Source organism: Kitasatospora cinereorecta (genome assembly GCF_024172095.1).
GTDB classification, from domain to species: Bacteria; Actinomycetota; Actinomycetes; order Streptomycetales; family Streptomycetaceae; genus Kitasatospora; species Kitasatospora cinereorecta.
Genome location: NZ_JAMZDX010000003.1, coordinates 1 through 113,040 on the forward strand (window position 1 = coordinate 1; position 113,040 = coordinate 113,040).

A 113,040-nucleotide genomic window follows, 5' to 3' on the forward strand; every position below is an offset into this window, starting at 1 on the left:
ACAACCTCGACCACCTCGGCCCCGGCACCCGCAACGAGCCGGAGTGGCGGATCCCCGACCGCCGGGCCGCCTACCTGACCCGCGCGGTCGCCGCCCGGATCGGCCTGTGGGGCAACCACGCCTACGAGGCGGTGTACGCGACCACCTACGACGACGCCGAGGGCAGGACGCTCACCGGCGCCCACCGGTACACCCTGCGCTTCGACGCCCCGCCGCCGGTGGACGCCTTCTGGTCGGTCACCATGTACGACGTCCCGGACTACCACCTGGTGGCCAATCCGGCCGACCGGTACTCGATCGGCGACCGCACCCCCGGGCTGGTGTACGGCCCCGACGGCTCGCTCACCCTGGTGCTCCAGCACGAGCGGCCGGCCGACCCCGTCGAGGCGGCCAACTGGCTGCCCACCCCCGCGGGCGAGTTCCGGCCGATGATCCGGCTCTACCAGCCGCAGCCCGCGGTGCTCGACGGGACGTACCGGCTGCCCCCGATCCAGCCGCGCTGATCCTCGGTCGGCGACTCCCCACTGCCGCGCCCGCCCGCGCGGCTGTAACAGTCCGCGTCCCCCATCGCGTCACATGGGTGACAACACGCGGAGCAAGGGGGAGCACGGTGAAGACGGCTGGAGAGGCGGCCCTGAGCAGGGACGCGGAGTACCTGGAGTTCGCGGCCAACCGGACCGGCCACCTGTTCCGCTCCGCCTGCCTGCTCACCGGCGGCGACACCCACTTGGCCGAGGACCTCGTCCAGGAGACCCTCGGCCGGATGTACGCCGTGTGGCGCCGCAGCGGACGGTTCTTCGGCAGCCGCCGGATCGACAACCCGGCCGGATACGCCCAGGGCGTGCTGTACCGCGCCTTCATCACCCAGCGCCGACGCCGCAGCGCGAGCGAACGGCCCACCGGCGAACTGCCCGACCGCCCCGGCCCGGAGGCGGACAGCACCCTGCGCCTCACCCTGCTCCAGGCGCTCGCCCGACTCTCCCCGCGGGACCGCGCGGTGCTGGTGCTCCGCTACTGGGAGGACGTCAGCGTGGAGGAGACCGCCGGGATCCTGCGGTGCAGCTCCGGCGCCGTCCGCACCCAGACCTCCCGCGCGCTCGCCCGGCTGCGCGCCCTGCTCGGCGACGAACTGGCCGACCTCGTCGACCGCTGACATCCGCTCCGAGCAGTTCACCCCAGAGCTTCACGTCAGACCTTCACCCCACACTTCGCCCGAGACTGCAGAGACGGTGATCACGCATGCCTGCACAGACCGGACCCGGCTTCGAGGAGGAACTCGTCCAGGTCTTCCGCGAGACCGGCGAGGCCTTCCACCCGGACCACGAACGGCTGGCCCTGGGCGGAGCCGTCCGCGGCCGCCGCCTGCGCCGCCGCCGACTGGCCGGTACCACCGGCGCGGCCCTCGCCTGCACCCTCGTCCTGACCGGCGGCCTTGTCGTCCTCGACCGGTCCCAGAGCGGTTCCGGCCGGACGGTCGGCCCCGCCGCGAGCGGTCCGGCGGCCCGGGAGGACCGCGACCTGGTGACCCTGCTCGCCGAGCGGCTGCCCGCCGGGACGGTCGTGCGCCGCTCGGAGGGCACCTCGTACGGTCCCGGCAGTGTGCCGGTCGCGTACCAGCGCGCCGAGCTCAGCATCGACGACGGGCACGGCGCCGGTCAGGTCCAACTGACCGTCAGCCGCAGGAGTGGCGGCGGGTCCGATCCGGGCAAGATCCGCTGCCCGCAGTCCGACTCGCCGAAGGAGATCTGCACGAGCGTCACCCGGCCCGACGGTTCGATCCTGGTCAGCGCCGAGATCGCCCCGCCCGACAACGACCCGCTCCGCAGCCGCACGGTCAGCCTGCTCACCCCCGACGGCCTGGTGGTGGTGCTCGACGCCGCCAACTTTGCCGACTCCCAGAAGCAGGACATCACCCGTCCCGAGCCGGTGCTCACCCTCGACCAGTTGCAGGCCCTGGCCCTCGACCCGATCTGGCACGAGGTGCCGACCTCGGCGACGCAGGACGGTGTGACACCGTCCCCGGGCTTCGGATCGACGCCGATGGACCAGCTGCTGCCCTCCAGGCTGACCCGGCAATCGGGCGGTGGAACGGCCGCCGACCGGACCGCCACCCTGACCGACGGCACCGCCACCGTGGTGGTCGCGGTTCAGCTGCAGCGGGCCGACGACGAGGTCCGGAAGCACTTCGCCGCCGCGCCCACGCTCCCGGACGGGACCCGGATGCTGACCGTGGAGGCCCGGGCGGTGCCCGGATCCCAGGGCGCCACCGAGACGGTGGTGGACCTGCTGCGGCCGGACGGACGGCGGGTTCGGGCGGCGGCCACCAACCCGGCGGGCGCGGACTCCGCGACGGCCGGGCGGGAGCCGCTGCTGACGGTCGACCAGCTGACCTCGCTGGCCGCCGGACTGATCAAGTAGGGCTGCTGCCGGGAGCCGGCGCGGGGACGGGAGTCCCTGCGCCGACTCCCGGCAGCGGTTGTCAGGACGGCTGTCCGGCGGGCTGCGGTGCGGGGGCGTTGCCCGCGGCGGGGCCCGAACCGGTGCCGGACGCGGGTGGCGACGAATGCGCGGGTGCCGGCGTGGACGTCGGGGTGGACGTCGGCGTGTGCGTCGGGGTGGGTGTCGGGGTCGGACTCGGAGTGGACGGCGGCGGAGTAGGTGGCGGTGCAGGAGTCGACGGGTCGGTGGTCGGCGAGGACGGGCCCGGCGCGGGGTCGCTCGGCGATCCGGTGCCGCCGCGGTGGACCGGGCCGCCCTCCAGGGTGACCACCGCCTCCGACGGCGGCAGGGCGATCCGGGCCGTCCAGTGACCCTCGGGGGCACGGGCCTCGTCGACCGTCACGGTGACGGTGAGCCGCTGGCCGGGCGCGAGGGTGCCCGAGTCGCGGCTGAGCCGCAGCCAGTCGACGTCCGGAACGGCGTGCCAGGCGATCGCCGTGCCGCCGGTGTTGGTCAGCGTGATCACCGTGCGGTTGCCGTACTCGCCCGCCTCGACGGTCAGCTGCCCGGGGGCGGCGGGTACGGCGGGGGCGCCCTGGCCGGGGACGCCCTGGCCGGGGTCGGACGGGCGGGCCGGGCCGACCGGCACCGCGGCGAGCACCGGACTGGTCAGCCGCGCCGCTCCGCGCGAGGGGACCGGGACCAGCGGCCCCTGCACCGGAGGCAGTGACGTTTCTGCAGCGCTCGCGCCCACCAACTGCAGGGCCTCGGCCGGCGGGGTCACTCCGCCGGCGTCCGGGGCCTGCTCGGCCGGACGCTGTTCCGTCCCGTTCGACGCCCCGTCCACCCGTACCGAGGAGACCGGGGCCGCCGCGCTTGCCCCGCCGCCCTCCCGGTGCGCTCCCCAGAGCGCCACCACCGGTGCGGTCAGCACCGCCGCCAGCACCCCGGTGGTCACCACCCGCTGGCGCAGTGCGGCCGACCGGCTGTTCGACGGCGCCCGGTGCCGGGGGAAGCCCTGCTGGTCGAACCGCGGCGCCTCCGCGCCCGACCCGTCGGCCGCGAGCCCGCCCGCGAACCCGGGCGCGGCGCGCCGACCGGCCGCCGCCCCGGCCAGGAACGCCGCCCCGGCCGTGCCGTTCGGCAGTTGCGCCGCCGTCCCGCCGATCCGGACCGTCAGCGGCGCGGGCAGCAGCGGCAGGCCCGGCAGACCGGCCAGCCCCGAACCCAGCTCGTCGGCCACCCGTTCGGCGGTGCCCCGGCAGGTCGGACAGGTCACCACGTGCCCGACCAGCTCCCGCCGCAGCGCCGGACCCAGCACCCAGCCCCGCCAGCTCTCCGCGCCCACCCCGCCGAGCCGGGCCAGCTCCGGACAGCTGCCCACGCCCAGCACCAGCAGCGCCGTACGCGTCCGGCCGACCTCGGCGCCGGCCGCGTCCAGCAGTGTCGCGGCGGACTCCGGCGGCACGCCGAGCACGGCCGCGACCTCCTCGACCGAGAGCCGGTGCCGCACCGCCAGCTCCAGCACCTCGCGCTGCTCCGGATCCGTGCCGGCCGCCTCCGGCCAGGCCAGCGAGGCCAGTTCGTCCCGCCGCTCGGCCGCCCGAACGGCGCTCACCGGAGCGGACGGGCCCACCCCGCCGGCCAGCCGGGTCAGGCAGCAGTGCCGCGCCAGCGCGTACAGCCAGGCCCGCAGCAGCCCGGGGTCGGCGAGGCGGTCGCCGTGGCGCAGGGCGAGGTCGCGGACCTCGGCGACGGCGGCGACCGCGGTGTCGTGTTCGCAGAGCACGGAGAGGCAGTAGGTGAACAGCCCGTCGACTGCGCGGCCGTAGGCCGGCAGGACGGGTGAGTCACCGGCGCAGCTCGTGGGGGAGGCAAGCCTGGTTGTCACGTTCCTGACGGTAGAGAGCGGACGGCGCCCGCCCGGGTGGTTTCGGGGGCTTGTACTTCTTTCGGGTAACACCACCGTCCTCCCGTCCCGGTGGAGCGCGGGTCGGGCACCATGCCGCTCGCCGCTCGCCGCTCGCCGCTCGCCGCTCGCCGCTCGCCGCTCGCCGCTCGGCTCGCCGCTCGCCGCTCGCCGCTCGCCGCTCGCCGCTCGCCGCTCGCCGCTCGCCGCTCGCCGCTCGCCGCTCGCCGCTCGCCGCTCGCCGCCGCCGCGCTCGGGCCGGGTTGTCGGACCCACCCGCTACGGTTGGCCGCATGGCTGCCCGTACCAAGACCACCGCCAAGCCGCGCCCGGCGTACCGCTGCACCGAGTGCGGCAACCAGCTGCCCAAGTGGGTCGGCCGCTGCCCGGAGTGCAACGCCTGGGGCACGGTGGAGGAGTACGGCGCGGTGCCGATCCGGACCACGGCGGCCGGGCCGGTCAGCTCGCCGGCGAAGCCGATCGGGCAGGTCGACGGGCAGGTGGCCACCGCCCGCACCACCGGCGTGCCGGAGCTGGACCGGGTGCTCGGCGGCGGCCTGGTGCCGGGCGCGGTGGTGCTGCTGGCGGGCGAGCCGGGCGTCGGCAAGTCCACCCTGCTGCTGGACGTGGCGGCCAAGGCGGCGTCCGAGCGGCACCGCACGCTGTACGTCACCGGCGAGGAGTCGGCCGGGCAGGTCAAGATGCGGGCGGACCGGATCAACGCCCTCTCCGACCACCTCTACCTGGCGGCCGAGTCGGACCTCGGCGCCGTCCTCGGCCACATCGAGGCGGTCAACCCCGGCCTGCTGATCCTGGACTCGGTGCAGACCATCGCCTCCGCCGAACTGGACGGCGCTCCCGGTGGTCCGGCCCAGGTCCGCGAGGTGGCGGGCGCGCTGATCCGCGCCTCCAAGGAGCGCGGCATGGCCACCCTGCTGGTCGGCCACGTCACCAAGGACGGCCAGATCGCGGGCCCCCGCCTGCTGGAGCACCTGGTCGACGTGGTGCTCTCCTTCGAGGGCGACCGCCATGCCCGGCTGCGGATCATCCGCGGCGTCAAGAACCGGTACGGCGCCACCGACGAGGTGGGCTGCTTCGAGCTGCACGACGAGGGCATCGAGGGCCTGGCCGACCCGTCCGGCCTGTTCCTGACCCGGCGCGCCAAGCCGGTGCCCGGCACCTGCCTGACCGTCACCCTGGAAGGCCGCCGACCGCTGGTCGCCGAGGTGCAGGCGCTGATGGTCGACTCGCAGATCCCCTCCCCGCGGCGGACCACGTCGGGCCTGGAGTCGCCGCGGATCGCGATGATCCTGGCGGTGGTCGAGCGGCACGGCGGCGTGAAGCTCGGCAAGCAGGACATCTACACCGCCACGGTCGGCGGCGTGCGGCTCAGTGAGCCCTCGGCCGACCTGGCCATCGCGCTGGCCGTGGCCAGCTCCTCCTCCGACACGCCGCTGCCGAGCAACCTGGTGGCGATCGGCGAGGTCGGGCTGGCCGGCGAGGTGCGGCGGGTCACCGGTGTGCAGCGCCGGCTCGCCGAGGCCCACCGGCTGGGCTTCACCCACGCGCTCGTCCCGCCGGACCCCGGCAAGGTGCCGCCGGGCATGAAGGTGGTCGAGGTGGCGGACATCGGCGAGGCGCTGCGGGCGATCCCCGGTCGTCGGCGGGGTCCGGCGAAGCCCCGGGGCGAGGCCGCTCCGGCTCCCCGGCAGGCCGCCGGAGCCCCCCGGCAGGGGGCCGAGGCGCCCGTTCCGGCCTACCCGGACGAGCTCATGGCGGGCTGGGAACCGGTCGACTCGGACGAACTCGGCTGACTCACACCCCGTTATTGCCGCACGCAGTTAGACTTTGCCCTGTCTAATTGGCATCGAGTGCAGTAACGAAGAGAGAGACCGTCGGGCGCCGCGCCACACGGTCCGGGTCGGCCGGAGGAGTCACGTGGCAGCCAGCGACCGGGCGGACAAGTCCTCCCGCGAGGAGGCCCTGCTGCGGGCTTCCCTCAGTGCCATCGCGCCGGGCACGGCACTTCGGGACGGTCTGGAGCGGGTGCTCCGGGCCAACACCGGCGGCCTGATCGTGCTCGGCTTCGACAAGAGCGTCGACTCGCTGTGCACCGGCGGCTTCGTACTGGACGTCGAGTTCACCGCCACCCGGCTGCGTGAGCTGTGCAAGCTGGACGGCGCCGTGGTGCTGGACAAGGACATCACCAAGATCGTCCGGGCCGGTGTCCACCTGATGCCCGACGCGACCATCCCCACCGACGAGACCGGCACTCGCCACCGCACCGCCGAACGGGTCAACCGCCAGACCGGATTCCCGGTCGTCGCCGTCTCGCACTCGATGCGGCTGATCGCCATGTACGTCAACGGGACGCGACGGGTCCTGGAGGACTCCACCACCGTCCTCTCCCGTGCCAACCAGGCCCTCGCCACCCTGGAGCGCTACAAGCTCCGACTCGACGAGGTCGCCGGCACGCTCTCGGCGCTGGAGATCGAGGACCTGGTCACCGTCCGGGACGTCTCGGCCGTGGTGCAGCGCCTGGAGATGGTCCGGCTGATCGCCGCCGAGATCGCCGGGTACGTGCTGGAACTCGGTACCGACGGCCGCCTGCTCTCGCTGCAGCTCGACGAGCTCATCGCCGGCGTGGAGCCGGAGCGCGAACTCGTCGCCCGGGACTACTTCCCGGAACGGGCCGCCAAGAAGGGCCGCACCGTCACCGAGGTGCTGGCCGACCTGGAGGCCCTCACCCACGCCGAACTGCTCGACCTGCAGACGGTCGCCAAGGCGCTCGGCTACTCCGGCTCGCCCGAGTCGCTGGACTCCGCCGTCTCGCCGCGCGGCTACCGGCTGCTGGCCAAGGTGCCGCGGCTGCCCAACACCGTCATCGAGCGGCTGGTCGAGCACTTCGGCGGACTGCAGAAGCTGCTCGCCGCCTCGATCGACGATCTGCAGACCGTCGAGGGCGTCGGCGAGACCCGGGCCCGCTCGGTGCGTGAGGGGCTGTCGCGGCTCGCAGAATCGTCCATCCTCGAGCGCTACGTCTGACAGCTTCTCTCTGATCTTGGGTGGTGAACCCGGACTGCGGGGTGGGCCCGGTCGCCGTCGTCGGCGCCGGGCCCGTCGTCGTTCCTGCCGGGTGCGAGGTCGCCTCGGCCGCTGTGCCGGCGCTCGCTCCCGATGTTCCTGCTGCTACTGCTGTTCGGCGCCGTTGGCGGGCCTGAGCGCGTAGAGCAGGGCGACGAGTGTGATGTCGACGGCGTCCTCGTCGGTGGAGTCCGGCTCCTCGGCCAGCTCGTCCAGCAGGCTGTCCAGCTGGTTGCGCAGCCGGACCACGCGCTCCGGGCGGACCCGCTTGGTGAAGTGGGCGAACTTGCCGGGGGACCGGGTGCCGTCCTGGCGGGTGGCCATGTCGAGGCGGCCGGACCGGAAGTGGCCCTGGAAGTCGGAACGGATCATGTCGAGCGCTGCGAGCATCGCGCCGAGGGCCTCCGGCCGGTCCTGTCCGTCGTCGTCCGCGAAGACGTCGGGGGACAGGCGCAGGGAGTGCTGAGCCGCGAGGTAGCGGCTCTCCACGATGCCGGAGACCAGCCGGGTCTCCGCGACCAGGATCAGGGCGCACTGCTCCAGCTGCTTGATGTGCCGGTACAGCTTGGTGGGCGCCTCGCCGAGGTCGGCCGCGATCTCCTTCACCGAGAGCGGCTCCGGGTCGCGCCTCATCAGAGCGGTGAGGATCGCCAGCCGTAGCGGGTCCGCCAGTGCCTTCAGCGTCGCGACGTCCCTGACCTCGCGCTCTTTTGCCTGCTCAACCATGTTCTCAACTTCTCATAACGTTCAACGCTTGCGCAATCATTCGCGATGCTGCCATCATTCACGAAGACGTGAATGGTTGCGAAGGGGTGACCATCGGTGTCTTCGTGAATGGGGTGGGCGAGATGAGCATGGACCTCGGACAGGGCGCGGTCGCCACGGACCGGCCGCAGGCCGAGCAGCCGGTACCGCTGCGACGCAACCGGCGCTTCCAACTGCTCTGGGGCGGTGCGGCCTCCGCGATGCTGGGCACCTGCGTTGCCGACACCGCCTACCCCCTGCTCCTGCTGGCGATGACGGGATCGGCCTCGCTCGCGGGCGCGTTCGGTGCGGTCCAGTTCGCCTCGTCCGCCGTCTTCGGCCTGCACGGCGGCTCCCTCGCCGACCGCCACGACCGCTGCCGGATCCTGCTCGCAGCCGACGGCGTCCGCCTGCTCGCCGCACTCAGCGTGGTGGCCGCGATGGCACTGCACCACCTCACCGTCCCGCACACCCTGCTGGTCGCCGCCGTGCTCGGCGCCACCATGGCGTACGGCGGGCCGGTTCGGATGCTCGCCATCCGCTCGGTGGTCCCGCCCGAGCAGCTCCGGCAGGCGCTCGCCCAGGACGAACTGCGCGTCAACGGCTCGGCCCTGCTCGGCCCGCCGCTGGCCGGCTTCCTGTTCGGACTCGGCGGTGCAGTCCCGTTCCTGACCACCGCGCTGACCTCGCTGCTCGCCCTCACCGCCGCCGGCGCCGTCCGTTTCGAGAGCCCGACCGCCGAGGGCCGGGGCGAGCGCGGCGGCGTCCTGGACGGCCTGCGCCACCTGTTCTCCGCGCCGCTGCTGCGTTCGACGCTGCTGGTCACCCTGGCGCTCAACCTGACCGGCTCGGCGATGCTCCTCGCTGTGATGGTGATGCTCCGCAACGGCGGCACCTCCAGCACCGGTACCGGGTTCGCCCTGGCCGGCGAGGCGGTCGGCGGCCTGCTCGGCGCGCCCCTGGTGACCCGGCTGCACCGGCGGCTGGCGCCGGGCGCCCTGCTGCTGTCGGTGGGCTGGCTCGGGGTGGTGCTGTTCCTGGTGCCGGCGGCGGTGGGCGGTCCGGTCGCGGTGTTCTGCTCGCTGGCGGCGATGACGCTCGGCGTCCCGTCGCTGCGGGTGATGGTGGACGTGCTGATCTTCCAGCGGGTCCCGGACGAGCTGCGGGGCCGGGTGATCGCAGCGACGATGACGGTGCTGATGGTGGGTCTGCCGATCGGCACCTTCGTCTCCGGCCTGCTGCTGGACCACCTCGCGCCGCAGGCCGTCCTGGTCCTGTTCGCCGGAGTGCTGGCGCTCGGCCTGCTGCCGGCCACCCTGGGCCGCTCGCTGCGGGGGACCGCCTGGCCGGTGTGAGCGGCAGGAAGCGGCGGCTGACGGCCTGTCGGGGGCGTCGGCGAGGTGAAGGGCGTCGGCGAAGCGAAGGGCCCGCCGGACCGAGTGGTCCGGCGGGCCCGAGCGCTTTCTGTCTGCCAGTGGCCTGTTTGCCTGCGGTGGGTGGTCAGCTCTCCAGGCGGATGGAGGTGCGGGCGGAGACCGGGCCGCCGGAGGGGCCGGTGAGGTCGGCCTGGACCAGGTAGTTGCCGGGCTGGGCGGCCGTCGGGTCGGCGCTGGCGCACTGCTGCTTGGAGCGGCTGCGGTCCCAGTTGAAGGTCTCGGTCAGGCCGCTGCCGGCGGTGATCTGCGCCCAGGTGCCGGACCGGTCGGTGGGGCAGTCGCCCGAGGACCAGATCCGCTCGCCGCTGCTGGAGGTCACGGTGATGGTCGAGGCGGTCCGGCCGAGGTCGACCCGGCAGTTGGCGCCCGAGGTGTTGCGGACGGTCAGCGCCAGGCGCGGCCGGTCCTTCGACTGGTACGAGTTCTGGGCGCTGGCCAGCTCCAGGGCGATCTGCGAGGCGGAGCAGATCGGCAGGGCCATCACCTCGGCGGTGTTGACCTGCGGGGCGCCGCCCGTCCCGCCGCCGGTGCCGCCGGCCGTGCTGCCCGTTCCGCCCGTGCCGCCGGAGGCTCCGCCGCCGGTCGAGCCGCTGCCGGTACCGCCTGCGGCCGACCCGGGGGCGGGCGAACTGCCGCCGCTGGTACCGCCGGTGGTGATGCTGACGTCGCCGCCACCGCCGCCGGAGACGCTGCCGCCGCCACCGGTGCCACCGGGGCGGGAGGTGATCGCGGAGCCGGACGGCGAGGCACCGGGGGTGATCGACTGCGCGGGTGCCGGGAGGGCACTGCCCTGCGGCTTCTTGCCGCCTCCGTCACCCAGGCCACCGGCCAGCCAGACGATCAGGGCCAGGACGGCGGCCAGGGCGGCGAACACGACGAGGCGCCGCCGCCAGTAGATCGACGCCGGCAGCGGTCCCACGGGTTGACGCAGAGAGGGCACGCGCAAACTCTACGAGACTGTGTGCACTCGTTGACGCATCAACACTGCACCGGGGGCACTTCCTTCACATGATCCGCCATTTGCTCCGGATGAGGGAAGGACGCGGGTAGGGGATGCGGGAAGGGGAGGCGGAGGCGGCGCGTCACCCGCCACCCCTATAGTCGCCGTCATGGCCACCGACCAGGGCTCCACGACCCGCCACGACCCGCTCGACCCCGCCATGATGATCGCGGAGGCGCGCCGGGCGTTCTTCACCGTGTTCGGCTTCCTGTGCGTGGTGTGGGCGCTCCAGCTGGTCAACTGGCTGGACGACACCCGGCTCGCCATCGACTACGGCATCCGCTCGCACGACCTCGACTATCTGCCGAACGTCCTGTCCGCTCCCTTCCTGCACGTGAACTGGCAGCACCTGGAGGGCAATTCCGGGCCGCTGTTCATCTTCGGCTTCCTCGCCGCATACCGGGGGGTCAAGAAGTTCCTCGGCCTGACCCTGCTGGTGGCGCTGACCAGCGGCGCCGCCGTCTGGCTGTTCGAGCGCGGCACCGTGGTCACGGTCGGCGCCAGCGGTGTGATCTACGGGTACTTCGGATATGTGGTGCTCCGCGGCCTGTTCGACCGCAACCTGATCGACTCCCTGATCGGTGTGGTGATGGGAGCCTCGTTCGCCTACATCCTCACGACTGCCGTCCCCGGCACGCCCGGGGTCAGCTGGCTCGGCCACCTCGGCGGGCTGCTCGGCGGTCTGGCCGGTGCCTGGATCTTCCGGGACCGCGGCGCCCGCCGTACGGCGGCCGGGAGTTCGCCGGCGCCCGGCTCGGCCATCGCACGGGTGCCCGGCTCGGGTGCGGGGTCGGTCGGCGGCGCCGTCCCGCCGAGCCCGCGGGCCGCCCTGCTCAAGGAGCTGGACGACCTCGGGCTCTGACGCCGGTCGCGCCCCGGGTGGAGCGGCTCAGCTCCAGGTGACGCCGGCCGGCTCCTTGATGGTGGCGTTGAGCCGGTTGAACAGGTTGGTCACACCGATCAGCAGGATCAGCGCGGAGAGCTGCTGCTCGTCGAAGTGGGCGGAGACCCGGGCCCACTGCTCGTCCGGCACGGCGTCGGCGGAGCGGTCGGCGAGCCGGGTGACCGTCTCGGCGAGCTCCAGCGCGGCCCGTTCGGCCTCGGTGAAGAACGGAGCCTCGCGCCACGCGGCGACCGCGGCCACCCGCTCGTCGGCGGCGCCGGCCTTGCGCAGGTTCACGGTGTGGCCGTGGACGCACGCGCTGCAGCCGTTGATCTGGCTGGTGCGCAGCCCGACCAGCTCCTGCAGTTCCTGGGAGATGCCGCCCTGGTTGACGGCCTTGAGGATGCTGCCGATGCCCTTCATGGCGTCGGGCAGGACGTAGGCGGGGTTGGTCATGCGAGCCTGCACGGTGATCTCCTCCGACACGGCGGTGGTTCGGTTTCGCGGCCCGCTGGGCGGGCGCCTCACTGCATCGACGGACGGGCCCGGGCGGATGTGACAGCGCGGCGGGAGGAGTTTTCGGCCCGCTTCCCCGACCCCCGGACTACCCGAGGTCGAGCCGAAGGGGCCGGAGGGGTGCGGCCTTCGTGGGAGGATCGAGGGGCCATGGTTGCCACTTCGCCTTCCGCCCCCGCCACCGCCTCGCAGCTGCACAGCACCCTGCACACCACCGTGATCGACTGGTACGAGGCCAACGCCCGCGATCTGCCCTGGCGGACGCCCGACGCCTCGCCGTGGGCGGTGATGGTGAGCGAGTTCATGCTCCAGCAGACCCCGGTGAAGCGGGTGCTGCCCGCGTACGCGGCGTGGCTGGAGCGCTGGCCGACGCCGGCCGACCTCGCCGCGGACGCGCCCGGCGAGGCCGTCCGGATGTGGGGCCGGCTCGGCTACCCGCGGCGGGCGCTGCGACTGCACGCCGCCGCCACCGCGATCACCGAGGACCACGGCGGCGAGGTGCCGAGCGACCACGCGGCGCTGCTCGCGCTGCCCGGGGTGGGGGAGTACACGGCGGCCGCGGTCGCCTCGTTCGCCTTCCGGCAGCGGCACGCGGTGCTGGACACCAATGTGCGGCGGGTCTTCGCTCGGGCGGTGACCGGCGTGGAGTACCCGGCGCAGGCGACCACCGCTGCGGAGCGCCGTACCGCGACCGAGCTGCTGCCGGCCCGCGCCGAGACGGCGGCGACCTGGGCGGTGGCGGTGATGGAGCTGGGCGCGCTGGTCTGTACGGCGCGCAGTCCGGAGTGCGCGGGCTGTCCGCTGCGGGCCGAGTGCGCGTGGCAGCGGGCCGGCCGGCCGCCGTACGTGGGCCCGGCCCGGCGCGGGCAGACGTACGAGGGGACGGACCGGCAGGTGCGCGGGAAGCTGCTCGCGGTGCTGCGGGACGCGCACGGCGAGGTGGCGCAGGCTCGGCTCGACGAGGTGTGGCACGACGCGGTGCAGCGGGCGCGGGCGCTGGACGGGCTGGTCGCGGACGGGCTGGTGGAGCCGGTCGGTCCGGGGGTCTACCGGCTCCCGCAGTAGGAGCGGTAGGAGCGGTAGGAGCAGTAGGGGCGGTAGGACCGGAGGCCGGCAGTACCGGACACGGTCGTCGCAGCCGGAGAACCCGAAGGGGCGCGGGGGCCGCGCGCCGTACCGCGCACCACGTGGGTGCACGGCCGGTCGCGCGGCTCCCCGCGCCCCTGTCGGTGCGCGGTCGGCGCTGCGGTCAGACCGCCGCCTCGAGGTGCTGCTCGGGCTTGGCCTGGCCGGGCTGGCCGCCACCGCGGAGCGGGATCTCGCGCAGGAAGAGCGCGGCGGCCACGGCCACCAGGCTGATCACGGCGCCCCACAGGAAGACGGTGTGCATGCCGTTGGAGATGCCGTGCTGGTAGGCGTCCAGCAGCGGACCCTTCAGCTCCTTGAGCTTCGCCGGGCTCATCTGCGCCGAGCCCTCGCCACCGCCGCCGGCGTTGAAGCCGGGGACGGCCTTCATCGACTCGGTGACCCGGTTGGTGAACAGCGAGCCGAACAGTGCCACACCGAAGGAGCCGCCGATGGTGCGGAACAGGGTGGCGGACGAGGAGGCGACGCCCATGTCCTTGAGCTCCACGCTGTTCTGGGCGACCAGCATGGTGATCTGCATCAGGAAGCCCATGCCCGCGCCGAGCACGACCATGTAGCAGGCGGAGGTGAAGCGGCTGGTCTCGGTGCCGAGGGTGGAGAGCAGCAGCGAGCCGCCGGCCATCACCGCGGTGCCGATGATCGGGTAGATCCGGTACTTGCCGGTCTTGCTGACGGCCTGGCCGACCACCAGGGAGATCACCAGCATGCCGAACATCATCGGCATCAGCAGCAGGCCGGAGTTGGTGGCCGAGGCGCCCTGGACGATCTGCTGGTAGGTCGGCAGGAAGGTGACGGCGCCGAACATGCTGAAGCCGACGATGAAGCCGATCACCGAGACCATGGTGAAGTTGCGGTTCTTGAACAGGCCGAGCGGGATGACCGGCTCGTCGACGCGCTGCTCGACGTAGCAGAAGCCGATCAGGCTGGCGGCGGACAGCGCGGCCAGGCCGAGGATCTGCTTCGAGCCCCAGGCGTACTCGTGGCCGCCCCAGGTGGTGATCAGGACCATCGAGGTGATGCCGACGGTGAGCAGCACCGCACCGAAGTAGTCGATCTTCGCGTTGGAGCGGACCTTGGGCAGCTTCAGCACGATGACGATGAAGGCGAGCGCGACGGCGCCGAGCGGCAGGTTGACGTAGAAGGTCCAGCGCCAGCTCAGGTGGTCGGTGATGAAGCCGCCGATCAGCGGACCGCCGACGGTGGCGAGCGCCATCACGGCGGCGAACATGCCCTGGTACTTGCCGCGGTCGCGCGGGGCGACCAGCGCACCCATGATCGACATGACGCCGACCATCAGACCGCCGGCGCCGAGACCCTGGACGGCGCGGAAGGCGATCAGCTCGGTCATCGACTGGGAGAGGCCGGAGAGCGCCGAGCCCAGCAGGAAGATCGCGATCGAGGTGAGGAAGGAGCCCTTGCGCCCGTACAGGTCGCCGACCTTGCCCCAGATCGGGGTGGAGGCGGCGGTGGCCAGGGTGTAGGCGGTCACCACCCAGGACATGTGCTCGGAACCGTGCAGCTCGCCGACGATGGTGGGCATCGCGGTGCCGACGATCAGGTTGTCGAGCATGGCCAGCAGCATGGCGATGACCAGGCCGATCATCACCAGCCGGATCTCGCGCGGTGAGCGCGGCTCGGGCTCGCCGGGGCCGCCGGGCGCTGCCGCCGGCTGCTCCGGAGCGGCCTCGGACTTCGGTTGGGTCATCGTGGTCTCCCCGGGATGCTGTGCCGGCCGCGGGTCCTTCGCGGCTCACTTACTTGACGACCGGCTAGTGAATCGTCGACCGGCACGGTAGGTTGTCCACTAGCCGGGCGTCAAGTCAGTTTCGGCGGACGTCGCGCGGGCAGGGAGAATGCACCCGTGACGGACGCGGAAGCCCCCGTCGCCCCGACGCCCACCGGACGCAGTCACAAGGCAGGCCGCCAGCGATGAGTACCACGCACCACCCCCGCAGCGACACGCGCGCCCGGATCATCGACGTCGCGCTGGAGCTGTTCGCCGCCCAGGGGTACGAGAAGACATCGCTGCGCGAGATCGCCGACCGGCTGGGCGTGACCAAGGCCGCCCTGTACTACCACTTCAAGACCAAGGAAGACATCGTCCGCGGCATCGTGGAGTCGATGGCCGCCCCGATCGACGACACCATCGCGTTCGGCGAGGGCAAGCCCTGGTCGCCGGAGCTGCGCGACGAGCTCATCCGCCGCTTCGCCGCCGGCATGGCCGACCGGGCCCCGCTGCTCCGCTTCTTCCACGAGAACCAGCCCGCCCTCCGCGAGTCCGAGGCCGGGCTGGCGTTCAAGGACCGCATGATCCGGATGGTCCGGCTGCTGCACGGACCGGAGGCCGACTTCCGCGACCGGCTGCGCGCCACCATGGCGCTGTTCTCGGTCAACTCCGCGATGTTCCTGCTCAAGCACGACGCCGGGGACGACCAGCGCCCCTGCGGCCCGGAGGGCGACCCCGGCTACCTGGAGCCCAAGCCCGCCACCCTCGAGGAGGCGATGGGCGCCGCCCTCGAGGTGGCGCTGGAGATCGGCGCCCGGATACAGCCCGCGGACCACGCCGAGTAGACCGGCTCCGGAAGACCTGCTCGAACGCGCCGCGCCGCACGGCACCACCCAGGAGTGGTGCCGTGCGGCGCGGCTTCTGCTCGGTCGGATCAGAGGTTGGTGGCGCCGTGCTGCTTCAGGTACGCGACCGGGTCGATGACCGCCGCGTAGCGGTTGGCGCTGCGGATCTCGAAGTGCAGGTGCGGGCCGGTCGAGTTGCCGGTGCTGCCGGAGCGGCCGATGGTGTCGCCCGCCGAGACGTGCTGGCCGGCCTTCACGCCGAGCTGCGACATGTGCGCGTACTGGGCGAAACGGCCGTCGCTGAGCTTCAGGACGATCTCGTTGCCGTACGCGCCGTCCCACCCGGCCGAGACCACGGTGGCGTCGCCGACGGCGAGCAGCGGGGTGCCGACCGAGACCGCGAAGTCGGTCCCGGTGTGGTAACCGGCCGCGTAGTGGGGGTTGACCTTGCCGTACGGGTTGCTGATCGACGCGCCCGGCGCGGGGGACGTCCAGGACGGCTTGGCCGGCTCCGGAGCGGGCGCGGGAGCAGGCGCCGGGGCCGGGGCCGGAGCCGCAGCCGGGGCCTGCTCGGGCGCGGGGGCGGCGGCCGGCAGCTCGGTGCGCTCGGAGCCGCGGGCCGCGTGCTCGTCCGGCTGCGCCTGGGCGTCGGCGGGGGCGGCGGCCGACTCGACGGTCAGGTTGTCCGCCTTGGCGACGTGGGCCTGCGAGGAGTCGTGCGCCGCGATCCGGTACGAGGTCGGCTGGCCGACCTGCACGCCTACCGTGGACAGGGCCGCGCCCGCCGAGGTGAACACCGAGCTGCCCGGCGTGGTCGGCTGCACGGTCTGGGCCGCCGCGTGGCCCGGCATCATCAGCACGCCGAAGGCCAGCACCGCCGCGCCGCCCCACGCCACGGAGGGCGCCTTGCGGGCGCTCGCCAGGTGCGCCCGGCCGAACGGCATCCGCAGGGCGGGCACGCGGTCGGCGGAGACGAGGGAACGGATGTGCTGGGAGGAGCCGATCGCCTGGAGCAGCTTTCGGCCGGCGGTGGGGATGGAACGCATCGGGTGACGGAACCTCGCGGACGGGGCCAGCCCGGGGCCGGGCCGCAGGGCCCGCCGAACTGGGTGGAACGTCCTCAGGTGTAAACGGGCCGGCTCCACGGCCCCAAACGGTGTGACGTACGACGGTGCGTCGTACCCGGCCCCACCCGGCCGCGATCCGTCCGGGTGGACCGCCGCGGCCCGGTACTACCGTCCCTCGTACCGGGCCCGACCCCTGTGACCATCACCACCGGACGGGCGGGGTTCCGCCGGCCCGAATCGCCGTCACCCGAGACCGCCGTCACACCGGAGTGGCGCCCGCCCGGAGCGCTGCCCCCGCCCGGAGCAGCGTCACCCAGGAGCGCCGTCACCCTGGAGCGCCGTCACCCCGGTGCGTCCAGCGGGACGGCCTCCAGCGCGGCCAGTACCTCCGGGGCGGAGACCAGCGCGTCCATCTCCTCCAGAGTCATCGGCTTGGACTCCTGCGGCTCCCCGCCCTCCCCCTGCGGCGGGGCGGCGTTCGGCTGCGTGCCCAGGCCGGCGATCCGGCCGTCCGGGGTGGCCAGCAGGAACTCGGTGCCCGGGTAGGAGGTGGACCGGTACAGCCAGCCGGTCGCGCCGTCCGGCAGGGTCCGGGCCGCGCAGTCGCTGGCGTACACCTTCTGCCCGCCCTGCGGCTCGCACGGCGAGGGCGGCCGACTGCCCGGCGTCAGCGGATTGCCCATGATCGTCGCCACCGCGGTGTACCCGCCGTCGGCCCGCACCAGCCGGAAGGTGGTCGGGCCGCTGCCGTTCAGCACCCCGGTGTACCCGGGCGGCAGATGGGCGGCCAGGGCGCCGCGCAGCCGGGACTGCAGCGCGTCCAGCTGGTTCATCCCGTAGCTCGACGGCTGCGCCGTCGAGGGCCGCTCCTCCGCCGCTCCGCGCCCCGCCGGGCCCAGCAGCGTCGGCGCCCCCGACGACCCCGGCACCACCAGCGCCGCCGTGACCGCCAGCAGCGGCACCACCGCCAGCACCGCGGCGCCCAGCGCCAGCCGCCGCCGGGTCCGCAGCCGCCGCCCGCCGGCCCGTACGGCCGCCAGGACCGGGGGCTGCTCCGGCTCCGGCTGCTGCAGCACCGCCCGGAACACCTCCGCCGCCATCCGGCCGTCGAGGTCGTCCCCACCGTGCGTCATGCCTGTTCCCTCCGTCTCGCTCCGCATCCCCGGCCCTGCCCGCCCATCCGCCCTGCCCGCCCAATCGCCCATCTGCCGTGCCCGCCCGTCCGCCCCGCCGCCCGTCCGCCGGGCCACCGGCCCGCTCACGCCCCGGCGATCTCGTGCACCGAGTCGCCGAGGATGGACCGCAGCTGCGCCAGCCCGCGGTGGGCGTCCGACCGCACCGCGCCACTGCTCCGGTCGAGGATGGCGGCGCACTCCTCGACGCTCTGGTCCTCCCAGTACCGCAGCACCAGCACCGCCCGGTAGCCCGGCGTCACCCGGGCCAGCGCCGCCAGCAGCGCCAGCCGCCGGTCCGGGTCGGCGCCCACCGCCGCGGTCTCCGGCGGCTCGGCGAGAGCCACCTCGCCCGCCGAACGGCGCCGCCGCCCGTCCACGAAGGTCCGCACTAGCGTGGTGCGGGCGTAGCCCCCGGCGGTGTCCGGGTCGCGCAGGCGCGGCCAGCGCGCGTACACCTTGATCAGGGTCGACTGCACCAGGTCCTCGGCCAGGTGCCAGTCGCCGCACAGCAGGTACGCGGTGCGGCGCAGCGCCCCGTACCGGGCCGCGGTGAACTCCTCGAACAACCTCTCGCGCTCCGGCGACATCCGTTCCCGGCCCCCTGTTCCGTCGTCCGTGCCGAGTTGCCCCGCAGGACGGTGGAGCCCCGCGTCGACTTCTACACGGGATCGGGTGCCGGAAATGTTGCGTCCCCGGCCGCCGAGGTCGGAGATGATCGGACGATGGACGACTCCACCGAGGCCACCCTCAAGGAACGCCGCTTCGCCGCCCGCCGACGCGCCGAGCGGCTGCTCTCCGGGCCCCGCCCGCAGACCGTGCGCGAGCGCCTGGCCGACCTGGCCACCCTCGCCGACGCCCCCTACGACCTCGACATCCCGACCGACATCTACGGCGACGGCCTGGTCCGCACCCTGGAACAGCGGGTCGCCGCGCTGCTCGGCAAACCCGACGCCGCGTACTTCCCCACCGGCACCATGGCCCAGCAGGCCGCCCTCCAGGTCTGGGCCGCCCACCGGAGCGACGGCCGCTACAGCGACAGCCGCACCGTCGCCATGCACCCGCTCGCCCACCCCGAGGTCCACGAGCGCCAGGCCCACGCCCGGCTCAGCGGTCTGCGGACGGTCTGGCCGACCACCGCCCCGCGGCTGCCCACCGCCGCCGAACTCCGGTCCTTCGACGAGCCGTTCCACACGCTGATGCTCGAACTCCCGCTGCGCGAGGCGGGGTTCGTGCTGCCCGGCTGGGGGGAACTGTCCGAGGTCTACGACGTGGCCGAGGAGAGATCCTGGAGAGTTCACCTGGACGGTGCCCGACTCTGGGAGTCCGCCCACCACTTCGGCCGCTCCCTGCCCGAGATCTGCGAGCGGGCCGACTCGGTGTACGTCTCCTGCTACAAGACGATCGGCGCGCACAGCGGCGCCCTGGTCGCCGGTGACGAGGAGTTCGTCCGCGAGGCCAAGGTGTGGCGCCACCGCTACGGCGGCAAGCTCTTCCAGCAGTGGCCCGCCGTGCTCACCGCCCTGGCCGGCCTCGACCGCGAACTCCCGCGCCTGGACGACTGCATCACTCACGCCAAGACCGTCGCCGACGCGCTCGCCGAGGCCCCCGGCGCCCGGGTCAACCCCGACCCGCCGCACACCCACCAGTTCCAGCTCTGGCTGCCGCACCCCGCCGAGGCCCTCGACCGGGCCGGGGTCGCCCTCGCCGAACGCGACGGCATCGCCCTGTTCGGCGCCTGGCGCGACGCGGGCCCGCTCCCCGGCCTCGCGATGACCGAGGTCACCGTCGCCGCCGACGCCCTCGACTGGACCCCGAAGGAGATCACCGACGCCATGGCCGCCTTCCTCGAGCTGATCTAGTCTCAGCTGCAGACATCGTGCGGAGGGGGAGCGGGGCGGATGGAGCAGAAGGTCGAACTGGCGGATGCCATCGAGGCGATCCGGCAGGAGCTGCTGGACGCGGCGGCCCGGGGTGCCGGGCAGCCGATCCAGTTCGAAGTCGGCCCGGTGCAGCTGGAGTTCACCGTCGAGCTGAAGAAGGACGCCAGGGCCAAGGGCGGCGTCAAGGCCTGGGTGCTCTCCGGCGACCTGGAGGCCGGGGTCGCCCACGGCCGGGTCCACAAGGTCTCCGTCACCCTCAACCCCCGGCAGGCCGGCACCACCGACAACCCGCTCGTCGGCAACCCCGACCAGGGCTCCGCCGACGGCTTCGCCGTGGACCGCTGAGGTGCCCGTCCACCCGGGCGCCCAGCGGATCGCGGCCGTCCGGGCGGGCGGTCAGGGCAGCGGCTACCTGCTCTCCGCCCGCCTGCTCCTGACCGCCGCCCACGTCGTGCGCGGCGGCGGACCGATCACCGCGACCGTCCACGGCGGACGCGGCTGGATCCGCTGCCGCGAACTCTGGCGCCGCCAGGACGACACCCACGACCTCGCCCTGCTGCTCGCCGAGGACGACCTGGTCCGCCCCGACGTCGCCGCCGGCTTCGAGCCCCTGCGCCTCGGGCGCCTGAACGGCCTGGAACCCGTCCACGGCTGCCACGCCACCGGCTTCCCCGACCTGGAGCGCACCGGCGACCGGCTGGAGAGCGGCCAGCTCTGGGGCACCGTCGCCCCCGGCACCCACCTGCTCGCCGGCCGGTACGTGCTCAGCGCCGCCGACACCCCGCCGGCCGGGGACGCCGCGGTGCCGTGGCGGGGCATGTCCGGCGCCGCCGTCTTCTTCCGCGGCCTGCTGCTCGGAGTCGTCTCCGCCGAGGTCCGCCCCGAGCTCTGGCGGCACAGCCGCCTCGAACTCACCGCCGTGGCCGGCTCCGGCCTCGCCGAGATCCTCACCGAACAGCTCGGCACGGCCCCACCCTGCCTCACCGTCACCGAACAGGACGTCGCCGACGCCGACTTCGAGGCCCGGTACGCCCGCGCGGTCCGCGCCGACCACGGCCAGCTCCGGATCTTCGGCCTGGACGTCTCCCGCGCCCAGTCCCGCCCCCGCGACATCGACACCGCCTACCTCAGCCTGGAAGCCGAGGCCGCCGGCAAGGCGTCCGAGCCCGACGCCCATCCCTTCGACGCCCCCGGCCCGCTCCGGATCGAGCAGGCCCTGCGCGGCCGCCGCCGGGTCCTGCTGCGCGGCCAGGCCGGCTCCGGCAAGAGCACCCTGGTCCAGTGGCTCGCCGTGCACGCCGCCGCCGGCACCCTCGGACCCGACCTCGCCGAGTGGGACCGCCGCGTCCCGTTCGTCCTGCGGCTGCGGTCGCTGTACCGGCTGCGCAACCTCAGCCCGCGTCCCGCCGAGTTCCTGGAGGTCGACGGCAGCCCGCTGGCCGACAGCCAACCCGCGGGCTGGGCCGAGCGCGTGCTGCGCGGCGGACGGGCCCTGCTGCTGGTCGACGGTCTGGACGAGATCCCCGAGGACGACCGCGCCGAGGCCGAACAGTGGCTCGCCGGCCTCTTCCGGCACTACCCGGACATCCGCTGCCTGGTCACCGTCCGCCCCTCCGCCGTCCCGGCCGACTGGCTCGCCCACCTCGCCTTCGACGAGCTGGCCCTGCGCCCGATGAACGCGGCCGACCGGCGGACTCTCGTGGTCCGCTGGCACCGGGCGATCGCCGCCGAACTCGGCGACGGCGAGGACGCCGAGCGCGAACGCGGCGAGATCGACCAGCTCCGGAGCGACCTGCTGCACACCCTCGCCGCCTCCCCGGACCTCGACGCGCTCACCGACAGCCCGCTGCTGTGCGCGATGATCTGCACCCTGCACCGGGAGTGGGACGGCGCGCTGCCGCACCGCAAGATGGACCTGTACGAGGCCGCGCTCAACATGCTGCTGGTCCGCCGCGACCAGCAGCGCAAGGTCGGCCGGGTCGAGGGCGTCGACCTCGCCAAGGAGGAGCAGCTCGCCGTCCTCCAGCGGATCGCCTACTGGCTGACCGTCAACCGCCTCTCCGAGGGCGGCCGGTCGGACGCCCTGCGGCTGATCGACCGCCTCCGCAGCAGCTTCTCCGGCCCCTCGCGCGCCGTCTCGGCCGACCAGGTCTTCACCCACCTGCTCAACCGCTCCGGCCTCCTCACCGAACCCGGCAGCGACACCTTCGCCTTCGTCCACCGCACCTTCCAGGACTACCTGGCGGCCCGCGAGTTCGCCGAGGAACGCAGCTTCGGCCTGCTGCTGGGCAACGCCGGCGACGAGCAGTGGGCCGACGTGATCCGGATGACCGTCGGCCACCTCCCCGCCCGCACCCGCCCCGACCTGCTGCGCGGCCTGCTCCAGGAGGCCCAGGCCGCCAATCGGGCCCTGAACATCCGCATGCACGTGCTGGCCGCCACCTGTCTGCCCTACGCCACGCTGCTGGACGAGCGCGTCCGGGAGCTGATCCTGACGCAGATCCGCCGCCTGCTGTCCAGCTGCGCGGAGCAGTTCACGCCGTCGGACTGGAACCAACTGCTGCTCGTCGGCGAGGCCCTGATCCCCCATCTCCCCGAGAAGCTGCCCGCCGGCCCACCGGAGGTGCGGCGGAACCTGCTGCGCCTGGCCGGACGGATCGGGGGGCACAGTGGCCTGTGGTGGCTCGGCGAGGTCGCTCCGACGGTGTCCGGCGTGGAGGCCACCGACCTGCTCGATGCATGGGACCGTTTCGATCCGGAGACCTATGTACGAACGGTGCTCCGGCACGTCGACCTGAGCGAGGCCACGCTCATGATCGGTGACGAGGTCTCCCTGCTCCTGCTCCCGGCCCTCGGCCGGATCGGGACGGTGTACTGGTACGGCCGCGGGCTGGAGACGGACTCACTGGCCGGGCTCGACGCCGAATGCCTGCTGCTGCAGCTGGACGAGGAGGTCGAGGACCTCGCGTTCCTCACGGGCTGCGGTCCGATCCGGCAGCTCGACCTGATCGGTTGCGGAGGTCTGCGGGACCTCTCCGCGCTCGCCGACCTCCCGGTGCGCGCGGTCGGCTGGTTCGCGGACGGGACCGGCGTCCAGCGCGCGTTCTGGGAGGCGATCGTCGAGAACCCGGAGCTGCGATCGCTGCGCTCCGACCCGAGGCTGGTCCTCGCCGCCGATCCGGCCAAGCCGCACCCGACCCTGGCCGAACTCACCCTCACGCTGGGTGCGGGGCCGCTCGAACTCCCGGACCTCGCCCGGCTCTTCCTCGGGCTGCGGACCCTTCGGCTGGAGATCCTGGAGGACGGCGCCGACCTCTCGCCGTTCAAGGCCCCGCCCGGTGTTCTGGTCGACGTCAGCCACCGCCCCGACGTCACGGACATCGCGGGCGTGGACCCCCTGCCGCCGGGCTGGACCCTCACCGAGCGGATCCCGGGCCAGTAGCACGACGGCCCCCGGCGGAAGATCCGCCGGGGGCCGCCGTTCAGGCGCGGAAGGTTACTTCACGGGCCGGACGAAGACGAGGGTCTCCAGCTTGTTGAAGCTGTTCCAGAGGACCTCGATCTGCGTGTGGGTGTCGGGCACCTGGACGCTGCTGTACTGGTTGGACGCGTCCCAGTACTTGTTGGTGTGGTCGTTGAAGACCGTCACCCCGCGCTCACCCTTGATGGTGGTGGCGACGTCGGCCTTGTGCAGGTTCAGGCCGTCGGTGCGCTCGAAGCCGAAGGTGGAGTCGTAGCCCTGGACGCGCGGACGCATCAGGGTGCCGTCGGACCACTTCAGCGGGGTCGGGTGGGCGTCGATCGGGAGAACGAGGCCGGAACCCGGGTGGTTGGCCACGTTGTTGTCCGTCTGCGAGGCGTCCCACAGCCAGATCAGCAGGCCGTTCTGGTTGGCGTAGTGCTCGACCCAGTTCGGCTTGGTGGTGCTGAAGCCGAAGTTGTACGGGCCGGTCTTCAGCGTGGTGTCGAAGGACACGTACTGACGGTTCTCGACCAGGTACTTCTGGTCGTAGTCCTTGGAGAACTTGCCCGTGATCCGGGAGAAGCCCTTCGCGGTCCAGCCGTTGTCGCCGTTCTCCGCACCGTCGGTGAGGATCGCGGTGCCGTCGGCGGTGATGGCGATCTCGTCGAGGGCCAGGCCCTTCATGTGAACGCCACCGTCGGTGGTGTTGTGGAAGCGCACCTGGATCTTCTTGCCGGCGAAGGCGTCGAGCGAGAAGGCCAGGTCACCCCAGTTGCCGCCGGAGTTGCCGTTGATGGCGTTGTCCGGGAGCGCGGTGCCGTTCCAGGTACCGGCCAGCGGCGCCCAGTTGGCGCCACCGTCGACGGAGACCTCGGCGTACGCGTAGTCGTAGTCGGTCTCGAGGTCGTACCAGGCCTTCGCGGTGAGCTTGGCCGAGGTCTTCCCGGTGAGGTCGACGTCGCGGGTCAGCGTGACGTTGAGGTTGTCGTCGCTGCCGCTCCACCACTCGTTGCCACCCGCGAACGGGGTGTTGATCTCGGTGGTGACGGTCTTCTTCGGCAGGTCGACGACCAGCGCCTGCTTGCGCTTGGTGTTGTACTCGACCGGGCCGAGCAGGCTGAGCTTGTAGTCGCCCGCCTTGGCCGAGTCGAAGTCCAGCCAGCCGAGCTGCAGCTTGGACCAGACGTCGAGGTCGTCCGGCATGTCGCCGATCGAGTTCTTGCCCTCGCCGAGCCAGGAACCCGAGGACATCAGCGACCAGAAGCCGACAGAGTTGTCGATGCCCTGGCCGGAGGTGTCGTAGAGGTCCGGCAGACCGAGGTCGTGGCCGTACTCGTGGGCGAAGACGCCCAGGCCGCCGTTCTCCGGCTGCATGGTGTAGTCGCCGACCCAGATGCCGGTGGTGCCGACCGGGGTGCCGCCCAGCTTGTTGTTGTCCGGGCCCTGCTTGCCGGCCTGGCTGCCGTACACGTACGAGCGGTGGGCCCAGAGCGCGTCGGTGCCCTGGACGCCGCCGCCGGCGGACTCGTCCTCACCGGCGTGCACGATCTGGAAGTGGTCGATGTAACCGTCGGGCTGGTTGAAGTTGCCGTCGTGGTTGTAGTCGTACCGGTCCCACTGGTCGTACTGCGCCAGGGTGGCCTTGATCTGCTCGTCCGACTGGCCCTTGGCCTTCTGGTCGGCGACCCAGGCGTTGATGCCGTCGCGGATCAGGTCCTGCGCGTTGTTGCAGACGTGGCCGCCGCAGTAGTTCGAGCCGTAGCGGGCCTCGTTCCACGGCACCCGGACCCAGTCGGTGACCTGGCCGTCGACCGAGTACCGGCCCGAGGACTGCTTCTCGTAGAAGGTCTTCAGCGAGGGCTGGGTCTTCGAGAAGTACAGGTCCTGGTAGTGGGCCTGGTTGTAGTCGGCCTGCCAGGCGGTCGAGTTGTTGGTCGCCGCGTCCGGCTTGGCGATCTGGTTGTGCGCCGGGCCGGGCTGGCCGCCGTACTTGACCTTGCCGTCCGGAGTCTTGGTGGTGCTGTCCACCTGGTCACCGAAGTCCACCAGGATGGTGAAGATCTTGTCGGTGCGCTCGCGCTTGAGCTCGACGTACTTGTCGCGGCCGAGCTTGACGCTGGTGGAGCCACCGTGCGACTCGATCTTGGCGGTGCCGTTCATCAGCTGCTCGACGGCAGCCTTCTGCTCGGCGTTCACCTTGTCGGTGAGCGGGCCGGGCAGGTCATGCGGAACGCTCGTGGCCTGGGCGGCGTCGGCCGGGTCGCGCGGAACGGGCGTGACCGGAGCGGCGTTGGCCATGCCCGGGAGCAGACCCGCACCGAGCGCCGCGGCGACTGCGACGGCCGCCGAGGCCGCAGCGGCCCTCTTGGATATCTTCAACGTGGTGACGTCCTCCCCTTACCGGCGTGGCTCTTGGCCTCGCCGGTGAACCAATGAAAGACAGGTGGAGGACATTCGATCCAAGTATGAGTAAAAAAGAAAGACCTTGACCATGGCATGGCCACGGCGCTATCCTCCGGCAACTCAGATCATCTGACTGCTGGTCAATCTACCCCGGATCCCTGCGATCTGGGGGTGCATCGCACCCGTACGAGGGATCGCGGCGGGCCGGCGGGGCGCGGCGGAGGCCGATTCACAGGCCAATGGAAGCGTAAACAGTTTTACAACTGAAAGAGACGGTAAAAGGAGCAGGGCCCCGGCGATATACCCGCCGGGGCCCTGCTCTTTGTCGACAGATTTACTTGGTGAGATCCGGGCCTGCGGAGCTGGAGACCGCCGCCGGGGTGTCGGCCACCGGGGACTTCTCCTCACCGCGGAAGGTGAACTTGGCTTCCTTGCCCTCGCCCTCGACGCCGACGACCACGATGTGGCCGGCCCGCAGCTCGCCGAAGAGGATCTTCTCGGACAGGTGGTCCTCGATCTCGCGCTGGATGGTCCGGCGCAGCGGGCGGGCGCCCAGGATCGGGTCGTAGCCGCGCTTCGCCAGCAGCTTCTTCGCCTCGACGCTGAGCTCCAGGCCCATGTCGCGGTCCTTGAGCCGACCGTCCACCTTGGCGATCATCAGATCGACGATCTCGATGATGTTCGCCTCGGACAGCTGGTGGAAGACCACGATGTCGTCGACACGGTTCAGGAACTCCGGCCGGAAGTGCTGCTTGAGCTCGTCGCTGACCTTGGCCTTCATCCGCTCGTACCCGGTGGCCGTGTCACCCGTGGCCGCGAAGCCCAGGTTGAAGCCCTTGGAGATGTCCCGGGTGCCGAGGTTGGTGGTCATGATGATGACCGTGTTCTTGAAGTCGACCACCCGGCCCTGGGAGTCGGTCAGGCGACCGTCCTCCAGGATCTGCAGCAGCGAGTTGAAGATGTCCGGGTGGGCCTTCTCGACCTCGTCGAAGAGGACGACCGAGAACGGCTTGCGGCGCACCTTCTCGGTGAGCTGGCCGCCCTCCTCGTAGCCCACGTATCCGGGCGGGGAGCCGAACAGGCGCGAGACGGTGTGCTTCTCGGAGAACTCGGACATGTCCAGCGCGATCAGCGCGTCCTCGTCGCCGAACAGGAACTCCGCCAGCGTCTTGGAGAGCTCGGTCTTACCGACACCCGAGGGGCCGGCGAAGATGAACGAGCCACCCGGGCGCTTCGGGTCCTTCAGACCGGCACGGGTACGGCGGATCGCCTGGGAGAGCGCCTTGATGGCGTCCTCCTGGCCGATGACCCGCTTGTGCAGCTCGTCCTCCATGCGCAGCAGGCGCGAGGACTCCTCCTCGGTCAGCTTGAAGACCGGGATGCCGGTGGCGGTGGCCAGGACCTCGGCGATGAGCTCCTCGTCCACCTCGGCGACGACGTCCATGTCGCCGGCCTTCCACTCCTTCTCCCGCTTGGCCTTCGCCTGGAGCAGCTGCTTCTCGCTGTCCCGCAGGCCGGCGGCCTTCTCGAAGTCCTGCGCGTCGATCGCGGACTCCTTCTCCCGGCGCACCTCGGCGATCTTCTCGTCGAACTCGCGCAGGTCCGGCGGCGCGGTCATCCGGCGGATGCGCATCCGGGAACCGGCCTCGTCGATCAGGTCGATCGCCTTGTCCGGCAGGAAGCGGTCCGAGATGTACCGGTCGGCCAGGGTGGCGGCGGCGACCAGGGCGGCGTCGGTGATCGACACCCGGTGGTGCGCCTCGTACCGGTCGCGCAGGCCCTTGAGGATCTCGATGGTGTGCGGGAGCGAGGGCTCGGCCACCTGGATCGGCTGGAAGCGGCGCTCCAGCGCGGCGTCCTTCTCCAGGTGCTTGCGGTACTCGTCCAGCGTGGTGGCACCGATGGTCTGCAGCTCACCGCGGGCCAGCATCGGCTTGAGGATCGACGCGGCGTCGATCGCACCCTCGGCGGCGCCCGCGCCGACCAGGGTGTGCAGCTCGTCGATGAACAGGATGATGTCGCCGCGGGTGCGGATCTCCTTGAGAACCTTCTTCAGGCGCTCCTCGAAGTCACCGCGGTACCGGGAGCCGGCCACCAGGGCGCCCAGGTCGAGGGTGTAGAGCTGCTTGTCCTTCAGCGTCTCCGGGACCTCGCCCTTGACGATCGCCTGCGCCAGGCCCTCGACGACGGCGGTCTTGCCGACGCCGGGCTCGCCGATCAGCACGGGGTTGTTCTTGGTGCGGCGGGACAGCACCTGCATGACCCGCTCGATCTCCTTCTCGCGCCCGATCACCGGGTCGAGCTTGGCCTCGCGGGCGGCCTGGGTCAGGTTGCGGCCGAACTGGTCCAGGACCAGCGAGGTGGAAGGAGTGCCCTCGGCGGGGCCACCGGCCGTGGCCGACTCCTTGCCGCCGCCCTGGTAACCCGAGAGCAGCTGGATGACCTGCTGCCGCACCCGGTTGAGATCGGCGCCCAGCTTCACCAGGACCTGGGCGGCGACGCCCTCGCCCTCGCGGATCAGGCCGAGCAGGATGTGCTCGGTGCCGATGTAGTTGTGGCCGAGCTGAAGGGCCTCGCGGAGCGACAGCTCCAGCACCTTCTTCGCCCGGGGGGTGAAGGGGATGTGACCGGACGGGGCCTGCTGGCCCTGTCCGATGATCTCCTCGACCTGCTGGCGGACCGCCTCGAGCGAGATCCCGAGGCTCTCCAGCGCCTTGGCGGCGACACCCTCGCCCTCGTGGATCAGGCCCAGGAGAATGTGCTCGGTGCCGATGTAGTTGTGGTTGAGCATCCGGGCTTCTTCCTGAGCCAGGACGACAACCCGCCGCGCGCGGTCGGTGAACCTCTCGAACATCGTTAATCGCTCCTCAGAGCGGTCGGTCAGTTCGGGGGCCGTCCCCGCCCTGTCCTTCCGCATGCTAGTCCCGCTCAGCGGCGCGGCTCCGGAACTCCCACGTGCGCGGGAGCAACATCGCTGCGCGACCAGCCGACACCAATCCCAACCTGATGGTGGAAGACGGTGTTCCCTGGGACGGGCCCGATGCACCGGATACCGCTACGCCATCGGCGAACACGGCCCGGCGGAACCGGGCGACCGGCCACGCGAACTGCCTCGGGCGGGGCCCATCCGCCCCGTCCACCTGCATTCATACCCGGTATTCCGGCGGGTTTCGCGCTGTTTCCGGGGTGGTGGTGTTCGCCTCGCGAGAAGTCGGCCGCCGAGGGCCGGCGCCGGTGACGCCCACTCAGCCCGGCGGGGTGACGTACCGCCATCCGGCGGCGGACGCGTTACCGCTTCACCCGTACAGCGTTGCACAGCCCATGACTGTTCCGCCGCTCGTGGAGGCCGCACCCGCGCCGCTGTGCGGCTTCGACCGGGTGCTGGTGCCGCTCACTGCGGCGCTCGCCGTGCTGGCCCGGTTGCGCCGGCTCGGACGGTGCCACGGGCCGGTGGCGCTGCACGGCGACCGGGCCGCGTTCCTGATCGCGCCCGGCGCCGCCGAGCTGGTGCCCGAGCTGCTGGGCTGGCTCGGCTGGGGCGGGCTGCGCCTGCCGCTCGAAGCTGCGCCGCCCGCGCCGTACGGGGCCACCGCGCCGCCGGAGCGGCGGGCGGGGCGGCCGACCGTGCCGGGGCGGCCGGCCCCGGGCGAGGGCCGGCCCGCCCTGGACCTGCGCTCGCCCGACCTGCTGCGCCTGCTCGACTGCCTGGCCGACGCGTGCCTGCGCGAACGCCTGCGACTGCCCCCGGCGCGTTGAGGCCGGTCCGACAATTCCCGCCGGACGGACCGGTGGGTCAGGAGGCCATGGCCTTCTCGTACGCCTCGCGCACGTTGCTCGGCACCCGGCCGCGGTCGTTGACCGGCATGCCCTGCTCCTTCGCCCACTCCCGGATCTTCGCCGTGTCCGGCTGGCCGGCGGCGGCGGCCCGACCGGCGGTGCGACCGCTGCTGCGGCGCGGGGCGGTCAGGCGACCGCTCTGCTTGCGGCCCTTGTCGACGTACGGGGCCAGCAGCTCGCGCAGCTTCTCGGCGTTGTCGCTCTTCAGATCGATCTCGTAGGCAACGCCGTCCAGGGCGAACGTCACCGTCTCGTCCGCGGAGCCGCCGTCGAGATCGTCTTCCAGAATGACCTGAACCCTCTGTGCCACGGGCTTCCCTTTCCGCGTTAACGATCCATTGCCTGAGGAAAGGAAACCGCCTTTTCCCGGAAAACACAAACCCCCGACGGTCCTGGAGGGTCAGCTGAGGTGCAGCAGCATGCGTGAGTTGCCCAGGGTGTTCGGCTTCACCCGCTCCACGTCCAGGAACTCCGCGACTCCTTCATCGTACGAGCGCAGGAGTTCTTCATAGACTTCCGTGGCCACGGCCGCCGGGTCTGACGTACGATCGTCGTTTTCACCGATCTCGACGAAGCCGTGTTTCGCGAAGAAGGCGACCTCGAACGTCAGGCAGAAAATCCGACGGACGCCCAGCCAGCGCGCGGTCTGCAGCAGCTTCTCCAGCAGCAGGTGGCCGATGCCGTGCCCCTTGCAGACCGGATCCACCGCCAGCGTGCGGACCTCCGCCAGGTCCTCCCACATCACGTGGAGGGCGCCGCAGGCCACCACCGACCCGGTGTCGTCGCGCTCGGCGACCCAGAACTCCTGGACGGACTCGAACAGTGTGACGGTCGGCTTGTCGAGCAGAATGCCGTCCCGCGCGTACGAGTCGATGAGCCGCCGAACGGCCCGCACGTCCGTGGTCCGCGCCCGGCGGATGGTGACCTCCATGGCGGGACGTTATCGTGCCGGGGGCTCCCGGGTCTCCTCGGTATCGACCCCCGTCACCCGCAGCGCATCGCGCAGCGCCTCGCGCTGCTCGGGCGACATCAGGCCGAAGAAGTGCACCAGCGCGGCGGCCGGATTGTCGCTGGTCGCCCACGCCTCGTTCATCAACGCCGCGGTGTAGGCCTCGCGCGAGGAGACCGGCTCATATCGATAGGCCCGGCCCGCCTGCTCGCGACGCAGCCAGCCCTTTCTGTAGAGCTTGTCGAGCACCGTCATCACGGTCGTGTACGCGATTTCGCGTTCCGACTGCAGATCCTGCAGAACCTCGCGAACGGTGACCGGGCGGTTCCACTGCCAGACCCTGGTCATGATGTCGTTCTCGAGTTCTCCGAGTTGGCGCACCATAGTGCGGCCAGGATAGGTCCGATCCGGACAAAGTCATCCATTGCCAAACAAACCGGCGCGCCGCCACCCCCGCTGGGGTGAACGGCGCGCCGGTGAGCGGTGGATTATTCGCCTGCGGAACGGACCGTCATCGCCTCGGCGGCGGCGTCCTCCTTGGCCTTCTGCGCCCCGCCCTGGCTGCGGATGATGGCCCGCACCAGGAATCCGAAGCCGATCGCCATGACGAGCGGCGGCACGATCGCGCTGACGTAGTCCATCAGGTCACTCCCCGGTCTTCTCTTCGGTCTTCTCGTCGGTCTTCTCGGCGGTGCTGCTCTTCGCCTCCGGCTTCACCAGGGGGAAGAGCACCGTCTCGCGGATGTTCTTGCCGGTGAGCAGCATGATCAGGCGGTCCACGCCGAGGCCGAGGCCGCCGGTCGGCGGCATCGCGTACTCCAGCGCGCGCAGGAAGTCCTCGTCCAGCTGCATCGCCTCCACGTCGCCGCCGGCCGCCAGCAGCGACTGGGCGGTCAGGCGGGCCCGCTGCTCGACCGGGTCGATCAGCTCGGAGTAGGCGGTGCCGATCTCGGTGCCGAAGATCACCAGGTCCCACTTCTCCGCCACGCCCGGGATCGAGCGGTGCTGGCGGGTCAGCGGGGAGACCTCGGTCGGGTAGTCCTTGATGAAGGTCGGCCGGATCGCGTGGTGCTCCAGCAGGCGCTCGATCATCTCCAGGACGATCTGGCCGTGGCCCCACTCCTTCTCCCACGGCACGCCGGCCCGGTCGGCCAGCGCGCGGAGCTCCTCGACGGAGGTCTCCGGGGTGATCTCGGTGCCGATCCGCGCGGAGATGCCCGGGTAGACCGAGACCTCCTCCCACGGCTCCGCCAGGTCGATCTCGTGCTCCTCGCCGTCCGGGCCGAGGCCGCGGACCACGGTGGTGCCGAGCGCGTCGCGGGCGGCGTTCACGATGATCGCCCGGATCAGCTCCGCCTGGGTGTCGTAGTCGCCGTAGGCCTCGTACGACTCCAGGGCGGTGAACTCCGGGTTGTGGGTCGCGTCGGCGCCCTCGTTGCGGAAGTTCCGGTTGATCTCGAAGACCTTCTCGGCGCCGCCGACCACCAGGCGCTTGAGGTAGAGCTCGGTCGCGATGCGCAGGTAGAGCTCGATGTCGTACGCGTTGATGTGCGTCTTGAACGGACGCGCGTTGGCGCCGCCGTGGATCGGCTGCAGCATCGGGGTCTCGACCTCGAGGTAGCCGCGGTCCTCGTAGGTGCGGCGGATCGAGCGGATCACCCGGGTGCGCAGCTGCAGCATCTCGCGCGCCTCGGGGTTGACGATCAGGTCCACGTACCGCTGGCGGACCCGGGCCTCCGGGTCGGTCAGGCCCTTGTGCTTGTCGGGCAGCGGACGCAGGCACTTGGCGGTGAGCTCCCAGCGGTCCACCATCACCGACAGCTCGCCGCGGCGGGAGGTGATCACCTCGCCCTCGACGCCCACCTGGTCGCCCAGGTCGATGTCGGTCTTCCAGGCCGCCAGCCGCTCCTCGCCGAGCTTGTCGAGCGAGAGCATCACCTGGAGGTCGCCGGAGCCGTCACGCAGGGTGGCGAAGCAGAGCTTGCCGCCGGTGCGGGCCAGGATCACCCGGCCGGTGATGCCCGCCCGCTCGCCGGTGGCGGTGTCCGGCTCCAGGTCCGGGTGCTTGGCGCGCAGGTCCGCGATGGTGGAGGTGCGGGGGAAGCCGACCGGGTACGGGTCGATGCCGGCCGCCCGGAGCCGGTCCAGCTTCTCGCGCCGGACTCGCATCTGCTCGGGGAGGTCGTCGGCCTGGGGGACGCTGCTCTGATCGCTCACCCCACAAGGGTAGCCACGCTCACGCCCACTCCCGCCACGGGATATCGCTCCCGGCACGGCGACGGCCCCGGGGGAGTCGCGTGGACCTCCCCGGGGCCGTCGGAGCCGGGTTCCCGTTACTGGTGGGCGCCGGCCTTGCGGCGCCGCGCCACCAGGGCGATCAGGCCGCCGCCGAGGGCGATGGCGGCGATGCCGCCGCCGACCATCGGGCCGATGCCGGAGACACCGGTGGAGGCGAGGCCGCCGCTCTTCGTGCTCGGGGTGGCCGACGCGGTGCCGGGGTGGGTGGAGGCGGTGGCGGTGCCGCCGCCGACGGGGGTGCCGGCCGGGGTGGTGGACGGCGCGCCGGGCTTGTCACCGGCGGGCGTGGTCGGGCCGGTGGGGACGCCGCCGTCGGCCTTGCCGCCCAGGGCGACGGTGACGGAGTCGTTGCCCTTGTTCGGGTCCCAGGGCTTGCCGCTCTCCCGGCCGTCCTCGCCGATCGAGGGCAGCGTGACGACCGCGGTGGCCCCGGCGGCCGGGTCGACCTCGACGGTGAAGTCGAAGGAGCCCTTGTAGCCGGCCTTGATGAACGCGCTGGTCTCGCAGTCGTAGCGGACCTGCGAGTCGCTCGGCGCCGGGTTGGCGAGGCGGCACTGCTCGGGTGCCGCCGTGACCTTGACCTGCTTCGGCAGCGTCACCGCGACGTGGGCCGGGTCGGAGCCGGAGCGCCAGAACACGGACGCGGGGCCACTGCTGGTCATGCCGACGGTGAGCTTGCCCTGCTTGTGGGCCTGGTCCGGGGCCCAGGCGCCGAACGCGGCGAAGTCGGCGGTGTTCTGCACCAGAGCCTCGAGGTTCTGCTGCCCGCCGTTCGGGTCGAGGTCGAGGGCGCCGTTCGGCGCCGGAGCGGTCTCCGGCTTGCCGACGGTCAGCCGGGGGCTGCCGGCCGGGGCGGGCTGGAAGTGGTAGTTGCTGCGGATCCAGGAGTCCGGGCCGAGGGCGTTCGAGTAGGCGCCGACGTCCAGGTAGGAGATGTACGCCGAGGCGTCGACGCCGATCTTCACCGGGTCCAGGTGCACCGTCTCGCCCGGGGCGACGGGGGAGTTGACGGTGCAGACCACCGCGGTGCCGTAGTCGTTGGTGCCGTACTCGCAGTTGGAGAACTTCGACGCCACCTCCAGGCCCATGCCGCCCAGGAAAGTGAAGGTCAGCTGGGACGCGGGGAGCTGGCCCTCGTTGGTGACGGCGAGGTCCGGGGTCCACGTGCCGCCGGGCTTGAGGTCGTGGTTGGCCGGGACCTCCTTCCACTTGAGCTTCGTCCCGCCCAGGGTGACCTTGGTGTCGGAGGCGGCGGTGGCCGCCGACTGGCGGGCCTTGGCGTGCAGGGTCCCAGTGGCGCCGGCGGTGCCGCCCTTGGCGGCGGCGAGCTGGAGGCTCACCCGGCCCTCGCCGTTGTTGAGGAACACCTGGCCGCAGGTGAGGGTGGTGCCGGCGACGGTGCAGCCGTACGGGGTCTGCGGCAGCTCGGCAACGCCCTTCAGGCCGCTCAGGTCGACCTCGACGACGGCCATGGCGCTCGGCGTGCCGCCGGTGAGCTTGATGTTCAGGTCCACCTGGGTACCGGCCGGGCCGTGGTCGCTGACCGGGGCGTTCGGGTCGAGCGCGAGGGCGGTCGGGGCGCTGATCGTCAGTACCGGGTCGGCCGCATGGGCCGGGATGGCGGCGGCACCCAGGGCGATCGCGGCCATGGCCGTGGTCAGCCCGAGCGTGCGGGAGCGCGAGGTGCGCATGGTCCCCCCATTGGGTCTTTGGGCAGTGCGGTGCGTCGCAGACCTTAGGGGGGAATTCGGCCAGCCGTACGGGGAGAATCGGACAGTTCGGGTCAGGACAGTTCGTACTGTCGGAGATTTTTGCGAATTCGTGATCGAGAATCCCCACCGCGCTCACTATGTCGACACATCGTCAGCGCGATGGGGGCGATGACGCGGATTCAGCCGTCGGTGCCGGTGGCGAGGCCGGGGTGGTCCTCGTCGGCCGGGGGCTCGGGGGCGGGCGGGGCGGGGGGCTTGGGGCGGCGTCCGAAGAGTTCGGCGGGCGTGGGCATCCGGCGGGGCTGCGGTCGGTCGGCGGGGGCCTGGGGCTTGGAGTTGCTCATGAGGAACCGTCCTCCGACTGGGATGGGGAGCAGGGGTTCGGACGCCGGGCTGGGTACGGCCGCGAGGTGGCGCTGACCGGAGGTCAGGGAGAGCCGCTCGCGGATGTCCGCCTCGGCGAGCGCGTGGCAGCGGCCGGCGAGCCGGGAGCGCCGGGAGCGTTCGATCGGCCCGCACGGCTGCCGGGACAGCGAGCGGAGGGCGGAGAGATCCTCGGGCGTCGGCAGGTAGCCGTCGGCCACCGCCTCCTCCAGCCGCTCCAGGTAGCCGGCCGCGCTGCCCGGCAGCGCGTCCCGGTACCGGGAGAGGTCGGCCAGCAGGAAGGCGCGCAGCCGGCCGCCCTCGTGCACCGCCTCGTCGATGGCCTCGGTCAGCCGCAGGGCGTCCTGGACATCCTCCGCCCAGAACTCGGCCGCCGGGGCGGCCGGTTGCAGCCGGTCGAGGTCGGTCGGGTAGAGGGCTTGGGCGAGGACACGGCGCAGGACGCGGACTTCGTCGGCGCTGAACGCCATGCCGCCGCGCGATCCGTGTGGCGTTGGCATGGCATGACAGTACGTGGCGTACGTCCGATTTGCGGAGATTGACCTCGCGTCTGTCCCGATTGGCCTATCTGCCGATGGTCTGACCAGGTGTCAGGCGGTCGCCGGCTTGTTCCGCTCGAAGATCAGCCGCAGGCCGATCAGGGTCAGCCACGGCTCGTGGACGTCGATCTCCTCCGCCTCGCCGAGCACCAGCGGCGCCAAGCCGCCGGTGGCGATCACCTGGACGTCGCTCGGGTCCTTGGCGAGTTCCTTCGCCATCCGGTTGACCAGACCGTCCACCTGGCCGGCGAAGCCGTACAGGATGCCGGACTGCATCCCTTCAACGGTGTTCTTGCCGATGACGTTGCGGGGTCGGGCCAACTCGATCTTGCGCAGTTGCGCACCGCGCACCCCGAGCGCCTCCACCGAGATCTCGATGCCCGGCGCGATCGCGCCGCCCACGTAGTCGCCGCGCGCGTTGATCGCGTCGAACGTGGTGGCCGTCCCGAAGTCCACCACGATGCACGGACCGCCGTACAGGTGGTTGGCCGCCAGCGCGTTGACGATCCGGTCGGCGCCCACCTCCTTGGGGTTGTCCATCAGGACGTGCACCCCGGTCTTCACCCCCGGCTCCACGATCACCGCGGGCACGTCGCCGTAGTACCGGCGGGTCACCTCGCGGAGCTCGTGGAGCACGGCGGGCACCGAGGAGCAGATGGACAGCCCGGCCACCCGGTCGTCCGCGGAGACGATCGGATGGGCCCCCATCAAGCCCTGCAGCAGCACCGCCAGTTCGTCGGCGGTACGGCGCGGGTCGGTGGAGATCCGCCAGTGGTCGACGATCTCCTCACCGTCGAACAGGCCGAGCGTGGTCTGGGTGTTGCCGACGTCGATGGTGAGGAGCATGGGCTGCTTTCTGCGTGGGGTGGGGTCAGGAACTGCGGAGGTCCAGGCCGATGTCCAGGATCGGCGAGGAGTGGGTCAGGGCCCCGACGGCCAGGTAGTCGACACCAGTCTCGGCGACCTCGCGCGCCGTGGCCAGGGTCAGACCGCCGGACGCCTCCAGCTTCGCCCGGCCGGCCACCAGCTCCACCGCCCGGCGCAGCTCCGTCACCGGGAAGTTGTCCAGCAGGATCAGGTCCGCCCCGGCCTCCAGCACCGGCGCGATCTGCTCCACCGTGTCCACCTCGACCTCGACCGGCAGCTCCGGGTACGCCGCCCGGACCGCCTTGAACGCCTCGGCCACGCCGCCCGCGGCCACCACGTGGTTGTCCTTCACCAGCGCCGCGTCGGACAGCGCCATCCGGTGGTTGGCGCCGCCGCCGCAGCGCACCGCGTACTTCTCCAGCGCCCGCAGGCCCGGCGTGGTCTTGCGGGTGTCGCGGACCGTCGCCCCGGTGCCCGCCAGCGCGTGGGCCCACGCGGCGGTCGCGGTTGCGACGCCGGACAGGTGGCACAGCAGGTTCAGCGCGCTGCGCTCGGCCGTCAGCAGGTCGCGGGTCCGGCTGCGCACCGACAGCAGCACCTGGCCGGCCTCGACCCGGGCGCCGTCCTCGACGTGCCGCTCGACCTCGAACTCGTCCTCGCACACCAGCGAGACCACTGCTTCGGCGACCCGCAGACCGGCGACCACGCCGGCCTGCCGGGCGGTGAAGTCCGCGGTGGCCACCGCGTCCGCCGGGACCGTCGCGACCGAGGTGACGTCCTCGCCGCCGGCCAGGTCCTCGGAGAGCGCCATCATCGCGACGTCCTCGACCTCGACCGGGTCCAGGCCCGCCTCCTCCAGCAGCGCGGCGAGCGCCGGGTCCAGCCCGGTCTCGTACGCCTCGCCGTCGCCGCAGGCGCAGCCGTCGCCGCAACCGGCGGCGTCGGCGAGGGGGAGTTCGTCGTGGGACATGTGAGGGCTCCATTCAGGGGCGCGGGGAACTGCGCGAGGCGGAAGGTGATCGCCGCGGTCGCTCCCACGAGGGTCGGTTGCGGGGTGCCGCGATCTAACGGACGGGTGAGGGCTGGGCGCGCAGTTCCCCGCGCTCCTGAAGGGCCAACCCCAGGTGGCGCCGCCAGGTGGCGTCGTCGCGGTCGGGGAAGTCCTCGCGCCAGTGGCAGCCGCGGGTCTCCTCCCGCAGCGCCGCCGCCGCGACCAGCGCCGAGGCGACCAGGTGCAGGTTGGTGGCCTCCCAGGTCTCCACCCGGGGGTCGGCGGGCTTCTCGTCGGCGAGGTCGGCCCGGGCGTGCTCGGCGAGGTGGGCGAGGCCCGTCTCGGCCGCGGCCATCGACGTGGCGGAGCGGATGACGCCGGCGCCCCGGGTCATCAGGCGCTGGATCTCGGCCCGCGCCTCGGGCGCCAGCAGCGGTACGGGCTGCGCGGCCCGGGCGCCGGCCACGTCGACGGCCCGCTCGGTCAGTTCGCCGGCGGCGTGCCGGGCGGTCAGGTCGGCGGCGATCCGTTCGGCGAAGACGAGGCCCTCCAGCAGCGAGTTGGAGGCGAGCCGGTTGGCGCCGTGGACGCCGGTGCAGGCGACCTCGCCGCAGGCGTACAGGCCGGGGACGGTGGTGCGGCCGTGCAGGTCGGTGCGGATGCCGCCGGAGGCGTAGTGGGCGGCGGGGGCGACCGGGATCGGTCGGGTGACGGGGTCGATCCCGTGGGCGCGGCAGGAGGCGAGGATGGTGGGGAAGCGGGTCTCCCACATCTCGGCGCCGAAGTGCCGCCCGTCCAGGTACATGTGCTCGGCGCCCTGCTCCTGCATCCGCCGGGTGATCGCCTTGGCGACGATGTCGCGCGGCGCCAGCTCGTTCAGCTCGTGCTGCCCGACCATGAACCGCACGCCGTCGCCGTCGACCAGGTGCGCGCCCTCGCCGCGGACGGCCTCGGAGACCAGCGGCTGCTGCCCCTCGGCCTCCGGCCCGAGCCAGAGCACGGTCGGGTGGAACTGGACGAACTCCAGGTCGGTGACCTCGGCGCCGGCCCGCAGCGCCAGCGCCACGCCGTCGCCGGTGGACACCGCCGGGTTGGTGGTGGCGGAGAACACCTGGCCCATGCCGCCGGTGGCGAGCACCACCGCGCGGGCCCGGATCGCGCCGACGCCGTCCCGCTGGCCCTCGCCCATGACGTGCAGGGTCAGACCGGCGGCGTGGCCGTCCGCGTCGGTCAGCAGGTCGAGGACGAGGGCGTGCTCGATCAGTTCGACGCCCGGGTCGCTGCGCACTGCGGCGACCAGCGCACGCGATATCTCCGCGCCGGTGGCGTCGCCGCCGGCGTGGGCGATCCGGCGGCGGTGGTGGCCGCCCTCGCGGGTGAGCAGGATCTCGCCGGCCTCGTCCCGGTCGAACGCGGCGCCGACGGCGATCAGCCGGCGGACGGCGTCCGGGCCCTCGGTGACCAGGGCGCGCACCGCGTCCTCGTCGCAGAGGCCGGCGCCGGCCACCAGGGTGTCGTCCAGGTGCTGCTCGGGGGTGTCGCCCTCGCCCAGGGCGGCGGCGATGCCGCCCTGGGCCCAGCGGGTGGAGCCGTCGTCGAGCATCGCCTTGGTGACCACCGTGGCCCGCAGGCCGGCCTGGCGGACGTTGAGCGCGACGGTGAGCCCGGCCACGCCGGAGCCGACCACGACGACGTCGGTGGTCGTGGTCCAGCCGGGGGCGGGGGCGGTCAGGCGGTACGACATGGCTTCACATGCTCCTTCAGCGCGCGGCGGCGTCGGCCGCGCCGTGCCCATCACCGTACGCCCGGTCGCCGCGGAGCAGTCCGCTGCCCTCGGGCGCCTCGGCCGGGTCGCCGCCGAAGCCGGTGATCCGGTTGTCGCCGTCCACGAAGACCACCTTGGGGAGGTACGCCTTGGCCTCGGCGGTGTCCATCTGCCCGTAGGCGATCAGGATCACCAGGTCGCCGGGGTGGACCAGGCGGGCGGCGGCGCCGTTGATGCCGATGACGCCGGAGCCGCGCGGGCCGGCGATGGTGTACGTCTCCAGCCGGGCGCCGTTGTTGATGTCGACGATGTGGACCAGCTCGCCGGGGAGCAGGTCGGCGGCGTCCAGCAGGTCCTCGTCCACCGTGACCGACCCGACGTAGTGCAGGTCGGCCTGGGTGACGGTGGCCCGGTGGATCTTGGACTTGAGCATGGTGCGGAGCATGGGGTCACGCCTCCTGTGAGTGCATGCCTGGAGAGTTGCTGCTTGCCGGGGGGGTACTAGCGAACGATGACGCCGACGTTGTCGATCAGGCGGGTGGTGCCCACCTTCGCGGCCACGGCCAGCACCGCCTCGCCCTGGAAGCCGTCCGGCGCCTCGGTGAAGGTGTCCGGGTCGATCAGGGCGAGGTAGTCGAGGGCGACGCCGTCCTCGGCGTCGAGCACGGCAGCCGCGGCCTCGCGGACGGCCGCCGCGCCCTTGGCACCGGCGTCACGGCCGGCGAACAGGGCGCGGGAGAGGGCGAGCGCCTGCTTGCGCTCGTCCTCGGAGAGGAAGCGGTTGCGCGAGGAGAGGGCGAGGCCGTCCTCCTCGCGGACGGTCGGCACGCCGACGACCTCGACGTCGAAGTCCAGGTCGGCGACCATCCGGCGGATCAGGGCCAGCTGCTGGGCGTCCTTCTCGCCGAAGAGGGCGAAGTCCGGGTCGGTGATGTGCAGCAGCTTGGCGACCACGGTCAGCATGCCGTCGAAGTGGCCGGGGCGGGAGGCGCCCTCGAAGCCGGCGCCCATCGGGCCGGCCGACAGGCGCACCACCGGCTCGCCGTTGGGGTACACCTCCTCGACGGTCGGGGCGAAGACCACGTCGGCGCCCATCTCGGCGGCGAGTGCCACGTCCGCGTCCAGGGTGCGCGGGTAGCGGTCCAGGTCCTCGCCGGCGCCGAACTGCAGCGGGTTGACGAAGACGGTGACCGCGACCCGGCCCTCCGGGCCGACCTGGCGGCGGGCGGCGCGGATCAGCGCGGCGTGACCGGCGTGCAGGGCGCCCATGGTCATCACCACGGCGTTGTCCACCGGCTGCTCGTCGGGCCAGAACGCCGCCTCGAACTCCTCCACCGTGCGGGTGAGCTCGGCCTGGCGGACCTTGGGGGCCTTCGGGGCCTTGGCGGGGCGCCGGTCACGTGCCATCAGTGGTTCTCCTCGTTCAGTACGTCCAGCAGCGCCGCCGCCGGTTCTGCCTTGAGCGATCCGTTGCGGACGGCCCGCTGGGCGGTGGCCCGGGCCATCGCGCGGTACGCCTGCCCGATGTCGGGGGAAACCGTAGCGAGCTGGCCCAGGTGCTTGCGCACCGTCCCCACGTCGCCGCGGGCGACCGGACCGGTGAGCGCCAGGTCGCCGGAGCGCAGCGCGTTGTCCAGGGCCGCGCCGAGCAGTGGTCCGAGCAGCTGGCCCGGCTCGGCGACGCCGGCCGTGCGCAGCAGTTCCATGGCCTGGGCGACCAGGGTGACCAGGTGGTTGGCGCCGTGCGCCAGGGCGGTGTGGTAGACCGCCCGGACCTGCTCGGGCACCCACTCGGGCTCGCCGCCCATCTCCACCACCAGCGCCTCGGCGACCGGCCGCAGCTCCTCGGGCGCGGTCACCCCGAACGGGCAGCCGGCCAGCCGGGCCACGTCCACCGAGGTGCCGGTGAAGGTCATCGCGGGGTGCAGGGCCAGCGGCAGCGCACCGGCCCGGGTGGCGGGCTCCAGCACGCCGACGCCGTGCGCGCCGGAGGTGTGCACCAGGATCTGCCCGGGCCGTACCGCCCCGGTGGCGGCCAGACCGGCCACCAGCTCGGCCAGCACGTCGTCCGGCACGGTCAGCAGCACCAGGTCGGCGGCGGCCATCACCTGCGGCGGGGTCACCAGCCGGACGCCCGGCAGCAGCGCCTCGGCGCGGCGGCGGGAGGCGGCGGAGACCCCGGAGGCGGCGACCACCTTGTGGCCGGCGAGCTGCAGGGCGGCGCCCAGCGCGGGCCCGACGCGGCCGGTGCCCACGATGCCGACCGCGAGCCGGGCCGGGCGGTTCTCGGGGTCGCCCGGATCGCCGAACGGGTCGGCGGGCGGGCCGAAGTCCTCGTGCAAGTCCGTTCCAGTCCTCTGCGGGTACCAGACGTAGTAACCGGTCCATCGTACGGCCCCGCCGGGCCGCCCCCGCAGGCGCCGGCTCAGTCCGCGGAGCCGGCCCGCAGCAGCCCGTTCTCGTACGCGAGGACCACGGCCTGGACGCGGTCGCGCAGGCCCAGCTTGGCGAGGATCCGGCCGACGTGGGTCTTCACGGTGGCCTCGGAGAGGGTGAGCCGGGCGGCGATCTCGCCGTTCGACAGGCCCTGGGCGACCAGCAGGAACACCTCCCGCTCGCGCTCGGTGAGCGGGCCCAGCACGGTGGATCCCGGCGTCCGGGACGGGGTGGGCAGCACCTCGGCGAAGCGGTCGATCATCCGGCGGGTGGTGGTCGGCGCGACCACCGCCTCACCGCCGTGCACCGAGCGGATCGCCGCCACCAGCTCGGTCGGCGGCACGTCCTTGAGCAGGAAGCCGCTGGCGCCGGCCTTCAGCGCGGCGAAGGCGTACTCGTCCAGGTCGAAGGTGGTCAGGATGAGCACCCGCGGGGCGTCGGGGCGCGGGACGCCGGCCTCGTCCAGACAGATCTGCCGGGTCGCCTGGACGCCGTCCAGCCGGGGCATCCGGACGTCCATCAGGATCACGTCCACCTGGGTCGAGCGCAGCACCTCCAGCGCCCGGGCGCCGTCCCCGGCCTCGGCGGCGATCTCGATGTCGCCCTGCGACTGCAGGACCATCCGGAAGCCCGTGCGCAGCAGCTCCTGGTCGTCGACGAGCATCACGCGGATGGTCACGGTCGGCACTCCTTCACTTGGCGGTCTTGAGGGGGAGGACGGCCCGGATCCGGAATCCGCCGCCGGGCCGCGGGCCCACGTCCAGGCTGCCGCTGACCATGCCGACCCGCTCCCGCATGCCGATCAGACCATGTCCGAGTCCGTCGGCACCACCGCCGGTCAGCTGCTCGCCGGTCGAGCCGCGGCCGTCGTCCTCGATCAGCACCTCCAGGTCGAGGTCGCGGAAGTCCACCGAGACCCGGGCCCGGGCGCCGGGCCCGCCGTGCTTGCGGACGTTGGTCAGCGCCTCCTGGACGATCCGGTACACCGTCAGTTCCAGGCCGCGCGGCAGCTCCCGGACCTCGCCCGCGGTGGTGAAGTCCACCGGCAGACCCGCGGTGCGGACCTGTTCCAGCAGCTCCGGCAGCTCCTCCACGCCGGGCTGCGGCACGTACTCGTCGGCCGTGTCCGCGGTCCGCAGCACGCCCAGCAGCCGGCGCATCTCCACCAGCGCCTGCCGGCCGGTGGAGGCGATGGTGCTCAGCGCCTCCTTGGCCTGGGCCGGCGAGTTGTCCAGCACGTACGCGGCGCCGTCGGCCTGAACGATCATCACCGAGACGTTGTGCGCCACCACGTCGTGCAGCTCGCGGGCGATCCGGGCCCGCTCGGCGGCCACCGCGACCTTCGCCCGGGCGTCCCGCTCGCGCTCCAGCCGCGACGCCCGGTCCTCCAGCTCGACCAGGTACGCCCGGCGGACCCGGGTCAGCCGGCCCCACGCCCAGCAGAGGATGAACGGCGTGGTCAGCAGCCCGGCCAGGAACAGGGTGCGCAGCGCGCCGTCCCGGTCCTGCGGGCGCATCAGCATGGCCACGGTGAGCGGACCGGCCGCCAGCGAGGCGACCAGCGCCAGCCGTGACACCCACGCCCGCCCGAAGGCGGCACCGGTGTAGGTGAAGACCAGGTAGCCGATCGAGGAGAGGTTGGGGGTGACCCCCGCCAGCACCTGGGCCAGGCCCAGGCCCAGGCCCACCGTCGTGATGGTGTCCGGCCAGCGCCGCCGCATCACCATCAGCCCGGGGATGACCACCGCCACCACAATGCCGAGCGCGTGCCGGACCGCGTTGAACGGCTCGTCCGGCGGGCCCTCGTTGTCCACCGCGGCGAGCAGCCCGAAGAGGAGCAGCAGCAGCGCCCACGCGGAGTCGACCACCATCGGGTGTCGGCGGAGCCAGGCGTTGAGTCGATGCACCCTTCCAGCCTAGGGAGCCCGGAAGGCCTCCAGGTCCGCCGTGAGGGCGATCCGGGCTACTCCGCAGGGTGGAGGCGCCCCTGACCTTCGGTAGCGTCCTGGACCATGACGTGGACCAGGTGGCGGCCGGCGATGGAACGGGCACTCTACGCAGCGGACGGCTTCTACCGCAGGCCGGAGGGCCCCGCCGGGCACTTCCGCACCTCGGTGCACGCCTCCCCGCACTACGCCGGGGCGGTGGCCCGCCTCCTGACGGGGGTGGACCTGGCCCTGGGACACCCCGCCGAACTCGCCCTCGTCGACGTCGGGGCCGGCCGGGGCGAACTGACCGCCGGAGTGCTGGCCGCCCTCGACCCCGCGCTGCGCGACCGGCTGCGCCCGTACGCGGTGGAACTGGCCGACCGTCCGGCCGGGGTGCCCGACGCGGTGGTGTGGACGGACCGGGTGCCGCAGGGCGTCACCGGCCTGCTGTTCGCCAACGAGTGGCTGGACAACGTGCCGCTGGACCTCGCCGAGGTGGACGCCCACGGCGTCGCGCGCTACGTCGAGGTCTCCGAGGACGGCGACGAGCGGCTCGGCGCCGAGCTGGAGCCGGCCGACGCGGCCTGGGTCCGGCGCTGGTGGCCGCCGCTCGGCCCGGAGCACCGGGTGGAGATCGGCCGGCCCCGCGACGAGCGGTGGGCCGAGGCGGTCGGCTCGCTCACCCGGGGCCTGGCGGTCGCGGTCGACTACGGGCACACCCGGGAAAGCCGCCCGCCGTTCCCCACCCTCACCGGCTTCCGCGCGGGCCGCGAGGTCGCCCCGGTGCCGGACGGCTCCTGCGACCTCACCGCCCACGTGGCGCTCGACGCGATCGCCGTCCCCGCCGTCCACAGCCTGTGGACGACGCAGCGCGAGGCGCTGCGGGCACTCGGCGTCCAGGGCGCCCGCCCGCCGCTCGCCCTCGCCTCCACCGACCCGGCCGGCTACCTGCGGGCACTCTCCGGGGCCGGGGAGGCCGCCGAGCTGACCGACCCGGCAGGCCTCGGCGGCTTCGGCTGGCTGGTCCAGGCTGTCCGCATGCCGGTACCGGCGGCCCTCGCGCCCCTGGAGGGGTGGCAGACTCTGTAGCCATGAGGGAGACCACGGTCGGCATCGGTGCCGGTGCCCAGACGATGACGGGCGAACTGGGCACCAGCGACATGGTGCTCAACATCGGCCCCCAGCACCCGTCCACCCACGGCGTGCTGCGCCTGAAGCTGGTGCTGGACGGCGAGCGGATCGTCGCCGCCGAACCGGTGATCGGCTACATGCACCGCGGCGCCGAGAAGCTCTTCGAGGCCCGCGACTACCGCCAGATCATCATGCTGGCCAACCGGCACGACTGGCTCTCCGCCTTCTCCAACGAGCTGGGCGTGGTGCTCGCCGTCGAGCGGATGCTCGGCATGGAGGTCCCCGAGCGGGCGGTCTGGCTGCGCACCCTGCTCGCCGAGCTCAACCGGGTGCTCAACCACCTCATGTTCCTCGGCTCGTACCCGCTGGAGCTGGGCGGCATCACCCCGATCTTCCACGCCTTCACCGCCCGCGAGGACCTCCAGCACGTGCTGGAGGAGGCCTCCGGCGGGCGCATGCACTACATGTTCAACCGGGTCGGCGGCCTCAAGGAGGACCTGCCGGCCGGCTGGCTCGGCCGGGTGCGGACCGCCGTCGCCACCGTCCGCGCGCAGCTGCCGGTCTTCGAGGACCTGGTCCTCGGCAACGAGATCTTCCGCGGCCGCACCGCCGGGGTGGGCGTGCTCAGCCGCGAGCACGCCCACGCGTACGGCGTCTCCGGCCCGATCGCGCGGGCCAGCGGCGTCGACTTCGACCTGCGGCGCGACGAGCCCTACCTCGCGTACGGCGAGCTGCAGGACGTCCTGCGGGTCTCGGTCCGCACCGAGGGCGACTGCCTGGCCCGCTTCGAGTGCCTGCTGGAGCAGACCGTCAACGCCCTGGAGCTGGCCGACGCCTGCCTCGACCGGCTGGCCGAGCTGCCCGCCGGGCCGATCAACCTGCGGCTGCCCAAGGTGCTCAAGGCCCCCGAGGGCGAGACCTATGCCTGGACCGAGAACCCGCTCGGCGTCAACGGCTACTACCTGGTCTCCCGCGGCGACAAGACCCCGTGGCGGCTCAAGCTCCGCTCGGCGTCCTTCAACAACATCCAGGCGCTCACCGAGCTCCTGCCCGGGACCCTGGTCGCCGACATGGTGGCGATCCTCGGGTCGATGTTCTTCGTCGTCGGCGACATCGACAAGTAGCGCCCGTCCCGGGGCCTCAGCCGTTCAGTCGTTCAGGAGGGCGCAGACGAAGTCCTCCTGGACGGCCCGCATCCGTGCCAGGAACGCCGGGTCGTCGTTCGAGCCCACCTGCCGGGTCAGCGAGAAGGACAGGCTGCGGCTGCCGTCCGGGGTGCCCACGCCCAGCTGGGTGTAGCCGAAGATGTTGCCGGTGTGCCCGTAGACCACGCCGCACCGGGTGGTGTACTCGAAGATCGCCAGCCCGGCCCGGTTGACCCCGGGACCGGCCGGCTCCGAGGAGCCCGCCACGAAGGTCCGCTGCGCCGCCACGGTCGCCGGGGAAAGCAGGCGGCCGCCGCCGTACGCGGCCATGAAGGCCGAGAAGTCGCTCGGGGTGGAGACCATCCCGCCGGAGGCCCACGCCCCGGACATGCTGACCAGGGTGGAGACGTCCTCCGGCGCGTTCGGCGGGTCGAGCTGGTACCCGTGCAGGTACGGCTCGGGCATCTCGAAGCCCGCCGGGAGGCTGGTCTCCCGCAGGTGCAGCGGACGGTAGACCTCTTCGCCGAGCAGGTCCTCGTAGCGCTTCCCGGTGGCCGCCTCGGCCATCAGGGCGATCGCGATGTTGTCGGAGTTGGAGTACCGGTACTGCGAGCCGGGCGTGAAGCGCAGGTCCTGGCCGGCCACGAAGTCCAGCAGGTGCCGGGAGTCGAAGATCCGGTGCGGGTCGGCGTTCACCACCGCGCGGAAGTCGGGGTCCTCGGTGTAGTCCGGCATCCCGCTGGTGTGCTGGAGCAGCTGACGCAGGGTCACCGGCGCCCAGCGGGCGGGCAGGGTGGGCAGCCGTTGGCCGATGGTGTCGTCCAGGCCCAGCAGGCCGCAGTCGACCAGGCGCAGCGCGACGGCGCCGCTGAACGCCTTCGCGGTGCTGGCCAGCCGCATGTGGTCGGTGGCCCGGGGCGCCCGGTCGGTGCCGGTCTCGGCCGTCCCGGCCCGGTAGACCTGGAGGTGGTTGCCCTCGCGGAGGACCGCGATCGCGCCGGGCGGGCCCAGTGGGTCGTCGACCAGCTCCTGCAGCCGGGCCTGCAACGCCGGATCGCCGCCGTCGTGGCCCGGTCGGCCGTGGGACGGGTCCGCCGCGGCGGGGCCGGCCAGCAGCACCGCCAGCACGGCGGAGAGGACGGCGGCGGTCGGGCGGGCCTTGCGGCGGGAGCGGAACGGCACGGCGGGTCCTCCGGACGGCGTCACGGCGGCTGCGGGGACGTCCGGCCGCTCTGGCGGCAAGGAATGACCCGCCGTCAGCCCGGCGAAACGCCCCGGCGGCCGCGGTGACCCGGGCGGCCGAGGCGCAGCCCCCGACCGGCCGTGCCGGGGCGTCGGGCGGGTGCGGTCAGTCGGCCGGGTGCGGGGCCAGCCGCTTGTGGCCCTTGGCGGCGATCCGCTGCTCGCACAGCTCGACCAGCGCGTCGTACGCGGGCTTGCCCATCAGTTCGGTGAGCTCGGCGCGGTAGCTGACGTACACCGGGTCGGGGGCGTTGTGGGCCTCCGGCGAACCGGTGCACCACCAGTGCAGGTCGTGGCCGCCCGGTCCCCAGCCGCGGCGGTCGTACTCACCGATGGAGACCTGGAGGTAGCGGGTGTCGTCGGGGCGGTCGATCCAGTCGTAGGTGCGGCGGATCGGCAGCTGCCAGCAGACGTCGGGCTTGGTCTCCAGCGGCTCGCGGCCCTCGCGCAGCGCCAGGATGTGCAGCGAGCAGCCGGCGCCCCCGGGGAAGCCGGGGCTGTTGAGGAAGAGGCAGGCGCCGTTGACCCGGCGGGTCTGGCGGTCGCCGTCCTCGTCGAACATGGTGATGCCGCCGTCGACCTTGATCCGGCCCTTGGCGTCGGTGCCGTGCTCGTGGTTCTCCCAGATGTCCGGGGTCAGCCGCGCGGCGTGCTCGATCACCCGCTGCTCGTCGTCCTCGTCCGAGTAGTGCGCGCCGAGCGTGCAGCAGCCGTCCGACGCGCCGCGGCCCGGGCGGATGCCGTGGCAGCCGTTGCCGAAGATGCAGCCCCAGCGGGAGGTCAGCCAGGTCAGGTCGCAGCGGAAGACCTGATCCTCGTCGGCCGGGTCGGTGAACTCCACCCAGGCGCGCGGGAAGTCCAGCGGGACCTCGCGCACGGTCGGCGCCGCCACGTCCACGGCCCCGCTCTTCTTCGACTTCTTGCTCTTCGCGGTCTCTGCTGCTGCCACTCGGCAAGGGTATGGCCTCGGACGGGCGATACGGGCCCGGTGAGCTGCGGTATTTACGGGGATTTCCCGCGGTGTGCCCCGGTGCGGCGAGGTCTGCGGTGGTGAAGCGGCTGTGAAAAGCCGGTCGGACACGACGGTGGCCCGCGGTAGCGGGCCTAGGATGGCGCGGAGCCGGGGGACGGCGGGCGCCGACGGCGCCACGGGCACGGGGGAGGGCGAGCGATGGCCGACACGGTCCGCATCAACGCATGGGAAGTCCACGGCGAGGGCCGGGAGTTCGAGAACATCTCCAACGACTTCGCGAGAGCCGCGCTGAACCTGGAGAACCAGCTGGCCGGTCTCGGCACGCCCTGGGGCACCGACCAGCCGGGCCAGCCGTTCGGCACCGCGTACACCGACGCCCGGGAGGGCGTGCTGGCCGGCCTGCAGGGCCTGTCCGAGCGGCTCGGGAAGATCGGCGCCGGGCTGCACACCATGGCCGACAGCGTGGAGCGCACCGACCAGCAGGTCCGGTCCGACTTCACCGGGATCGACACCGGCCACGCAACCGGTAGCGGTCGCGGCGCCGTCTGACCCAGCACGGCCCGACCGGATGTCGCCCTGACGACGTCCTGACGGCCCCGACCCGCCCGCGGCGCGCACCCGCCCCGCGGCGGCGGGCACCCGCACCACGCCCGATCCCGCACCACGCCCGATCCCGCACCACCCAAAGGGGGAAGCACGTGTCCAGGAAGCTGCCGGAGGAGCTGGCCGCCGCGCTGGCGCGGACGGGCCACCACTGGCCGGAGGCGGACGAGGACGGGCTGCGCCGGGCGGCCGGCCTGTGGCGGGAGTTCGGCACCGAGGCCGAACGCCTGGCCAAGCGCGGCGGGGACTCGGTGCAGCGCGTCACCGGGGAGAACTCCGGCCAGGCGGTGGACGCCTTCGCCGACTACTGGCGCAACTTCGCCGGCGGCGGCCGCGGCCACCTGGACGACGCCCACGGCGCCGCCGAGGCGCTGGCCGGCGCCTTCGACAAGGCGGCCGGCGCGGTCGACCACTGCAAGGCCGGGATGGTCGCCGTCCTCACCGAGCTGGCCGAGGAGATCAAGAAGGCCGACGCCGCCGAGGCCAAGGCCAAGGAGCAGATGTCGCACGCCGGCGACGGCCTCGGCGGGCTGGTCGGCGCGGCCGTCGGCGCCGTCAAGGACGTGGCGGCGGAGGTCGGCGAGGCCATTGCCGTCGAGACCGCCAAGCACAAGATCGCCGGGCTGCTCGACGAGCTCGCCCGGGAGATGAAGGACGCCGTGCAGGCCGCCGCCAAGGAGCCGGCGGTCACCGGACTGGAGCGGATCGCCCAGGCGGACGGGCGCGGACTGCACGGCGAGGGGCGCGAGGCCAGCGTGGCCGGCCGGGCCGGCCAGGTCACCACCATGGCGGGCGCCGCCGCCGGCGCGGCCGTCGCCCGCTCGGTGGAGGTCGCCGGGGTCGGCGAGGTGCACGCGGCCCTGGCCAAGGACGGCTCGGTGCGCACCGACCGGCACGGCAACCCCGTGCTGGTCGGCGCCGACGGCCGGGAGATCCACGGCGTCCAGGGCGTCCAGGTCGCGGCCGGCCAGGACGGTCAGCCGGTGGTGGTCGACGCCGAGGGCAAGCCGGTCAGCGGCGTCGCCCTCGGCGAGAACGGCAAGCCCGTCCTCGGCAGCGACGGCAAGCCGCTGCTGATCGGCACCGACGGCACCCTGCTCGGCACCGGACTCGCCCTCGCGCTGGGCGCCGACGGCCACCCCCGGACCGGCGCGGACGGCCACCCGATGCTGGTCGGCCTCGACGGACAGCCGGTCTCGGCCCTCGCCGCCGACAAGCACGGCCACCTGCTCGCCGGCGCCGACGGCCAGCCGGTCACGGTCGGCCAGGACGGCCTCGCCACCGGCCCGGACGGGCGCACCGTCGCCTTCGACCGGCACGGCCACGCCGTCCCGGTCGGCGGCCCGGGCGGCACCGGCGTCCAGGTCGGACTGGGCGACACCACGATCGGCGTCAACAGCGGGATCGTCCCCGGCAGCGACGGGGACGGCTACGGACACGGGCACGGCCACGGCAAGCCCGGCCCGGGCGGGGACCCGTACGGCACCGCCCAGGGCCCGAACGGCCAGGACGGCGGCCTGAGCGTCCGCGCGGCGGGCATGTCCGCCTCGGCCGACCTCCCGCCCCTCACCCCCTCCGGCGACCAGGACGGCGGCGCCGGCAACGGCCCGGTCGCGGCCGGCGGCCACGGCCACGGCTGGGGCCGCGGCGACGGCGGCGGCAACAGCGGCGGCAACGGCGGTTACGGCGGCTACCAGGACGGCGGCCGCCACCAGTCGGCCCCGGTCGTGATGTCCGCCGACCTCGGCGGCTCCGACGACTACGTCCCCCCGCCCGTGCACCACGGCCCCGCCGCGGTCCACACCGACTCGGTGGCGGTCGCCCCGGCGCCGTCCGTCTCGACCTCGGACGGCGACATCTGGTCCGGCGGCGGTTCGGGCGGCGGTGGCGGCGGACACCGCCCCGTCGACCTGCCGGGCGGCGGCGGCTCCTCCTCGGGCGCCAGCGGCGCCGGCTCCTTCCAGCTCGGCCCGGTCGGTGGTGGCGGCGCGTCCGGCGGGATGCCGGGCGCCGGCCCGCTGGGCGGCGGCGTCCTCGGCGGTCCGGTCGCGGGCGGCGGACCGGCCGGTGCGCTCGGCGGCCCGATCGGCGGCGGCGTGCCGGGCGCGTCCGCCCCCGTCCCCGGCGCCGGTCCGATCGGCGGCGGCGGCCTCGGCGCCGGTACCGGAGCGGGACCGGTGGGCGCCGCCGGAGTTCCCGCGGCCGGCGCTTCGGGCACACCCGGCGGTTCGGTCGGCGGGTCGACCGGCGCCGTCATCGGCGTCGGCACCCATGCCCAGGACGGCCGGCCGGCCTCCGGCGCGGGCGCGCGGGGACCGGTGGGCGGCCCGCAGGCACCCGGCGGACCGGGCCAGCAGGTGCCGGGCGGGCCGGTCCGCTTCGACCCGCTGTTCGACACCCGGCGCCGGGACGGCTCCGACGGCTCCGAGCTGCCCGTCCACCCCGGCCAGGTCGCCTCCGCCTGGCTGGTCGTCCACTCCTACCGCTCCTCCGTCCCGCCGCTGGCGCCGCCCGTCGAGGCGCTCGCCCCGCGGACCATCGCCGACAGCCGCCCGTACGGGCGGCCCGGCGGACTGGGCCCGGTCGACCCGGCGCACCAGGCGGAGACCGTCCGCCGCACCCCGGTGCCCGGAGCCGACCCGCGGGCCGGCGACTGGATCGAGAGCCTCAACGGCGGCGGCCCGCGCGAACCCGGACGGGCCAACAACTCCGTCGACGTCGCCCTCTCCGCGGTGGACACCGCCGGCGGGTACCCGACCTGCGCCGCCCCCCGCCTCCCGGACGGCCCGGCGGGCGAGCGCGGCGGCCGCGACCGCGCCGAGCGGGAACTCGGGGCGCGCTTCCTCGACCTCGGCGACGGCGACGCGGCGTTCGACCGGCTCGAGCGCTCGCTGCTGCACGCCGGCGGCGGGACCCGGGCGGTCCTGCTCACCCTGGACGCGTACGGCCGCTCCCACACCTGGAACGCCGTCAACCACGAGGGCGTCCTGACCTGGCTGGACCACCTCACCGGCTACCGCTCCGACCGCCCGATCCACCCGGCCGACCACGGCCTCTGGGCCATCGCCGTCGACGCCGACAACCGCCCCCTCGACCTGTCCGACCCGCCCGCCTCCGTCCCGGTCCCGGCGGCCAGGCCCGCAGCCCAGGCCGCAGCCCAGGCCGTCCCGGCGAAGGCGCCGCAGCCCGCCGAGCCCGATGAGCCCGCCGCCGGGTCGCCGGTGCCTGCCGCTGCCCCGGCGCCGGTCCCCGCCGCCGAGGTGCCGCAGGACCCGACCGCCGCCGGCGAGCTCGCGGAGCCTGCCGAGCCTGCCGAGCCCACCGACCCGCCGTCGGCGCCCGCGCCTGCCGCAGCCGTGCCGCCGAGGTCGCGGCTGACCGTCCACCGCACCACCGGGAGCCCCCGCCGATGATCACCCGAGAGCAGGCCCTGGCCGCCGCCCACCGCTGGGTCAACGGCGACCTCCCGCAGGAGGTGTCCCGGCCGGTCCGCTCGCACGAGTTCGACCTGGGCTGGGTGCTGTGGCCGGAGCCTGCCCCGGTGCAGGTGGATCCGCTGACCGGCGAGCGGCGGGCGCCGGAGGAGATCGGCGCGGCGTGCGCGGTGGTGGACCGCCGGTCCGGCGAGTTGAGCGTGTGGCCGTCGGTGCCGGTGCCGGAGGTGATCCGGCTGTACCGCGACCGGCTCGGCGCGGGCAGCCACGACCCGGCGCTGCCGCCGGTGACCGGTCCGGGGGCCCGGGCCGTGCTGACCTACCGGGACCAGCTGGGCGAGACCAGGACGCTGGAGGTGGAGCCGGCGCTCGGCCGCCCGCATCCGGCGGTGCGCGGCTGGCAGCAGCTGCGGCAGCAGGGGGTGCCGGCCGCGGACGTCCTCGGGATCCGCACCGAGCTGCGCCCGTGGATGCTGCCGGGCGGCTACTGGGCGTACGTGCTGGGTGCCCAACTGCCGGACGTGCCGGTGAGCTTCGACCTGCCGTACGGGCCGCGCTTCGACCACCGCGCGGCGGACGCGCGGACGCTGGCGGCGCGGCGCCGCGCCGCGTTCAACCGGGTGCCGTTCCCGGTCGCGGTCGCGCCGGCCCAGCCGGAGGGCGAGCAGGAGCTGGCCGCGCTGCTGGCGGCCCGGTTCGGGCCGGACGGGGTGCGGCGCTTCGACGCGGACGCGGTGGCCGCCGCCGACCTGCCGGAGGCGGTGGCCCGGCCGCTGCTACGGATCGGCCTGCCGTGGACGGTCGAGGGCTTCTTCACCCTGCACCACCCCGAGGCGGACGGCGTCGCCGAGGCCGCCGCCCCGGTGCTGCCGGACGTGGCCGCGCACCTGGACGGGCTCGGCCGGGGCCGCCGGGCGACCGCCGCGGCCCGGGCGGCGCTGCTCGGGCAGCTGCTGATCGGCACCGACGGCTGGGCGCTGGTCACCGTGGACACCGCGCAGGGCCGGGTCCGGGCGATCGACCCGGACGACGCCACCGCCCGCTGGTGCAACGCCGACCTGACGGCCTTCGTCCGCTCGCTGGCGCTGTTCGCCGACCGCTACCCGCGGCTGCGCGACCTCCCGCCGGCGACCGCCGGACCGGCGGTCGCCGAACTCCAGTGGTCGCTGGCGGCCCTGGACCGCACCGCCTTCTCGGACCCGGAGAACTGGTGGTCGGTGATCGTCGAGCAGCTCTGGCACGGCGTCCTCTGAGCGGGCGCTAAGCCCGGAGCACGGCCTCCAGCCGGGTGGCGAAGGCGACCGGGATCTCGTACTGCGGGTAGTGGCCGCTGCCGGGCAGGACCTCCAGGGCGGCGTCCGGGTAGTGCGCCAGCCAGGTGGCCCGCATCACGGGCTCGGTCAGCGCCAGGTCGTACTGGCCGACGAAGACGTGCACCGGCAGCCGGGAGCCGGCGATCTTGGCGGCGAAGTCCTGGGTGGTCCAGTCGGTCAGGTAGGCGGCGAACGCCTCGGGGCGCGAGTGGGCCAGCGACTGGCTGGTCATCCGGTCCAGCCAGACCGCGGTCGCGCGCTGCCCGGTGACCAGGTCGAGGATGGCCCGCCGGTTGGCGGGCTGGGCGGCGGCGCCGTGGAAGAGGTCGTACGCGTCGCCCTCCAGCGGGTACGCCGAGGCCGGGACCGGGGTGATCCCGACCAGCTTGCGGACCCGGTGCGGGGCCTCCACCAGCACCCGCTGCGCCGCCTTGCCGCCCATCGAGTGCCCGACGAGCGAGAAGGACTCCCAGCCGAGCCCGTCGGCCAGGTCCAGCACGTCGCGGGCGATCTCGGCCAGCGTGTAGTCGCCCTCGACGTCGGCCCGCTCGCCGTAGCCGCGGTAGTCGAGGAAGGCGTAGTCGAACGCGTCGCCGTCCAGGTAGTCCAGGAAGGGCCCCCAGCCCGCGCTGGTGCCGAACCAGTCGTGCAGCACGACCACCTTGTGGTCGCCGGCGCCGACCCTGCGGTGAGTGATCGTCATGTCCCGTGCTCCTCGGGGGAGATGGTGGAATGAGGTGACGGTGGGCGTCCTCCCCCGTTCGCCGCGCGGGCAATCGGGCGGACCGATTCGGGCAGGTGAGCGGGTCGGGATCGACTAGCGTGGACCGTTATGCGACTCGGTGTGCTCGACGTAGGTTCCAACACCGTCCACTTCCTCGTGGTGGACGCCCACCCCGGTGCGGCCCCGCTGCCCGCGTACTCGCACAAGGCCGAGCTGCGCCTGGCCGAGCTCCTCGACGACGGCGGCGCGATCACCGAGGTCGGCATCGAGCGGCTGGTCGGCATGGTGGCCTCCTCGATAAGGGTGGCCGAGGACAAGGGCGTGGTGGCCATGCTGCCGTTCGCCACCTCGGCGGTCCGGGAGGCCGCCAACGGCGAGGAGGTGCTGGGCCGGGTCGCCGCGGAGACCGGCGTCGAGCTGCAGGTGCTCTCCGGGCAGGACGAGGCCCGGCTGACCTTCCTGGCGGTCCGCCGCTGGTTCGGCTGGTCCTCCGGCCGACTGCTCAACCTGGACATCGGCGGCGGCTCGCTGGAGATGGCCTGCGGCATCGACGAGCAGCCCGACGTGGCCTGCTCGCTGCCGCTGGGCGCCGGCCGGCTCACCGCCCGGCTGCCGGGCGACCTGGCCGACCCCGAGGACGTCCGCGACCTGCGCCGCCACATCCGCGCCGAGATCGCGCAGGTGGTCGGCGAGTTCTCCCGGATCGGCTCGCCGGACCACGCGGTGGCCACCTCCAAGACCTTCAAGCAGCTCGCCCGGATGACCGGCGCGGCCCCCGAGGGGGCGGGCGCCCGGGTGCCGCGCAAGATCACCCGAAGCGGTCTCACCACCTGGCTGCCGCGGTTGGCGGCGATGACTCCGGCCCAGCGGGCCCAGATCCCCGGCGTCTCCGAGGGCCGGGCGCGCCAGTTGCTGGCCGGCGCGCTGGTCGCCGACGCGGCGATGGACCTGTTCGGTCTGGACGAGCTCGACATCTGCCCCTGGGCCCTGCGCGAGGGCATCATCCTGCGCCGCCTGGACACCATGGACAGCCCCGGCGACAGACGCCCCGCCCTCACCGGCTGAGCCCTGCCCGCACCGGACGGCCCACCGCCGTGCGGCCGGAACCGGGCGCACCACCCCCGGCGGCGTCCCACAACGCGGCCGGTCCGCTTACGCTGTTGCCCGTGGCGCATCCCGCGGACGAGGACTCGACCGGACCGGACCGCGCTGCCGACCGCCGGCAGCCGCGGCCTCCGCGCCCGCGCCGCACGCCCAAGGCGACCGCCGCCAAGCCCCCGCCCGAGCCGCCCGCCGACCCCGCACCGCAACCCGCCGCCGAGCGGTCGGCCACCGAGCGGTCGGCCGCACCCGGGCCGGTCCCGGCCGGGGCCGACGCCGGGCCCGCCGCCGGCCGGGTGGCGCGCGCCGCCAGCCGTACCGCGAAGACCGCGAAGTCGGTGAAGGCGGCCAAGTCCGCCCAGGTGAAGAAGGTCGCCCAGGCGGTGCAGACCGCCCGGACGGCCCGCCGCGGCCCGGCCCGCCGTGATCCGCTGCTGCGCACCACCGACCGGCTGGTGCTGCCGCCGCACCCGGCGCTGCACGTCCCGGACACCAAGATCGCGCTGTCCACCGCCTCGGTCTACCCGGCGAACACCGTCACCGCCTTCGAGCTGGCCTCCCGGCTGGGCTACGACGGCGTCGAGGTGATGGTCTGGAACGACCCGATCAGCCAGGACATCGAGGCGCTGCGCCGGCTCTCCGACGCCCACCGGATCCCGATCCTGGCCGTCCACGCGCCCTGCTTGCTGATCACCCAGCGGGTCTGGTCCACCGACCCCTGGACCAAGCTGGTCCGGGCCCGGGCCGCGGCCGAGAAGCTCGGCGCCGACACCGTGGTGGTCCACCCGCCGTTCCGCTGGCAGCGCCAGTACGCCCGCGACTTCGTCCAGGGCATCGCCCGGATGGCGGGGGAGACCCACGTCCGCTTCGCCGTGGAGAACATGTACCCGTGGCGCTACCGGGACCGCGAGATGCTCGCGTACGCGCCCGGCTGGGACGTCACCGACGAGGAGTACCGGCACTTCACCATCGACCTCTCGCACGCCGCCACCTCGCGGATCGACGCGCTGGCCATGGTCGACCGGATGGACGGCCGGCTGGCCCACGTCCACCTGGCCGACGGCAGCGGCTCCGGCAAGGACGAGCACCTGATCCCCGGCCGCGGCAAGCAGCCCTGCGCCGAACTGCTGGAACGCCTCGCCCGCTCGTCCTTCGACGGGCACGTGGTGCTGGAGGTCAACACCCGCCGCTCCGGCTCCCCGGCCGAACGGGAGGCCGACCTGGCGGAGGCGCTGGCCTTCACCCGCCTCCACCTGGCCACCCCGCACCGTCGCTGAGCCGCCCGGCCACTGTCGCCGAGCCGCCCGCCGACCGCTGCAGCGGGGCCCGGAAATGCCCCGCCGCCGCCCGCCCGGCCGACCTAGAGTGATCGTCATGGAGCTGCAGCAGACCGACTACGCCCTGTCCTTCGGCTCGGTGGCCGACACCTACGACGCCGCCCGCCCCTCCTACCCGGACGAGCTGTTCACCGAGCTGGAGCGGCTCACCGGCCGCCCGCTGGAGGGGGCGGACGTCCTGGACGTCGGCGCCGGCACCGGGATCGCCACCCGCCTGCTGCACGCCCGCGGCGCCCGGGTGGTCGCCGTCGAGCCCAGCCCCGGCATGGCGGCCCGGCTGAGCGCGGTCACCCCGCAGATCCCGGTGGTCAAGGGCGTCGGCGACGACCTGCCCTTCCACGACGCCTCGGCCGACCTGATCACCTACGCCCAGGCCTTCCACTGGACCGACCCCGACCGCTCCGTCCCGGAGGCGATGCGGGTGCTGCGCCCCGGCGGCGCGCTCGCGCTCTGGTGGAACGTCAAGGACCGCGGATCCGAGTGGCTCCAGGCCCAGGAGGACCGGCTGGCCGCCGCGCTGCCCGGCTACCACTACTACGGCGGGGTGATGGACGCCACCGGCTGGTTCGCCCGGCACGACGTACCGGTCGAGCGGGTGACGCTGCGCTGGGAGCGGCGGATCCCGGTCGACCAGCACCTGGCGGACCTGGCCTCCCGCTCCTACTTCGCGGTCCTCGACGAGGCCGAGCGCGAGCGGCTGCTGGCCGTCGAGCGGTCCGCGGTGCTGGCCGTCTTCCCGGACGGCACGGTGACCGAGCCGTTCGCCCTGGACCTGTTCGTGGTCACCCGGCGCTGACGGCGGCCCGGTCGAGGACCGATCGACGGACCGGCTGTCCGCCATGCGGTCAGCCGGTCCGCGCGCCGGACGGACAGGCGTAGGCTCGATTGACACGATGGCCCGCAATCTCTCCCAGCCCCGCGGGCCGCGAGCAGGTTTGCGAAGGAGCCGGGCGAATGCCGCAGCTGAGGTCGAACACGGTCACCCAGGGTCGCAACATGGCGGGCGCGCGCGCCCTTCTGCGCGCCGCCGGCGTAGCCCGCGAGGACTTCGGCAAGCCGATCATCGCGGTGGCCAACTCCTTTACCGAGTTCGTGCCGGGCCACACCCACCTGCAGCCGGTCGGCCGGATCGTCTCCGAGGCGATCAAGCGGGCGGGCGGCATCCCCCGCGAGTTCAACACCATCGCGGTGGACGACGGCATCGCCATGGGCCACGACGGCATGCTCTACTCGCTGCCCTCGCGCGACCTGATCGCCGACAGCGTCGAGTACATGGTCAACGCGCACTGCGCCGACGCGCTGATCTGCATCTCCAACTGCGACAAGATCACCCCGGGCATGCTGATGGCCGCGCTGCGGCTGAACATCCCGACCGTCTTCGTCTCCGGCGGCCCGATGGAGGCCGGCAAGGCGGTGCTGGTCGACGGCACCGTGCGCAAGCTGGACCTGGTCGACGCGATCTCCCAGGCGGTCAACGAGAACGTCTCCGACGAGGACATCGCGATCATCGAGGAGAACGCCTGTCCGACCTGCGGCTCGTGCTCCGGCATGTTCACCGCCAACTCGATGAACTGCCTGACCGAGGCGATCGGCCTGTCGCTGCCCGGCAACGGCTCGGTGCTGGCCACCCACACCGCCCGCAGGGCGCTGTACGAGAAGGCCGGCGAGACCGTCGTCGAGATCACCAGGCGCCACTACCACGAGGACGACGCCTCGGTGCTGCCGCGCGCGGTGGCCGGCCGGGCCGCGTTCGAGAACGCCATGGCGCTGGACATCGCCATGGGCGGCTCCACCAACACCATCCTCCACCTGCTCGCCGCCGCCCAGGAGGCCGGGCTGGACTTCGACATGCGCGACATCGACGCCATCTCGCGCAAGGTGCCGTGCCTGTCCAAGGTCGCGCCCAACGGCTCGTACTACATGGAGGACGTGCACCGGGCCGGCGGCATCCCGGCCATCCTCGGCGAGCTCTACCGGGGCGGGCTGCTCAACGAGGACGTGCACACCGTGCACTCCGCCTCGATGGCCGAGTGGCTGAAGACCTGGGACGTGCGCGGCGGTTCGCCGTCCGCCGAGGCCGTCGAGCTGTGGCACGCCGCCCCCGGCTGCGTCCGCTCCGCCGAGGCGTTCAGCCAGTCCGAGCGCTGGGACACCCTGGACACCGACGCCGCCAAGGGCTGCATCCGCAGCGTCGAGCACGCGTACTCGGTCGAGGGCGGCCTGGCCGTGCTCTACGGCAACATCGCCGAGGACGGCTGCGTGGTGAAGACCGCCGGCGTGGACGAGTCGATCTGGCGCTTCCAGGGCAAGGCCGTGGTCTGCGAGTCGCAGGACGAGGCGGTCGAGAAGATCCTCGCCAAGCAGGTCACCGAGGGCGACGTGGTGGTCATCCGCTACGAGGGCCCCAAGGGCGGGCCGGGCATGCAGGAGATGCTCTACCCGACCTCCTTCCTCAAGGGCCGCGGCCTGGGCAAGGCCTGCGCGCTGATCACCGACGGCCGGTTCTCCGGCGGCACCTCCGGCCTGTCCATCGGGCACGTCTCGCCCGAGGCGGCCTCCGGCGGCGCCATCGCCCTGGTCGAGGACGGCGACCCGATCACCATCGACATCCCGGCCCGCACCATCAACCTGGACGTCTCCTTCGAGGAGCTGCACGAGCGCCGACTCAAGCTGGAGTCCGAGCAGGGCTACCGTCCGAAGACCCGGCAGCGCCAGGTCAGCGCCGCACTGAGGGCCTACGCGGCGATGGCCACCTCGGCCGACAAGGGCGCCGTCCGCGACGTCTCCAAGCTGGGCTGAGGACGCGCCGCACGGGGGCTCTGCCCGCTCCGCCGGTGATAATCGGATCCGTGAGCGAGCAGAGCACCCCCCGCGGCACCGGTGACGGCGCACCCGAGCCGGAGCCGATCCGCTGGTTCGGCACCACCTGGGCCGACCGGAAGGCCGACTACTGGGTACGCCGGCTCGCCGTCTCGCTCGGCGCCCTGGTCGCCGTCGTGGCCGGCGCCCTGCTGCTGCGCTTCGCCGTCTCCGGCGTGCAGCTCTCCGACGCCGGGGCGCTGGTCGACGCCCTGCTGATCGGTGCCGTCGCGCTCTGCTCGGCAATGGCCGCGATCCGCAGCTGGAAGATCTTCACCGAGGGCCGCCGGTCGCTCACCGGCTGGATGGCCGAGGACAAGTCGCTCGGCGCGGTCTGGCTGATCGGCTTCGTCGGCGCGCTCGCCGCCTACTTCTTCCGCAGCCTGGTCGAGGCGCCCGGCGAGGGCGTCGCCCGGGCCACCTACGACCAGGCCGTCGCCGCGCACCGGCGCCGCCGGACCGCCCGGGGCGGCAACGACAACGGCAGCGGCCGCCCCGGCCGCAAGAAGCGCCGGGGCTGACCGCTGCCGTCCCGCGGGCGGGTCAGGTGCGGCTGACCGAGCCGCAGTCGCCGTCGTCCTGCGGCAGGTCCTTGCTGTGGTCGTACGGGTCGGTGGTCGGCCCGCTCGGCTCCGGGGCACCCGGCAGCGCGAACTGCCGGAACTGCGGGTGGTAGTAGCCGTCGTAGACGTCACACGCGCTGTTGCCGATGGTGCTCCGGCCGTCGCTGATGAAGATCTTCTTCGGGTCGACCCGGTAGCGCGCCGGGTCGTAGAAGCGGAAGGTCTCCACCCGGCGGACGATCGTCCGGGTGGTCGCCGTCGAACCCGCCACGTCGGCCACCGGCTGCACCCAGCCCACCGGCTTGGTGTCCCCACCGGAGCCGCCCGAGCCGCCGGAGCCGGAGGCGCCGGGTGCGGGGGAGTGCGAGGGGTGCGGCGAGACGGCCCGCTTGGCCGCCTCCGGGCCCGGGCGCACCGGGTACACGTAGGTGTAGTCGGTGTGCACCAGCACGCCCTTGTCGCCGTCGCCCTCCAGGGTCATGAAGCCCTGCACCCGTACCGCGTCACCGACCTGGATCGCCTCCCGCGGGTCGAAGCGGGAGAACCAGGTGGTCGGGTCGTGCTCCTCGGAGGGCTGGCCGAGTGCCGCCGTGGCGCGGTCCTGCTGCTGGCGCTCCATCAGGCCCAGCGCCGCGTCCGGACGGCCGCCGGCGATCACCGCCGGGTCCAGGTTGGTCGCCGTCAGGTAGTCCTTCACCAGCTGCAGCTGGGCCGCCACCTGGTCCGCCGAGAACACGCCGATCGCCTGCGCCCCGGGCAGCGCGAACCCCGCCGCGCCGACCGGCCACCCCTCGGCCGGGGAGCCCGCCCACGGGTGGTCGACCGTCGGCTCGTCCGCGGCCGCCGCGGTGGGGGCGCCGCTCGGCCGGGCCGTCTCCGGCGCCACCGTCGGCACCGGCGCCTGCGCCGCGGCGGCGGACCCGCTCGCCGCGGTCCGCGTGTGGTACCAGTCCCGCAGCCGGTCCACGTTGAGCGCCGCCAGCGTCACCGCCACCGCCAGCACGACGAACAGCGGCGCCTGCCAGCCGCGGGCGCCCCGGCGCCGGCGCACCGGGTTGCCCCAGGCGTCCAGCCGCCGGGCCCGGCGGCCGAAGCGGCTGCGACGGATCTCCGTCACCGGCCGCCACGGCTCCGGCTCCTGAGGGGGGTTCTTCTTCCACTTCTCGGTCAGCATCCGGGCCCGCCCGGACGCCTCCTTCACGGACGCGCTCCGGACGAACTCGTCGTCCAGCACCAGCCCCTCGAAGGGGTCGTCGGCGGACGGGCGCGGCTCGGGGTCCTCTGCTATTGGCACGGGCCCGAAGTATGCCGGTGAGGTGCGACAACCCTTTACCCGGGTGGGTGACTTCGGGCCCGGCGACGCCCCGGGTGCACCGCTTTGCGACGATCTGTCACGGCCTCGTCCGGGCCGCCTTCACCGAACCCACCACGCCCGCGACCACCAGCAGCAGCCCGGCCGGCAGCAGCGAGGTGAACACCGCGCCGAACAGGCCCCAGCTGCCGAGCAGCCACAGCGCCGCCGTGTTCAGCACCAGCAGCGCCCCCGCCGCCGGCAGCGCCGACTGCCAGGGATGCTCGTCCACCCAGCGCCGCAGCCTGCGGTCGCCGGTGTCCCGGCGCAGCCGTCCGCCGACCGTGCCGACCAGGAAGAAGAAGAACAGGCCGAGGCTCGCCGGCCCGGCCAGGATGTCCCACGACCAGTGGCCGGTGATCACATCCACCACGAGTGCGGCGCCGCCCACGCCCACACCCACCGCCGTGGCCGTCCGCCACGGACCCAGCGTCGCCGACGCAACGGCGGCCTGACGACTCTCACGTCGCGACATTTCACCGTGTCCCATGCCTCCACGGTGCGCCTCCCCGACCCCGTTGGCCATAGGTGAACCCCCTGACTTTCCCCCTACGGGCCCGCCGCCCGTACCCGGCGGAACGCGGCCCGACCGCCTGGTGGACGGTTCGGCCGCAGGGGCCGCCACCGGTGCGAGGATGGCCGGAGGACCGCACGAAGGAGAGCAGCTCATGGGTGGCAGCGCGACCGGACAGAAGATCGCCTTCCTCGGCACGGGCAAGATCGGCGAGGCACTGCTCTCCGGACTGCTGCGGGCCGGCAAGGCGCCCGGCGACGTGATGGTGACCGCCCGCCGCACCGAGCGCGCCGAGGAGCTCACCGCCCGGTACGGGGTCACCGCGGTCTCCAACGCGGACGCCGCCAAGCTCGCCGACACCCTGATCCTCGCGGTCAAGCCGCAGGACATGGGGGCCCTGCTGGAGGAGCTGGCCCCGCAGATCGCGGCGGACAAGCTGGTCATCTCCGCGGCGGCCGGCATCCCCACCGCCTGGTTCGAGACCCGGCTCGCGGCCGGCACCCCCGTGGTGCGGGTGATGCCCAACACCCCGGTGCTGGTGGACGAGGGCATGAGCGTGATCTCCGGCGGCTCCCACGCCACCGAGGCCCACCTGGTCCGCACCGAGGAGATCTTCCGCTCGGTCGGCAAGGCCCTGCGCGTCCCCGAGAGCCAGCAGGACGCCGCCACCGCGCTGTCCGGCTCCGGGCCGGCGTACTTCTACTTCCTGGTCGAGGCCATGATCGACGCCGGCATCCTGCTCGGCCTGCCCCGGCAGGTGGCGCACGAGCTGATCGTGCAGTCCGCCATCGGCGCCTCGATCATGCTGCGCGACTCCGGCGAGCACCCGGTCAAGCTCCGCGAGGCCGTCACCTCGCCCGCCGGCACCACCATCGCGGCCATCCGCGAGCTGGAGAACCACGGCGTGCGGGCCGCCCTGCTCGGCGCCCTGGAGGCGGCCCGGGACCGCTCCCGCGAGCTCGCCACCGGCGGCAAGTAGGCCCGGCGGCGGGAGGCGGCCGGGCCACCCGTAGGCTCGGCCGGGTGCGCTACGACCTGGTGATCTTCGACAACGACGGCGTGCTCGTGGACAGCGAGCCGATCTCCAACCGGGTGCTGGCCGAGTACCTCACCGAACTCGGCCACCCGACCACGATCGAGGACTCGTACCGCGACTTCATGGGCTGCGCCGCGCACACCGTCCACGACGTGATCGGCGAGCGGTACGGCGCCACCCTGCCCGACGGCTTCGACGAACTCTTCCACGCCCGGGTGTTCGCCGCCTTCGAGGCCGAGCTGACCCCCGTCCGGGGCGCCGACGCGCTGCTCGCCGGCCTGCGCGAGCGCGCGGTCGCGTACTGCGTCGCCTCCTCCGCGCACCACACCTGGATCCGCACCGCCCACCGCCTGACCGGCCTGGACCGCCACTTCACCGACGAGCTGGTCTTCAGCGCCCAGGACGTCGGCGTCGGCAAGCCGGCCCCCGACCTCTTCCTGCACGCCGCCGCGGCCATGGGCGTCGCCCCCGAGCGCTGCCTGGTGCTGGAGGACAGCCGCAACGGCGTCCTCGCCGCCCGCGCCGCCGGCATGGACGTCCACGGCTACGCCGCCCTCACCGACCCTGCCAAGCTCACCGCCGCCGGCGCCACCGGCCTGTTCACCGACCTCGCCGCGGTGCCCGCCCTGCTGGCGAACTGATCGCGTCCGACCCCTCCCGCCGCAGCCCGGCACCGCCTACGCTCTGCCCAACATCTTCGTACCGGCGGGTAGCGCCGGGGTGAGCGAGGTCGCGATGCAGGCGGCGATGGACGCGGGGATCACCGGACGGCTCCGGCACGCACGGGCCGCCCTCGTGGTGAGCTTCCTGCTGCAGGGCGCCACCTTCGCGCTGCTGGTGACCTGCATCCCCGAGATCCAGCACCGGTACGGGCTGAGCGACGCCCTGCTGCCGATCTTCCTCGCCGCCGTGCCGATCCTCGCCGGCGTCGGCTCGATCAGCTCCGAGTGGGTGGTCAGACGGACCACCGCCCGTGGCGTCCTGCGGGTCGTCCAGCCCGCCGTCTGCCTCACCCTGGCCCTCGCCGGCCTCGGCGACCGGCTCTGGGAGCTGGCCCTCGCCCTCGGCCTCTTCGGCCTGCTGGTCGGCGCCCTGGACGCCTCCATGAACATGCTCGGCGTCGGCCTCCAGCACCGCTACGGGCGCAGCATCATGCTCGGCTTCCACGCCGCCTTCAGCCTCGGCGCCATCGCCGGCGCCGCCCTCGCCGGCCTCGGCGCCCACTACCACCTCGGCCTGCCCGCCCTGTTCGGCGGCGCCGCCGCCGTCCTGATCCCCGCCGCACTCGTCGCCGGCCGCTGGTTCGCCGGCCGCGCCGAACTCGGCGACGCCGTCCGCGAGGCCGCCGAGGCCGCCGCCCGCTCCATCCCCTGGCGGCCGCTGCTGCCACTGTGCGCGGCGATGGCCTTCGCCTACATCGCCGACGCCTCCGTCTCCAACTACAGCGTCAAGTACCTGACCGACGGCCTCGGCAGCCGCGAGGACCTCGCCAAGCTCTCCTACCTCGGCTACATGGTCGCCATGCTGCTCGGCCGCGCAGTCGGCGACCGGGCGGTGCAGCGGCTCGGTGCGGTACCCGTGGTCCGCGGCGGCGCCGCGCTCGCCGCGGCCGGGTTCGCGGTGGCCGCCGCCGCGCCCGGCGCCTGGGCCGGCATCCTCGGCTTCACCCTGCTCGGCCTCGGCATCTGCGCGATCATCCCGCAGGTCTTCGCCGCCGGCGGCCGCCTCTTCCCGGCCGACTCGGACGCGGCGGTCGCCCGGCTCAACCTCTTCAACTACGCCGGCTTCCTGATCGGCTCACCCCTGGTCGGCGCCATCGCCGACGCCTCCTCGTATCGGTGGGCGCTGCTCGCTCCGATGCTGATGATCCTGGCGATCGTGCCACTGGGTGCACATTTCGGCAGCGGCCAACCACTGAAGGGGCGCGAGGAACTGCGCGCTGCGGAAGGCGCCGGCCTGTAGCCTCCCGCCTCGCGCAGTTCCTCGCACGCCTGGGGATGCCCGTACCCGATACGGTGGGCCCATGCCCGATACCGACTGTGGCCTGCAACTGTTCTGGGACGAGGCCGAGACCGGCTACGACTTCGGGCCCGGACACCCGATGGACCCCACCCGCCTGGCGCTGACCATGCGGCTGATCGAGTCGCTGGGCGTGTCGGCGTCCCCCGGGGTGACGGTCCGTTCGGCGCCGGCGGCCGGCGACTCGACGCTGCGGCTGGTGCACACCGCCGAGTACGTCGAGGCGGTGAAGCGGGTCGCCGCCGACCCCGACCGCCCGGACCCGGCGCACGGCCTCGGCACCGACGACAACTGGGCCTTCCCCGGCCTGCACACCGCGTCCGCGCTGATCGCCGGCCAGTCGGTGGCCGCCGCCGAGGCGGTGTGGCGCGGCGAGGCCCGGCACGCGGTGAACTTCGCCGGCGGCCTGCACCACGCGATGCCCGGCCAGGCGTCGGGCTTCTGTGTCTACAACGACCCGGCGCTGGCCATCGCCCGGCTGCTGGAGCTGGGCGCGGAGCGGGTCGCGTACGTGGACGTGGACGTGCACCACGGCGACGGCGTCCAGCAGGTGTTCTGGAACGACCCCCGGGTGCTCACCGTCTCGCTGCACGAGAGCCCCGCCACCCTCTTCCCGCAGACCGGCTGGGCCACCGAGACCGGCGGCCCCGACGCTCCGGGCACCGCGGCCAACCTGCCGCTGCCGGCCGGGACCGGCGACGCGGGCTGGCTGCGCGCCTTCCACGCGGTGGTGCCGGAGCTGCTGGCGGCGTTCCGCCCGCAGGTGCTGGTCAGCCAGCACGGCGCGGACACCCACGTCGAGGACCCGCTGGCCCACCTCGCGGTCAGCCTGGACGCCCAGCGGGTGGTCGCCGAGGCGATGCACCGGCTCGCCCACGAGCACTGCGAGGGCCGCTGGGTCGCCACCGGCGGCGGCGGGTACGCGGTGGTGGACGTCGTCCCCCGGGCGTGGACGCACCTGGTGGCGACCGCCGCCGGGCGCCCGGTCGACCCGGAGACCGAGACCCCGGCGGACTGGCGGGCGGAAGTCTTCCGGCGCACCCGGCAGTCGGCCCCGCTGCGGATGACCGACGGCGTCGTCCCGGACTGGAAGGACTTCCACGACGGCGGCTACGACCCCGGCGACCGGCTCGACCAGGCGATCCTGGCCACCCGCCGGGCCGTCCTCCCGCACCACGGGCTGATCCCGTGACCCGGGTCGCGGCCGGCCGCGACGCCCTGCGGGCCCACCTGCTGCGCACCCGGCTGGCCGGCCCGGCCGTGCCCACCCCGCGGCAGAACAACCTCCGCCACTACCGGCTCTTCGCCCAGCGCGACCCCAAGGCGCTGATGGGCCTCGACCCGGAACGGGCCTGGGACGAGGACGCGGTGCTGGCGCTGATGGCGGAGCGGGTCGGCGTCGACCCCGACCCCCGGTACACCGAGGGGCCGGACACCATCGACCCCGAGCTCACCCTGGCCGGCCTCGACCGGCTGGCCGCCCTGCTCCGCCGCACCGCCGACGCCCGCGGCAGCGTGCTGGTCGGCACCGGCCACCCGCTCAAGCTGGCCGGCTTCCACGGGGCGCTCGCGCGGGCGCTCGAAGCGGCGGGCTGCACCGTGCGCACCCCCGCGCGCGGCCTGCGCTTCCGTGAGCCGACTCCGGACGGCGACCGCACCCGGGTGCTCGACCAGGTCGGCGCGGTCACCGCGGTCAGGTCCCTTGACGGCGCCGACGCGCGCGGCAGAATCGGCTCCGGCGAACTGCTGCACACCCACTCCGCGCAGCCCGTCCGGCTCGCCCTGACGGCCCTCGCCGAGGCCGGACACACCCCGCCCGACCTGCTGCTGGGCGACCACGGCTGGCTCTGCGGCGCAGGCCGGCTGGGCATCCCCGCGGGTGGCCTGGCGGACTGCAACGACGTGGCCCCGTTCGTCGGCGAGGCCGAGGGCGCGGTGGCGGTGGTGGTCCCGGTGGACGACGGGTCTGCGCCCGCCTCCTACAGACCGCTGAGCGACTACGTACTGCAACAGGCGGATCTCGCACCGTACAAAGCCTGAGCTTCCCCCTCTTCCCACTGGTACCACCCATAACTACTCTGGGGATACACGTGTGCCGGTGGAGTCACCGGAGGGGAAGCCGGTGCCTTGCACACGGGTAAGGGTCGGGTGAGGTCATGAGTTCCGGCGAACGCCCTCTGCAGGATGTCGTCTTCCTGACCGTGGCCGAAGTGGCCGCGGTCATGCGGGTGTCGAAGATGACGGTGTACCGCCTGGTGCACAGCGGTGAGCTTCCGGCCATCCGGGTCGGCCGCTCGTTCCGCGTTCCCGAGCAGAAGGTCCACGAGTACCTGGAGGAGTCCTACGTGCGGCTGCAGAGCGCGTAGGCCGGACACGTAACCAGGGGCACCGATTACGGCAAACGCGGCATGGAGGGTAGGCTAAGGCCTCCGTCAGTCGTATGGACTCCCGTCTCTCACGGGCGCGGGTCCGAGTGAGCGAGGAATGTTCCGTGGGCTCTGTCATCAAGAAGCGTCGCAAGCGTATGGCCAAGAAGAAGCACCGCAAGCTTCTCAAGCGCACTCGCGTGCAGCGTCGCAACAAGAAGTAACGCACCCACGGCGCCTCGCGTGCCAGGTGTCCGCCACTGCCCGTTCCGGAGTCCCGGGGCGGGCAGTGGTCGTTTTCCGGCGGCGGATTCCCGCCACCCGTTGCCAGGCACCCGTTTTCCGGCACCCGTTTTCCGGCGTCCGTTTCCCGGACCGGACGTGGCTTTTACCCGCCCGAAAGGCGGGCACGGTACGGTGCAGGTCAGGGCGGAACCGAGGAGGACGCGGACTCGTGGGCAAGGTCGTGCTCGTCACCGGCGTGGCACGCCACCTGGGTGCCCGCTTCGCCGCCGAGATCGCCGGGCAGCCCGGCGTCGACCGGGTGGTCGCCGTCGACGTCCAGCCCCCCGCGGCCGAGCTGCCGCCGGGCGTCCACTTCGGCCTGGTCGACCTGCGCCGCCCCGCCATCGCCCGGGTGATCGCCGAGCACGACATCGACACCGTGGTCCACCTCAACGTGAGCGCCACCGGCCACGGCGGCCGCGCCGCGGTCAAGGAGACCAACGTCATCGGCACCATGCAGCTCCTCGGCGCCTGCCAGAAGGCCCCCGGACTGCGCCGCCTGGTGGTGAAGTCCACCACCGCCGTGTACGGCTCCGCCCCGCGCGACCCCGCCGTGTTCGGCGAGCGGATGCAGCCCAAGGACCTCCCGGCCGGCGGATTCGCCAAGGACGCCGCCGAGGTCGAGGGCTACGTCCGCGGCTTCGCCCGCCGCCGCCCCGACGTCGCGGTGAGCGTGCTGCGCTTCGCCAACATCGTCGGCCCGACCGGCGACACCCCGCTCAGCGCCTACTTCGCGCTGCCGCTGCTGCCCACCGTGCTCGGCTACGACCCCCGGCTGCAGTTCGTCCACGAGGACGACGCCGTCGAGGTGCTCCGCCTGGCCGCCCTCGACCCGCGCCCCGGCACCACCAACATCGGCACCTTCAACGTCGCCGGTGACGGCGTCCTGCTGCTCTCCCAGTGCGCCCGGCGGCTCGGCCGGCCCACCGTCCCGCTGCTGCGACCCGCGCTCGGCCTGGTCGCCGGCCTGGTCCGGCAGACCCGGCTGGCCGACATGTCGCAGGAGCAGATCCAGCTGCTCACCCACGGCCGGGTGGTCGCCACCGGGCAGCTGCGCGAGACCTTCGGGTACACCCCGAGGTACACCACCCCCGAGGCCTTCGCCGACTTCGCCGCCGCCCAGCCGGCCGGCCTGCTGCCGCCCGAACGGCTCACCGCCGTCACCGACCGGCTGGCCGCCCTGCTCGGCGAGCCCCGCCCCACCCACACCGAGGAGCCCGGACCGCGATGACAGCCGCCAGCAAGCAGGCCGCCGGCGCGGCCAAGGTCATCCCGATCGAGTCCGCGCCGAGCTGGCACGGGCCCACCCCCGGCCTCGCCGACCGGATCGCCGACGCGGTCGGCGGCGCGCTGGCCGGACAGCTCGGCGCCACCGCGACCCGGGTGTTCGGCAAGGGCTGGGAGGCGAAGGCCGCCAACGGCCTGGGCTTCCTGCGGCGGCGGATCACCGGCGACTACGAGGTGGACGACTTCGGCTTCGACGAGGAGCTGACCGAGGAGGTCTTCCTCTCGCTGCTGCGCCCGATGGCCGAGAAGTACTTCCGGATCGACGTCCGCGGCATCGAGAACATCCCGGCCGAGGGCGGCGTGCTGATCGTCGCCAACCACTCCGGGACGGTGCCGCTGGACGCCCTGATGACCCAGGTCGCCATCCACGACCACCACCCGCACCGGCGCCACCTGCGGATGCTCGCCGCCGACCTGGTGTTCGTCCTGCCGGTGGTGGGCGAAGTGGCCCGCAAGGCCGGGCACACCCTGGCCTGCAACGAGGACGCCCAGGCGCTGCTGGAGCGCGGCGAGGTGGTCGGGGTCTGGCCGGAGGGCTTCAAGGGCATCGGCAAGCCCTTCGCCGAGCGCTACAAGCTGCAGCGCTTCGGCCGCGGCGGCTTCGTCGCCTCCGCCCTGCGGGCCGGGGTGCCGATCGTGCCCTGCTCGATCGTCGGGGCCGAGGAGACCTACCCGATGATCGGCAACTTCAAGACGCTGGCCCGGCTGCTCGGGCTGCCGTACGTGCCGATCACGCCGACCTTCCCGTGGCTGGGCCCGCTCGGAGCGGTGCCGCTGCCGACCAAGTGGACGATCCAGTTCGGCGAGCCGATCCCGACCGACAGCTACGCGCCGGAGGCGGCGGACGACCCGATGCTGGTGTTCAACCTGACCGACCAGGTCCGGGAGACCATCCAGCACACCCTGTACAAGCTGCTGGTGCAGCGGCGCTCGGTCTTCTTCTGAGTCGAGCTTCGAGAACCGGAGCCGGGACGGTCGAGGGGCGCGCGGGCCGATCCGCGCGCCCCTCGACCGTGCGTGCCGCTAGCCGAGGGTGAGCCCCGGCAGCAGGCCCGGGATCAGCGGCGGGATGGTCAGCCCCTGGCCGTCCGGGCTCGGCGAACCGGACGGAGCCGGTGTCGCCCCGGTGCTCGGCTGGCCGGCGCTCGGGGTCGGCGTGGCACCGGCCGGGAGGTTGCCGGTGAGCCCGCCCAGCAGGTTGCCGAGGCCCGGCGCGCTGCTCGGGGCGGAGCCGCCGGTGCTGCCCGTCCCGCCCGAGGCGGGGCCGCCGGACGGGCCGCGCTGGCTGCCGCCGGGCGCGGTGCCGCCGCTGCTCGCACCGGGGGACTGCTGGTCGCCGCCCGCCGCCCCGTCGCCGGAGGTGCCGCCGTGTCCGGCGGGCTCCTCCAGGTGGAGGGGCGCGACGTCCTCGCTTATGTCGTCGAAGAGCCGGTCGACCTTGCCGGCCTGCGGGGCGAGCCCGGACGGCAGCCGGCTCTGCATCGCCGTCCACCGCCCGTCCTGCGCCCCGGCGAACCCGGCCAGCTGCTGCATCGGCGCCAGCGAGCCGTTCGAGCGGTAGACCGAGCGCAGCAGGTCGCGGCCGCGCAGCGCCTCGGCGTGCAGGTCGTCCAGCGCGCGGCGGACCTGCTCCACGGTGGCCGGGCTCAGCGAGTCCGGCGACTGGGCGCGACCGAGCAGGGACTGCGCCTCGTCGAGCCGGGTGGAGGCCTGCTGCAGCAGCAGGGCGCCGCGTTCGGCGTCGGTGTCCGCCCAGTCCAGCCGGAGCCCCTCCAGGCCGCGCTTCATGCCGTACAGGGCGTCCCCGGGGAGGGCGCCGGTGGATGCGGCGGCGGCACCGGCGAAGCTGCCGACGGCGAACGCACCGACCAGACCGCCGATCACCAGCCGGCGGCCCCAGCGGGTGCGACGGGCCCCGTGGGCCGCCCGGTGGGTGCGCTGGCGGGGCACCGCGGTCGGGCTGCCACCAGCCCACTGCTGCTCGAACGCGGCCATCAGCTGGGCGCGTTGGACCGCCCGGGTCTCCGCCGCCAGCTCGGGCTCGGGCAGCCCACCGAGCGTGTCGGCCAGAGCCAGCAGCTCGGCCATCGCGGCGGAGCCGCCCCGGTGCGAGCCGGTGCTCCCGTTCTCTGCCTGGTGGGCCTCCAGCGCCTCGGCGAAGGCCTTCGCCCGCCGGTGCTCCAGCACGTTTGCCGTCACGGGCCACACCTCCCTTCGTCGTTTTCGACACCGTGGCCCGCCGGACGGTTGCTCCGGCGAGCCGAAACCACACCATCGGGTGACAGGTCTGAATCCCGCTTGACTGCAGGCCCGGTGGCGGATTGCACGCTGGCCAACGAGCGGTGTCGGCGGTCGGTTACGCCCGGCACCGGTGACGGTCCGTCGGATGTCCCGCGAGGATTCACGCGCTCACCGGGCGTCGGGCGGCAGCAGACGGGCCAGGGTCCGCACCGCGCGGTACTGGAGGGTCTTGATGGCGCCCTCGTTCTTGCCCATGATCCGGGCCGTCTCGGCCACCGAGAGGCCTTGCAGGAAGCGCAGCGTGACGCACTCCTGCTGCTGCGGGTTGAGCCGGCGGACGGCCTCCAGCAGCGCCGCGTTGGACAGCGACTCCAGGACGGACTCCTCCGGGCTGCGCTCGCACTCGTTGGAGTCGAGCATCTCGCCGGTGGTGACCTCCAGCCGGAAGCGGCTGGACTTGAAGTGGTCGGCGACCAGGTTGCGGGCGATGGTGACCAGCCAGGCGCCGAAGTCCCGGCCCTGCCAGGTGAAGGTGCCGATCCGGCGCAGCGCGCGCAGGAAGGTCTCGCTGGTGAGGTCCTCGGCGGTGGCCCGGCTGCCGACCCTGTAGTAGATGTACCGGTACACGGTGTCGGAGTAGTGGTCGTACAGCCGGCCGAAGGCCTCGCTCTCGCCGTTCTGGGCGCGCTCGACCAGGTCGACGATCGGGTTGTGCTCGGTCTCGAAGCCGGGGCTGGGGGCGGTCCTGGAGCGGCCGCGGGTGCTGCCGCCGACGGTCGAGCGGCTCCGGGTGCCGGCGGCGCCCGCGGCGGTGGAGCGCAGCAGGGTGCCCGGACGCTGGGGGTGGGGGACGGGGGAGGCGAACGCGGCACCGGCCACGGCGGGGCGGGGGGCCGCGAGCAGCTCGAACTCGCGGATCGCGGCCCACAGCCGGTCCAGGCGCGCACCCCGGCGCAGGGTGGCGGCCTGTGGGCGGGAGGTGGCAGGCGCGTCGTTCCGGACGGGTGGGTACACGGGACTCCCAGAGGCAGAACTGTGGACGGATCACCTCCGCCTGCGCGGAGAGCACGCCGATTGACCTCCCGTCACCGGGTCGCGGGGCGGCGTGCATCCAGGAGAGAATAACGCTTTGTGCAATGACCGCTACACCCTGTGGTCGAAGTGGTCGTCAGAGGTCCACTTCTTGCGCATATTCACCTGTCACTGATCGAAGTTGTCGCCATCCATCCGGCGCAACGTGATCAGTTGTGCGCAGGGAGTGACCGGTTTCTCGGCGAACGGTGCAGCTTCCCAGCCCTGGTGATCCGTAACCCCTGACTTTCCCCAGTTGCCGAACGATCGGTTCCGGTCACGCGCGGTCCGGAGCGAAAGGCCGGTGGGGGAGGGTGGATTCACACCATGGTGTGAGCAGGAACCACCCGCGGGGTGGTTGGCCGGACGGCCGGTTGACGCCCTCGGGCCAGGGCGGTCCTCAGGCGGTCCGCCGGCGGCGGTGCAGCGCCACCGCCATCGCCGTCGCACCGGCCAGCGCGCCGAGCCCGACCGCGGCCGGCACCCCGATCCGGGCCGCCTTGCGCCCGGTCCGGAAGTCCCGCACCCGCCAGCCCATCGCCCGCGCGTGCCGGCGCAGCTGGGCGTCCGGGTTGATCACGTACGGGTGGCCGACCAGGCCCAGCATCGGGATGTCGTTGGCCGAGTCGCTGAACGCCGCGCAGCGCGCCAGGTCCAGCTGCTCGCGGCGGGCCAGCGCCTGCACCGCGGCGGCCTTGGCGGGACCGTGCAGCAGCCCGCCGACCAGTCGGCCGGTGTACTCGCCGTGCACCGTCTCGGCCACCGTGCCGAGCGCGCCCGTCATGCCCAGGCGCCGGGCGATGATCCGGGCCACCTCCTGCGGGGCGGCGGTGACCAGCCAGACCCGTTGCCCGGCGTCCAGGTGCATCTGGACCAGCGCCCGGGTGCCGGGCCAGATCTTCTCGGCCAGCACCGGCTCGAAGATCTCCTCGCAGATCCGCTCCAGGTCGGCGGTCCGCTTGCCGGCCACCAGGCCGAGCGCGGTGTCCTGGGCGTCGGCGATGTGCGCCGGGTCCTCGGCGCCGAGCACCCGGAACGACACCTGCTGCCAGGCGAACCGGGCGACGTCGCGCCGGGTGACGAACTTCCGCCGGTACAGGCCGACGCCGAGGTAGAAGATCGCGGCGCCGCGCAGGATCGTGTTGTCGCAGTCGAAGAAGGCGGCGGCGTGCGGGTCGCCGGGGGTGGGGGTGTGGTCCTCCACGGGCGCCTTCGGCGGCTTCGCGGCCTTCACCGGGCGGTCGGGCTCCTCGACGGCCCCGGCCGGCGCCGGGCCGTCGGCGGACTGCGCGTCCCCGGTCGCTCCGGTGTCCTCGGTCGGCCCCGCCTCGTCGGCCGGCCGCGGCCCGCCGATCGGCGGCCCGGACGCCGGAGCGGTCACGGCGGCCAGGTCCAGCTCGGCCGCGTCGGCCGCGGCCTCGCCCGCCAGGGCGGTCCGCTCGTCGGGGGAACGCCATGTCCGGGTGAGCCTTCGCAGCGCGGCCATGGCACCGAGCATAGCCAGCCGGGACGTCGGATCCCGTGACGGCGGTGTGCAGCGGCGGTTAACGGGATGCGGCGGGTGTGCGGGCGGCGCACGGCACAATGGCCCGGTGAGCCTGCTGCGACGCGAGAAGAAGAACCCGGCCGAGTCCACCGTGACGCTGATCGGCAAGCCCGGCTGCCACCTGTGCGACGAGGCCCGCACGGTGATCCTCAAGGTCACCGGCGAACTCGGGGCCGCCTTCGAGGAGAAGGACATCCTCCAGGACGAGGCACTGTACGAGAAGTACTGGGAGCAGATCCCGGTCACCCTGGTCGACGGGCGCCAGCACGACTTCTGGCGGGTGGACGAGAAGCGCCTGCGTACGGCGCTGGGGGCCTGATCCCGGGCGAGTGCGTTTGCTCACCTCGGTGAGTTCCGGCTTACGCCCGGGTGAACCGTCGGTCTACGATCCGTGCTGTCCGTGTCCGCCGGGGGCTGCCTGCAGAAGGAGGGCGCGATGACCGGCTATGCCGTCGTCGACGTCGAGGCCTCCGGCCGAAGCCCCTGGCGCCACCGCGTGGTGGAGGTCGCGGTGGTGCTGCTGGACGCCCGGCTGCGCCCGGAGGGCGAGTTCGCCACCCTGATCGACCCGGTGGGACCGGTCGGTCCGACCCATGTGCACCGGATAGCGCAGGAGGACGTGGTCGGCGCCCCGCGCTTCCGCGAGGTCGCCCCCCAACTGCTGGACCTGCTGGCCGGCCGGGTGCTGGTCGGCCACCACGTCACCTGCGACCACGCCTTCCTCGACCGCGAGTTCGCCCGGATCGGGGTCGCGCTGCCGCCCGTCCCCCTGCTGTGCACCATGCGGATGGCCCGCGACCGGCTGCCCGAGGCGGTCGGCTGGGGCCTGGCCGCGTGCGCGGCGGCGGCCGGATTCGGCCCGTACCCCGCCCACACCGCGCTCGGCGACGCCCGGGCCACCGCCGACCTGCTGCGGCACTGCCTGGGCGCCGTGGCGACCCCGCCCGCCGAGCTGCCCGCCGCGGCCGCGGTGCCGTGGCCCCGGCTGGCCCGGGCCCGCTCGCTGGGCGAGGAGCGGCCGGTGCCGCTGGTCCGCCGCGAGCTGCCGGCTCACCGGTCGCCGCACGACGCCGGGTACCCCGGACCGTCGCTGACCGCCACCGGCGGCGAGTGATGCGTGTCACTGTGCCGGGACAAAACGGACACCATCTTTGTGCACACGTTCACAAACACATAGCCTGGCTGCCAAAGCCCAGCTTCACCCTCGGGAGCACCGTGGCAATCGGCCGATCCACTCCAAGCAGTTCGCAGACGCCCGACGCGGGCGCCGCGCGCCGCCCGTCGCGTGCCCGGGGAATCCCGGAGGCGACCGTGGCCCGGCTGCCGCTCTATCTGCGGGCGCTGACCGCGCTGTCCGAGCGCTCGGTGCCGACCGTCTCCTCCGAGGAGCTCGCCGCGGCCGCCGGGGTCAACTCGGCCAAGCTCCGCAAGGACTTCTCCTACCTCGGCTCGTACGGCACCCGCGGGGTCGGCTACGACGTCGAGTACCTCGTCTACCAGATCTCCCGTGAGCTGGGTCTCACCCAGGACTGGCCGGTCGTCATCGTCGGCATCGGAAACCTGGGCCACGCGCTCGCCAACTACGGCGGGTTCGCCTCCCGTGGCTTCCGGGTGGCCGCCCTGCTGGACGCCGACCCGGCGGTGGTCGGCTCCACCGCGGCCGGACTCCCGGTGCGGCACATGGACGAGCTCGAGGACATCGTGACCGCCCAGCAGGTGTCGATCGGCGTCATCACCACGCCGCCCGGCGCCGCCCAGCAGGTCTGCGACCGGCTGGTCGAGGCGGGCGTCACCAGCATCCTGAACTTCGCCCCGACCGTGCTGACCGTCCCGGACGGCGTGGACGTGCGCAAGGTCGACCTCTCGATAGAGCTCCAGATCCTCGCCTTCCACGAGCAGCGCAAGGCCGGCGACGAGCCCGGCGCCGGCGACTCGGTCCTCGACCGCGCCCCCGGCCCGGTCCGCGCCGCCGCCGCCAAGCTCCGCCGTGCCGCCGGCGGCACCGCCAAGGCCGAGCAGGCCAAGGGCAAGACCGCCCAGGGCACCGAGGGCGACCTCTCCGCGGTGATGCCGGCGTGAAGCACAATTCCTGTATCGCAGCAGGGGGACAGTCATGAGCTTGTTGGTTGTCGGCCTCAGTCACCGCACCGCACCGGTCGGTGTGCTGGAGCGCGCCGCGCTCACCGGCGAGACCCCGACCCGCCTGCTGCACGACGCCGCCGCCGCCGTGACCGTCGGCGAGGCCGCCCTGGTCAACACCTGCAACCGGATCGAGCTCTACGCGGACGTGGACAAGTTCCACGCCGGCGTCGCCGAGCTCTCCCTGCTGCTGGCCCGGCACAGCGGCGTCGACCTGGACGAGCTCACCGCCCACCTGTACGTCCACTACGAGGACCGCGCCGTCCATCACCTCTTCTCGGTGGCCTGCGGCCTGGACTCGATGGTGGTCGGCGAGGGCCAGATCCTCGGCCAGCTGCGCGACGCCCTGGCCAAGGCCCAGGACGAGCACACCGCGGGCCGCGGCCTGAACGAGCTGTTCCAGCAGGCCCTGCGGGTCGGCAAGCGCGCCCACAGCGAGACCGGCATCGACCGGGCCGGCCAGTCGCTGGTCACCTTCGGCCTGGAGCAGATCGCCGCGGGCGCCGGGGAGATCGCCGGCAAGCGCGCCCTGGTGGTCGGCGCCGGCTCGATGAGCTCGCTCGCCGCCGCCACCCTGGCCCGCAGCGGCGTGACCGACCTGCTGATCGCCAACCGCACCGCCGTCCGCGCCGAGCGGCTGGCCGAGATCCTCGGCGGCGGCGCCCGTACCGTCGACTTCGCCAAGGTCCCCGAGACGCTGGCCGACGTCGACCTGGTGATCTCCTGCACCGGCGCGGCCGGCACCGTGATCAACGCCCCCGAGGTGGCCGCCGCGGTCGCCGCCCGGACCGGCGGCCTGCGAGCGGTGACGGCCCCGCTGGCCTTCCTCGACCTGGCCATGCCGCGCGACGTCGACCACGCGGTGCACGGCCTGCCCGGCGCCCTGCTGGTCGACCTGGAGAGCCTCTCCCACGCGCACGCCGCCACCCCCGGCGCCGGCGACGTCGACGCGGTCACCCGGATCGTCGCCGACGAGGTCAACGCCTTCGGCCAGGCCCAGCGCGCCGCCCGGATCGCCCCCACCGTGGTGGCGCTCCGCTCGATGGCCTCCGACGTGGTCAGCAGCGAGCTCGGCCGCCTGGAGTCCCGCCTGCCCGACCTGGACGAGCGCTCCCGCGCCGAGATCGCCCAGACCGTCCGGCGGGTGGTCGACAAGCTCCTGCACTCGCCCACCGTCAAGGTCAAGCAGCTCGCGGCCGAGCCCGGCGGCGCCTCCTACGCGGAAGCGCTGCGCGAATTGTTCGACTTGGACCCCGCGGCGGTGCAGGCTGTCTCCGGCACCCCGATCGGCACCCAGACCGGGGCGTCGATCCCGGCGGGCGCCCTGCCGGAAATGAGCAGGGGTCCGGCCGACACCGGCGCCGCGCCCACCGCCGGAGCGACCAGATGAACCACCAGTCCCCCCACCAGCACGACCAGGACGATCCCCACATGAATGGTCAAGAGTCAGCGACGCCCCTGCGGCTCGGCACCCGCCGCAGCGCACTCGCCATGGCCCAGTCCGGCATGGTCGCCCGGGAGGTCTCCCGGGTCACCGGCCGTCCCGTGGAACTGGTCGAGATCACCACCTACGGGGACACCTCCCGCGAGGCGCTCGCCCAGATCGGCGGCACCGGCGTCTTCGTCTCGGCCCTGCGCGACGCACTGCTGGAGGGCCGGATCGACCTGGCCGTCCACTCGCTGAAGGACCTGCCCACCGCCACCCCCGCCGGCCTGCTGCTGGCCGCCGTGCCCGAGCGCGAGGACGTCCGCGACGCCCTGGTCGCCCGCGACGGCCTCACCCTCGAGCAGCTGGTCGAGAAGCTCGCCGGTCACCCCGCCCGGATAGGCACCGGCTCCCCGCGCCGGATGGCCCAGCTCAACGCCTGGGCCTCGGCCCGCGGCGCCGCTCTGGAGACCGTCGCCATCCGCGGCAACGTGGACACCCGGATCGGCTACGTCGCGGGCGGCGAGCTCGACGCCGTCCTGCTGGCCACCGCCGGCCTCAACCGGCTCGGCCGCGCCGCGGAGATCACCGACCACCTCGACCCCGAGCTGATGCTCCCGGCCCCCGGCCAGGGCGCCCTCGCCGTCGAGTGCGTCGACCCCGCCCTCGCCCAGCAGCTGAGCGCCCTCGACCACCTGCCCACCCGGGCCGCCGTGGTCGCCGAACGCGCCCTGCTGGCCACCCTGGAGGCCGGCTGCTCCGCCCCCGTCGCGGCGCTCGCCACCTGGCAGGGCACCGAACTGCGGCTGGAAGGCGTGGTCGGCACCCCCGACGGCGCCACGCTGCTGAAGAAGACCGCCAACGGCCCGCTCGTCCTGGACGAGAGCGCCGAGGAGCAGGCCGCGGCCCTGGGCCGCGCCCTCGCCACTCGGTTGCTCGACTCCGGAGCGGCCAACCTGATGGGGGAGCGCGCGCGATGACCGCCACCTCTAACGCCGGCCGCTGCAGCTTCCTGGGCGCCGGCCCCGGTGACCCCGGGCTGCTCACCCTGCGCGCGGTCGACGTGCTCACCACCGCCGACGTGCTGATCGCCGACCCGATGACCGCCGCCGCGGTCCGCTCGCACTGCCCGGCCGGCGTCCAGGTGCACCACCCCGCCGAGGAGAACGACCTCGACGTGGCCAAGCTGGTCGCGGACGCCGTCCGCGCCGGCAAGCACGTGGTCCGCACCGTCGACGGCGACCCCGGCCTGGACGGCTGCGCCGCCGAGGAGATGCTCTGCTGCGCCCGGGCGGGCATCCCGTTCGAGCTGATCCCCGGTGTCGCCCAGTCGGTCGGTGTCCCCGCCTACGCGGGCGTCCCGCTGCGCGGCAGCCACGGCGCCGACCTGCGCTTCGTGGACGCCGCCGCGCTGCTCTCCGGCCAGCAGGTCGACCTCGGCGCCCCGGAGACCACCCTGGTCGTCCGTACCACCCTGGGTCAGCTGCCGGCCACCGCCAACGCGCTGGTGGCCAACGGCCGAAAGCCCGAGTCGGCGCTGTCCGCGACCCTCTCCGGCACCACCACCCGCCAGCGCACCTTCACCTCCACGCTGGCCACCATCGCCGCCGACCTCAAGGCGGCCCGGGTGCTGCCCTCCCCGGTGTCGGCCCCGGTCGACCCGGCCACCCCGGTGATAGCCGTGGTGGGCGACCAGGTCGCCCACCGGGCCTCGCACTCGTGGTTCGAGACCAAGCCGCTGTTCGGCTGGAACGTCCTCGTCCCGCGGACCAAGGAGCAGGCCCACGGCCTCTCCGAGCAGCTGCGCTCGTACGGCGCGGTGCCGCAGGAGGTGCCCACCATCGCGGTGGAGCCGCCGCGCACCCCGCAGCAGATGGAGCGGGCCATCAAGGGCCTGGTCACCGGCCGCTACGAGTGGATCGCCTTCACCTCGGTCAACGCCGTCAAGGCGGTCCGGGAGAAGTTCGAGGAGTACGGCCTGGATGCCCGCGCCTTCGCCGGCATCAAGGTCGCCGCGGTCGGCGAGACCACCGCGCAGGCCCTGGTCGACTTCGGCGTCAAGCCCGACCTGGTGCCGAGCGGCGAGCAGTCCGCCGCGGGCCTGCTGGAGGACTGGCCGCCGTACGACCCGGTGTTCGACCCGATCGACCGCGTCCTGCTGCCGCGCGCCGACATCGCCACCGAGACCCTGGTCGCCGGCCTGGTCGAGCTCGGCTGGGAGGTCGACGACGTGACCGCGTACCGCACGGTGCGCGCCTCGCCGCCGCCGGCCGAGACCCGCGAGGCGATCAAGGGCGGCGGGTTCGACGCGGTGCTGTTCACCTCGTCCTCCACCGTGCGGAACCTGGTCGGCATCGCCGGCAAGCCGCACAACGTCACCATCATCGCCTGCATCGGTCCGGCCACCGCCAAGACCGCCGAGGAGCACGGCCTGCGGGTCGACGTGATGGCTCCGGCCCCGTCGGCGTCCGCCCTGGCACAGGCCCTGGCAGACTTCGGAGCCGGTCGCCGGGACGCCGCGGTCGCGGCCGGTGAGCCGGTCTACCGGCCGAGCGAGCGCCGACCCGGGTCGCGCCGCAAGGCCGCCCGCTAGTTCGCGTCGTCCCAGGGGCGCGGGGAACTGCGCGACCGGGCACCCCGAAGGTGCACGGTTGCGCGCGCGGTTCCCCGCGCCCCTGGGAGTCCGCAGAGGAGAGAAGGCATGTCCGCCGAATTCCCGTACGTCCGTCCCCGCCGGCTGCGCTCCACCCCGGCGATGCGTCGGCTGGTCGCCGAGACCAGGTTGCACCCGGCCGAGCTGATCCTGCCCGCCTTCGTCCGCGAGGGCATCAGCGAGCCGAAGCCGATCACCTCGATGCCGGGCGTGGTCCAGCACACCCGGGACACCCTGCGCCGGGCGGCCGTGGAGGCGGCCGAGGCGGGCCTGGGCGGCATCATGCTGTTCGGCGTGCCCGAGGTGCAGGACGCGATCGGCAGCGAGGGCACCAACCCGGACGGCATCCTGCAGCAGGCGATCCGCGACGTGGTCGCCGAGGTCGGCGACCAGCTGGTCGTCATGTCCGACCTGTGCCTGGACGAGTACACCGACCACGGCCACTGCGGCGTGCTCGCCGCGGACGGCAGCGTGGACAACGACGCCACCCTGGAGCGGTACGCCGAGATGGCGGTCGTGCAGGCGGACGCGGGCGTCCACCTGGTCGGCCCGTCCGGCATGATGGACGGCCAGATCGGTGTGGTCCGCCGGGCGCTGGACGAGGCCGGCCACCAGGACACCGGCATCCTCGCCTACACCGCCAAGTACGCGTCGGCGTTCTTCGGCCCGTTCCGCGAGGCGGTCGGCTCCTCGCTCAAGGGTGACCGCAAGTCGTACCAGCAGGACCCGGCCAACGCCCGGGAGTCGCTGCGCGAGCTGGAGCAGGACCTCGCCGAGGGCGCCGACCTGGTGATGGTCAAGCCCGCGATGGCGTACCTGGACATCCTGCGGCAGGTCGCCGACGCCTCCCCGGTGCCGGTCTCCGCGTACCAGGTCTCGGGCGAGTACGCGATGGTCGAGGCCGCCGCGGCCAACGGCTGGGTGGACCGCGAGCGGATCATCCTGGAGACGCTCACCTCGATCCGCCGGGCCGGCGCCGACCAGATCCTCACCTACTGGGCGGTCGAGGCCGCCCGGATGCTCGGCTGACACCGCTCGACCGAACTCACCGGAAGGCCGGGCCGCCCAGGGCGGCCCGGCCTTCGGTCTGTCAGGGCGTCAGCCGATGTGGATGATGCCCGCGGCGCCGCCACCGGTCGCCGTGGAGGTCGCCCAGCCCCACTTGTGGCCGGCCGTGAAGATGTGGTCGGTCTCGGCGAAGCCGGCCTCGTGGAACGCCACGAAGGGCTCGTCGGCCGTGGCCACGCCCTCGGCCGCGCCGCCCGCGTCCACGTGCGCGTAGGCGGGGGCGGAGATGCCGGCGACGGCCAGCGCCGCGACCGCCGTCAGAACGACCTTGCCCAGCTTGCTGTTCATCAGTGGTCCTCTCTGGAAAAGGGGATGATCTACACGTGATCACACGGCGCGCCCGCGGGTGCGGAGTACGCGCCGGGCCCGCGGCCTGTCACCCGTACGCGCCGCGGACGAACGGTCCTTGGGGCGCCGGGGCGGGGTCGCAGACGAAAAACCGCCGGGCCCGGGGGGTTGCTCCCCCCGAACCCGGCGGCCGACTGTGCTGCGGTGATCAGCCGATCAGGTGGCTGACGCCGCCGTCGCCGCTGCCCAGGGTGTTCTGGCCCACGACGCAGGTCTGCTCCGGGTTGTTGTTGAGGACGTTGGCCTCGATCGGGATCGCGAGACCGACGATCGCGCCGACACCGATGTTGTGGACCTCCGGCAGGCAGAGGTTCGGGTTGTCCAGGGTGTGGAAGTTGGGGCTGTGGTTGCCCTGGGTGCCAGTGGCGTTGGTGCCGCCGTTGCCCTGGACCGAGGCGGCCGAGCCGTCGGAGTCGGCGATCGCCATCGCGGGGGAGGCGGCCATGGTGAGGCCGGCGGCGGCGATACCGGCGGCGGCGAGAGCCTTCTTGATCATCTCTGGAGTTCCTTTTCGGATCTGATGGAGGTGGAGCAGTGGCCCAACTCGTGGCTCGAACTGGGCGGTTGGCCGAACCGGCCGGGGGAGCGGACCGGGTCGGTGCGGCCGCGCGGAGCGGGGGCTCCGCGGGCCGCGGGGCAGTGACGGGACGTCAGCCGACCAGGTGGCTGACGCCGCCGTCGCCGCTGCCGACGGTGCCCTCGCCGACCACGCAGGTCTGCTTGGGCTGGTTGTTGAGAGCGTCCACCTCGACCGGGACAGCGACGCCGAGGATGCCGACGCCGATGTTGTGGATCTCCGGGAGGCAGACGTTCGGGTTGTCGAAGAAGTGGAAGTTCGGGCTGTGGTTGCCCCAGGTGCCGGTGGCGTTGGTGCCGCCGTTGCCCTGGATGGACGCGGCCGAGCCGTCCGAGTTGGCGATGGCGCCGGCGGGGGCGGACGCCGCGGCCAGGGCAGCGGCAGCCATGCCGACGGACGCGAAAGTCTTCTTGAGCATGGGGAGATACCTCTCTGAAATGCTGTTGCCCGGCCGGTCGCGACGGGCTGTGTACTTCTTCCGTCCACCGCACTCAACGAGAAGTCGGGCCGGTGGTTGTTAGCCCGTTGGAGGGGATTCGCGATCCGCTCCGCAACCCGTCTCGTCTGCGACGTCCGGATCAAAGAGCGGCGGGCGGGAAAGTTACGGGATCTCCGGGAAAATCGTCGACGATCTCTCTTGGTGCGCACATTGCGGTCGGATTATTAGGCCGTTCCGGTTACCTGGTGCTATCCCGTCCGCCGGTGGCTCGTTCAGGCAGGGTGCCCACGCATCAGCCACGCACAGAACGGTGAACAGCATGAAGCTCTCCAAGCGGGCGACCGGTGCCCTGCTGCTGGCGGTCGGCGCCGGCGTCGCGAGCACCCAGGGCCTGGCGCACGCCGCCCCGAAGACCCCCGCTGAGGTGGCGGCCATCGAGAACCAACTCGGCCACCAGGAGGTGCCGTACACCATTCCGCTCGGCGCGGCGACCTCGCAGGTCCCGCTGCTGCCCGAGGGCGGTGAGATCCACGGCTCGGTCCCCACCTCGCCGCTGATGCCGCCCACCGAGACCAACGAGGACCCCTCGCAGCCGATCCCGGCGCACATCCTGCCCGCGCTGAACGGCGGCAAGGAGGGGCCGTCGCTGGGCGCCAGCCTGCCGCTGCCCGCCGCCGACCACTCCGCCGACCTGGGCACCCTCGGCCTGGACGCGCCGGCCGCGCCGCTCAACCTGGCCAGCCCGGCGCTGGGCATCGGCCGTCCGGTCTCCTTCGTCCAGGGCCAGAGCGGCCAGCTCGCCGACGCCGCGCTCTCGCTCGACCAGGTCGACCCGCACGTGGTGACCGGCCCGGTGCAGGCCGTCCCGGGCGCCAAGGCCGAGCTCGGCGGCCCGGACCAGAAGCTCTCGGTCACCGACTCGGTGCGCAACCTCACCGCGACCACCACCGGCACGGTCGGCGGGATCCTGGACCAGGCGGAGCCCGTCGAGACGGTCGGCTCGGCGCTGGACCGGAACGCGGTCTGACGGATCGCGGACTCACGGATCCCGGTCCGGCGGATCGTACCCGGTCGGCCCGCACCCGACCGGCGGTCCGTACGCCGGTGGCCCGGTGAACTCCCGGCACGCGTGAGCCCGGCACCCCCGCGGGGGCGCCGGGCTCCGTGGCGTCCGGCTCTGCGTCCTGGTCGGCGTCCGGCTCAGCCCGGCAGGACGCCCAGCAGCGAACCGGCCAGCGGCAGGTCCTTGGCGCCGCCGCCGCCGCTCAGCGGCCCGGTCAGGGCCGAGCTCGCGACCGGGGCCATCCCGTTGTCCGGCTGCACCGCGACGCCGTTGTTGAGCACGTCGGCGGAGGAGTTGGCCCACGGGTCGAGCCGCAGGCCCTTCAGCGGCGCGACGGCGTAGCCGAGGGCGGCGGTGGTGCCGCCGACCGCCTGGGTGGGGTCGGTGTTCTGCAGATGGGTGGTGGGCATCGGGAGGTCGGCGAGCCGGTCCTCGGCGGCCTGGGCGGTCTGGGCGGTGACGCCGCTCAGCAGCATCGCCGCGCCGAGGGCCGCCAGCGCGCCCGCGCCGGTGGTCGTGCGAGACATCGGAGCATCCTTCGGTGGGGTCGGGTCGGGTGAGGAGGGGCGCCTGCCGATACGCCCACTGCCCCCCGGCCGGTGGGCCGAGGGGCAGCAGATGTGCGGGGTGCCGATCAGCGAACCGGTCAGCAGTCGTCGTCCGGAAGGTCGACGTTGGCGCAGGAGTTGCCGAACGCGGGGTTCAGCAGGCCGACGACGTCGATGGAGTTGCCGCAGACGTTCACGGGGACGTGGACCGGAACCTGCACCAGGTTCCCGGACACCACGCCGGGCGAGTTCGTGGCGACACCCTCGGCCTCGGCGCCGGCGTTGGCGACACCGGCACCGGCCATCACCAGGCCGGCGGCAGCGGCGGAGAGGATGGCGGCCTTCTTCACGTTCTGCATGGGGGTAGATCTCCTAGATCACACACGGGGAGGGGTGCGCCGCACCGTGCCGGGCACGGTGCGGCGCGTCAGCTCGCGCTGAGTCAGCCGATGTTGGCGCAGTGGTTGCCGAAGGCCGGGTTCAGCAGGCCGATCACGTTGATCGAGTTGCCGCAGACGTTGACCGGGATGTGCACCGGCACCTGGATCAGGTTGCCGGAGAGCACGCCGGGGGAGTTGGCGGCGACGCCCTCGGCGGTCGAGGACGCGGCGGCGACGCCGGCCGAGCCGAACGCCAGACCGGCGGCGGCGATGGTCAGGACCGCGGCCTTCTTGAAGTTGCGCATGGGTTTCTTCCTCCGATTTCTGCCCGACTCGTGAATGGTCGGGTGCCGGGCGAAATAGCATTATCGCCCGATGAATTTGGGATGCGCCGTGATTGTCACTCACGCGGCCCATCTGGCGCGTGTCGCCCGTGGATTGGGCGAGGCGGGCCGCATTTCGTGTGCGCCTGACGACTTTTCTCGCACGGCCGGGCAAAGGTCGCACATCGGCGCGGCCAGGAGAGTTGCTGCGTCATCCTGGGGTCAGCGGAGCCGGTCCGCCCGAACGGGTGCGTCCAGGTGGACCCGTCGGCCCGTCAGGCGTTCAGGCAGGAGTTGCCGAACGCCGGGTTCAGGACGCCGATCACGTCCACGGTGTTCCCGCAGAGGTTGATCGGAACGTGGACCGGCACCTGGATGAGGTTGCCGGACAGCACACCGGGCGAACCGGCGGCGACGCCCTCGGCCGACGCGCCGTGGGCGCCGTGGGCCGAGGCCGCGCCGGCGGCACCGAGGAGCAGGGCCGCGGCGGCCGCGGTGCCGAACGCGCCGTAGGCGAGCTTGCGCATGATGCAGTCTCATTTCTTCTGCGGGGTGGAGCGGGTTTCGCCAGGAAGAACGAGGCACGGCTCGGGGGGAAACGGGCTGATGTCGCGATCACCCGAATGCCTGGATTGCTCCGGACGGGTGAATGTCGGGGGGCGGGCGCAACCCGGCCCGGGAGGTCTCGTTGCCCGTGGTGCACGCCCTGTGCGCTTCCGTGCTGAGCCTCGGTGCGCGGCAATGGGAAGATCTGATTTATCGAGGAGACTCATATGAGCGTCAAGAAGGCTGCCGCGGTCGGCGCCGCTGTCGTCGGCATCGTCGCGGCTGGTGCCGGCACCGCCATGGCGAGCGCCGGTGCCGAGGGCGTCGCGGCCGGCTCCCCCGGTGTGCTGTCCGGCAACGCCGTTCAGGTTCCGGTGCACATCCCGGTCAACGTCTGCGGCAACTCCATCGACGTGATCGGCCTGCTGAACCCCGCGTTCGGCAACTCCTGCGCCAACGTCGGCTGACCGGACGGATCTCCGTTCGACCTGCCGGTCGATCCCGCACATCAGGGCCGCCGCCCCGCCTCTCCCCTCCTGGGGCGCGGGCGGCGGCTCTTTTGCGTGCCCCGGTCGGTTGCGGCCGGACCCGGGTTGTGCGGACAACTCCGGTGCGGTGAAGGCGTCACGAGTCTTGTTGCATTACCTGTCAGTACCTATTATGTGAGCCTGGCTCATGTTCAACCCATGCTCCGCGCCGTCGGCCTGCACCGGCGGACCCCCACCCTGCAAGGAGTCATGAGTGACCAGGTCACCGCGGGCAGGCATGCCCGGATCCAGGCCGTCTGCCCTGCTCGCCACGGCCGCCCTGCTTGCCGCACTCGGCCTCGGCGGCGGCCTCACCGGCGCCTCCACCGCCGCGGCCGCCTCGCCCTCGGCCGGCAAGCCCGCCGCGGTCGTCGCCCTCGGCGACAGCGCCATCTCCGGCGAGGGCGCCGGCACCGACACCGGCGACGACTACGTCCCCGGCACCGACACCCCCACCAACTACTGCCACCGCTCCACCAAGTCGGAGATCTTCGTCACCGGCCTCGGCGGGGTCACCCCCGTCGACCTCGCCTGCTCCGGCGCGCAGACCGGCGACCTGGTCAGCGACCCCGAGCTGGCGAAGATCACCGGATCCGGCAGCGGCGACTTCGGCGAGCCCAAGCAGGACGTCCAACTCGCCCAGACCGCGGGGAAGTACGACGTCAAGATGGTCGTCGTCACGATCGGCGCCAACGACGACTTCGACTTCGCCGGGATCATGATGAACTGCCTGGTGCAGTACTTCCCGATCCCCAAGGACCAGGGCTGCCGCGACACCATCGGCAGCGCTGAGATCGCCCAGCGCGCCGAACGGGTCAAGCCCAAGGTGACCGCGGCCCTGACGAACATCCGCAACACCATGCGCAAGGCCGGCTACGACGACTCCTCGTACCAGCTGGTCTACCAGTCGTACTTCACCCCGATCACCCCGGACATCCGGCGCAACGACTACGTCGGCAAGATCGCCGACGGCTGTCCGGCCTTCCCCGAGGACCTCGCCTGGGGCCACAACTACGTCGTCCCGCTGTTCAGCGACGCCGTCCGGCAGGCCGCCACCAAGGTTCCCGGCGTCCGCTACCTCGACCAGCGCCGGGTCTCCTACGGCCACGAGGTGTGCGCCGAATGGACCAGCTCGCCGTACGAGTACACCAACGGCGACGTCATCGACCTCTCCGAGAAGACCCGCAACGGCTGCGACTCGGAGATCGGCATCCCCGGCGTGTGCATGAACATGGTGCGCCAGTCGTACCACCTGCGGGTGGCCGGCTACCGGGGCGAGGGCACCTGCCTGGCCCAGTTCTTCCAGCAGCCCGGCCTGCCCCAGGCGTTCTGCACGCTCAACCAGCAGAACACCACCTCCATCGAACCGCTGACCCCGGGCAAGCCCTTCCCCGACCGGCCCGAGGACGGCGCCTGGTACCAGCTCACCAACGCCGCCGACGGCAGGGCCCTGGACTTCAGCGGCGGCGGCACCTACGGCGACTCCACCAACGGCCGGTCCGCCATCACCTATCCGGTCACCGGCGGGCTGAACCAGTCCTTCGTCTTCGAGGCCAAGGCCGGCGGCAGCTACGAGCTGGACTTCAGTGGCAACCGGGGCATGTGCCTGGACGCCACCGGTACCGCCACCGCCCCCGGCACCCGGCTGGAGCAGTGGCGCTGCAACGGCGGAGGCAACCAGCACTGGATCATCACCGCGGTCGGTGACGGCACCTGGAAGATCGCCGACTCGCAGGATCCGACCATGGTCCTCGCCCCCTCCAGCACCGTCGCCGACGGCAACCCGTACGTCGAGCTCGCCACCGACACCGGCGCCGCCGCCCAGCACTGGCAGCTCACCAAGCTCGGCATCGTGTACCTGCACGGCTGAGCCCCCCGACCGGGGGATTCGGGGCAGCTGGGGTCCCCGGATCCCCCCACCGCCGGGCCGGACGGACGCCTTCCGCACCACGGACGGCACCCGTCCGGCCCGGCGTCCACGCGCCGGGCCCCGGCGGCGGACCCCGGGCTGCGGGATAGGGTCGGAGCGTGCCCTCCGACCTCGCCGACCTGGCCCGCTACGCCGCCGCCCTTGATGCCGCCGAACTCGCCCGGGGCCACCTGGACGGCCGGATCGATGCCGAGGAGACCCAGTGGCTGGCGTTCCTGCGCCGCTGCGACCTCGACACCCGCGCCCAGGACTTCGCCCTGCTCGAACACTCCGAGCACCTCGCCGACGACTGCCAGGCGCTGACTGCCGGCCGCACCGGACTCGACCGGGTCTGGAGCTACCTCGACAACTGCCTGACCGGCACCCCCTCGCCCGAGGGTCGGCAGGAGTTCCTGCTCGACCGGGCCGCCTCCGGCCAGGGCATGGACTGGACCTCCGACGGCGCGCTGATGGGTACCGACCGCCCCGAGGAGGTCGACGCCGCCCTCGACCGGGCCGACCCCAAGGCCGGCATCGCCCTGATCGGCCTCGCCGTCACCCACCCCGACCCGGCGAACATCCTTCCGCGCGTCGCCCGCGGCCTGGCCGCCGACGACCCGGACCTGGTCCACCAGGCCACTGTGGCGCTCGGCCAGACCGCCCGTCTCCACGGCATCGTCGACCGCACCTGCCTCGACCTGCTGCGCCGCCTTCCGCGCGGCAACGAGGCCGACGACGACCTGTGGACCTTCGTCCCGCGCCGCCGGCTGCCGTGGTGGCTCTGGCGGCACCAGCTGCTCCGCCTCCCCGGCCGCTGACCCCGTCCCTTCCTCGTACCGTCCCACGGCGAAACCGCCTTGCCGTGCCGCGGCGGGCGCGGCCACCATGCGGGCCATGGACCTCTCCGAACTCCAGGCCGACGACCGCCCTCCCACGCCGGTCGGTCCGGCCGACTGGGCGGCCGCCGAGGCATGGCTCGGACTCCGCCTGCCCGGCGACTTCAAGGCGCTGCTGGCCGACCACGGCCCGGTGCTGGTCGGCGGCCGGATCGAGATCGAGGCGCCGATCGCCGGGACGGACCGCCTCGACTACGCCGCGTGGATCCGCGACCTCAAGCACGAGAGCCGCCGCGCCTCGCGCGAACTGCCGCCCCACCGCCCGCCCGCGTTCCACCCCGCGCCCGGCGGGCTGCTGCCGTGGGGGAGTTCCAACGGCGGCGGGCTGTCGCTGTTCTGGGACACCTCGGTGTCGGACGACCCCGACCGGTGGACGGTGGTCCTCTGCGAGCAGCTCTGCCACCGCTGCCCCGAGCAGGTGAGCCCCTGGCTCTCGTACGACCTGACCGTCTCCGCGTTCCTGGAGACCGTCCTGCTGGACTGCCTGCCGCTGCCCGGCGGTGGCGTCCTCGGGCCGCTGCCGCTCACCGTGCACCACCGCGGCGCGCCGGAGGCCGGGCCGTGGACTGCGCCACCGGTACGCCAACTCTCCACCGAGGAGCGGGAGACGGCCCTGCGGACCGGCACCGGCGTGGACGCGCTTGGCCTCCTGGCGCCGCCGCCCACGGTCCCGTACCTCGGCGAAGACCTCACCTGGGAGCGGCTGTTCGAGCAGCTGGGCACCCGACTGCCGTCCGACTGGCTGGTGTTGATGCGACGGTACGGCGCGGGCTGCTGGGGTGAGTGGGCGAGCTTCAACCCGCCGCTGGCCGAGGGCGAGCGCGGCCTGCTCGGGCTGGTGCGGTGGCGGACCTCGACGTACCGCGAGCACCGCGCCCGGTTCCCCGACCGCCACCCGCTCGCGGTGTGGCCGGAGCCGGGCGGGTTCCTGCCGTTCGCCACCACGATCGACAACGACGCGCTGGGCTGGCTCACCGCGGGTGATCCGGATTCCTGGCCGGTCGTCGTCCAGCCGCGCCACGCCGAGCAGGGTCCGCCGCTGGAGGGCTCGTCGACCGAGATCCTGCTGGAGTGGACGCGCGGTCGGCTCGACGTCGAGGGGCTGCCGGGGCTGGATCCGGACGACGACCCGTTCGACTTCGCCGAGTTCGAGCCGTGGGCCGTCCCGCCCGGACGGTAAAGCGGTGGCGCGCCGACCTGCGCCGGTCTTGAATCCGGGGATGGACAACGCCCGGTGGAACGCCCTGCCCGCCGCCGTCCGGGCCGCGGCGGACGACCTCCTGCGGCTCGGCCGCCGGATCCAGGCCGTGGCGCTGATCCGCGACGCCTCGCCGGAGCCGAAGCCGGGGATCCACCCGGTGCTGGACCTGCTCGCCGAACGCGCCGCCGTCCTCGCGCCGCCCCCGGCGCGGCCCGCCCCGCCGGCCCCCGCCCCGCCGGCTCCCGAGACGCTGGCCGCCCTGGTCCGGGCTCTGCCGTTCCGCGCGGAGGCGGTCGAGGCGGTCTGGGACGGTGACACCGAGGGCTGGTTCGTGGTGCTGTACGCGGTCGCCGCCGATCCCCGGGCGGAGGCGGAGCTGGCCGTCGTGCGGCACGGCACCGATCTGCGCCTCTTCGGCCCCGGGAGCCCCCGGTGGACGGAGGCCGAGGCGGCTCGGGCGCTGGGCCGGACGGTGGCTCAGCTCGTCGGCGTGCCTTTCTGTTTCGCCGCCCCCGACGGCCCGGACGACGGCGCGCCCCGCTGGTGGGACCGATCTCCCCGAATGGTCTAGTCCACTCGTTGACACCGGGCCGGACCGGTCCGATAGTGGTGCAGCACAGCGACCACGAACGAGGAGGTCCCGGTGCCCACACCCTCAGCGGCGGACTACACGGCAGCCGTCCACGCCGCCATCGACCGCGTCAGCAAGGAACAGGCCGACGGCGTGGCCCGCGCCGCCGAACTGATCACCGCAGCACTCGCCGCCGGCGGCATCGTCCAGGCCTTCGGCACCGGCCACTCCGAGGCCCTCGCCATGGAGATCGCCGGCCGGGCCGGCGGCCTCGTCCCCAGCAACCGCATCGCCCTGCGCGACGTGGTCCTCTACGGCGGACGCCCGCTCGAGTCGCTCGCCGGCCCCGACCTCGAACGCGGCACCGACTCCGCCGCCCTGCTGTACGAACTCGCCGCCCCGCACCCTGCCGACGTCTTCGTGCTCGCCTCCAACTCCGGCGTCAACGGCTGCGTCGTCGAACTCGCCCGGCTGGCCAAGGAGAACGGCCACCACCTGATCGTCATCACCTCCGCCGAGCACACCGCCCGGGTCGAGCCCAAGCACCCCTCCGGGCTGCGCCTGCGCGACCACGCCGACGTCGTGCTCGACAACGGCGCCCCCTACGGCGACGCCGTCCTCCCGATGGCCGGCGGCGGCCGCGCCTGCGGCATCTCCTCCATCACCGCCGCCCTGCTCGCCCAGCAGATCGTCGCCGAGGTGATCCAGCGGATCGAGGCCGAAGGCGGCGTCCCGCCGGTCTACCTCTCCGCCAACATCCCCGGCGGCGACGAGCACAACCGCGAACTGGAGGCCCGCTACGCCGGACGCATCCGGCGCACCGCATGACCACCGGCCCCACGGGCGCACCGACACCCCCCGCCCCCGGCCCGGGTTCGCCCGCGCCGGGGCGCGGCCCCCGGGGCGCCCTCGTCCTCGGACTCGACGTCGGCGGCAGCACCACCCGGGTCCTGGTCGCCGACCTCGACGGCCGGCCGCGCGGCGCCGCCCGCGGCGACGGCGGTAACCCCGTCTCGCACGGCGAGGCCGCTGCCGCCCGCGCCATCGCCGACACCCTGCGCCGGGCCCTCGCCGACGTCGACCCCGCCCGGGTCGCGGCCGGCGTCATCGGCCTCGCCGGCGGCCTCGTCGCCGGACCCGTCCTCCGGGCGGTCTGGCCCGAGGCCGGCCTCACCGTCACCCCGCTGCTGGTCAGCGACGCCGAACTCGCCTACGCCGCCGGCACTGCGGAACCCGACGGCACCGTACTGATCAGCGGCACCGGCGCGGTCGCCGCCGAATGCCGCGACTTCGCCCCCGTCCGGACCGCCGACGGCCACGGCTGGCTGCTCGGCGACCGCGGCTCCGGCTACTGGCTGGGCCGCGCCGCCGTCGCGGCCACCCTGACCGCCTTCGACCGGGCCGCCCCCGCACTGCCGGCCGGCCTGCCCGCCGTCGTCACCGACGCACTGGTCGGTCCGCTCCCAGCCGGCGCCGTCCCCCGCGCCGCGGTCATCACCGCTGCCCACGCCCACGCGCCCGTACGACTGGCCCGGCTCGCCCCGCTCGTCCTCGACCTGGCCGCCGCCGGCGACCCGGACGCCACCCGCCTGGTCGAGCAGGCCGCCGACCACCTCCTCGACACCCTCGCCACCGTCCGCACCCCCGACTCGACCCTCCCGGTCGTTCTCGCCGGCGGTGTCCTCTCCCCGGACTCCCCGCTCGCCGCCGCCGTCCGCACCCGCATCGCCGCCCGCTGGCCCGAGGCCCCCCTCACCCACACCGGCAACCCCGCCGGCGCCGCCGCCTGGCTCGCCGCCCGCCACCTCACCCCCCTCGACGACAAACTCCACCCCCGCCTCACCCAACTCCCCCTCCCCACCTGATCCCCAGCCCCGCCGGGCGGGCGCGTCCCGGTTCGTGGCCGGGCGGCCCGGGTGTGGGGTGGGTGGTCCGACCCGAGTCCCGCTGCCCACCTGACCCCAGCCCCGCCGGGAGGGAAGGGGCGGCCGGCTTTCTGGCCCCTCGGGCAGGCGCGTCTGAGTTCGTGGCCGGGCGGGCTGGGCCGGTTGCGGTGTGGGGTGGGTGGTCCGACCCGGCCGCCGCTGCCCACCTGACTCCCGCTCTGCCGGGCCCGGTCGACGGTGCTCGGCCCGGCGCCGTCGCTCCGTCCGCTTGCCGCATCGCGACGGGCGGCGCCGTCCGACATGCCTGCCGCCGAGCGGCTGTGAGTACCTGTCAGTCCGAGAGTCGGGCCCGCCGGCCGGCGGAAAACCGTTCGCCCGTGCCGCGCCGTCGCCCCTACGCTCGCCGGATCATGACCGGTCGCGGGCCGGCCGCGGCGACGGAGGGGCGGGGAACGAACGATGGCTGCTGCGGCGACCGTGCGGGCGGTGAACGGGCTGGCGGCCCGGTGGGCGGGGCTGACCGCGGACGCGGGCACGGTCTCGATGCCGGCCGGGCTGTGGCCGCTGCTGGCGTTCCTGGCGGCCGGTGCCCACGGTCCGGCGGTCGCCGAGCTGGAGGACGCCCTCGGCATGCGGACGGCCGACGCTCTCCCGCTCGCCCACGACCTGCTCGCGGAGCTCGCGGCCCGTCCGGGCCACAGCGCCGCCCTCGGCCTCTGGACCTCCGACGCCTTCCGCCCCGCACCCTCCTGGCTCGCCGACCTCCCCGCGGACGCGCACGGCACGCTCGCCGGTGACGAGGCCACCGACCGCGCCCGCCTCGATGCCTGGGCCTCCCGGTCCACCGACGGGCAGATCGACCGGATGCCGTTGGAGATCGACGGGACCACCCGGCTGGTGCTGGCGTCCGCACTCGCCGTCCGGACCAGCTGGCTCCAGCCGTTCGTGTCCTCGTTCCACCGCCCCGAGGCCGGCCCGTGGGCGGCCCGGGAGCTCTGCTGGATCGGTCGCAGCAGCGCCGTCCTCGACCGGGCGTCCGTCGCCGAGACCCCGATCGGCCCGGTGACCGAACTCCGGGTGCTCGGCGAGCACTCGATCGACGTGCACCTGCTGCTCGGCGAGGCCGGGGCGGCGCCGGGCGACGTCCTCGCCGCCGGTCTCGGCATGCTCGACGGCACCCACCGGCGGGTGACCGCCGACCGCCTGCCGACCGGAACTCCCGGCCCGGGACTGACCATCGGCTATCAGCCGCGCTACCGGCCGCAGCCGCGGCTGCACGTGGTCCTGCCCGAGTTCTCGCTCCGGTCGGAGCACGATCTGCTGGAGCACCCGGCCCGGTTCGGCCTGGCCTCGGCCTCCGACGCGGAGGCCGCGGACGGCCACTTCCGCGGCATCACCACCGAGGAGCCGCTGTACGTGCAGTCGGCCCGGCAGGACGCCACGGCGACCTTCGGTCCGCTCGGGTTCCGGGCCGCCGCGGTCACCGCGTTCGGCCTGGCCGCCGGGAGCGCCCCGGGCCGGTACGTGCCGCCGCCCTACCGCGTCCTGGAGGTCGAGGCAGACTTCGACCGACCCTTCGGCTTCCTCGCCGTGCACCGGGGTTCGCGCCTGGTCCTGGCCAGTGGCTGGGTCACCGACCCGGTGGAGCACCGGTGGGAGGACGACGAGTCGGAGGACGACGACCCGGAGTTCGACGTCCTCTGACCGGCGTCCTCCCACCGGCGTCGCCCGCTACACCTCGGCGGAGGCCTCGACCTCGTGCGGCTCCTGCTCGCCGGACCGGCCCGCGCCGAGGCGGGTGCGGACCAGCGCGATGCCCACCACCAGGGCGGCGACCAGGACGGAGAGCAGCACCTGGATGCGTCCGCCGCCGTCGCTGCCGTCGGTGAGCATGTAGCCGAGCACGAAGGTGATCATCGCGATGGTGGCCCAGGTCAGGTATGGGTAGAGCCACATCCGGACGACCAGCTTCTCCGGCGCCTCACGCAGGATGATCTTCCGCATCCGCAGCTGCGAGCAGCAGATGACCAGCCAGACGAACAGTGCCACCGCGCCCGAGGAGTTCAGCAGGAACTGGAACACCGTCTTCGGCCACAGGTAGTTGAACCCCACCGCCACGAAGCCGAAGACCACCGAGGCGAGGATCGCGGTCTGCGGCACACCGCCGCGGACGGTACGGGCGAAGGCGCGGGGCGCGTCACCGCGGCGGCCGAGCGAGAAGGCCATCCGGGAGGCGGTGTACAGGCCGGAGTTGAGGCAGGAGAGCACGGCGGTCAGCACGATGACGTTCATGATCTGGCCGGCGTGCGGGATGCCGATCGAGTCGAGCGCGGCGACGTACGAGCCCTTGGCGACGATCGCCGGGTCGTCCCAGCGCAGCAGGGTCACGACGACCAGGATCGAACCCAGGTAGAAGACGCCGATCCGCCAGATCACGCTGTTGGTGGCCTGGGTGACGGCCCGTCGCGGGTCCTCCGACTCGCCGGCCGCGAGCGTGACGATCTCGCTGCCCATGAACGAGAAGACCACCATCAGTATGCCGGTGAGGATGGCGCCGGGGCCGTGCGGCAGGAACCCGCCGTGGCCGGTCAGGTTGGACAGGCCGACCGCCGGGTGGTCCGAGCCGGGCAGGACGCCGAACACGGCCAGCGCCCCGAGCACGATGAACGCGGCGATCGCGACCACCTTGATGCCCGCGAACCAGAACTCGAACTCGCCGTACGAGCCCACCGACACCAGGTTGGTCGCGGTCAGCACCACCATGACGATCAGCGCCCACCCCCACTGCGGGACGGCCGGCACCCAGCCCTCGAGGATCCGCGCGCCCGCGGTCGCCTCGACCGCCAGCACCACGACCCAGAAGAACCAGTACAGCCAGCCGATCGAGAAGCCGGCCCAGCGGCCCAGCGCCCGGTCGGCGTACGCGGAGAACGAGCCCGAGCTCGGGTCGGCGGCCGCCATCTCGCCGAGCATCCGCATCACGAACACGACCATCGCGCCGACCAGCGCGTACGACAGGAGGATGCCGGGGCCGGCCGCCGCGATGCCGGACGCCGATCCGACGAACAGGCCCGCGCCGATCACGCCGCCGATCGCGATCATCGACAGGTGACGGTTCTTCAGCCCGGCCTTCAGGCCGTCGGCGGAGGGGGAGGAGGGCGAACCCCCGGGGTTCTCGGTCGACTTGTCGACGTCACCCAGAGCGCTGCTCATGCACAGTCCTTCAGACGGTTGGGTACACGAATGTGCCCAGGTGGAGGCCTGTGGTCGGACCTCCCGCCGCACCTGTGCGTCCACGACGCTATGGCAGGCGTCCGGAATCCGTACATAGTCGATTCCGGACAAAATCATCCCGACCTGCTGTACGGAACCGCACCGCCGATCAGGGCCAGACGAGGCAGTAGAGCTGGTGCCCGGCGTCGTGCAGGCGGTTGGCGAAGTCCTGCCACTCGTGGAGCATCTGGTAGATCACGAAGGCGTCGCGGGGCCCGCGGCGGTCGGGAACGGTGGACCAGATGAAGGCGGCGGCGCCGAGCTCGGTCTCGTCGGCCTTGCGGAGCGGCTCGACGACGGTGTGCGGGAGCTGGACGACGGCGTAGTCGGGGTGGAGGACGACCAGTTCCAGCGGGGGGACCTGGTGGAGCGGCACGCCCTTGATCCCGGTGAGGACCATCGCGCTCATCGTCTCCGGCTTGATCTTGGTGGAGAGGTGCCCGTTGACCGAGCCGCTGGTCTCCATCAGGTCGCCGAGGCGTCCGAGCGCGCCGAGCTCGCCCGCGTCCAGCCCGAGTCCGCCCGGCCCGAGGGCGGTGGGGACTCTGGCGGCGGTGGCCCGGTCGGGTGCGCCGAAGTACTTGTAGGTGACCCCCACTCTGCCCTCGCCTCCGCGCTTTCCCCTGCCTGTACCCGCCGCACCCCCGCCAGCGGCTCCCGCAGGCCTGCGGGTGCCACCCACGGCCTCCTCGGAGCCGTCCTGCGCCTCGGACACTCGGACCATCCTCACCGGAACTCGCCGGAATCGACAGACCCCCGCACGCTCGGTGTCCTCCCGAACGTGCCCCTTACCCGTCTCCCGCCGTCCTACACGAATTCGACGGTGGTACCTGAGACCCTACCTTCGCCACGCCTCGTGAAGGCACCAGCACACGGATCATCGTTCCAGATGATCGGGTCCGGCATGCAGAACGGAAGGACACGATTTGAGAGCATGTCCCGGTAACCCTCCCGCGGACCCACGGATGAGCGAGCCGATGAGCTACCCGTACGAAGCCCCCCAGTCCCAGTCGCTGTTCGAGCGCGCCTCCGTCGTGACCCCCGGTGGCGTGAACTCGCCGGTCCGCGCGTTCCGTGCGGTGGGCGGCACCCCGCGCTTCATGGTGTCGGGCACCGGCCCGTACCTGACCGACGCGGACGGGCGCGAGTACGTCGACCTGGTGTGCTCGTGGGGTCCGATGATCCTGGGCCACGCGCACCCGGCGGTGATCGAGGCGGTGCAGCAGGCGGTGGTCCGCGGCACGTCCTTCGGTACGCCGGGCCAGGGCGAGGTGGAGCTCGCCGAGGAGATCGTCGGCCGGGTGGCCCCGGTCGAGCAGGTCCGCCTGGTGTCGAGCGGCACCGAGGCGACCATGTCGGCGATCCGGCTGGCCCGCGGTTTCACCGGGCGCGCCAAGATCGTGAAGTTCGCGGGCTGCTACCACGGACATGTGGACGCGCTGCTGGCCGCCGCCGGTTCCGGGGTGGCGACCTTCGGCCTGCCGGACACCCCGGGCGTCACCGGCGCCCAGGCCGGCGACACCATCGTGCTGCCGTACAACGACCTGGACGCGGTCCGGGCCGCCTTCGCCGCGCACCCGGGCGAGATCGCCTGCGTGATCACCGAGGCGTCCCCGGGCAACATGGGCGTGGTCCCGCCGCTGCCGGGCTTCAACCGGGGCCTGGCCGAGCTCTGCCGGGCCGACGGCGCGCTGTTCATCTCGGACGAGGTGATGACCGGCTTCCGCGTCTCCAGGGCCGGCTGGTACGGCCTGGAGGCCGCGCACGAGGGCTGGGCGCCGGACCTGCTCACCTTCGGCAAGGTGATGGGCGGCGGCTTCCCGGCCGCGGCCTTCGGCGGCCGTGCCGACGTGATGGCGTACCTGGCCCCGGCCGGCCCGGTCTACCAGGCGGGCACCCTGTCCGGTAACCCGATCGCCACCGCCGCCGGCCTGGCCCAGCTGCGCGGCTGCACCGACGAGGTGTACGCCGCCGTCGACCGGGTGAGCGCCGAGATCTCCGGCCTGGTCACCGCGGCGCTGGCCAAGGAGGGCGTGGCCCACCGCCTGCAGACCGCGGGCAACATGTTCTCGGTCTTCTTCACCGAGGAGCGGGTCACCAACTACGACGAGGCCCGGACCCAGGAGGCGTTCCGGTTCAACGCCTTCTTCCACTCGATGCTGAGCCAGGGCGTCTACCTGCCGCCGTCGGCGTTCGAGTCCTGGTTCGTCTCGGCCGCCCACGACGAGCGCGCGGTCGAGCGGATCGCCGCCGCCCTGCCGGCCGCCGCTCGCGCGGCCGCCGAGGCCCGGGCCTGAGCAGCACCCCCGAACGCACAGCGGCACCGAGGAGAGACACGTGAGCAAGGACACCACCGTCGTCCACCTGATGCGGCACGGTGAGGTGCACAACCCGGAGGGCATCCTGTACGGCCGCCTGCCGGGCTACCACCTGTCGGAGCTCGGTCGGCAGATGGCCGACCGGGTGGCCGAGCACCTGGCCGACCGGGACATCACCCACGTGGTGGCCTCCCCGCTGGAGCGGGCGCAGGAGACCGCGGAGCCGATCGGCAAGGCGCACGGCCTGGCGGTCGCCGTCGACGAGCGGCTGATCGAGGCGGACAACATCTTCCAGGGCAAGACCTTCGGCGTCGGCGACGGCTCGCTGAAGAACCCGAGCCACTGGCGGCACCTGACCAACCCGTTCAAGCCGTCCTGGGGCGAGCCGTACCTCGACCAGGTGGTGCGGATGATGGGCGCGCTGGCCGCCGCCCGGGACGCCGCGCGCGGGCACGAGGCGGTCTGCGTCAGCCACCAGCTGCCGATCTGGATCGTCCGCTCGTTCGCCGAGCGCCGCCGGCTGTGGCACGACCCACGCCGCCGCCAGTGCTCGCTGGCCTCGCTCACCAGCTTCACCTTCGAGGGCGACCGGATCGTCTCGATCGGCTACCGGGAGCCCGCCCGCGACCTGCTTCCGGCGCACCTGGTCGGCAAGGGCAAGAAGGGCGACAAGCCGGTCGGCAAGAGCTTCGGCGCGTAAGCCCGACCGGGGCCCGACCTGCCCGGAATAAGTGGATCATAAGTACAAGAACCGCAGGTCACGGGGGGTTCGGTGGTCAACGCCGGACCCCCCGAAAACGTCCCGGAGACCCATGCGAAACTTTTCACATGTCTGGGACGACCCACCGCCGCCTCCGCCTCGCCGCCACCCTCGGCGCGGCCGCCGTACTCGCTCTGACCGGCTGCTCCGGCACCGGCTCGGCCAGTGGTGACGGCCAGGCCGGCTTCATCACCGGCAAGGGCGGCGTGGACACCGCGGCCGCCGGCCACCGGCAGGACGCACCGGACATCTCCGGCACCGGCCTGGACGGCAGCGGCAAGGTCGGCCTCGCCGACTTCAAGGGCAAGGTCGTCGTACTGAACATCTGGGGCTCCTGGTGCAGCCCCTGCCGGGCCGAGGCCAAGGGCCTCCAGGAGGTCGCCCAGAAGTACGCGGACCAGGGCGTCCAGTTCCTCGGCATCAACACCCGGGACACCGACCCGGCCAACGCGATCAGCTTCGAGAAGAACTTCGGCATCACCTACCCGTCCATCTACGACCCGGACGGCACCCAGATCCTGAAGTTCCCCAAGGGCAGCCTCAACCCCCAGTCGATCCCCACCACCATCGTGGTCGACCGCCAGGGCCGGCTGGCCGCCCGCGCGATGCGCGCGCTGTCCTCGGACGACCTGGAGGCCATGCTGAGGCCCGTGGTCGCCGAGCAGGGTCAGCAGTGACCGCGGACCTCGCCGCGGCCGTCGGGTACAACGACACGGTCGGCAGCGGCGCGCTGCTGCTCGCCGTGCCGATCGCACTCGCCGCCGGCCTGGTCTCCTTCTTCTCGCCCTGTGTGCTGCCGCTGGTCCCCGGCTACCTGAGCTACGTCACCGGCTTCTCCGCCGCCGACCTGGCCGACGCCAGGGGCGGCCGGCGCGGCCGGATGCTGTTGGGCTCGACCCTGTTCATCCTCGGCTTCGCCGCGGTCTTCGTCTCGATGGGCGCGCTGTTCGGCTCCTTCGGCCAGACGCTGCGCGAGCACCAGCGGGTGATCAGCGTGGTGCTGGGCCTGCTCACCGTCGCGATGGGCCTGGCCTTCATGGGCCTGCTGCCCGGCTTCTCGATGCGCGAGCTGCGCTCGCACCGGCGCCCGGCGCTGGGCCTGGCCGGCGCGCCGCTGCTCGGCGTGGTCTTCGGCCTTGGCTGGACGCCCTGCATCGGACCGACCATGGCCGCGATCAACGGCCTGGCTCTCAACCAGGCCAGCGCCGGGCGCGGCGCCCTGCTGATGGCCGTCTACTGCCTCGGCCTGGGCGTACCGTTCGTCCTGGCCGCGCTGGCCTTCCGCAAGGCGCTGGGCGCCTTCGGCTGGGTCAAGCGGCACTACCAGTGGGTGATGCGGATCGGCGGCGGCATGCTCGTCGTGGTCGGCCTGCTGCTGGTGACCGGCGTGTGGGACGCGATGGTCAACCAGCTCCAGTACCTCGCCCCCGACTTCTCGATCGGATTCTGACCGTGAGCGACACCAGGACCAGCCCGGACACGGCGGACGCCGAGCGGCTCTCCACCGCGCCCGAGGAGGCGGAGGCGCCGGTCGTCGGCATAGGCGTGCTCGGCTGGGCCCGCTGGACGTGGCGCCAGCTCACCTCGATGCGGGTCGCGCTGATCCTGCTCTTCCTGCTCTCGCTGGCCGCCATCCCCGGCTCGCTGATCCCGCAGACCAGCCAGAACGCCTTCAAGGTCCAGCAGTGGCAGGCGACCCACAAGGGCATCACCCCGCTGTACGAGAAGCTCCAGCTGTTCGACGTCTACAGCTCGGTCTGGTTCTCCGCGATCTACATCCTGCTGTTCCTCTCGCTGGCCGGCTGCATCGTCCCGCGCACCTGGCAGTTCGTCGGCGTGCTGCGGGCCGAGCCGCCGGCGGCGCCGCGCAACCTGACCCGGATGCCGGTGTACGCCGCCTGGCACACCGACGCCGACGCCAAGGCGGTCAACTCCGCCGCGTACCGGCTGCTGAAGAAGCGCGGCTTCCGGTCCGAACTCGCGGGCGGCGCGGTCGCCGCCGAGAAGGGCTACCTGCGCGAGGTCGGCAACCTGCTCTTCCACTTCTCGCTGTTCGCCCTGCTGGCCGGCTTCGCCTGGGCCAGCCTGGCCAGCGGCCAGGGCGGCAAGCTGGTGATCGAGGGCCAGGGGTACTCCAACACCACCACCCAGCTCGACGACTTCACCGGCTCCGCCTTCTACACCACCGACGACCTGGACGCCTTCGGCTTCAAGCTGGACGGCTTCACCGCCCGGTACCAGGCCGGCGGCGACCAGGCCGGCAGCGCCCGCGAGTTCACCGCGCACATCCGGTACTGGGTCGGCGACGACGCGACCAAGCTGAAGAGCTCGACCATCCAGGTCAACCAGCCGCTGGAGATCGGCGGTTCCAAGGTCTTCCTGATCGGCCACGGCTACGCCCCGGTGGTCACCGTCCGCAACGCCGCGAACGAGATCGTCTACCGCGGCCCGACGCCCTTCCTGCCGCAGGACTCCAACCTCACCTCCACCGGTGTGGTCAAGGTCAACGACTACGGCACCGACCCGAAGGGCAATCGGACCCAGCTCGGCTTCAGCGGCTACTTCCTGCCCACCGCGCCGGAGAGCTTCGAGAAGACCGGCCCGGTGTCGCTCTTCCCGGGCGCCGCCGACCCGATGCTGGTGCTCACCGCCTACGCCGGCGACCTGCGCTCCGACAACGGCCTGCCGCAGAACGTGTACCAGCTCGACACCAAGGCGATGACCCAGCTCCAGCAGGACGGCACCATCGCCCGCGCCCGGCTCAAGGTCGGCCAGGGCTGGACCCTCCCGGACGGCTACGGGAGCATCACCTTCGACGGCTACCAGCAGTGGGCCAGCTTCAGCGTCTCGCACCGCCCCGGCAACGCCGTCGCCCTCACCGGCGCGGTCTGCGCCATCCTCGGCCTGATCGGCTCGCTGTTCGTCCAGCGCCGCCGGATCTGGGTGCGGGCCACCCCCGGACCCGACGGCCGGACTCTGGTCGAGGTCGCCGGCCTCGCCCGCAGCGAGTCGGCGAAGACCGCCGAGGAGCTGGCCGAACTCGCCGTCGAGCTCCAGGACGACGCACCCGCGCTCGACGAGGCGGACGCCTCCGCAGACCCCTCCACCTCCACCGACCAGGACTCCAAGGAGTAGACGGTGCATCTCGCCTCGGTCGACCCGCAGCTGGCCGACCTCTCCAACAAGCTGATCTACTCGGCGATGGCCGTGTACATGCTGGCCATGTTCGCGCACCTCTTCGAGTGGACGTTCGGCTCCAAGGGCGCGGTCGCCGTCCGCTCCGCCGAGCAGGCCTCGCTCGCCGAGACGGTCGCCGCCGCCGACGACACCGCCAAGGGCGTCCGCAAGGTCACCGTGAAGGTCGCGTCGGCCGACGGCGGCACCACCACCCTCACCCGCACCGCCCTCGCCGACGCCGGCGCCACCGTGGTCACCAGCGGGCGCGGCGACGGCGACGCGACCGACGGCCCCGGCGCCGCCGGCACCAGCGAGAAGGGCGACCTGGCGGGCCGCATCGCGGTCTCGCTCACCGTCCTCGGCGCCCTGATGCACGCCGGCGGCGTGCTCACCCGCGGCCTGTCGGTGATGCGCTGGCCGTGGGGCAACATGTACGAGTTCTCCTGCGCCTTCGCGCTGATGATGGTGACCGCGTACCTGGGCCTGCTGGCCACCAGGAAGAACGTCCGTTGGCTCGGCCTGCCCGTGGTGATCGCCGCCCTGCTCACCCTCGGCATCGCGGTCAGCGTGCTCTACACCTCGTCCGAGCAGCTGGTCCCGGCCCTGCACTCGTACTGGCTGGGCATCCACGTCTCCACCGCCATCATGTGCGGCGGCGCGTTCTACGCGGCCTTCGTGGCCACCGTGCTCTACCTTGGCAAGGACGCCTACGAGCGCCGCCTCGCGGCCGGCACCCCGGGCCGCTTCGGCTCGGTCTGGCACCGCCTGCCCGCCGCCGCGACCCTGGACAAGCTCTCCTACCGGATCAACGCGCTGGTCTTCCCGCTCTGGACCTTCACCATCATCGCCGGGGCGATCTGGGCCGAGGCCGCCTGGGGCAAGTACTGGGAGTGGGACCCCAAGGAGACCTGGTCCTTCATCACCTGGGTCGCCTACGCCTGCTACCTGCACGCCCGCGCCACCGCCGGCTGGCGCGGCCGCAAGGCCGCCTACCTGGCGCTGCTGGCCTTCGCCTGCTGGCTGTTCAACTACTACGGCGTCAACATCTTCGTCACCGGCAAGCACTCCTACGCCGGCATCTGACGGCAGACCGACACCCGGGGGGTCCGATGTCCGAGCAGTGCCCGCAGTGCAACAGCCCCGACGGCGTCGTCCGGGTCGCCGAGTCCGGCCTCCCGGAGCTGGCGCCCCCGCCGCCCCCACCGGTTCCCGGCAAGGCCGGCAAGGCCGGCAAGCGGCTGCGGCCGTGGGCGGTGGTCGTCCTGGTGGTGCTGGCCTGCCTGGCCGTGCTGGGGGCGCGAAGCGCGCTCACCGAGGACCTGTCCGGGGCCGACGCCGCCTACCAGCTCGGGTACCGGCTGGGCTGGACGGTGTTCCTGCTCCCGGCTCCGCTGGTCTGGCTGCTCGGACGCCGGACCGCCCCGGAGCCGGTGGGCCACCGACACGCCCACACCGTCTGGGGCCTGCGGATGTGGGTGTGGGAGCACGCCCGCCACTGCCGCAGCTGCCGGGTGGCCTTCTGGTCGCCCGGCGTGCTCGGCGAGGGCTTCCCGGGGACACCGGGAATCCCGTTGCACGAGTTCCCGCTCACGGTCGGCGCGCTGGCCGAGCGGGCCGATGGAAACACGTACGCGAAGCACAGCTGAAGCCGCGAGGAGGGCCGCACAGTGGAGTGCGAAGAGGTCATGCTGACCGTCCGAATCACCGCCGCGGAGAGAGCGCTGCTCCGCCGGCTCGCCCAGGGCCACCACAGCGACGTCTCGGAGGTCGTCGCTGACGGGCTGCTGGACGTGTTGCCGAGCCTGCACTGCGTCGCCGACGCGCACCGGCTGCTGGGGGCCCTCACGGTGCCCGCGCCGTGCGCGCTGACGGTGTGGCTGCCGGCCGCCCTGGCCGACCTGCTGGTGCTGGCGTCGGCGCGGGTCGCGCAGTCGACCGGGGTCAGCCTCGGGTCGTCCTGCATCGTGCTGGGCGCCGCGGTGCGGCTCTGGCTGGCGCAGGACCCGCAGCGCCTGGCGGCCAACCTGAGCACCATGCACGCGGGCCGTCCGGCCGCCCTGGCGGCCGCATAGCCGCCATGAGGTACCACGAAGGGCGCGCGGGAGGTCTCCCACGCGCCCTCGTCGCGTTACGCGGCCTGCTGCCAGCTGACCGGCGAGTAGTAGGCCGGCCGGCGCTCCAGCCGGGACCAGTTGGCGATCGGCTCGATCGCCTGGGCGGCGGCGGTGGCGGCCACCTGCTGGGCGGCGGCCCGGGCCGCCAGGACGGCGGTGAGGGCGGCCAGTTCCTCGGCGTTCAGCGAGCCGCGGACGATGCGGACGAGAGGTTCGCTCATGGTCTCTGTTCTCCCCCGGTTCGAAGTGTGGTGGGTTGCGCGGTGCGGTAGTCCGTCACATCGGCGGGTTGCCGTGCTTGCGGCTGGGCAGGTCGGCGTGCTTGGTGCGGAGCATGGCGAGCGAGGAGGCGAGCACCGCGCGGGTCTCGGCCGGGTCGATGACGTCGTCCACGAGGCCGCGCTCGGCCGCGTAGTACGGGTGCATCAGCTCGGTCTTGTACTCCTTGATCTTCTGCGCCCGCATCGCCTCGGGATCCTCGGCGGCGGCGATGTCGCGGCGGAAGATGACATTCGCGGCGCCCTCGGCGCCCATCACGGCGATCTCGTTGGTCGGCCAGGCGAAGGACAGGTCCGCGCCGATCGAGCGGGAGTCCATCACGATGTACGCGCCGCCGTACGCCTTGCGCAGGATCAGCGAGATCCGCGGCACGGTGGCGTTGCAGTACGCGTACAGCAGCTTGGCGCCGTGGCGGATGATGCCGCCGTGCTCCTGGTCCACACCGGGCAGGAAGCCGGGCACGTCCAGCAGGGTGACCAGCGGGATGTTGAAGGCGTCGCACATCTGGACGAAGCGGGCGGCCTTCTCGCTGGCGTTGATGTCCAGGACGCCGGCCAGCGACTGCGGCTGGTTGGCGATCAGGCCGACCACGTGGCCGTCGACCCGGGCCAGCGCGCAGATGACGTTGGTGGCCCAGCGCTCGTGGACCTCCAGGTACTCGCCGTGGTCGACGATCTCCTCGATCACCTTGCGCATGTCGTACGGGCGGTTGCCGTCGGCCGGGACCAGGTCCAGCAGGCTCTCGTTGCGGCGCTCGACCGGGTCGTCGTTGGCCTGGACCGGCGGCATCTCGCGGTTGTTCTGCGGCAGCAGCGACAGGAGGTAGCGGACCTCCTCGATGCAGGACTGCTCGTCGTCGTAGACGAAGTGCGAGACGCCGGAGACCGAGGAGTGGACGTCGGCGCCGCCGAGGCCGTTCTGGGTGATCTTCTCGCCGGTCACCGCCTGGACCACGTCCGGGCCGGTGATGAACATCTGCGAGGTCTCGCGGACCATGAAGACGAAGTCGGTCAGCGCCGGCGAGTACGCCGCGCCGCCCGCGCACGGGCCGAGCATCACCGAGATCTGCGGGATGACGCCCGAGGCCTTGGTGTTGCGCTGGAAGATGCCGCCGTAGCCGGCCAGGGCGGTGACGCCCTCCTGGATGCGGGCGCCGGCGCCGTCGTTCAGCGACACCAGCGGGGCACCGGCCGCGATGGCCATGTCCATGATCTTGTGGATCTTCTGGGCGTGGGCCTCGCCCAGCGCGCCACCGAAGATCCGGAAGTCGTGCGCGTAGACGAAGACGGTCCGGCCGTGCACGGTGCCCCAGCCGACCACCACACCGTCGGTGTGCGGCTTCTTGGCCTCCAGGCCGAAGCCCTGGGCGCGGTGCCGACGCAGCGGCTCCACCTCGCGGAAGGAGCCCTCGTCCAGCAGGAGATCGATCCGCTCGCGCGCGGTCAGCTTGCCCTTGGCGTGCTGCGCCTCGGTCGCCTTCTCGCTCGGGCCCCGGCGGACCTGCTCCCGGAGCTCGTGCAGCTCGGCCACCCGCCCGCGCGCGTCAGCCGGGCTCTCCTTGCCGACCTGCGCATCGTGCAGAACCGTCATCTCGTACACACTCCAAGCTCGCGGGAAGCTGCGAACATCTCTTCACATACGACACTACGAGGGAGTGCGGCCGCCTTTCGGCGTCGATTCCGTACAAGGTCGGACGCCGATCGCTGTACAGGCCGAACAGACGACGCGTCCGTCCCACCGCCCCGGTGACGGTGCTGGGGCGGTGGCCGGACGGGGGCTCCCCGGACGTCCTACCGGGAGCGAAAGAGCAGGTCAGAGTCGCTGCGACGGGCCGAATGGGGCCCGGGTCGGCGGGACCGGTGAACAGGCCCGGGGCGTGACGACAGCCGACGGGCGGAAGATGTGGCAGGCCACGGATGGTAGGGATGCGCCAAATGGCCTTCCCTCACCCCTTGGCCCCTCCCTCCGGGTCCTCGCCGCGGCGCAGCTCCTCCTCGCGGCGGCGCAGGTCCGCCTCCCACTGCTGGAGCATCTCCTCGTGCCGCTGGTTGTCCTTCTTCAACGAGGCGAGGAACTCCGGGTCGTCGTCCGGGGCCACCACCCGGCGCGCCTGCGGACGCTCGTACTCGGGGAAGCCGGCGGTCGGACCGGCGGGCCACGGGACGCCGCGGCGGCGCGCCGAGGTGCGGTCCCGGCCCACCACCAGCCAGGCGATCGACCCGACCAGCGGGAAGAACAGCACGACGATGATCCAGACCACCTTGGGCAGGTGGCGGATCTCGTCCTCGGGCGTGGTCAGGCAGTCGATGAACGCCCACACCCACAGCGCCAGCAGCGCCACGGCAGGCAGGATCCTCAGCACGGTTGTTCTCCCCCGGAACGCGAACGACGGACAGCAGGCACCCTCTTGGCGGGGCCAGGGTAGCCCGTACCCGATACTGACAGGTATGGCATACGACGATCTCCGTTCGTTCCTCCGGGCCCTGGAGCGCGAGGGCGACCTCAAGCGGATCAAGGCGGAGGTCGACCCCCACCTGGAGGTCGGCGAGATCGTCGACCGGGTACAGAAGGCCAAGGGCCCGGCGCTGCTCTTCGAGAACGTCAAGGGCTCCTCGATGCCGCTGGCGATGAATGTCTTCGGCACCGAGCGGCGGCTTGCCAAGTCGCTCGGACTGAAGTCCCCGGACGACATCGCCGAGAAGATCGCCGGCCTGCTCAAGCCCGAGCTGCCGCAGGGCTTCACCGGCTTCCGCGAGGCGTTCGGCAAGCTCGCCTCGATGGCGCACGTGCCGCCGAAGCAGGTCAAGGCGGGCGACGCGCCGGTGCAGGAGGTCGTCCTCACCGGCGACGACGTCAACCTGGACGAGCTGCCCGCCCTGTTCACCTGGCCGCTGGACGGCGGCTCCTTCTTCAACCTGGGCCTCACCCACACCAAGGACCCGGACAGCGGGGTGCGCAACCTCGGCCTGTACCGCCTGCAGCGCCACGACCGCCGCACCATCGGCATGCACTGGCAGATCCACAAGGACAGCCGCAACCACGCCGCCGTCGCCGCCAAGCGCGGCGAGCGGCTGCCCGTCGCCATCGCCTTCGGCTGCCCGCCGGCCGTCACCTACGCGGCCACCGCGCCGCTGCCCGGCGACATCGACGAGTACCTGTTCGCCGGCTTCGTGGCGGGCGAGCGGGTGAAGATGGTCGACTGCAAGACCGTGCCGCTCCAGGTCCCGGCCGACGCCGAGGTGGTGCTGGAGGGCTGGCTGGAGCCCGGGAAGATGCTCCCCGAGGGCCCGTTCGGCGACCACACCGGGTTCTACACCCCGCAGGAGCCGTTCCCGGCGCTGACCATCGACTGCGTCACCATGCGGCGCCGCCCGATCCTGCAGTCCATCGTGGTCGGCCGCCCGCCGACCGAGGACGGGCCGCTGGGCAAGTTCACCGAGCGCTTCTTCCTGCCGCTGCTCAAGGTGATCATCCCGGACATCGTCGACTACGACCTGCCCGAGGCCGGCGGCTTCCACAACTGCGTGATCGTCTCGATCGACAAGAAGTATCCCAAGCACGCCCAGAAGGTCATGCACGCGATCTGGGGCGCCCACATGATGTCGCTGACCAAGCTGATCATCGTGGTGGACGCCGACTGCGACGTGCACGACTACCAGGAAGTGGCCTGGCGGGCCCTGGGCAACGTCGACTACAGCCGCGACCTGTCCGTGGTCGAGGGCCCGGTCGACCACCTCGACCACGCCTCCTACCAGCAGTTCTGGGGCGGCAAGGCCGGCATCGACGCCACCCGCAAGCTCCCCGAGGAGGGCTACACCCGCGACGGCGGCTGGCCCGAGATGGTCGCCTCCGACCCGGCCACCGCGGCCCTGGTCACCCGGCGCTGGAAGGAGTACGGGCTGTGACCACCGCTGCCCTCCCGGAGGTCCCGCAGAGCAAGGTCAAGGCCTTCCTGCGACTGGTGATGATCGAGCACTCGGTGTTCGCCCTGCCGTTCGCCTACATCGCCGCGCTGACCGCGATGTTCCAGGCCGACAAGCGGGTGCACTGGGGCGAGCTCTTCCTGGTCACCGTCTGCATGGTGGGCCTGCGCACCTTCGCCATGGCCGCCAACCGCATCATCGACCGCGAGATCGACGCCCGGAACCCCCGCACCGCCGGCCGCGAACTGGTCACCGGCGCCGTCTCCGTCCGGACCGCCTACGTCGGCTCCGCCGTCGCGCTGGTCGTCTTCCTGGCCTCCGCCGCCCTGCTCAACACCCTCTGCCTGGTGCTGGCCCCCGTCGCGGTCGTCCCGATGGTCGTCTACCCCTACGGCAAGCGCTTCACCGACTTCCCGCAGGCCATCCTCGGTCTCGCCCAGGCGATCGGCCCGATCGGCGCCTGGCTCGCCGTGACCGGCACCTGGTCCTGGCCCGCCGTGGTGCTCGGCCTCGCCGTCGGCATCTGGATCGGCGGCTTCGACCTGATCTACGCCTGCCAGGACGTCTCCTCCGACCGCGAGCAGGGCGTCCGCTCCGTCCCCGCCCGCTACGGCGTCCCCGCCGCGGTGTGGGGCGCCCGCACCTGCCACGCCGTCACCACCGCCCTGCTCGTCTGGTACGCCCTCCTCACCGACGCCGGCCCCGCCTTCTGGCTCGGCCTCGCCGTCGTCGCCGGCGCCTTCCTCTACGAGCACACCATCGTCCGCCCGACCGACCTCTCCCGCCTCAACCGCGCCTTCTTCTCCACCAACGGCTTCGTCGGCATCTCCCTCTTCGCCTTCGCCCTTCTCGACCTCGTCCTTCGCGGCCTGACCATCTGATACTCCAGGGGCTCGGGGAACTGCGAGGCCGGCCCCGGGGGCGGGTACTCCGTTGTGGTCGGGCCGGCCCCGGGGCGGGTGCGGCGCCGTACCTTCCGCTGCGCGCAGTTCCTCGCGCCCCTGATTGCTCGCGCCTGCTCAGCGGGCTTGCTTGAGGGCCAGGCGGGCGTAGGCGCGGACGTCGGCGTCGGGGTCGGCGAGGCGGTCGCGGAGGGCGGCGGAGACGTCGGGGGTGCCGGCGTGGGGGGTGAGGGCGCGGACGGCGGACTTACGGACGTCCATGTGGTCGTCGGTGAGCAGCGCCAGCAGCGGCGGCAGGTCGCCGGCGACGCCGAGCGCCGTCGCGGCGGACCGCCGTACCTGCCAGGCCGGGTCCGGCCGGGCGGCCAGGGCGGCCAGCGGGCCGGGGGAGCCGAGGCCGGCGGCGCCGGTGAAGGCGGCCGCCCGGACCAGCGGGTCGGGGTCGGTGGCGAGCCGTAGCAGGGCGGGCGCGGCGGCCGGGTCGGCGATGGTGCCGAGGCCCTCGCCGACGGCGACCCGGACCTCGCGGGCGGCGTCGGCGGCGGCCGGAGCGAGCACCGCGGCGGCGTCCAGCGCGACCAGCCCGTGCACGGCGTGGAGCCGTACCGGCACGTCGGGGTCGGCGAGGCCGGCGGCGTACAGCCCGACCGTGCCGGTGCGCAGGGCGCGGGAGAGTTCCAGGGCGCCGGCCCTTACCACCGGGTCGGGGGAGTCGGCGGCCGCAGCCAGGGCCGGCCCAAGGGTGCCGTCGAGCACCTCGACCAGCTCGCGCAGCGCGGCCACGGCGGCGGCCCGGACCTCGGTGTCGGGGTCGGCGAGGGCGTCGGCGAGGGCGGCGCCGGTGCCCGGGTGGGCGGTCTCGGTGAGCAGCGCGAGCGCGGTCCGCCGGACCTCGGCGGCCGGGTCGCGGAGGTACGGCGCCAACTGAGCCGGCGTGGCCTCGGTGAGTCGCAGCAGCTCCAGCAGCCGCGGCGACGCGGCGGAGGCGACTGCGGTCGCTGCCGGAGCGGCCGCTTCCGTCGTGACGCCGGTCCGGCCGACCGTCATCGGGTGGACCTCGCCGAGCAGCTCGATCTCCCCGCCGGGCGGTTCCAGGCCGTCGACCGGCACCAGGTACGGCGCGACCGGCCGGGTGAGGAACTCCATCGCGCCGCCCGCGCCCTTGCGCAGGTTGAGGTGGCGGAACCAGCGCCGGTCGTCGCGTCCGGGGTGGTCGATGCGCTCGTGGTAGAGGCCCCAGCGGCTCTCCTCGCGGGCGAGCGAGGCACGGGCGGCCATCTCGGCGCAGTCCCGGATGAAGTCGACCTCGACGGCCCGCATCAGCTCGTGCGGGGTGCGGGCGCCGAGGCCGGCGATCTCGCCGCGCATCCGCTCGAAGTGCTCCAGTGCGACCGACAGCCGGGCGCCGGTCTTCGGCGGCGCCACGTAGTCGTTGACGAAGCGCCGCAGCTTGTACTCGACCTGGGGCTGCGGCGGCCCGTCCGGGTGGCGCAGCGGGCGGTAGACCAGGTCGTGGGCGGCCCGCAGCTGGTCCTCGGGGAGGTCGGTCGGCCGCTCGGGCAGGTGGGCGGCGGCGTGGGTGCCGGCCAGGTCGCCGAAGACGAAGGCGCCGATCATGTAGTTGTGCGGGACGCAGGCCAGGTCGCCGGCCGCGTACAGGCCGGGGACGGTGGTGGCGGCGTTCTCGTCGACCCATACCCCGGAGGCGGAGTGACCGCCGCACAGGCCGATCTCGGAGATGTGCATCTCCACGTCGTGGGTGCGGTAGTCGTGGCCGCGTCCGGCGTGGAAGGTGCCGCGGCTGGGCCGTTCGGTGGTGTGCAGGATGGATTCCAGGGCCCGCACGGTCTCCTCGGGCAGGTGGGTGGTGCGCAGGTAGACCGGGCCGCGGTCGGAGGCCAGTTCGGCGGCGAACTCGGCCATCATCTGCCCGGACCAGTAGTCGGAGTCGACGAAGCGTGCGCCGTGCCGGTTCACCTGGTATCCGCCGAACGGGTTGGCGACGTACGCGCAGGCCGGGCCGTTGTAGTCCTTGATCAGCGGGTTGACCTGGAAGCACTCGATGCCGCTGAGCTCGGCGCCGGCGTGGTAGGCCATCGCGTAGCCGTCCCCGGCGTTGGTGGGGTTCTCGTAGGTGCCGTACAGGTAGCCGCTGGCGGGTAGGCCGAGCCGTCCGCAGGGGCCGGTGGCGAGCACCACGGCGCCGGCCGAGACGGTGACGAACTCCCCGCTGCGGGTGTCGAACCCGGCCGCGCCGACCGCCCGTCCGCCGGAGGTGAGCACCCGGACGGGCATCACCCGGTTCTCGATGGTGATCCGCTCGCGCATCTCGCGGCGGCGCAGCACCCGGTAGAGCACCTTCTTGACGTCCTTGCCCTCCGGCATGGGCAGCACGTACGAGCCGGAGCGGTGCACCTGGCGGACCTGGTACGCGCCGTGCTCGTCCTTCTCGAACTTCACCCCGTACCGCTCCAGCCGCTGCACCATGGCGAAGCCGCGGGTGGCGGTCTGCCGGACGGTGCGCTGGTCGACGATGCCGTCGTTGGCGCGGGTGATCTCGGCGACGTACGCGTCGGGGTCGGCCCGGCCGGGGACGACCGCGTTGTTGACGCCGTCCATGCCCATGGCGAGCGCGCCCGAGTGCCGGACGTGCGCCTTCTCCAGCAGCAGGACGCTCGCCCCGGCCTCGGCGGCGCTGATCGCGGCCATCGAGCCGGCCGTGCCGCCGCCGACCACCAGCACGTCGCAGCTCAGCCGCCGGGCCTCGGCGAGGTCGGGGATCCGCATGGCAGGGCCTTTCAGGTGAGTTCGGTGAGGATCCGCTCGCGCAGCCGCCGCAGGGCGGGCTCGGCGCGGGCGGCGGGGTCGCGCGGGTGCGGGACGGGGTGCACGGCGGCCAGCGTGCCGCCGGCGAGGACCGCGACCCGGTCGCCGAGCAGCAGGGCCTCGTCGACGTCGTGGGTGACCAGGACGACGGTGCACTGCTCCTTCTCCCGCACGGTCAGCAGGAGTTGCTGCATCGAGGCGCGGGTCTGCGGGTCCAGGGCGCCGAACGGTTCGTCCATCAGCACCGCGCGCGGCGCGCCGACCAGGGCCCGGGCCAGCTGGACGCGCTGGCGCTGGCCGCCGGACAGTTCGCGCGGCAGGCGGCGCTCCAGGCCGGCCAGGCCGACCCGGTCGAGCCAGTCCGTCACCGGAGCCCGCCGGGCGGCGCGTGGCACCCGCCGTACGGCCAGCGGGAGTTCGACGTTGCGGCGGACGGTCCGCCAGGGCAGCAGGCCGTCCTCCTGGAACACCAGGGCGCGTTCGGCCCCGGGTCCGCGCAGCGGGCGCCCGTCGGCGAGCAGTTCGCCGCCGGTCGGGGTCAGCAGCCCGGCCAGCGCCCGCAGCAGGGTGGACTTGCCGCCGCCGGAGGCGCCGACCACGGTCAGCACCTCGCCGGGTGCCACGTCCAGGTCGACCCCGGACAGCACCGGGTGGCCGGGGTGCCCGAGGCTCAGCCCCCGGGCGGTCAGCCGCAGGCTCATGCGGGCACCTCCGCACGGGCGGGCCATGCCTCTTCCGGGCCCCGCCCGGCCCGTCCGGCGGCGGGCGGCGCGGCGGCGGCCGCCCCCGTGGCCACCGGCGGCAGCCAGCCGGTCAGCCGCCGGCCCGCCAGCTCCACCGCGCCGGAGGTGGCTCGGCCGAGCAGTCCGATGGTGGCCATCCCGACGAACACCCCGGGGTAGTCGAGCACCGTGTACGCCGACCACGTCCGGTAGCCCACGCCGAACTGGCCGGAGACCATCTCGGCGGAGATCACGCAGATCCAGGCCACGCCGATGCCCACCGACAGCCCGCCGACCACGCCCGGCAGGGCGCCGGGCAGCACCACGCTCCACAGCACCCGGGCCCGGCCGCCGCCCATCGTCCGCACCGCCTCCTCCCAGCGCGGCGGCACCGCGCGCACCGCGTGCCGGGTGGCGACCGCGATGGGGAAGAACGCGGCGGCGCAGGTGATGAACACGATGCCCTGCTCGTTCTCCGGGAAGAGCATGATCGCCACCGGGACCAGGGCGATCGCGGGGATCGGCCGGACCACCTCCAGCACCGGCCCGAGCAGGTCGGCGGCCGGGCGCGACCGGGCGGTCAGCACCCCGGCCGCCACGCCGAGCACGGCGGCCAGCAGGAAGCCGGTGCCGATCCGCCGCAGGCTCTCCGTGAGATCGATCCAGTACTGGTCGGTCCCCAC

General features: G+C 73.3%; 106 protein-coding genes (1 of these 106 only partly in view). 58 read left to right on the plus strand and 48 right to left on the minus strand.

Annotated elements, in window-relative coordinates:
- From FHR36_RS13540 to FHR36_RS13550, 3 genes are all read left to right on the plus strand, one after another.
- Window positions 1–503, plus strand: a 503-nt coding sequence (locus FHR36_RS13540; RefSeq protein ID WP_253796798.1) for a DUF1214 domain-containing protein, incomplete at its 5' end; no start/stop codon positions are given.
- Window positions 504–610: 107 nt separating this feature from the next.
- Entirely contained in the window at window positions 611–1,153 is a 543-nt protein-coding gene (locus FHR36_RS13545; RefSeq protein WP_253796799.1) for a SigE family RNA polymerase sigma factor, read from the plus strand.
- Window positions 1,154–1,239: 86 nt separating this feature from the next.
- The gene (locus FHR36_RS13550) at window positions 1,240–2,418 is read left to right on the plus strand and encodes a hypothetical protein (protein ID WP_253796800.1); all 1,179 of its coding nucleotides are present in this window, start codon (window positions 1,240–1,242) and stop codon (window positions 2,416–2,418) included.
- Window positions 2,419–2,479: 61 nt separating this feature from the next.
- Here the strand turns inward: FHR36_RS13550 and FHR36_RS39895 are convergent, their stop codons facing one another.
- A complete protein-coding gene (locus FHR36_RS39895; protein ID WP_253796801.1) occupies window positions 2,480–4,330 on the minus strand; it encodes a BACON domain-containing protein in 1,851 nt (616 codons plus the stop codon).
- A gap of 311 nt (window positions 4,331–4,641) precedes the next feature.
- Here FHR36_RS39895 and radA point away from each other — a divergent pair, with 311 nt between their 5' ends.
- Entirely contained in the window at window positions 4,642–6,162 is a 1,521-nt protein-coding gene (gene radA / locus FHR36_RS13560) for a DNA repair protein RadA (protein WP_253796803.1), read from the plus strand.
- Window positions 6,163–6,334: 172 nt separating this feature from the next.
- Window positions 6,335–7,393, plus strand: coding sequence for a DNA integrity scanning diadenylate cyclase DisA (gene disA / locus FHR36_RS13565; RefSeq protein ID WP_253799227.1), 1,059 nt, complete (start codon window positions 6,335–6,337; stop codon window positions 7,391–7,393).
- Window positions 7,394–7,537: 144 nt separating this feature from the next.
- Here the strand turns inward: disA and FHR36_RS13570 are convergent, their stop codons facing one another.
- A complete protein-coding gene (locus FHR36_RS13570; protein ID WP_253796805.1) occupies window positions 7,538–8,158 on the minus strand; it encodes a winged helix-turn-helix domain-containing protein in 621 nt (206 codons plus the stop codon).
- A 122-nt stretch (window positions 8,159–8,280) separates the two neighbouring features.
- Between FHR36_RS13570 and FHR36_RS13575 the strand changes: the two genes are divergently transcribed.
- On the plus strand, window positions 8,281–9,531 hold the full coding sequence (locus FHR36_RS13575; protein WP_253796806.1) for an MFS transporter: 1,251 nt from the start codon (window positions 8,281–8,283) through the stop codon (window positions 9,529–9,531).
- A 145-nt stretch (window positions 9,532–9,676) separates the two neighbouring features.
- Here FHR36_RS13575 and FHR36_RS13580 read toward each other — a convergent pair whose 3' ends face one another.
- Window positions 9,677–10,552 (minus strand): hypothetical protein, encoded by an 876-nt coding sequence (locus FHR36_RS13580; protein ID WP_253799465.1) that lies wholly within the window; start codon window positions 10,550–10,552, stop codon window positions 9,677–9,679.
- A 169-nt stretch (window positions 10,553–10,721) separates the two neighbouring features.
- On the opposite strand from FHR36_RS13580, the gene FHR36_RS13585 reads away from it, so the two are divergent.
- Window positions 10,722–11,474, plus strand: coding sequence for a rhomboid family intramembrane serine protease (locus FHR36_RS13585; protein ID WP_253796807.1), 753 nt, complete (start codon window positions 10,722–10,724; stop codon window positions 11,472–11,474).
- A gap of 27 nt (window positions 11,475–11,501) precedes the next feature.
- Here the strand turns inward: FHR36_RS13585 and FHR36_RS13590 are convergent, their stop codons facing one another.
- The gene (locus tag FHR36_RS13590; protein ID WP_253796808.1) at window positions 11,502–11,963 is read right to left on the minus strand and encodes a carboxymuconolactone decarboxylase family protein; all 462 of its coding nucleotides are present in this window, start codon (window positions 11,961–11,963) and stop codon (window positions 11,502–11,504) included.
- A 198-nt stretch (window positions 11,964–12,161) separates the two neighbouring features.
- On the opposite strand from FHR36_RS13590, the gene FHR36_RS13595 reads away from it, so the two are divergent.
- Complete coding sequence (locus FHR36_RS13595; RefSeq protein ID WP_253796809.1) at window positions 12,162–13,076, plus strand: HhH-GPD family protein; 915 nt, start codon at window positions 12,162–12,164, stop codon at window positions 13,074–13,076.
- 184 nt (window positions 13,077–13,260) lie between these two features.
- Here FHR36_RS13595 and FHR36_RS13600 read toward each other — a convergent pair whose 3' ends face one another.
- Window positions 13,261–14,862: an MDR family MFS transporter gene (locus tag FHR36_RS13600; protein ID WP_253796811.1), complete on the minus strand. Its 1,602-nt coding sequence runs from the start codon at window positions 14,860–14,862 to the stop codon at window positions 13,261–13,263.
- 224 nt (window positions 14,863–15,086) lie between these two features.
- Between FHR36_RS13600 and FHR36_RS13605 the strand changes: the two genes are divergently transcribed.
- Entirely contained in the window at window positions 15,087–15,728 is a 642-nt protein-coding gene (locus FHR36_RS13605; protein WP_253796812.1) for a TetR/AcrR family transcriptional regulator, read from the plus strand.
- Window positions 15,729–15,817: 89 nt separating this feature from the next.
- On the opposite strand, the gene FHR36_RS13610 is transcribed toward FHR36_RS13605, so the two are convergent.
- The 3 genes from FHR36_RS13610 to FHR36_RS13620 all read right to left on the minus strand — a co-directional run bounded on the left by FHR36_RS13610 (window position 15,818) and on the right by FHR36_RS13620 (window position 18,557).
- Window positions 15,818–16,774, minus strand: coding sequence for a M23 family metallopeptidase (locus tag FHR36_RS13610; RefSeq protein ID WP_253796813.1), 957 nt, complete (start codon window positions 16,772–16,774; stop codon window positions 15,818–15,820).
- A 362-nt stretch (window positions 16,775–17,136) separates the two neighbouring features.
- Window positions 17,137–17,928 carry a hypothetical protein gene (locus tag FHR36_RS13615; protein ID WP_253796814.1) on the minus strand — a complete coding sequence of 264 codons (792 nt, stop codon included), beginning with the start codon at window positions 17,926–17,928 and terminating at the stop codon, window positions 17,137–17,139.
- A gap of 125 nt (window positions 17,929–18,053) precedes the next feature.
- On the minus strand, window positions 18,054–18,557 hold the full coding sequence (locus FHR36_RS13620) for a SigE family RNA polymerase sigma factor (protein WP_253796815.1): 504 nt from the start codon (window positions 18,555–18,557) through the stop codon (window positions 18,054–18,056).
- Between the two features lie 135 nt (window positions 18,558–18,692).
- Here FHR36_RS13620 and FHR36_RS13625 point away from each other — a divergent pair, with 135 nt between their 5' ends.
- The 3 genes from FHR36_RS13625 to FHR36_RS13635 are packed head-to-tail and all read left to right on the plus strand — an operon-like array spanning window position 18,693 to window position 23,292.
- Window positions 18,693–19,829: a threonine aldolase family protein gene (locus FHR36_RS13625; RefSeq protein ID WP_253796816.1), complete on the plus strand. Its 1,137-nt coding sequence runs from the start codon at window positions 18,693–18,695 to the stop codon at window positions 19,827–19,829.
- A gap of 39 nt (window positions 19,830–19,868) precedes the next feature.
- Window positions 19,869–20,195 carry a trypco2 family protein gene (locus FHR36_RS13630; protein WP_253796818.1) on the plus strand — a complete coding sequence of 109 codons (327 nt, stop codon included), beginning with the start codon at window positions 19,869–19,871 and terminating at the stop codon, window positions 20,193–20,195.
- A 1-nt stretch (window position 20,196) separates the two neighbouring features.
- Complete coding sequence (locus tag FHR36_RS13635) at window positions 20,197–23,292, plus strand: NACHT domain-containing protein (RefSeq protein ID WP_253796820.1); 3,096 nt, start codon at window positions 20,197–20,199, stop codon at window positions 23,290–23,292.
- Between the two features lie 54 nt (window positions 23,293–23,346).
- Here FHR36_RS13635 and FHR36_RS13640 read toward each other — a convergent pair whose 3' ends face one another.
- Window positions 23,347–25,692 carry an immune inhibitor A domain-containing protein gene (locus FHR36_RS13640; RefSeq protein ID WP_407660829.1) on the minus strand — a complete coding sequence of 782 codons (2,346 nt, stop codon included), beginning with the start codon at window positions 25,690–25,692 and terminating at the stop codon, window positions 23,347–23,349.
- Between the two features lie 358 nt (window positions 25,693–26,050).
- Window positions 26,051–28,570 (minus strand): ATP-dependent Clp protease ATP-binding subunit, encoded by a 2,520-nt coding sequence (locus FHR36_RS13645; RefSeq protein ID WP_253796821.1) that lies wholly within the window; start codon window positions 28,568–28,570, stop codon window positions 26,051–26,053.
- Between the two features lie 467 nt (window positions 28,571–29,037).
- On the opposite strand from FHR36_RS13645, the gene FHR36_RS13650 reads away from it, so the two are divergent.
- On the plus strand, window positions 29,038–29,472 hold the full coding sequence (locus tag FHR36_RS13650) for a hypothetical protein (protein ID WP_253796823.1): 435 nt from the start codon (window positions 29,038–29,040) through the stop codon (window positions 29,470–29,472).
- A 37-nt stretch (window positions 29,473–29,509) separates the two neighbouring features.
- Here the strand turns inward: FHR36_RS13650 and FHR36_RS13655 are convergent, their stop codons facing one another.
- The 15 genes from FHR36_RS13655 to FHR36_RS13725 form a co-directional block, all read right to left on the minus strand.
- On the minus strand, window positions 29,510–29,863 hold the full coding sequence (locus FHR36_RS13655; protein WP_253796824.1) for a histone-like nucleoid-structuring protein Lsr2: 354 nt from the start codon (window positions 29,861–29,863) through the stop codon (window positions 29,510–29,512).
- A 90-nt stretch (window positions 29,864–29,953) separates the two neighbouring features.
- Entirely contained in the window at window positions 29,954–30,484 is a 531-nt protein-coding gene (locus FHR36_RS13660) for an amino-acid N-acetyltransferase (protein WP_253796825.1), read from the minus strand.
- Window positions 30,485–30,493: 9 nt separating this feature from the next.
- Window positions 30,494–30,886 (minus strand): BlaI/MecI/CopY family transcriptional regulator, encoded by a 393-nt coding sequence (locus FHR36_RS13665; protein ID WP_253796826.1) that lies wholly within the window; start codon window positions 30,884–30,886, stop codon window positions 30,494–30,496.
- 104 nt (window positions 30,887–30,990) lie between these two features.
- Entirely contained in the window at window positions 30,991–31,143 is a 153-nt protein-coding gene (locus tag FHR36_RS13670) for a hypothetical protein (RefSeq protein WP_253796827.1), read from the minus strand.
- A 4-nt stretch (window positions 31,144–31,147) separates the two neighbouring features.
- A complete protein-coding gene (lysX, locus tag FHR36_RS13675) occupies window positions 31,148–32,719 on the minus strand; it encodes a bifunctional lysylphosphatidylglycerol synthetase/lysine--tRNA ligase LysX (RefSeq protein WP_253796828.1) in 1,572 nt (523 codons plus the stop codon).
- A gap of 116 nt (window positions 32,720–32,835) precedes the next feature.
- The gene (locus FHR36_RS13680) at window positions 32,836–34,491 is read right to left on the minus strand and encodes a hypothetical protein (RefSeq protein ID WP_253796829.1); all 1,656 of its coding nucleotides are present in this window, start codon (window positions 34,489–34,491) and stop codon (window positions 32,836–32,838) included.
- 200 nt (window positions 34,492–34,691) lie between these two features.
- Window positions 34,692–35,396, minus strand: a complete 705-nt coding sequence (locus tag FHR36_RS13685) for a hypothetical protein (protein WP_253796831.1) — start codon at window positions 35,394–35,396, stop codon at window positions 34,692–34,694.
- Window positions 35,397–35,486: 90 nt separating this feature from the next.
- Complete coding sequence (locus tag FHR36_RS13690) at window positions 35,487–36,281, minus strand: type III pantothenate kinase (protein WP_253796832.1); 795 nt, start codon at window positions 36,279–36,281, stop codon at window positions 35,487–35,489.
- Between the two features lie 25 nt (window positions 36,282–36,306).
- Entirely contained in the window at window positions 36,307–37,272 is a 966-nt protein-coding gene (gene nadC / locus FHR36_RS13695) for a carboxylating nicotinate-nucleotide diphosphorylase (protein ID WP_253796833.1), read from the minus strand.
- A 94-nt stretch (window positions 37,273–37,366) separates the two neighbouring features.
- Window positions 37,367–39,037 carry an L-aspartate oxidase gene (locus tag FHR36_RS13700; protein ID WP_253796834.1) on the minus strand — a complete coding sequence of 557 codons (1,671 nt, stop codon included), beginning with the start codon at window positions 39,035–39,037 and terminating at the stop codon, window positions 37,367–37,369.
- A 16-nt stretch (window positions 39,038–39,053) separates the two neighbouring features.
- Window positions 39,054–39,503, minus strand: a complete 450-nt coding sequence (gene panD / locus FHR36_RS13705; protein ID WP_253796835.1) for an aspartate 1-decarboxylase — start codon at window positions 39,501–39,503, stop codon at window positions 39,054–39,056.
- Between the two features lie 56 nt (window positions 39,504–39,559).
- A complete protein-coding gene (gene panC, locus FHR36_RS13710) occupies window positions 39,560–40,465 on the minus strand; it encodes a pantoate--beta-alanine ligase (protein ID WP_253796836.1) in 906 nt (301 codons plus the stop codon).
- The gene (locus tag FHR36_RS13715; protein ID WP_253796837.1) at window positions 40,465–41,400 is read right to left on the minus strand and encodes a Rossmann-like and DUF2520 domain-containing protein; all 936 of its coding nucleotides are present in this window, start codon (window positions 41,398–41,400) and stop codon (window positions 40,465–40,467) included. The genes panC and FHR36_RS13715 overlap by 1 nt, the downstream gene beginning before the upstream one ends.
- A gap of 83 nt (window positions 41,401–41,483) precedes the next feature.
- Window positions 41,484–42,173: a response regulator gene (locus FHR36_RS13720; RefSeq protein WP_253796840.1), complete on the minus strand. Its 690-nt coding sequence runs from the start codon at window positions 42,171–42,173 to the stop codon at window positions 41,484–41,486.
- Window positions 42,174–42,186: 13 nt separating this feature from the next.
- Window positions 42,187–43,401, minus strand: coding sequence for a sensor histidine kinase (locus FHR36_RS13725; RefSeq protein WP_253796842.1), 1,215 nt, complete (start codon window positions 43,399–43,401; stop codon window positions 42,187–42,189).
- A 105-nt stretch (window positions 43,402–43,506) separates the two neighbouring features.
- On the opposite strand from FHR36_RS13725, the gene FHR36_RS13730 reads away from it, so the two are divergent.
- Both FHR36_RS13730 and FHR36_RS13735 read left to right on the plus strand, forming a co-directional pair.
- A complete protein-coding gene (locus FHR36_RS13730) occupies window positions 43,507–44,511 on the plus strand; it encodes an SAM-dependent methyltransferase (RefSeq protein ID WP_253796844.1) in 1,005 nt (334 codons plus the stop codon).
- 2 nt (window positions 44,512–44,513) lie between these two features.
- The gene (locus tag FHR36_RS13735) at window positions 44,514–45,677 is read left to right on the plus strand and encodes an NADH-quinone oxidoreductase subunit D (RefSeq protein ID WP_253796846.1); all 1,164 of its coding nucleotides are present in this window, start codon (window positions 44,514–44,516) and stop codon (window positions 45,675–45,677) included.
- Window positions 45,678–45,701: 24 nt separating this feature from the next.
- On the opposite strand, the gene FHR36_RS13740 is transcribed toward FHR36_RS13735, so the two are convergent.
- Window positions 45,702–46,880, minus strand: coding sequence for a serine hydrolase domain-containing protein (locus tag FHR36_RS13740; protein WP_253796847.1), 1,179 nt, complete (start codon window positions 46,878–46,880; stop codon window positions 45,702–45,704).
- Between the two features lie 166 nt (window positions 46,881–47,046).
- Window positions 47,047–47,889, minus strand: a complete 843-nt coding sequence (locus FHR36_RS13745) for a DUF3109 family protein (protein WP_253796848.1) — start codon at window positions 47,887–47,889, stop codon at window positions 47,047–47,049.
- A gap of 222 nt (window positions 47,890–48,111) precedes the next feature.
- On the opposite strand from FHR36_RS13745, the gene FHR36_RS13750 reads away from it, so the two are divergent.
- The 3 genes from FHR36_RS13750 (at window position 48,112) to FHR36_RS13765 (ending at window position 53,203) form a co-directional block, all read left to right on the plus strand.
- Window positions 48,112–48,462 carry a WXG100 family type VII secretion target gene (locus FHR36_RS13750; RefSeq protein WP_253796849.1) on the plus strand — a complete coding sequence of 117 codons (351 nt, stop codon included), beginning with the start codon at window positions 48,112–48,114 and terminating at the stop codon, window positions 48,460–48,462.
- Window positions 48,463–48,611: 149 nt separating this feature from the next.
- A complete protein-coding gene (locus FHR36_RS39900; protein ID WP_308199331.1) occupies window positions 48,612–51,929 on the plus strand; it encodes a toxin glutamine deamidase domain-containing protein in 3,318 nt (1,105 codons plus the stop codon).
- Window positions 51,926–53,203, plus strand: a complete 1,278-nt coding sequence (locus tag FHR36_RS13765) for an SUKH-4 family immunity protein (RefSeq protein ID WP_253796850.1) — start codon at window positions 51,926–51,928, stop codon at window positions 53,201–53,203. Before FHR36_RS39900 ends, FHR36_RS13765 begins: the two co-directional genes overlap by 4 nt.
- 7 nt (window positions 53,204–53,210) lie before the next feature.
- On the opposite strand, the gene FHR36_RS13770 is transcribed toward FHR36_RS13765, so the two are convergent.
- Complete coding sequence (locus tag FHR36_RS13770; RefSeq protein ID WP_253796851.1) at window positions 53,211–53,966, minus strand: alpha/beta fold hydrolase; 756 nt, start codon at window positions 53,964–53,966, stop codon at window positions 53,211–53,213.
- 129 nt (window positions 53,967–54,095) lie between these two features.
- Between FHR36_RS13770 and FHR36_RS13775 the strand changes: the two genes are divergently transcribed.
- The 5 genes from FHR36_RS13775 (at window position 54,096) to FHR36_RS13795 (ending at window position 59,805) form a co-directional block, all read left to right on the plus strand.
- Window positions 54,096–55,052 carry a Ppx/GppA family phosphatase gene (locus tag FHR36_RS13775; protein ID WP_253796852.1) on the plus strand — a complete coding sequence of 319 codons (957 nt, stop codon included), beginning with the start codon at window positions 54,096–54,098 and terminating at the stop codon, window positions 55,050–55,052.
- 488 nt (window positions 55,053–55,540) lie between these two features.
- Window positions 55,541–56,365: a sugar phosphate isomerase/epimerase family protein gene (locus FHR36_RS13780; protein ID WP_253799234.1), complete on the plus strand. Its 825-nt coding sequence runs from the start codon at window positions 55,541–55,543 to the stop codon at window positions 56,363–56,365.
- 97 nt (window positions 56,366–56,462) lie between these two features.
- Window positions 56,463–57,221, plus strand: a complete 759-nt coding sequence (locus tag FHR36_RS13785) for a class I SAM-dependent methyltransferase (RefSeq protein ID WP_253796853.1) — start codon at window positions 56,463–56,465, stop codon at window positions 57,219–57,221.
- 158 nt (window positions 57,222–57,379) lie between these two features.
- Window positions 57,380–59,224 (plus strand): dihydroxy-acid dehydratase, encoded by a 1,845-nt coding sequence (ilvD, locus tag FHR36_RS13790; protein WP_253796854.1) that lies wholly within the window; start codon window positions 57,380–57,382, stop codon window positions 59,222–59,224.
- A gap of 50 nt (window positions 59,225–59,274) precedes the next feature.
- A complete protein-coding gene (locus tag FHR36_RS13795; RefSeq protein WP_253796856.1) occupies window positions 59,275–59,805 on the plus strand; it encodes a hypothetical protein in 531 nt (176 codons plus the stop codon).
- Between the two features lie 22 nt (window positions 59,806–59,827).
- Here FHR36_RS13795 and FHR36_RS13800 read toward each other — a convergent pair whose 3' ends face one another.
- Together FHR36_RS13800 and FHR36_RS13805 are read right to left on the minus strand one after the other, a co-directional pair.
- Window positions 59,828–61,141, minus strand: a complete 1,314-nt coding sequence (locus tag FHR36_RS13800) for an SCO2583/SCO2584 N-terminal domain-containing protein (protein ID WP_253796857.1) — start codon at window positions 61,139–61,141, stop codon at window positions 59,828–59,830.
- A gap of 97 nt (window positions 61,142–61,238) precedes the next feature.
- Window positions 61,239–61,589 carry a hypothetical protein gene (locus FHR36_RS13805; protein ID WP_253796858.1) on the minus strand — a complete coding sequence of 117 codons (351 nt, stop codon included), beginning with the start codon at window positions 61,587–61,589 and terminating at the stop codon, window positions 61,239–61,241.
- Window positions 61,590–61,866: 277 nt separating this feature from the next.
- On the opposite strand from FHR36_RS13805, the gene proC reads away from it, so the two are divergent.
- From proC to FHR36_RS13850, 9 genes are all read left to right on the plus strand, one after another.
- On the plus strand, window positions 61,867–62,691 hold the full coding sequence (gene proC, locus FHR36_RS13810; protein ID WP_253796859.1) for a pyrroline-5-carboxylate reductase: 825 nt from the start codon (window positions 61,867–61,869) through the stop codon (window positions 62,689–62,691).
- Between the two features lie 44 nt (window positions 62,692–62,735).
- Entirely contained in the window at window positions 62,736–63,389 is a 654-nt protein-coding gene (locus FHR36_RS13815) for an HAD family hydrolase (protein WP_253796860.1), read from the plus strand.
- A gap of 106 nt (window positions 63,390–63,495) precedes the next feature.
- Window positions 63,496–64,710 (plus strand): MFS transporter, encoded by a 1,215-nt coding sequence (locus FHR36_RS13820; protein ID WP_253799237.1) that lies wholly within the window; start codon window positions 63,496–63,498, stop codon window positions 64,708–64,710.
- 61 nt (window positions 64,711–64,771) lie between these two features.
- Complete coding sequence (locus FHR36_RS13825; RefSeq protein WP_253796861.1) at window positions 64,772–65,959, plus strand: acetoin utilization protein AcuC; 1,188 nt, start codon at window positions 64,772–64,774, stop codon at window positions 65,957–65,959.
- On the plus strand, window positions 65,956–66,807 hold the full coding sequence (locus FHR36_RS13830; protein ID WP_253796862.1) for a phosphatase: 852 nt from the start codon (window positions 65,956–65,958) through the stop codon (window positions 66,805–66,807). Before FHR36_RS13825 ends, FHR36_RS13830 begins: the two co-directional genes overlap by 4 nt.
- Before the next feature lie 116 nt (window positions 66,808–66,923).
- The gene (locus FHR36_RS13835) at window positions 66,924–67,133 is read left to right on the plus strand and encodes a helix-turn-helix domain-containing protein (protein ID WP_253796863.1); all 210 of its coding nucleotides are present in this window, start codon (window positions 66,924–66,926) and stop codon (window positions 67,131–67,133) included.
- Window positions 67,134–67,207: 74 nt separating this feature from the next.
- Window positions 67,208–67,357, plus strand: a complete 150-nt coding sequence (locus FHR36_RS13840; RefSeq protein ID WP_425338519.1) for a 30S ribosomal protein bS22 — start codon at window positions 67,208–67,210, stop codon at window positions 67,355–67,357.
- Between the two features lie 230 nt (window positions 67,358–67,587).
- Window positions 67,588–68,649 (plus strand): NAD-dependent epimerase/dehydratase family protein, encoded by a 1,062-nt coding sequence (locus tag FHR36_RS13845; RefSeq protein ID WP_253796864.1) that lies wholly within the window; start codon window positions 67,588–67,590, stop codon window positions 68,647–68,649.
- A complete protein-coding gene (locus tag FHR36_RS13850) occupies window positions 68,646–69,650 on the plus strand; it encodes a lysophospholipid acyltransferase family protein (protein ID WP_253796865.1) in 1,005 nt (334 codons plus the stop codon). The genes FHR36_RS13845 and FHR36_RS13850 overlap by 4 nt, the downstream gene beginning before the upstream one ends.
- A 78-nt stretch (window positions 69,651–69,728) precedes the next feature.
- Here FHR36_RS13850 and FHR36_RS13855 read toward each other — a convergent pair whose 3' ends face one another.
- The 3 genes from FHR36_RS13855 to FHR36_RS13865 form a co-directional block, all read right to left on the minus strand.
- On the minus strand, window positions 69,729–70,904 hold the full coding sequence (locus FHR36_RS13855; protein WP_253796866.1) for a DUF5667 domain-containing protein: 1,176 nt from the start codon (window positions 70,902–70,904) through the stop codon (window positions 69,729–69,731).
- 210 nt (window positions 70,905–71,114) lie between these two features.
- A complete protein-coding gene (locus tag FHR36_RS13860) occupies window positions 71,115–71,960 on the minus strand; it encodes an ECF subfamily RNA polymerase sigma factor, BldN family (protein WP_407660830.1) in 846 nt (281 codons plus the stop codon).
- Window positions 71,961–72,417: 457 nt separating this feature from the next.
- Window positions 72,418–73,503, minus strand: coding sequence for an HAD family hydrolase (locus FHR36_RS13865; protein ID WP_253796867.1), 1,086 nt, complete (start codon window positions 73,501–73,503; stop codon window positions 72,418–72,420).
- A gap of 106 nt (window positions 73,504–73,609) precedes the next feature.
- Between FHR36_RS13865 and FHR36_RS13870 the strand changes: the two genes are divergently transcribed.
- From FHR36_RS13870 to hemB, 7 genes are all read left to right on the plus strand, one after another.
- A complete protein-coding gene (locus FHR36_RS13870) occupies window positions 73,610–73,882 on the plus strand; it encodes a glutaredoxin family protein (RefSeq protein ID WP_253796868.1) in 273 nt (90 codons plus the stop codon).
- 117 nt (window positions 73,883–73,999) lie between these two features.
- Entirely contained in the window at window positions 74,000–74,677 is a 678-nt protein-coding gene (locus FHR36_RS13875) for a 3'-5' exonuclease (protein WP_253796869.1), read from the plus strand.
- A 101-nt stretch (window positions 74,678–74,778) separates the two neighbouring features.
- Entirely contained in the window at window positions 74,779–75,642 is an 864-nt protein-coding gene (locus FHR36_RS13880; RefSeq protein ID WP_253796870.1) for a redox-sensing transcriptional repressor Rex, read from the plus strand.
- A gap of 34 nt (window positions 75,643–75,676) precedes the next feature.
- A complete protein-coding gene (locus FHR36_RS13885) occupies window positions 75,677–77,092 on the plus strand; it encodes a glutamyl-tRNA reductase (protein ID WP_253796871.1) in 1,416 nt (471 codons plus the stop codon).
- Between the two features lie 41 nt (window positions 77,093–77,133).
- The gene (gene hemC, locus FHR36_RS13890) at window positions 77,134–78,108 is read left to right on the plus strand and encodes a hydroxymethylbilane synthase (RefSeq protein WP_253796872.1); all 975 of its coding nucleotides are present in this window, start codon (window positions 77,134–77,136) and stop codon (window positions 78,106–78,108) included.
- On the plus strand, window positions 78,105–79,721 hold the full coding sequence (locus FHR36_RS13895) for a bifunctional uroporphyrinogen-III C-methyltransferase/uroporphyrinogen-III synthase (RefSeq protein WP_253796873.1): 1,617 nt from the start codon (window positions 78,105–78,107) through the stop codon (window positions 79,719–79,721). The genes hemC and FHR36_RS13895 overlap by 4 nt, the downstream gene beginning before the upstream one ends.
- A 108-nt stretch (window positions 79,722–79,829) precedes the next feature.
- Window positions 79,830–80,810 carry a porphobilinogen synthase gene (gene hemB / locus FHR36_RS13900; RefSeq protein ID WP_253796874.1) on the plus strand — a complete coding sequence of 327 codons (981 nt, stop codon included), beginning with the start codon at window positions 79,830–79,832 and terminating at the stop codon, window positions 80,808–80,810.
- 69 nt (window positions 80,811–80,879) lie between these two features.
- Here hemB and FHR36_RS13905 read toward each other — a convergent pair whose 3' ends face one another.
- From FHR36_RS13905 to FHR36_RS13915, 3 genes are all read right to left on the minus strand, one after another.
- The gene (locus tag FHR36_RS13905; RefSeq protein WP_253796875.1) at window positions 80,880–81,137 is read right to left on the minus strand and encodes a hypothetical protein; all 258 of its coding nucleotides are present in this window, start codon (window positions 81,135–81,137) and stop codon (window positions 80,880–80,882) included.
- Window positions 81,138–81,345: 208 nt separating this feature from the next.
- Window positions 81,346–81,693: a rodlet layer protein gene (locus FHR36_RS13910; RefSeq protein ID WP_253796876.1), complete on the minus strand. Its 348-nt coding sequence runs from the start codon at window positions 81,691–81,693 to the stop codon at window positions 81,346–81,348.
- 154 nt (window positions 81,694–81,847) lie between these two features.
- Window positions 81,848–82,192: a rodlet layer protein gene (locus tag FHR36_RS13915; protein ID WP_253796877.1), complete on the minus strand. Its 345-nt coding sequence runs from the start codon at window positions 82,190–82,192 to the stop codon at window positions 81,848–81,850.
- Window positions 82,193–82,532: 340 nt separating this feature from the next.
- Between FHR36_RS13915 and FHR36_RS13920 the strand changes: the two genes are divergently transcribed.
- Complete coding sequence (locus FHR36_RS13920) at window positions 82,533–83,240, plus strand: hypothetical protein (protein ID WP_253796878.1); 708 nt, start codon at window positions 82,533–82,535, stop codon at window positions 83,238–83,240.
- 173 nt (window positions 83,241–83,413) lie between these two features.
- Here FHR36_RS13920 and FHR36_RS13925 read toward each other — a convergent pair whose 3' ends face one another.
- The 4 genes from FHR36_RS13925 to FHR36_RS13940 form a co-directional block, all read right to left on the minus strand.
- Window positions 83,414–83,803, minus strand: coding sequence for a hypothetical protein (locus FHR36_RS13925; protein ID WP_253796879.1), 390 nt, complete (start codon window positions 83,801–83,803; stop codon window positions 83,414–83,416).
- A 119-nt stretch (window positions 83,804–83,922) separates the two neighbouring features.
- Window positions 83,923–84,183 (minus strand): chaplin, encoded by a 261-nt coding sequence (locus FHR36_RS13930; protein WP_253796881.1) that lies wholly within the window; start codon window positions 84,181–84,183, stop codon window positions 83,923–83,925.
- Between the two features lie 83 nt (window positions 84,184–84,266).
- A complete protein-coding gene (locus tag FHR36_RS13935; protein WP_253796883.1) occupies window positions 84,267–84,509 on the minus strand; it encodes a chaplin in 243 nt (80 codons plus the stop codon).
- 293 nt (window positions 84,510–84,802) lie between these two features.
- Window positions 84,803–85,054 (minus strand): chaplin, encoded by a 252-nt coding sequence (locus tag FHR36_RS13940; protein WP_253796885.1) that lies wholly within the window; start codon window positions 85,052–85,054, stop codon window positions 84,803–84,805.
- A 246-nt stretch (window positions 85,055–85,300) separates the two neighbouring features.
- Here FHR36_RS13940 and FHR36_RS13945 point away from each other — a divergent pair, with 246 nt between their 5' ends.
- From FHR36_RS13945 to FHR36_RS13980, 8 genes are all read left to right on the plus strand, one after another.
- Complete coding sequence (locus tag FHR36_RS13945) at window positions 85,301–85,540, plus strand: chaplin (protein WP_253796888.1); 240 nt, start codon at window positions 85,301–85,303, stop codon at window positions 85,538–85,540.
- A 274-nt stretch (window positions 85,541–85,814) separates the two neighbouring features.
- Window positions 85,815–87,470, plus strand: coding sequence for an RICIN domain-containing protein (locus FHR36_RS13950; protein WP_253796889.1), 1,656 nt, complete (start codon window positions 85,815–85,817; stop codon window positions 87,468–87,470).
- 158 nt (window positions 87,471–87,628) lie between these two features.
- The gene (locus tag FHR36_RS13955; protein WP_253796890.1) at window positions 87,629–88,327 is read left to right on the plus strand and encodes a hypothetical protein; all 699 of its coding nucleotides are present in this window, start codon (window positions 87,629–87,631) and stop codon (window positions 88,325–88,327) included.
- A 76-nt stretch (window positions 88,328–88,403) separates the two neighbouring features.
- The gene (locus tag FHR36_RS13960) at window positions 88,404–89,585 is read left to right on the plus strand and encodes an SMI1/KNR4 family protein (RefSeq protein WP_253796891.1); all 1,182 of its coding nucleotides are present in this window, start codon (window positions 88,404–88,406) and stop codon (window positions 89,583–89,585) included.
- 40 nt (window positions 89,586–89,625) lie between these two features.
- Window positions 89,626–90,177 (plus strand): hypothetical protein, encoded by a 552-nt coding sequence (locus FHR36_RS13965; RefSeq protein ID WP_253796892.1) that lies wholly within the window; start codon window positions 89,626–89,628, stop codon window positions 90,175–90,177.
- A 72-nt stretch (window positions 90,178–90,249) separates the two neighbouring features.
- Window positions 90,250–91,005: an SIS domain-containing protein gene (locus tag FHR36_RS13970; RefSeq protein ID WP_253796893.1), complete on the plus strand. Its 756-nt coding sequence runs from the start codon at window positions 90,250–90,252 to the stop codon at window positions 91,003–91,005.
- Entirely contained in the window at window positions 91,002–92,042 is a 1,041-nt protein-coding gene (locus FHR36_RS13975) for an N-acetylglucosamine kinase (RefSeq protein WP_253796894.1), read from the plus strand. Before FHR36_RS13970 ends, FHR36_RS13975 begins: the two co-directional genes overlap by 4 nt.
- Before the next feature lie 480 nt (window positions 92,043–92,522).
- Window positions 92,523–93,767, plus strand: coding sequence for a serpin family protein (locus tag FHR36_RS13980; protein WP_253796896.1), 1,245 nt, complete (start codon window positions 92,523–92,525; stop codon window positions 93,765–93,767).
- A 27-nt stretch (window positions 93,768–93,794) separates the two neighbouring features.
- On the opposite strand, the gene FHR36_RS13985 is transcribed toward FHR36_RS13980, so the two are convergent.
- Together FHR36_RS13985 and FHR36_RS13990 are read right to left on the minus strand one after the other, a co-directional pair.
- A complete protein-coding gene (locus FHR36_RS13985) occupies window positions 93,795–95,276 on the minus strand; it encodes an amino acid permease (protein WP_380231731.1) in 1,482 nt (493 codons plus the stop codon).
- Between the two features lie 169 nt (window positions 95,277–95,445).
- Complete coding sequence (locus tag FHR36_RS13990) at window positions 95,446–95,934, minus strand: hypothetical protein (RefSeq protein WP_253796898.1); 489 nt, start codon at window positions 95,932–95,934, stop codon at window positions 95,446–95,448.
- A gap of 379 nt (window positions 95,935–96,313) precedes the next feature.
- On the opposite strand from FHR36_RS13990, the gene hemL reads away from it, so the two are divergent.
- The 8 genes from hemL (at window position 96,314) to FHR36_RS14030 (ending at window position 103,663) form a co-directional block, all read left to right on the plus strand.
- Window positions 96,314–97,633 (plus strand): glutamate-1-semialdehyde 2,1-aminomutase, encoded by a 1,320-nt coding sequence (gene hemL / locus FHR36_RS13995; RefSeq protein WP_253799245.1) that lies wholly within the window; start codon window positions 96,314–96,316, stop codon window positions 97,631–97,633.
- Between the two features lie 70 nt (window positions 97,634–97,703).
- Window positions 97,704–98,354, plus strand: coding sequence for a histidine phosphatase family protein (locus tag FHR36_RS14000; protein WP_253799248.1), 651 nt, complete (start codon window positions 97,704–97,706; stop codon window positions 98,352–98,354).
- A 128-nt stretch (window positions 98,355–98,482) separates the two neighbouring features.
- A complete protein-coding gene (locus tag FHR36_RS14005; RefSeq protein WP_253796900.1) occupies window positions 98,483–99,091 on the plus strand; it encodes a TlpA family protein disulfide reductase in 609 nt (202 codons plus the stop codon).
- Window positions 99,088–99,864: a cytochrome c biogenesis CcdA family protein gene (locus FHR36_RS14010; protein ID WP_253796901.1), complete on the plus strand. Its 777-nt coding sequence runs from the start codon at window positions 99,088–99,090 to the stop codon at window positions 99,862–99,864. Before FHR36_RS14005 ends, FHR36_RS14010 begins: the two co-directional genes overlap by 4 nt.
- 2 nt (window positions 99,865–99,866) lie before the next feature.
- Window positions 99,867–101,549 (plus strand): cytochrome c biogenesis protein ResB, encoded by a 1,683-nt coding sequence (gene resB, locus FHR36_RS14015; protein ID WP_253796902.1) that lies wholly within the window; start codon window positions 99,867–99,869, stop codon window positions 101,547–101,549.
- Between the two features lie 3 nt (window positions 101,550–101,552).
- On the plus strand, window positions 101,553–102,674 hold the full coding sequence (ccsB, locus tag FHR36_RS14020; protein ID WP_253796903.1) for a c-type cytochrome biogenesis protein CcsB: 1,122 nt from the start codon (window positions 101,553–101,555) through the stop codon (window positions 102,672–102,674).
- Between the two features lie 26 nt (window positions 102,675–102,700).
- Entirely contained in the window at window positions 102,701–103,237 is a 537-nt protein-coding gene (locus FHR36_RS14025) for a hypothetical protein (protein ID WP_253796904.1), read from the plus strand.
- A 39-nt stretch (window positions 103,238–103,276) separates the two neighbouring features.
- On the plus strand, window positions 103,277–103,663 hold the full coding sequence (locus tag FHR36_RS14030; RefSeq protein WP_253796905.1) for a hypothetical protein: 387 nt from the start codon (window positions 103,277–103,279) through the stop codon (window positions 103,661–103,663).
- 56 nt (window positions 103,664–103,719) lie between these two features.
- Here the strand turns inward: FHR36_RS14030 and FHR36_RS14035 are convergent, their stop codons facing one another.
- The 3 genes from FHR36_RS14035 to FHR36_RS14045 form a co-directional block, all read right to left on the minus strand.
- Window positions 103,720–103,926, minus strand: coding sequence for an acyl-CoA carboxylase epsilon subunit (locus tag FHR36_RS14035; RefSeq protein WP_253796906.1), 207 nt, complete (start codon window positions 103,924–103,926; stop codon window positions 103,720–103,722).
- 55 nt (window positions 103,927–103,981) lie between these two features.
- A complete protein-coding gene (locus FHR36_RS14040) occupies window positions 103,982–105,574 on the minus strand; it encodes an acyl-CoA carboxylase subunit beta (RefSeq protein ID WP_253796907.1) in 1,593 nt (530 codons plus the stop codon).
- A gap of 355 nt (window positions 105,575–105,929) precedes the next feature.
- Window positions 105,930–106,346 (minus strand): PLD nuclease N-terminal domain-containing protein, encoded by a 417-nt coding sequence (locus tag FHR36_RS14045; RefSeq protein ID WP_253796909.1) that lies wholly within the window; start codon window positions 106,344–106,346, stop codon window positions 105,930–105,932.
- Between the two features lie 85 nt (window positions 106,347–106,431).
- Here FHR36_RS14045 and FHR36_RS14050 point away from each other — a divergent pair, with 85 nt between their 5' ends.
- Entirely contained in the window at window positions 106,432–107,889 is a 1,458-nt protein-coding gene (locus FHR36_RS14050; protein ID WP_253796911.1) for a menaquinone biosynthesis decarboxylase, read from the plus strand.
- On the plus strand, window positions 107,886–108,788 hold the full coding sequence (gene mqnP, locus FHR36_RS14055; protein ID WP_308199333.1) for a menaquinone biosynthesis prenyltransferase MqnP: 903 nt from the start codon (window positions 107,886–107,888) through the stop codon (window positions 108,786–108,788). Before FHR36_RS14050 ends, mqnP begins: the two co-directional genes overlap by 4 nt.
- A gap of 138 nt (window positions 108,789–108,926) precedes the next feature.
- Here the strand turns inward: mqnP and FHR36_RS14060 are convergent, their stop codons facing one another.
- The 3 genes in view from FHR36_RS14060 to FHR36_RS14070 are tightly spaced (at most 11 nt apart) and all read right to left on the minus strand, a layout consistent with a single transcriptional unit that may run on beyond the window.
- Window positions 108,927–111,596 (minus strand): fumarate reductase/succinate dehydrogenase flavoprotein subunit, encoded by a 2,670-nt coding sequence (locus FHR36_RS14060; RefSeq protein WP_253796913.1) that lies wholly within the window; start codon window positions 111,594–111,596, stop codon window positions 108,927–108,929.
- Window positions 111,597–111,607: 11 nt separating this feature from the next.
- The gene (locus FHR36_RS14065; protein WP_253796914.1) at window positions 111,608–112,336 is read right to left on the minus strand and encodes an ABC transporter ATP-binding protein; all 729 of its coding nucleotides are present in this window, start codon (window positions 112,334–112,336) and stop codon (window positions 111,608–111,610) included.
- Window positions 112,333–113,040 carry the 3' portion of an ABC transporter permease gene (locus FHR36_RS14070; RefSeq protein ID WP_253796915.1) on the minus strand. 162 nt of this gene lie beyond the right edge of the window, so only the last 708 of its 870 coding nucleotides appear in the window; its start codon lies beyond the right edge, outside the window; it ends in the stop codon at window positions 112,333–112,335. Before FHR36_RS14070 ends, FHR36_RS14065 begins: the two co-directional genes overlap by 4 nt.

Bases quoted from the DNA above. Each gene is read 5' to 3' on its own strand.
- FHR36_RS13550 (WP_253796800.1), top strand. From the start codon at position 1,240: ATGCCTGCACAGACCGGACCCGGCTTCGAGGAGGAACTCGTCCAGGTC.
- radA (WP_253796803.1), top strand. From the start codon at position 4,642: ATGGCTGCCCGTACCAAGACCACCGCCAAGCCGCGCCCGGCGTACCGC.
- FHR36_RS13570 (WP_253796805.1), bottom strand. From the start codon at position 8,158: ATGGTTGAGCAGGCAAAAGAGCGCGAGGTCAGGGACGTCGCGACGCTG.
- FHR36_RS13575 (WP_253796806.1), top strand. From the start codon at position 8,281: ATGAGCATGGACCTCGGACAGGGCGCGGTCGCCACGGACCGGCCGCAG.
- FHR36_RS13585 (WP_253796807.1), top strand. From the start codon at position 10,722: ATGGCCACCGACCAGGGCTCCACGACCCGCCACGACCCGCTCGACCCC.
- FHR36_RS13595 (WP_253796809.1), top strand. From the start codon at position 12,162: ATGGTTGCCACTTCGCCTTCCGCCCCCGCCACCGCCTCGCAGCTGCAC.
- FHR36_RS13600 (WP_253796811.1), bottom strand. From the start codon at position 14,862: ATGACCCAACCGAAGTCCGAGGCCGCTCCGGAGCAGCCGGCGGCAGCG.
- FHR36_RS13605 (WP_253796812.1), top strand. From the start codon at position 15,087: ATGAGTACCACGCACCACCCCCGCAGCGACACGCGCGCCCGGATCATC.
- FHR36_RS13610 (WP_253796813.1), bottom strand. From the start codon at position 16,774: ATGCGTTCCATCCCCACCGCCGGCCGAAAGCTGCTCCAGGCGATCGGC.
- FHR36_RS13615 (WP_253796814.1), bottom strand. From the start codon at position 17,928: ATGACGCACGGTGGGGACGACCTCGACGGCCGGATGGCGGCGGAGGTG.
- FHR36_RS13620 (WP_253796815.1), bottom strand. From the start codon at position 18,557: ATGTCGCCGGAGCGCGAGAGGTTGTTCGAGGAGTTCACCGCGGCCCGG.
- FHR36_RS13625 (WP_253796816.1), top strand. From the start codon at position 18,693: ATGGACGACTCCACCGAGGCCACCCTCAAGGAACGCCGCTTCGCCGCC.
- FHR36_RS13630 (WP_253796818.1), top strand. From the start codon at position 19,869: ATGGAGCAGAAGGTCGAACTGGCGGATGCCATCGAGGCGATCCGGCAG.
- FHR36_RS13645 (WP_253796821.1), bottom strand. From the start codon at position 28,570: ATGTTCGAGAGGTTCACCGACCGCGCGCGGCGGGTTGTCGTCCTGGCT.
- FHR36_RS13650 (WP_253796823.1), top strand. From the start codon at position 29,038: ATGACTGTTCCGCCGCTCGTGGAGGCCGCACCCGCGCCGCTGTGCGGC.
- FHR36_RS13660 (WP_253796825.1), bottom strand. From the start codon at position 30,484: ATGGAGGTCACCATCCGCCGGGCGCGGACCACGGACGTGCGGGCCGTT.
- FHR36_RS13665 (WP_253796826.1), bottom strand. From the start codon at position 30,886: ATGGTGCGCCAACTCGGAGAACTCGAGAACGACATCATGACCAGGGTC.
- FHR36_RS13670 (WP_253796827.1), bottom strand. From the start codon at position 31,143: ATGGACTACGTCAGCGCGATCGTGCCGCCGCTCGTCATGGCGATCGGC.
- FHR36_RS13680 (WP_253796829.1), bottom strand. From the start codon at position 34,491: ATGCGCACCTCGCGCTCCCGCACGCTCGGGCTGACCACGGCCATGGCC.
- FHR36_RS13685 (WP_253796831.1), bottom strand. From the start codon at position 35,396: ATGCCAACGCCACACGGATCGCGCGGCGGCATGGCGTTCAGCGCCGAC.
- FHR36_RS13690 (WP_253796832.1), bottom strand. From the start codon at position 36,281: ATGCTCCTCACCATCGACGTCGGCAACACCCAGACCACGCTCGGCCTG.
- nadC (WP_253796833.1), bottom strand. From the start codon at position 37,272: ATGTCCCACGACGAACTCCCCCTCGCCGACGCCGCCGGTTGCGGCGAC.
- FHR36_RS13700 (WP_253796834.1), bottom strand. From the start codon at position 39,037: ATGTCGTACCGCCTGACCGCCCCCGCCCCCGGCTGGACCACGACCACC.
- panD (WP_253796835.1), bottom strand. From the start codon at position 39,503: ATGCTCCGCACCATGCTCAAGTCCAAGATCCACCGGGCCACCGTCACC.
- panC (WP_253796836.1), bottom strand. From the start codon at position 40,465: ATGGCACGTGACCGGCGCCCCGCCAAGGCCCCGAAGGCCCCCAAGGTC.
- FHR36_RS13730 (WP_253796844.1), top strand. From the start codon at position 43,507: ATGACGTGGACCAGGTGGCGGCCGGCGATGGAACGGGCACTCTACGCA.
- FHR36_RS13735 (WP_253796846.1), top strand. From the start codon at position 44,514: ATGAGGGAGACCACGGTCGGCATCGGTGCCGGTGCCCAGACGATGACG.
- FHR36_RS13750 (WP_253796849.1), top strand. From the start codon at position 48,112: ATGGCCGACACGGTCCGCATCAACGCATGGGAAGTCCACGGCGAGGGC.
- FHR36_RS13765 (WP_253796850.1), top strand. From the start codon at position 51,926: ATGATCACCCGAGAGCAGGCCCTGGCCGCCGCCCACCGCTGGGTCAAC.
- FHR36_RS13770 (WP_253796851.1), bottom strand. From the start codon at position 53,966: ATGACGATCACTCACCGCAGGGTCGGCGCCGGCGACCACAAGGTGGTC.
- FHR36_RS13775 (WP_253796852.1), top strand. From the start codon at position 54,096: ATGCGACTCGGTGTGCTCGACGTAGGTTCCAACACCGTCCACTTCCTC.
- FHR36_RS13785 (WP_253796853.1), top strand. From the start codon at position 56,463: ATGGAGCTGCAGCAGACCGACTACGCCCTGTCCTTCGGCTCGGTGGCC.
- ilvD (WP_253796854.1), top strand. From the start codon at position 57,380: ATGCCGCAGCTGAGGTCGAACACGGTCACCCAGGGTCGCAACATGGCG.
- proC (WP_253796859.1), top strand. From the start codon at position 61,867: ATGGGTGGCAGCGCGACCGGACAGAAGATCGCCTTCCTCGGCACGGGC.
- FHR36_RS13820 (WP_253799237.1), top strand. From the start codon at position 63,496: ATGGACGCGGGGATCACCGGACGGCTCCGGCACGCACGGGCCGCCCTC.
- FHR36_RS13825 (WP_253796861.1), top strand. From the start codon at position 64,772: ATGCCCGATACCGACTGTGGCCTGCAACTGTTCTGGGACGAGGCCGAG.
- FHR36_RS13835 (WP_253796863.1), top strand. From the start codon at position 66,924: ATGAGTTCCGGCGAACGCCCTCTGCAGGATGTCGTCTTCCTGACCGTG.
- FHR36_RS13840 (WP_425338519.1), top strand. From the start codon at position 67,208: ATGGACTCCCGTCTCTCACGGGCGCGGGTCCGAGTGAGCGAGGAATGT.
- FHR36_RS13850 (WP_253796865.1), top strand. From the start codon at position 68,646: ATGACAGCCGCCAGCAAGCAGGCCGCCGGCGCGGCCAAGGTCATCCCG.
- FHR36_RS13865 (WP_253796867.1), bottom strand. From the start codon at position 73,503: ATGGCCGCGCTGCGAAGGCTCACCCGGACATGGCGTTCCCCCGACGAG.
- FHR36_RS13875 (WP_253796869.1), top strand. From the start codon at position 74,000: ATGACCGGCTATGCCGTCGTCGACGTCGAGGCCTCCGGCCGAAGCCCC.
- FHR36_RS13885 (WP_253796871.1), top strand. From the start codon at position 75,677: ATGAGCTTGTTGGTTGTCGGCCTCAGTCACCGCACCGCACCGGTCGGT.
- hemC (WP_253796872.1), top strand. From the start codon at position 77,134: ATGAATGGTCAAGAGTCAGCGACGCCCCTGCGGCTCGGCACCCGCCGC.
- FHR36_RS13895 (WP_253796873.1), top strand. From the start codon at position 78,105: ATGACCGCCACCTCTAACGCCGGCCGCTGCAGCTTCCTGGGCGCCGGC.
- hemB (WP_253796874.1), top strand. From the start codon at position 79,830: ATGTCCGCCGAATTCCCGTACGTCCGTCCCCGCCGGCTGCGCTCCACC.
- FHR36_RS13905 (WP_253796875.1), bottom strand. From the start codon at position 81,137: ATGAACAGCAAGCTGGGCAAGGTCGTTCTGACGGCGGTCGCGGCGCTG.
- FHR36_RS13910 (WP_253796876.1), bottom strand. From the start codon at position 81,693: ATGATCAAGAAGGCTCTCGCCGCCGCCGGTATCGCCGCCGCCGGCCTC.
- FHR36_RS13915 (WP_253796877.1), bottom strand. From the start codon at position 82,192: ATGCTCAAGAAGACTTTCGCGTCCGTCGGCATGGCTGCCGCTGCCCTG.
- FHR36_RS13920 (WP_253796878.1), top strand. From the start codon at position 82,533: ATGAAGCTCTCCAAGCGGGCGACCGGTGCCCTGCTGCTGGCGGTCGGC.
- FHR36_RS13925 (WP_253796879.1), bottom strand. From the start codon at position 83,803: ATGTCTCGCACGACCACCGGCGCGGGCGCGCTGGCGGCCCTCGGCGCG.
- FHR36_RS13930 (WP_253796881.1), bottom strand. From the start codon at position 84,183: ATGCAGAACGTGAAGAAGGCCGCCATCCTCTCCGCCGCTGCCGCCGGC.
- FHR36_RS13935 (WP_253796883.1), bottom strand. From the start codon at position 84,509: ATGCGCAACTTCAAGAAGGCCGCGGTCCTGACCATCGCCGCCGCCGGT.
- FHR36_RS13940 (WP_253796885.1), bottom strand. From the start codon at position 85,054: ATGCGCAAGCTCGCCTACGGCGCGTTCGGCACCGCGGCCGCCGCGGCC.
- FHR36_RS13945 (WP_253796888.1), top strand. From the start codon at position 85,301: ATGAGCGTCAAGAAGGCTGCCGCGGTCGGCGCCGCTGTCGTCGGCATC.
- FHR36_RS13960 (WP_253796891.1), top strand. From the start codon at position 88,404: ATGGACCTCTCCGAACTCCAGGCCGACGACCGCCCTCCCACGCCGGTC.
- FHR36_RS13965 (WP_253796892.1), top strand. From the start codon at position 89,626: ATGGACAACGCCCGGTGGAACGCCCTGCCCGCCGCCGTCCGGGCCGCG.
- FHR36_RS13975 (WP_253796894.1), top strand. From the start codon at position 91,002: ATGACCACCGGCCCCACGGGCGCACCGACACCCCCCGCCCCCGGCCCG.
- FHR36_RS13980 (WP_253796896.1), top strand. From the start codon at position 92,523: ATGGCTGCTGCGGCGACCGTGCGGGCGGTGAACGGGCTGGCGGCCCGG.
- FHR36_RS13985 (WP_380231731.1), bottom strand. From the start codon at position 95,276: ATGAGCAGCGCTCTGGGTGACGTCGACAAGTCGACCGAGAACCCCGGG.
- hemL (WP_253799245.1), top strand. From the start codon at position 96,314: ATGAGCTACCCGTACGAAGCCCCCCAGTCCCAGTCGCTGTTCGAGCGC.
- FHR36_RS14000 (WP_253799248.1), top strand. From the start codon at position 97,704: ATGCGGCACGGTGAGGTGCACAACCCGGAGGGCATCCTGTACGGCCGC.
- FHR36_RS14005 (WP_253796900.1), top strand. From the start codon at position 98,483: ATGTCTGGGACGACCCACCGCCGCCTCCGCCTCGCCGCCACCCTCGGC.
- FHR36_RS14025 (WP_253796904.1), top strand. From the start codon at position 102,701: ATGTCCGAGCAGTGCCCGCAGTGCAACAGCCCCGACGGCGTCGTCCGG.
- FHR36_RS14030 (WP_253796905.1), top strand. From the start codon at position 103,277: ATGCTGACCGTCCGAATCACCGCCGCGGAGAGAGCGCTGCTCCGCCGG.
- FHR36_RS14035 (WP_253796906.1), bottom strand. From the start codon at position 103,926: ATGAGCGAACCTCTCGTCCGCATCGTCCGCGGCTCGCTGAACGCCGAG.
- FHR36_RS14040 (WP_253796907.1), bottom strand. From the start codon at position 105,574: ATGACGGTTCTGCACGATGCGCAGGTCGGCAAGGAGAGCCCGGCTGAC.
- FHR36_RS14050 (WP_253796911.1), top strand. From the start codon at position 106,432: ATGGCATACGACGATCTCCGTTCGTTCCTCCGGGCCCTGGAGCGCGAG.
- FHR36_RS14060 (WP_253796913.1), bottom strand. From the start codon at position 111,596: ATGCGGATCCCCGACCTCGCCGAGGCCCGGCGGCTGAGCTGCGACGTG.
- FHR36_RS14065 (WP_253796914.1), bottom strand. From the start codon at position 112,336: ATGAGCCTGCGGCTGACCGCCCGGGGGCTGAGCCTCGGGCACCCCGGC.